This is a genomic window from Kitasatospora sp. NPDC001095, from assembly GCF_053598615.1.
In genome coordinates this window covers 7,769-98,519 of sequence record NZ_JBSFKQ010000028.1, presented here as the reverse complement: position 1 = coordinate 98,519, position 90,751 = coordinate 7,769, and the positions used below count along the sequence as shown (strand labels likewise).

General features: G+C 72.6%; 81 protein-coding genes, 4 tRNA genes and 1 pseudogene (1 of these 86 only partly in view). 14 read left to right on the top strand and 72 right to left on the bottom strand.

The window, feature by feature from the left end; genetic code table 11:
• Positions 1 to 324: 324 nt before the first annotated feature.
• The 9 genes from ACWDBB_RS22750 to ACWDBB_RS22710 all read right to left on the bottom strand — a co-directional run bounded on the left by ACWDBB_RS22750 (position 325) and on the right by ACWDBB_RS22710 (position 10,724).
• On the bottom strand, positions 325 to 1,848 hold the full coding sequence (locus ACWDBB_RS22750; protein WP_449791342.1) for a CoA-acylating methylmalonate-semialdehyde dehydrogenase: 1,524 nt from the start codon (positions 1,846 to 1,848) through the stop codon (positions 325 to 327).
• A gap of 219 nt (positions 1,849 to 2,067) precedes the next feature.
• Positions 2,068 to 2,841: a nucleotidyl transferase AbiEii/AbiGii toxin family protein gene (locus ACWDBB_RS22745; protein ID WP_449791341.1), complete on the bottom strand. Its 774-nt coding sequence runs from the start codon at positions 2,839 to 2,841 to the stop codon at positions 2,068 to 2,070.
• 115 nt (positions 2,842 to 2,956) lie between these two features.
• The gene (locus ACWDBB_RS22740) at positions 2,957 to 3,388 is read right to left on the bottom strand and encodes a hypothetical protein (protein WP_449791340.1); all 432 of its coding nucleotides are present in this window, start codon (positions 3,386 to 3,388) and stop codon (positions 2,957 to 2,959) included.
• A gap of 133 nt (positions 3,389 to 3,521) precedes the next feature.
• The gene (locus ACWDBB_RS22735) at positions 3,522 to 4,916 is read right to left on the bottom strand and encodes an NAD(P)/FAD-dependent oxidoreductase (RefSeq protein ID WP_449791339.1); all 1,395 of its coding nucleotides are present in this window, start codon (positions 4,914 to 4,916) and stop codon (positions 3,522 to 3,524) included.
• Between the two features lie 63 nt (positions 4,917 to 4,979).
• Positions 4,980 to 5,783 carry an ABC transporter permease gene (locus ACWDBB_RS22730; RefSeq protein WP_449791338.1) on the bottom strand — a complete coding sequence of 268 codons (804 nt, stop codon included), beginning with the start codon at positions 5,781 to 5,783 and terminating at the stop codon, positions 4,980 to 4,982.
• On the bottom strand, positions 5,783 to 6,727 hold the full coding sequence (locus tag ACWDBB_RS22725) for an ABC transporter permease (RefSeq protein WP_449791337.1): 945 nt from the start codon (positions 6,725 to 6,727) through the stop codon (positions 5,783 to 5,785). The genes ACWDBB_RS22730 and ACWDBB_RS22725 overlap by 1 nt, the downstream gene beginning before the upstream one ends.
• Positions 6,724 to 7,866 (bottom strand): ABC transporter ATP-binding protein, encoded by a 1,143-nt coding sequence (locus tag ACWDBB_RS22720; protein ID WP_449791336.1) that lies wholly within the window; start codon positions 7,864 to 7,866, stop codon positions 6,724 to 6,726. Before ACWDBB_RS22720 ends, ACWDBB_RS22725 begins: the two co-directional genes overlap by 4 nt.
• Before the next feature lie 41 nt (positions 7,867 to 7,907).
• Positions 7,908 to 9,158 (bottom strand): polyamine ABC transporter substrate-binding protein, encoded by a 1,251-nt coding sequence (locus ACWDBB_RS22715; protein ID WP_449791335.1) that lies wholly within the window; start codon positions 9,156 to 9,158, stop codon positions 7,908 to 7,910.
• A gap of 54 nt (positions 9,159 to 9,212) precedes the next feature.
• Positions 9,213 to 10,724 carry a gamma-aminobutyraldehyde dehydrogenase gene (locus ACWDBB_RS22710; protein ID WP_449791334.1) on the bottom strand — a complete coding sequence of 504 codons (1,512 nt, stop codon included), beginning with the start codon at positions 10,722 to 10,724 and terminating at the stop codon, positions 9,213 to 9,215.
• Between the two features lie 254 nt (positions 10,725 to 10,978).
• Here ACWDBB_RS22710 and ACWDBB_RS22705 point away from each other — a divergent pair, with 254 nt between their 5' ends.
• Positions 10,979 to 12,631, top strand: a complete 1,653-nt coding sequence (locus ACWDBB_RS22705; protein WP_449791333.1) for a PucR family transcriptional regulator — start codon at positions 10,979 to 10,981, stop codon at positions 12,629 to 12,631.
• Positions 12,632 to 12,637: 6 nt separating this feature from the next.
• On the opposite strand, the gene ACWDBB_RS22700 is transcribed toward ACWDBB_RS22705, so the two are convergent.
• The 3 genes from ACWDBB_RS22700 to ACWDBB_RS22690 all read right to left on the bottom strand — a co-directional run bounded on the left by ACWDBB_RS22700 (position 12,638) and on the right by ACWDBB_RS22690 (position 16,876).
• Positions 12,638 to 13,840 carry a polyamine ABC transporter substrate-binding protein gene (locus ACWDBB_RS22700; RefSeq protein ID WP_449791332.1) on the bottom strand — a complete coding sequence of 401 codons (1,203 nt, stop codon included), beginning with the start codon at positions 13,838 to 13,840 and terminating at the stop codon, positions 12,638 to 12,640.
• 86 nt (positions 13,841 to 13,926) lie between these two features.
• Entirely contained in the window at positions 13,927 to 15,285 is a 1,359-nt protein-coding gene (locus ACWDBB_RS22695; protein ID WP_449791331.1) for an aminotransferase class III-fold pyridoxal phosphate-dependent enzyme, read from the bottom strand.
• Positions 15,286 to 15,430: 145 nt separating this feature from the next.
• Complete coding sequence (locus ACWDBB_RS22690) at positions 15,431 to 16,876, bottom strand: gamma-aminobutyraldehyde dehydrogenase (protein ID WP_449791330.1); 1,446 nt, start codon at positions 16,874 to 16,876, stop codon at positions 15,431 to 15,433.
• A 298-nt stretch (positions 16,877 to 17,174) separates the two neighbouring features.
• Between ACWDBB_RS22690 and ACWDBB_RS22685 the strand changes: the two genes are divergently transcribed.
• The 4 genes from ACWDBB_RS22685 to ACWDBB_RS22670 all read left to right on the top strand — a co-directional run bounded on the left by ACWDBB_RS22685 (position 17,175) and on the right by ACWDBB_RS22670 (position 21,227).
• Positions 17,175 to 17,648 (top strand): Lrp/AsnC family transcriptional regulator, encoded by a 474-nt coding sequence (locus ACWDBB_RS22685; RefSeq protein WP_030243538.1) that lies wholly within the window; start codon positions 17,175 to 17,177, stop codon positions 17,646 to 17,648.
• Positions 17,645 to 19,039 carry an aspartate aminotransferase family protein gene (locus tag ACWDBB_RS22680; RefSeq protein WP_449791329.1) on the top strand — a complete coding sequence of 465 codons (1,395 nt, stop codon included), beginning with the start codon at positions 17,645 to 17,647 and terminating at the stop codon, positions 19,037 to 19,039. The genes ACWDBB_RS22685 and ACWDBB_RS22680 overlap by 4 nt, the downstream gene beginning before the upstream one ends.
• A gap of 225 nt (positions 19,040 to 19,264) precedes the next feature.
• Positions 19,265 to 20,020, top strand: coding sequence for an ABC transporter ATP-binding protein (locus ACWDBB_RS22675; protein WP_449791328.1), 756 nt, complete (start codon positions 19,265 to 19,267; stop codon positions 20,018 to 20,020).
• Between the two features lie 55 nt (positions 20,021 to 20,075).
• A complete protein-coding gene (locus ACWDBB_RS22670) occupies positions 20,076 to 21,227 on the top strand; it encodes a hypothetical protein (RefSeq protein WP_449791327.1) in 1,152 nt (383 codons plus the stop codon).
• Between the two features lie 33 nt (positions 21,228 to 21,260).
• Here the strand turns inward: ACWDBB_RS22670 and rlmN are convergent, their stop codons facing one another.
• From rlmN to rpsB, 6 genes are all read right to left on the bottom strand, one after another.
• Positions 21,261 to 22,361, bottom strand: a complete 1,101-nt coding sequence (gene rlmN, locus ACWDBB_RS22665) for a 23S rRNA (adenine(2503)-C(2))-methyltransferase RlmN (protein WP_392883789.1) — start codon at positions 22,359 to 22,361, stop codon at positions 21,261 to 21,263.
• Between the two features lie 90 nt (positions 22,362 to 22,451).
• Complete coding sequence (locus ACWDBB_RS22660) at positions 22,452 to 23,663, bottom strand: phosphatidate cytidylyltransferase (protein WP_449791346.1); 1,212 nt, start codon at positions 23,661 to 23,663, stop codon at positions 22,452 to 22,454.
• Between the two features lie 281 nt (positions 23,664 to 23,944).
• On the bottom strand, positions 23,945 to 24,502 hold the full coding sequence (gene frr / locus ACWDBB_RS22655; protein WP_360348875.1) for a ribosome recycling factor: 558 nt from the start codon (positions 24,500 to 24,502) through the stop codon (positions 23,945 to 23,947).
• 98 nt (positions 24,503 to 24,600) lie between these two features.
• Positions 24,601 to 25,365, bottom strand: coding sequence for a UMP kinase (pyrH, locus tag ACWDBB_RS22650; RefSeq protein WP_329929692.1), 765 nt, complete (start codon positions 25,363 to 25,365; stop codon positions 24,601 to 24,603).
• A gap of 261 nt (positions 25,366 to 25,626) precedes the next feature.
• Positions 25,627 to 26,466, bottom strand: a complete 840-nt coding sequence (gene tsf / locus ACWDBB_RS22645; RefSeq protein WP_449791326.1) for a translation elongation factor Ts — start codon at positions 26,464 to 26,466, stop codon at positions 25,627 to 25,629.
• A gap of 129 nt (positions 26,467 to 26,595) precedes the next feature.
• A complete protein-coding gene (rpsB, locus tag ACWDBB_RS22640; protein WP_449791325.1) occupies positions 26,596 to 27,453 on the bottom strand; it encodes a 30S ribosomal protein S2 in 858 nt (285 codons plus the stop codon).
• Positions 27,454 to 28,140: 687 nt separating this feature from the next.
• On the opposite strand from rpsB, the gene ACWDBB_RS22635 reads away from it, so the two are divergent.
• Positions 28,141 to 28,785 (top strand): murein hydrolase activator EnvC family protein, encoded by a 645-nt coding sequence (locus ACWDBB_RS22635; RefSeq protein WP_449791324.1) that lies wholly within the window; start codon positions 28,141 to 28,143, stop codon positions 28,783 to 28,785.
• 137 nt (positions 28,786 to 28,922) lie between these two features.
• Here the strand turns inward: ACWDBB_RS22635 and ACWDBB_RS22630 are convergent, their stop codons facing one another.
• The 18 genes and pseudogenes from ACWDBB_RS22630 to proS form a co-directional block, all read right to left on the bottom strand.
• Entirely contained in the window at positions 28,923 to 29,507 is a 585-nt protein-coding gene (locus ACWDBB_RS22630) for a TetR/AcrR family transcriptional regulator (RefSeq protein WP_449791345.1), read from the bottom strand.
• Positions 29,508 to 29,646: 139 nt separating this feature from the next.
• Positions 29,647 to 30,431 (bottom strand): annotated as a pseudogene (whiG, locus tag ACWDBB_RS22625) (RNA polymerase sigma factor WhiG).
• A gap of 606 nt (positions 30,432 to 31,037) precedes the next feature.
• A complete protein-coding gene (dprA, locus tag ACWDBB_RS22620) occupies positions 31,038 to 32,216 on the bottom strand; it encodes a DNA-processing protein DprA (protein ID WP_449791323.1) in 1,179 nt (392 codons plus the stop codon).
• Positions 32,213 to 33,928 (bottom strand): YifB family Mg chelatase-like AAA ATPase, encoded by a 1,716-nt coding sequence (locus tag ACWDBB_RS22615; RefSeq protein ID WP_449791322.1) that lies wholly within the window; start codon positions 33,926 to 33,928, stop codon positions 32,213 to 32,215. Before ACWDBB_RS22615 ends, dprA begins: the two co-directional genes overlap by 4 nt.
• 1 nt (position 33,929) lies before the next feature.
• Positions 33,930 to 34,451, bottom strand: coding sequence for a YraN family protein (locus tag ACWDBB_RS22610; protein WP_449791321.1), 522 nt, complete (start codon positions 34,449 to 34,451; stop codon positions 33,930 to 33,932).
• 168 nt (positions 34,452 to 34,619) lie between these two features.
• Positions 34,620 to 34,946 (bottom strand): DUF2469 domain-containing protein, encoded by a 327-nt coding sequence (locus ACWDBB_RS22605; RefSeq protein WP_030056781.1) that lies wholly within the window; start codon positions 34,944 to 34,946, stop codon positions 34,620 to 34,622.
• A gap of 55 nt (positions 34,947 to 35,001) precedes the next feature.
• The gene (locus ACWDBB_RS22600) at positions 35,002 to 35,475 is read right to left on the bottom strand and encodes an NUDIX hydrolase (RefSeq protein ID WP_449791320.1); all 474 of its coding nucleotides are present in this window, start codon (positions 35,473 to 35,475) and stop codon (positions 35,002 to 35,004) included.
• A 112-nt stretch (positions 35,476 to 35,587) separates the two neighbouring features.
• Positions 35,588 to 36,340: a signal peptidase I gene (lepB, locus tag ACWDBB_RS22595; protein ID WP_449791319.1), complete on the bottom strand. Its 753-nt coding sequence runs from the start codon at positions 36,338 to 36,340 to the stop codon at positions 35,588 to 35,590.
• A 160-nt stretch (positions 36,341 to 36,500) separates the two neighbouring features.
• A complete protein-coding gene (gene lepB / locus ACWDBB_RS22590) occupies positions 36,501 to 37,499 on the bottom strand; it encodes a signal peptidase I (protein ID WP_449791318.1) in 999 nt (332 codons plus the stop codon).
• 243 nt (positions 37,500 to 37,742) lie between these two features.
• On the bottom strand, positions 37,743 to 38,600 hold the full coding sequence (lepB, locus tag ACWDBB_RS22585; protein WP_449791317.1) for a signal peptidase I: 858 nt from the start codon (positions 38,598 to 38,600) through the stop codon (positions 37,743 to 37,745).
• A 115-nt stretch (positions 38,601 to 38,715) separates the two neighbouring features.
• Positions 38,716 to 39,699, bottom strand: coding sequence for a signal peptidase I (gene lepB / locus ACWDBB_RS22580; RefSeq protein WP_449791316.1), 984 nt, complete (start codon positions 39,697 to 39,699; stop codon positions 38,716 to 38,718).
• Between the two features lie 78 nt (positions 39,700 to 39,777).
• On the bottom strand, positions 39,778 to 40,128 hold the full coding sequence (gene rplS / locus ACWDBB_RS22575) for a 50S ribosomal protein L19 (RefSeq protein WP_030306736.1): 351 nt from the start codon (positions 40,126 to 40,128) through the stop codon (positions 39,778 to 39,780).
• 154 nt (positions 40,129 to 40,282) lie between these two features.
• Positions 40,283 to 41,101: a tRNA (guanosine(37)-N1)-methyltransferase TrmD gene (gene trmD / locus ACWDBB_RS22570; RefSeq protein ID WP_449791344.1), complete on the bottom strand. Its 819-nt coding sequence runs from the start codon at positions 41,099 to 41,101 to the stop codon at positions 40,283 to 40,285.
• Positions 41,102 to 41,217: 116 nt separating this feature from the next.
• Positions 41,218 to 41,817: a ribosome maturation factor RimM gene (gene rimM / locus ACWDBB_RS22565; RefSeq protein ID WP_449791315.1), complete on the bottom strand. Its 600-nt coding sequence runs from the start codon at positions 41,815 to 41,817 to the stop codon at positions 41,218 to 41,220.
• Between the two features lie 182 nt (positions 41,818 to 41,999).
• A complete protein-coding gene (locus ACWDBB_RS22560; protein WP_030056773.1) occupies positions 42,000 to 42,239 on the bottom strand; it encodes an RNA-binding protein in 240 nt (79 codons plus the stop codon).
• Between the two features lie 2 nt (positions 42,240 to 42,241).
• Complete coding sequence (rpsP, locus tag ACWDBB_RS22555) at positions 42,242 to 42,676, bottom strand: 30S ribosomal protein S16 (RefSeq protein WP_449791314.1); 435 nt, start codon at positions 42,674 to 42,676, stop codon at positions 42,242 to 42,244.
• A gap of 354 nt (positions 42,677 to 43,030) precedes the next feature.
• Positions 43,031 to 43,609: a hypothetical protein gene (locus ACWDBB_RS22550; protein WP_359822362.1), complete on the bottom strand. Its 579-nt coding sequence runs from the start codon at positions 43,607 to 43,609 to the stop codon at positions 43,031 to 43,033.
• Positions 43,610 to 44,031: 422 nt separating this feature from the next.
• Positions 44,032 to 45,444 (bottom strand): proline--tRNA ligase, encoded by a 1,413-nt coding sequence (gene proS, locus ACWDBB_RS22545; protein WP_449791313.1) that lies wholly within the window; start codon positions 45,442 to 45,444, stop codon positions 44,032 to 44,034.
• 189 nt (positions 45,445 to 45,633) lie between these two features.
• Between proS and ACWDBB_RS22540 the strand changes: the two genes are divergently transcribed.
• Entirely contained in the window at positions 45,634 to 46,458 is an 825-nt protein-coding gene (locus tag ACWDBB_RS22540; RefSeq protein ID WP_449791312.1) for a class I SAM-dependent methyltransferase, read from the top strand.
• Between the two features lie 154 nt (positions 46,459 to 46,612).
• Here ACWDBB_RS22540 and ftsH read toward each other — a convergent pair whose 3' ends face one another.
• From ftsH to nsdA, 7 genes are all read right to left on the bottom strand, one after another.
• The gene (gene ftsH, locus ACWDBB_RS22535; RefSeq protein WP_449791311.1) at positions 46,613 to 48,646 is read right to left on the bottom strand and encodes an ATP-dependent zinc metalloprotease FtsH; all 2,034 of its coding nucleotides are present in this window, start codon (positions 48,644 to 48,646) and stop codon (positions 46,613 to 46,615) included.
• 92 nt (positions 48,647 to 48,738) lie between these two features.
• A complete protein-coding gene (locus ACWDBB_RS22530; protein ID WP_449791310.1) occupies positions 48,739 to 49,263 on the bottom strand; it encodes a GNAT family N-acetyltransferase in 525 nt (174 codons plus the stop codon).
• A gap of 79 nt (positions 49,264 to 49,342) precedes the next feature.
• Positions 49,343 to 50,908, bottom strand: coding sequence for a signal recognition particle protein (gene ffh, locus ACWDBB_RS22525; RefSeq protein ID WP_449791343.1), 1,566 nt, complete (start codon positions 50,906 to 50,908; stop codon positions 49,343 to 49,345).
• A gap of 189 nt (positions 50,909 to 51,097) precedes the next feature.
• Positions 51,098 to 53,569: a [protein-PII] uridylyltransferase gene (locus ACWDBB_RS22520; protein ID WP_449791309.1), complete on the bottom strand. Its 2,472-nt coding sequence runs from the start codon at positions 53,567 to 53,569 to the stop codon at positions 51,098 to 51,100.
• Positions 53,570 to 53,726: 157 nt separating this feature from the next.
• Positions 53,727 to 54,065 (bottom strand): P-II family nitrogen regulator, encoded by a 339-nt coding sequence (locus tag ACWDBB_RS22515; RefSeq protein WP_449791308.1) that lies wholly within the window; start codon positions 54,063 to 54,065, stop codon positions 53,727 to 53,729.
• Positions 54,062 to 55,450 carry an ammonium transporter gene (locus tag ACWDBB_RS22510; protein ID WP_449791307.1) on the bottom strand — a complete coding sequence of 463 codons (1,389 nt, stop codon included), beginning with the start codon at positions 55,448 to 55,450 and terminating at the stop codon, positions 54,062 to 54,064. The genes ACWDBB_RS22515 and ACWDBB_RS22510 overlap by 4 nt, the downstream gene beginning before the upstream one ends.
• Before the next feature lie 296 nt (positions 55,451 to 55,746).
• A complete protein-coding gene (gene nsdA, locus ACWDBB_RS22505; protein ID WP_449791306.1) occupies positions 55,747 to 57,201 on the bottom strand; it encodes a transcriptional repressor NsdA in 1,455 nt (484 codons plus the stop codon).
• 637 nt (positions 57,202 to 57,838) lie between these two features.
• On the opposite strand from nsdA, the gene ACWDBB_RS22500 reads away from it, so the two are divergent.
• Positions 57,839 to 58,531: a bifunctional DNA primase/polymerase gene (locus ACWDBB_RS22500; RefSeq protein WP_449791305.1), complete on the top strand. Its 693-nt coding sequence runs from the start codon at positions 57,839 to 57,841 to the stop codon at positions 58,529 to 58,531.
• A gap of 89 nt (positions 58,532 to 58,620) precedes the next feature.
• Here ACWDBB_RS22500 and ftsY read toward each other — a convergent pair whose 3' ends face one another.
• From ftsY to ACWDBB_RS22475, 5 genes are all read right to left on the bottom strand, one after another.
• Positions 58,621 to 59,856, bottom strand: a complete 1,236-nt coding sequence (gene ftsY / locus ACWDBB_RS22495; protein WP_449791304.1) for a signal recognition particle-docking protein FtsY — start codon at positions 59,854 to 59,856, stop codon at positions 58,621 to 58,623.
• Positions 59,857 to 59,923: 67 nt separating this feature from the next.
• A complete protein-coding gene (smc, locus tag ACWDBB_RS22490; protein WP_449791303.1) occupies positions 59,924 to 63,514 on the bottom strand; it encodes a chromosome segregation protein SMC in 3,591 nt (1,196 codons plus the stop codon).
• Positions 63,515 to 63,669: 155 nt separating this feature from the next.
• The gene (locus ACWDBB_RS22485) at positions 63,670 to 63,873 is read right to left on the bottom strand and encodes a hypothetical protein (RefSeq protein WP_270143783.1); all 204 of its coding nucleotides are present in this window, start codon (positions 63,871 to 63,873) and stop codon (positions 63,670 to 63,672) included.
• A gap of 456 nt (positions 63,874 to 64,329) precedes the next feature.
• Complete coding sequence (locus tag ACWDBB_RS22480) at positions 64,330 to 64,629, bottom strand: acylphosphatase (RefSeq protein ID WP_449791302.1); 300 nt, start codon at positions 64,627 to 64,629, stop codon at positions 64,330 to 64,332.
• A 107-nt stretch (positions 64,630 to 64,736) separates the two neighbouring features.
• Positions 64,737 to 66,062 (bottom strand): hypothetical protein, encoded by a 1,326-nt coding sequence (locus tag ACWDBB_RS22475; RefSeq protein WP_449791301.1) that lies wholly within the window; start codon positions 66,060 to 66,062, stop codon positions 64,737 to 64,739.
• 319 nt (positions 66,063 to 66,381) lie between these two features.
• Between ACWDBB_RS22475 and ACWDBB_RS22470 the strand changes: the two genes are divergently transcribed.
• Positions 66,382 to 67,302 carry a hypothetical protein gene (locus ACWDBB_RS22470; protein WP_449791300.1) on the top strand — a complete coding sequence of 307 codons (921 nt, stop codon included), beginning with the start codon at positions 66,382 to 66,384 and terminating at the stop codon, positions 67,300 to 67,302.
• 63 nt (positions 67,303 to 67,365) lie between these two features.
• Here ACWDBB_RS22470 and mutM read toward each other — a convergent pair whose 3' ends face one another.
• From mutM to ACWDBB_RS22420, 10 genes are all read right to left on the bottom strand, one after another.
• On the bottom strand, positions 67,366 to 68,244 hold the full coding sequence (gene mutM, locus ACWDBB_RS22465; RefSeq protein WP_449791299.1) for a bifunctional DNA-formamidopyrimidine glycosylase/DNA-(apurinic or apyrimidinic site) lyase: 879 nt from the start codon (positions 68,242 to 68,244) through the stop codon (positions 67,366 to 67,368).
• A 54-nt stretch (positions 68,245 to 68,298) separates the two neighbouring features.
• Complete coding sequence (gene rnc / locus ACWDBB_RS22460; protein WP_449791298.1) at positions 68,299 to 69,087, bottom strand: ribonuclease III; 789 nt, start codon at positions 69,085 to 69,087, stop codon at positions 68,299 to 68,301.
• Positions 69,088 to 69,107: 20 nt separating this feature from the next.
• Positions 69,108 to 69,281 (bottom strand): 50S ribosomal protein L32, encoded by a 174-nt coding sequence (gene rpmF / locus ACWDBB_RS22455; protein WP_030056747.1) that lies wholly within the window; start codon positions 69,279 to 69,281, stop codon positions 69,108 to 69,110.
• A gap of 2 nt (positions 69,282 to 69,283) precedes the next feature.
• Positions 69,284 to 69,928: a YceD family protein gene (locus ACWDBB_RS22450; RefSeq protein WP_392883830.1), complete on the bottom strand. Its 645-nt coding sequence runs from the start codon at positions 69,926 to 69,928 to the stop codon at positions 69,284 to 69,286.
• Positions 69,929 to 70,101: 173 nt separating this feature from the next.
• The gene (locus ACWDBB_RS22445) at positions 70,102 to 71,322 is read right to left on the bottom strand and encodes an ATP synthase F0 subunit B (protein WP_449791297.1); all 1,221 of its coding nucleotides are present in this window, start codon (positions 71,320 to 71,322) and stop codon (positions 70,102 to 70,104) included.
• Positions 71,323 to 71,511: 189 nt separating this feature from the next.
• Entirely contained in the window at positions 71,512 to 72,003 is a 492-nt protein-coding gene (gene coaD, locus ACWDBB_RS22440) for a pantetheine-phosphate adenylyltransferase (RefSeq protein WP_449791296.1), read from the bottom strand.
• A gap of 49 nt (positions 72,004 to 72,052) precedes the next feature.
• Positions 72,053 to 72,634, bottom strand: a complete 582-nt coding sequence (gene rsmD / locus ACWDBB_RS22435; protein WP_392883834.1) for a 16S rRNA (guanine(966)-N(2))-methyltransferase RsmD — start codon at positions 72,632 to 72,634, stop codon at positions 72,053 to 72,055.
• A 131-nt stretch (positions 72,635 to 72,765) separates the two neighbouring features.
• Positions 72,766 to 73,299, bottom strand: coding sequence for a hypothetical protein (locus tag ACWDBB_RS22430; protein ID WP_449791295.1), 534 nt, complete (start codon positions 73,297 to 73,299; stop codon positions 72,766 to 72,768).
• A gap of 103 nt (positions 73,300 to 73,402) precedes the next feature.
• A complete protein-coding gene (recG, locus tag ACWDBB_RS22425; protein WP_449791294.1) occupies positions 73,403 to 75,622 on the bottom strand; it encodes an ATP-dependent DNA helicase RecG in 2,220 nt (739 codons plus the stop codon).
• Positions 75,623 to 75,693: 71 nt separating this feature from the next.
• Entirely contained in the window at positions 75,694 to 77,325 is a 1,632-nt protein-coding gene (locus ACWDBB_RS22420; RefSeq protein WP_449791293.1) for a DAK2 domain-containing protein, read from the bottom strand.
• 282 nt (positions 77,326 to 77,607) lie between these two features.
• Here ACWDBB_RS22420 and rpmB point away from each other — a divergent pair, with 282 nt between their 5' ends.
• Entirely contained in the window at positions 77,608 to 77,793 is a 186-nt protein-coding gene (rpmB, locus tag ACWDBB_RS22415; RefSeq protein ID WP_014138233.1) for a 50S ribosomal protein L28, read from the top strand.
• Between the two features lie 154 nt (positions 77,794 to 77,947).
• Here rpmB and thiD read toward each other — a convergent pair whose 3' ends face one another.
• The 3 genes from thiD to ACWDBB_RS22400 form a co-directional block, all read right to left on the bottom strand.
• Positions 77,948 to 78,745, bottom strand: coding sequence for a bifunctional hydroxymethylpyrimidine kinase/phosphomethylpyrimidine kinase (gene thiD, locus ACWDBB_RS22410; protein WP_392883839.1), 798 nt, complete (start codon positions 78,743 to 78,745; stop codon positions 77,948 to 77,950).
• Between the two features lie 23 nt (positions 78,746 to 78,768).
• Positions 78,769 to 79,794, bottom strand: coding sequence for an ATP-dependent 6-phosphofructokinase (locus tag ACWDBB_RS22405; protein WP_449791292.1), 1,026 nt, complete (start codon positions 79,792 to 79,794; stop codon positions 78,769 to 78,771).
• A 156-nt stretch (positions 79,795 to 79,950) separates the two neighbouring features.
• A complete protein-coding gene (locus tag ACWDBB_RS22400) occupies positions 79,951 to 80,916 on the bottom strand; it encodes a thiamine-phosphate kinase (RefSeq protein WP_392883842.1) in 966 nt (321 codons plus the stop codon).
• A 209-nt stretch (positions 80,917 to 81,125) separates the two neighbouring features.
• Between ACWDBB_RS22400 and ACWDBB_RS22395 the strand changes: the two genes are divergently transcribed.
• Both ACWDBB_RS22395 and ACWDBB_RS22390 read left to right on the top strand, forming a co-directional pair.
• Entirely contained in the window at positions 81,126 to 81,359 is a 234-nt protein-coding gene (locus ACWDBB_RS22395) for an Lrp/AsnC family transcriptional regulator (RefSeq protein WP_449791291.1), read from the top strand.
• Positions 81,360 to 81,427: 68 nt separating this feature from the next.
• The gene (locus ACWDBB_RS22390) at positions 81,428 to 81,946 is read left to right on the top strand and encodes a DUF3515 family protein (RefSeq protein ID WP_449791290.1); all 519 of its coding nucleotides are present in this window, start codon (positions 81,428 to 81,430) and stop codon (positions 81,944 to 81,946) included.
• Between the two features lie 57 nt (positions 81,947 to 82,003).
• Here ACWDBB_RS22390 and ACWDBB_RS22385 read toward each other — a convergent pair whose 3' ends face one another.
• From ACWDBB_RS22385 to ACWDBB_RS22375, 3 genes are all read right to left on the bottom strand, one after another.
• Complete coding sequence (locus ACWDBB_RS22385; protein WP_449791289.1) at positions 82,004 to 83,149, bottom strand: D-alanine--D-alanine ligase family protein; 1,146 nt, start codon at positions 83,147 to 83,149, stop codon at positions 82,004 to 82,006.
• Between the two features lie 102 nt (positions 83,150 to 83,251).
• Positions 83,252 to 84,253 carry an NAD(P)H-dependent glycerol-3-phosphate dehydrogenase gene (locus ACWDBB_RS22380; protein ID WP_449791288.1) on the bottom strand — a complete coding sequence of 334 codons (1,002 nt, stop codon included), beginning with the start codon at positions 84,251 to 84,253 and terminating at the stop codon, positions 83,252 to 83,254.
• Positions 84,250 to 85,080, bottom strand: coding sequence for a lysophospholipid acyltransferase family protein (locus ACWDBB_RS22375; RefSeq protein WP_449791287.1), 831 nt, complete (start codon positions 85,078 to 85,080; stop codon positions 84,250 to 84,252). The genes ACWDBB_RS22380 and ACWDBB_RS22375 overlap by 4 nt, the downstream gene beginning before the upstream one ends.
• A 231-nt stretch (positions 85,081 to 85,311) precedes the next feature.
• Here ACWDBB_RS22375 and cofC point away from each other — a divergent pair, with 231 nt between their 5' ends.
• Together cofC and ACWDBB_RS22365 are read left to right on the top strand one after the other, a co-directional pair.
• On the top strand, positions 85,312 to 85,995 hold the full coding sequence (gene cofC / locus ACWDBB_RS22370; RefSeq protein ID WP_449791286.1) for a 2-phospho-L-lactate guanylyltransferase: 684 nt from the start codon (positions 85,312 to 85,314) through the stop codon (positions 85,993 to 85,995).
• A gap of 120 nt (positions 85,996 to 86,115) precedes the next feature.
• Positions 86,116 to 86,337, top strand: coding sequence for a hypothetical protein (locus tag ACWDBB_RS22365; protein WP_392883854.1), 222 nt, complete (start codon positions 86,116 to 86,118; stop codon positions 86,335 to 86,337).
• Between the two features lie 199 nt (positions 86,338 to 86,536).
• On the opposite strand, the gene ACWDBB_RS22360 is transcribed toward ACWDBB_RS22365, so the two are convergent.
• The 8 genes from ACWDBB_RS22360 to ACWDBB_RS22325 all read right to left on the bottom strand — a co-directional run.
• Positions 86,537 to 87,280 carry an HU family DNA-binding protein gene (locus ACWDBB_RS22360; protein ID WP_449791285.1) on the bottom strand — a complete coding sequence of 248 codons (744 nt, stop codon included), beginning with the start codon at positions 87,278 to 87,280 and terminating at the stop codon, positions 86,537 to 86,539.
• Between the two features lie 133 nt (positions 87,281 to 87,413).
• Entirely contained in the window at positions 87,414 to 87,761 is a 348-nt protein-coding gene (locus ACWDBB_RS22355; RefSeq protein WP_392883857.1) for an SCO5555 family protein, read from the bottom strand.
• A gap of 182 nt (positions 87,762 to 87,943) precedes the next feature.
• Entirely contained in the window at positions 87,944 to 88,540 is a 597-nt protein-coding gene (leuD, locus tag ACWDBB_RS22350) for a 3-isopropylmalate dehydratase small subunit (protein WP_449791284.1), read from the bottom strand.
• Positions 88,541 to 88,543: 3 nt separating this feature from the next.
• Positions 88,544 to 89,968 (bottom strand): 3-isopropylmalate dehydratase large subunit, encoded by a 1,425-nt coding sequence (leuC, locus tag ACWDBB_RS22345; RefSeq protein WP_449791283.1) that lies wholly within the window; start codon positions 89,966 to 89,968, stop codon positions 88,544 to 88,546.
• Between the two features lie 361 nt (positions 89,969 to 90,329).
• Positions 90,330 to 90,404, bottom strand: a tRNA-Gln gene (locus ACWDBB_RS22340).
• A 49-nt stretch (positions 90,405 to 90,453) separates the two neighbouring features.
• Positions 90,454 to 90,526 (bottom strand) — tRNA-Glu (locus ACWDBB_RS22335).
• Between the two features lie 47 nt (positions 90,527 to 90,573).
• A tRNA-Glu gene (locus ACWDBB_RS22330) sits at positions 90,574 to 90,646 on the bottom strand.
• Positions 90,647 to 90,693: 47 nt separating this feature from the next.
• Positions 90,694 to 90,751 (bottom strand) — tRNA-Glu (locus tag ACWDBB_RS22325); it runs 115 nt beyond the window's last position.

The following is a 90,751-nucleotide window of genomic DNA, read 5'->3' as shown; positions in this document are numbered from 1 at the left end:
GTCTTCCGGGGCTTGACGCCCTGTCCGACGTTTCAAACTCTAGCCGATCTCCGCTCCGAAAAGCGAATCCGGCCGCAACCCGATAAAACGAGCACACCGAATAAGCACCAAGCCGTCACGCGAAAAAGCGAAACGACCGGCACGAACCGGAAGTGGTGTTTCAGGGGATTGGCCGCCCCGGGACCGTCCGCGCAGTGCGTGTCCGGTGCTCCCTGCCAGGCAGCTCGAAGAACTGTACGCGCTTCCGCACCCGGATGCAAACGTCGTGCAAAGACGGCCGGCCGGACCCCGGGGAGAGGGGTCCGGCCGGTGGAGCCGTGCGGATCAGCTGTTGGTGGGGAAGCCCAGGTTGATGCCGCCGTGCGACGGGTCCAGCCAGCGCTGGGTCACGGCCTTGCCCCGGGTGAAGAACTGGACGCCGTCCTGGCCGTACGCGTGGGCGTCGCCGAACAGGGAGGCCTTCCAGCCGCCGAAGGAGTAGTAGGCGACCGGGACCGGGATCGGCACGTTGATGCCGACCATGCCGACCTCCACCTCGAACTGGAAGCGCCGGGCCGCGCCGCCGTCGTTGGTGAAGAGGGCGGTGCCGTTGCCGTACGGGTTGGCGTTGATCAGCGCCAGGCCCTCCTCGTACGAGGCGACGCGCACGACCGAGAGGACCGGGCCGAAGATCTCGTCGTTGTAGACGGACATGCCGGGCTTCACGTGGTCGAACAGCGTGGGGCCGAGCCAGAAGCCGTCGGCCGTCGGGGAGCCGTTCCTGTCCTCGGCGGTGACCGGGTGCTTGCGGCCGTCCACGGCGAGCTCGGCGCCGTCGGCTACCCCGGACTCCACGTAGGAGGTGACCTTGTCCCGGTGCTGGCCGGTGACCAGCGGGCCCATCTCGGAGTCGCCGTTGCAGCCCGGGCCGACCTTCAGGGTGGCGATCCGCTGCTTGATCTTGTCGACCAGCTCGTCGCCGATCGGGTCGACCGCGACCAGCACGGACACCGCCATGCAGCGCTCGCCCGCCGCGCCGAAGCCGGCGTTGACGGCGGCGTCGGCGGCGAGGTCGAGGTCCGCGTCCGGCAGGACCAGCATGTGGTTCTTGGCGCCGCCCAGGGCCTGCACGCGCTTGCCGTAGCGGGTGCCGGTCTCGTAGACGTAGCGGGCGATCGGGGTGGAGCCGACGAAGCTGACGGACTTGACGTCCGGGTGCTCCAGCAGGCGGTCGACGGCCACCTTGTCGCCGTGCACGACGTTGAAGACGCCGTCCGGCAGGCCGGCCTCCTTCCACAGCTCGGCGAGGAAGTTGGCGGCGGACGGGTCCTTCTCCGAGGGCTTCACCACGACGGTGTTGCCGGCCGCGATGGCGATCGGGAAGAACCACATCGGCACCATGGCCGGGAAGTTGAACGGCGAGATGATCGCGACCGGGCCGAGCGGCTGGCGGATCGAGTAGACGTCGACGCCGGTCGAGGCCTGCTCGGTGAACCCGCCCTTGACCAGCTGCGGGATGCCGCAGGCGTACTCCACGACCTCCAGGCCGCGGGCGATCTCGCCCAGCGCGTCGGAGTGCACCTTGCCGTGCTCCGCCACGATGATCGAGGCCAGCTCGTCGCGGCGGGCGTTCAGCAGCTCGCGGAAGGCGAAGAGCACCGTCGTCCGCTTCGCGATCGAGGCGGTGCGCCATTCGGTGAAGGCCGCGGCGGCGGCGGCCACCGCCTGGTCGACCTCGGCGATCTCGGCGAAGTCGACCTGTCCGGCGACCTGGCCGGTGGCCGGGTCGAAGATCTCACCGCGACGGGGGGCCGCACCGGCGGTGGCGACCGGCTTGCCGCCGATCCAGTGAATGATGTGCTTGCTCAAGGTCCGTCTGCCTCCGAAGTCCCGGGCGGCGTCCTGCCACCGGTCCGGTCTGGCGCCGCCGCGGGTGGGCCGGGCGACGGAAATCACGGGGCTACCGCGCTCGTCTCCCAGTCTGGTGGGCGCTCCGGCCCGGCTCAACGAACAGGCTGACGGGGATCGTGGATTCAGCCTTACAGGTCGTCCGGTCGCTCGGCCGAACGAGTGGACGGCGGCGGGACCTCAGGACTCCCCGTCTTCCGGCTCCTCCAGGTACGGGTCGTGCAGCCCGTCCGCCGCCTCCTGGGTCTCCAGCAGGTCCAGCCGCAGGTCCTGCGCCCAGGCCAGCGCCCATCGCTTGAGCTCGTCCACCTCCCTGGCCGGGACGCCCCGGGCGCGGAACCGCCCGTCCGCCGCCTCGGCGAGCGTCTCCAGCCGTTCGGCGAGCGCCGTGGGCTGGAAGTCCGGGTCCAACTCCCCCGCCAACGCGAGCAGTTCACCCTCCCGGTAGCAGCGGGTGAGGGCGTGCACGTCGATCAGGTCGCGCGGCATGCCCCGGTCCACGAGCAGCACGGTGGTCAGCGCGGCCGCGTCCTCCAGGGCGACGACCGGCAGCACCAGCGGCGGCTCGTCCGGTCCGGGCGCACCGAAGTCGAGGCGGACCGGGCGGTGGCCCAGTGGTTCCTTGCGCAGCTCCACCGAGTGCGACCGTCCGCCGAGCGCCAGCCGGACGGTGAGCTGCTCCAGCCGCGGCGTGCCCGGCCGGTCGACGGCCCCACCGCCCGCCGCCCGGTACGCCTCACCCAGCGCGGCGGCCGCCTCCGGCAGGTCGGCGCCGCCGGTCGCCAGGGTCAGCCCGTCCTGCGGGCAGGCCGCGACACCGTGGGCGCGCAGCGCGTGCCCACCGGCCAGGGCGAGGCCGTACCGGTCGCAGACGGGTGCGGCCGCCGCGGCCAGGCGCAGCTGGGCGGCGCCCGGGCGGAGGGGCGCGTCGACGGCGTGCGGGGCGGTGGTCACGCCTCCAGTCTGACGCGGCCGCCCACTCCGCGCGCCGCCACCGGCTCGCGCCCCGGGGTTCCCCCACGCGCCGCCACCGTCGAGCGCCCAGGGATGCCCCCGGACGCCCCGCGGCTCACCAGCCGCCGAGCCTCGCCGCCGCCTCGTGCAGGGCGAGCTCCAGCAGCACCGGGTCGTTGAGCCTCCCGGAGCCGTCGGGCGGGACCAGCCAGCGCACGCCCGGGCTGCTGCGCTCGGGGTGCGGGACGACGATCCAGGTGCCCTCCCCAGCGCCGCGCACGCCGGTGCCGATCCAGTGGGCCGCGGTGCCGACGGGCACCAGGAAGCTGAGGTGTTCACCCCCGAAGTCGGTGAGGACCGGGCCGCGGGTACGCGGGTCCAGGACCTCCAGGGCCGGGCGGCCGAGCCGCCCGGGGACGGAGAGGACGTCCCAGCGCCGGCCGGCCGGCAGCAGCACCAGGCCGAGCCCGGTGCGCTCCCACTGCTCCCGGAAGGATTCCGGGTCCGGTGCCAGCTGGGCAAGCCAGTGCAGTCCGGTGGTCTCCAAGTCGTGTCCCCGCTTCTCGCCGTTCGTACTGTTCGGAGACGGCGGGAGCAACGAGACCCGCCGTCACCAGGGAGAGGCGGACGGCGGGTCCCGATTACACGACTGGGGGCACCCGACTGCGGGTGCGGGCGCTTCAGCTGTCGAAGCCCAGACCCATCCGGTCGAGGGTGCGCAGCCAGAGGTTGCGGTGGCCGCCGTTGCGGTCCGCCCGCTCCAGCGACCGGGTGGTGATCTCGATCCCGGCCCAGCGCACCGGCTCGGGCGGGAACGGCAGCGGCTTGCTGCGCACCATGTCCAGCGAGGTGCGCTCGGTGCGCTCGCCGGCGAGCAGGTCGAGCATCACCTCGGCGCCGAAGCGGGTCGCGCCGACGCCGAGTCCGGTGTAGCCGACCGCGTACGCGACCTTGCCCCGGTAGCCGGTGTCGAAGAACGCCGAGAACCGGCTGCAGGTGTCGATCGCGCCGCCCCAGGCGTTGGTGAAGCGCAGGCCCTCCAGCTGCGGGAAGCAGCGGAAGAAGTGGTTGGCCAGGGTGCGGAAGGTCTCCGGTCGCTGGTCGTACTCGTGCCGGACGTGGCCGCCGAAGTGGTAGACCGCGTCGTAGCCGCCCCAGAGGATCCGGTTGTCGGCGGAGAGCCGGAAGTAGTGGAACTTGTTGGCACTGTCGCCGAGGCCCTGCCGCCCGCGCCAGCCGATCGAGGCGAGTTGCTCGTCGCTGAGCGGCTCGGTCATCAGCGCGTAGTCGTACACCGGGACGACGTACGGGCGGACCCGCTTGAGCAGCGACGGGAAGACGTTGGTGCCGAGCGCGACCTTGCGGGCGAAGACCCGGCCGTACGGGGTGCGGACGGCCATGCCGCTGCCGTGCTCCCGCAGGTCGGTGGCCCGGGTGTGCTCGAAGATCCGCACGCCCTGGCCGAGGCAGGCGTCCTTGAGGCCCCAGGCGAGCTTGGCGGGGTGGACCATCGCCACGCCCTCCTTGTCCCAGAGCCCGCCGAGGAAGGTCGGCGAGTTCACCTCGGCGCGCACCTGGTCGGCGTCCAGGACGGTGATGTCGAGGCCGTACCGGGCGACCGCCTCGGCGACCTCGTGGAGCTCCTCGACCTGGTGGGGCTGGGTGGCGACGTCGATCTCGCCGGTGCGCTCCCACTCGGCGTCGATGCCGTAGCGCTTGAGGGTGGCCTCGATGCCGTCGAGGTTGGCGGCACCGAGGCGTTCCAGCTGGGCCAGTTCGGACGGCCAGCGGTCCAGGCCGTTGCCGAAGCCGTGGGTGAGGCTGGCCGCGCAGAATCCGCCGTTGCGCCCGGACGCGGCCCACCCGACCTCGTTGCCCTCGACCAGCACGACGTCCAGCGAGGGGTCGCGCTCCTTGGCGATGAGGACGGTCCACAGGCCGGAGTAGCCGCCACCGACGACCAGCAGGTCGCAGGTGGTGTCGCCGACCAGGGCGGGCAGCGCCGCCGGCCGGCCGGGATCCTCCAGCCAGAAGGGGGTGGGCCTGGCGTCACTGAGTGCGCGGGCGGAGTCCATGCATTATCAGCCACTTTCTACGGATAGGTGATGGTTGTACGTGCCACCGCTGTCGACCGTACGTCAGGCGGTGGCCTTCCGACGGTTGCCCAGCCACTGGCCGACGACGGTCAGCACGACGGCAGCGAGGAACATCCCGGTGCCGATGACGTTCACCTGCACCGGGATGCCGCGCTGCGAGGCGCCCCAGACGAACATCGGGAAGGTGACCGTGGTCGGCCCCGAGTTGAACTGGGTGATGATGAAGTCGTCGAAGGAGAGCGCGAAGCTGAGCAGCGCGCCCGCCGCGATGCCGGGCGCCGCCAGCGGCAGGGTGACCCTCAGGAAGGTCTGGGTGGGGGTCGCGTAGAGGTCCTGGGCGGCCTGTTCGAGCCTCGGGTCCATGCTCATCACGCGCGCCTTGACCGCCGTCACCACGAAGCTGAGGCAGAACATGATGTGCGCGATGAGGATGGTGGTGAAGCCGAACGGGATGCGCATGTTGAGGAAGAGCGTCCCGAGCGAGGCGGCCATGACCACCTCGGGCATGGCCATCGGCAGGAAGATCATCGCGGTGGTGGCCGAGCGGCCGCGGAAGCGGTAGCGGGCCAGCGCGAAGGCCACCATGGTGCCGAGCACGGTGGCGCCGATGGTGGCGAGCACCGCGATCTGCAGGCTGAGCGAGAGCGACTGGCACATGTCGGCGACGCCGCAGGGGTTGGTCCAGGCGTCGGTGGAGAACTCGTTCCACTCGTAGTTGAACTTGCCCACCGGCTTGTTGAACGAGAAGGCCAGCACGACCAGGTTGGGCAGCACCAGGTAGGCGAGGGCCAGCAGGCCGGCCAGCACCACCAGGTGGGCGCGGATCCACTTGAACATCCGGGACATCAGACCAGATCCTCCGTCCCGGCCTTGCGCATGTAGACCGTCACCATGCCCAGGATCAGGGCCATCAGGATGAAGCTCAGCGCGGCCGCCGTGGGGTAGTCGAGCACGTTCAGGAACTGCTTCTGGATGCCGTTGCCGACCATCTGCTCGCTCGGCGAGCCCAGCAGCTGGGCGTTGATGTAGTCGCCGGAGGCCGGGATGAAGGTCAGCAGGGTGCCCGCGACCACGCCCGGCAACGAGATCGGGAAGGTGACCTTGCGGAAGGTGGTGAACGGCCGGGCGTAGAGGTCGCCGGCCGCCTCGTGCAGTCGCGGGTCGATCCGCTCCAGCGAGGTGTACAGCGGAAGGATCATGAACGGCAGGAAGTTGTAGGTGAGGCCGCAGACCACCGCGAGCGGCGTGGCCAGCACCCGGTCGCCGTCGGTGAGGCCGAGCAGGTTGGTGACGTCCAGGACGTGCAGCGCGTTCAGCGCGCCGACCACCGGGCCGCCGTCGGACAGGATGGTCTTCCAGGCCAGGGTGCGGATCAGGAAGCTGGTGAAGAACGGCGCGATGACCAGGATCAGGATGACGTTGCGCCAGCGCTTGCTCGCCTTGAAGGCGATCGTGTACGCGAGCGGGTAGCCGACGACCAGGCAGAGCACGGTGGCGACGGCCGCGTAGGAGAACGAGCGCAGGAAGTGCCACTTGTACTCGACCAGGGCGTCCCAGTAGGTCGAGAAGTGCCAGGTGACCTTGAAGCCCTCTTCGAGCGAGCCGGTCTGCAGCGAGGTCGAGCCCTGGTAGAGCATCGGGACGGCGAAGAAGATCAACAGCCAGGCGATGCCGGGCAGCAGCAGCCAGTACGGGGTGAGCTTGCGCCTGGGCTTCGCCCCCGGTTCCGTGCGGGGGCCGCCGTCGGGGGGTATCGCCTGGGGCGGCGCGGCCGGGGCGGTGGCGGTCATGCGGCCTCCTCCGCGGTGCCCGCGTCGATCGCCTGCGCGGCGTCCAGGGCGAAGGAGTGGGCCGGGTTCCAGTGCAGTCGGACGGCGGCGCCGGGGACGATCCGGGCGTCGCGCTCCATGTTCTGCTCGAAGACGGTGACCTCCTGGCCGCCGTCGGTGCGCACCACGTACTGGGTGGAGACGCCGATGAAGCTGGAGTCGAGCACGGTGCCGGTCAGCCGGTTGCGGCCGTCGGCGACCTGCTCCGAGGCGTGGGTGATGGTGATCTTCTCCGGGCGCACGCCCAGGTGGACGCGCTTGGCGTCGGTGGCGCAGCGCGCCTTCGGCACCGTGAGGCGGGCGCCGGCCGCGCTGAGCAGCAGGTCTCCGCCGTCTGCGCCGGTGACCTCGGCGGGCAGCAGGTTGGACTGGCCGAGGAAGTTGGCCACGAAGGTGGTGGCGGGGTTCTCGTACAGCTCGGCGGGGGCGCCCAGCTGCTCGACCCGGCCGCCGTTCATCACCGCGATGGTGTCGGCCATGGTCATGGCCTCCTCCTGGTCGTGGGTGACGTGCACGAAGGTGATGCCGACCTCGGTCTGGATCCGCTTGAGCTCCAGCTGCATCTGGCGGCGGAGCTTGAGGTCGAGCGCGCCGAGCGGCTCGTCCAGGAGCAGCACCTGGGGGTGGTTGATCAGCGCGCGGGCGACCGCGACGCGCTGCTGCTGGCCGCCGGAGAGCTGGTGCGGCTTGCGCCGGGCGTACTGGCCGAGTTCGACCAGCTCCAGCATCTCGTCGACCTGCTTCTTGACGTCCTTCCGGCCGCGCCGGCGCAGGCCGAAGGCGACGTTCTCGAAGATGTCCAGGTGCGGGAAGAGCGCGTAGCTCTGGAAGACGGTGTTCACCGGCCGCTTGTACGGGGGCAGGGCGGTGACGTCCTGGCCGCCGATCAGGACGGTGCCGGTGGTGGGCTCCTCCAGGCCGGCGATCATGCGCAGGGTGGTGGTCTTGCCGCAGCCGGAGGCGCCGAGCAGGGCGAAGAAGGAGCCCTGCGGGACGGTCAGGTCGAGCGGGTGGACGGCGGTGAAGGAGCCGTAGGTCTTGCCGATGCCGGTGAGCCGGACGTCGCCGCCGGCGGCCGCGTCGCGCTGCTGGTCTGTCATGGGGTGGTGTCTTCCTGGGTTTCTCTGCCGGGAGTCGGGGGTCAGGCGCCGATGAGCTTGGAGAACTTCTGCTCGAAGTCGCTCTCCTCGCTCTCGGAGAGCGTGCGGAACACGTGGGCCTTGACCGCCATCTCGGGGGTGGGTACGACCAGCGGGTTGGCCGCGGTCTCCGGGGCGATGCCGGCGAGCTCGTCCTTCATCCCGGTGACGGCGGAGACGAAGCCGATGCCCGCGACCAGCTGCGCCGCGATCTTCGGCTGATAGTAGAAGTCGATCAGCTTTTCCGCGTTCGTCTTGTGCCGGGCCTTGGCCGGGACCAGCATGTTGTCGGTCGAGGCGATGTAGCCCTTCTCCGGGATGACGAACTCGATGTCCGGGTTGTCGGCCCGCAGTTGGATCAGGTCGCCGCCCCAGGCGATGCAGGCCGCGATGTCGCCGGCCGACAGCTCCTGGCCGTAGTCGTTGCCGGTGAACCGGCGGATCTGCTTGCTGTCGACGGCCTTCTGCAGCCGGGCGACCGCGCCGTCGTAGTCGTCGGCGGTGAACTTCGCGCTGTCCTTGCCCTGGTCCAGCAGGACCATCCCGATGCTGTCGCGCATCTCGGAGAGGAAGGTGACCCGGCCCTTGAGGTCGGGGTCGTCCAGCAACTGGGAGACGCTGGTGACCGGCTTCCCCTTGGTCGCCTTCCGGTTGTACGCGACGACGGTCTGGATGCCGGCCCACGGGTAGGAGTAGAGCCGACCCGGGTCCCAGTCGGGGGCGCGGAAGCGCGCGTCGATGTTGGTGATCGCGGTGGTGACGTTCGCCGGGTCGAGCTTCTGCGCCCAGCCCAGCCGGATCAGCCGGGCGGCCATCCAGTCGGTGAGCACCATCAGGTCGCGGCCGGTGTCCTGGCCGGAGGCGAGCTGCGGCTTGACCTTCCCGAAGAACTCGACGTTGTCGTTGACGTCCTCGTTGTACTTGACCCTGATGCCGGTGGCCTCGGTGAAGGCGTCCAGGGTGCCGTGCTTCTCCTTGTCCTTCTCGTCCGTGTCGATGTACAGCGGCCAGTTGGAGAAGTCGACCTCCTTCTGCGTCTCGGAGAGGTCCTTGGCGGCGTTCGCGGTCGAGTCGCCGGTCGCCCGCGGGGCCGCCGGGATGCCGCAGGCGGCCAGGGTGCCCGCTCCGGCGGTCAGCGCGGCGGCGCGCAGCAGGGTGCGGCGGCCGAGCGCGGCCCGGCCGCTGGTCAGGCTGCGTTCCCAGGCCCTTCGGACCGGTTCGGGCAGACCGTCGGTGAGCTCGTTGAACGCCATGGAACGGGCCTCCTGGGGGAGATGGGGTGTGGGGGCACCCGCTTGGGCCGGGGGTTATCTGTCTCCGAAGACGGTGCGGTGCCAGTCCTTGCGGGCCACCGCGGTGGTGTCGAACATGACGTGCTTGACCTGGGTGTACTCGTCCAGCGAGTACTGGGACATGTCCTTGCCGTAGCCGGACGCCTTGTAGCCGCCGTGCGGCATCTCGCTGATGATCGGGATGTGGTCGTTGACCCAGACGCAGCCGGCCGCGATCTCCCGGGTGGCGCGCAGCGAGCGGTGCACGTTGCTCGTCCAGGCGGAGGCGGCCAGGCCGTACGGGGTGTCGTTGGCCAGCCGCAGACCCTCGTCGTCGCCGTCGAAGGGCAGCACGACCAGCACCGGGCCGAAGATCTCGCCCTGCACGACCTCGCTGTCCTGGGCCGCGCCGGTGATCAGGGTGGGCAGGTGGTACGCGCCGCGGGTGAGGTCGGTGCCGTCGTGGCCCTTCTCCGCGGGCCGGCCGCCGGTGACCACGGTGGCGTACGAGCGGGCGCGCTCCACGAAGCCGGCCACCCGGTCCCGGTGGGCGTACGAGACCAGCGGGCCGAGGTCGGTGTGCGGGTTCAGCGGGTCGCCGACCCGGATCGCGGCGTACAGCTCGGCGACCCCGGCCACGAAGGCGTCGTACAGCGGGCGCTGGACGTAGGCGCGGGTGGCGGCGGTGCAGTCCTGGCCGCCGTTGATCAGCGAGGCGGCGACCGCTCCGTGCACGGCGGCGTCCAGGTCGGCGTCGTCGAAGACCACGAACGGGGCCTTGCCGCCGAGTTCCAGGTGGGTGCGCTTGACGCTCGCGGTGGCGATCTCGGCGACCCGCCTGCCGACGCCGGTGGAGCCGGTGAAGGAGACCATCGCGACGTCCGGGTGCCCGACCAGGTGCTCGCCGGCGGTGCGCCCGGCGCCGGTGACCACGTTGACCACGCCGTCCGGGATGCCCGCGGCGGTGCAGGCCCGGGCGAACATCAACGAGGTCAGCGGGGTCAGCTCGGCCGGCTTGAGCACGATGGTGTTGCCCGCGGCGATCGCCGGGAGGATCTTCCAGGCGGCCATCTGCAGCGGGTAGTTCCACGGCGAGATCGAGCCGACCACGCCGACCGCCTCGCGCCGCACGTACGAGGTGTGGTCGCCGGAGTACTCACCGGCCGCCTTGCCCTCCAGGTTGCGGGCGGCGCCGGCGAAGAAGGCGGCGTTGTCGATCGTGCCGGGCACGTCGAACTCGGTGGCCAGCTTGACCGGCTTGCCGGTCTGCGCCGTCTCCACCCGGGCCAGGTCGTCGGCCGCCCCCGCCAGGACGGCGGCCAGCCTGGTGAGCGCCTCGGACCGCGCGCCGGGGGTGGCCGAGGACCAGCCGGGCAGGGCGGCCTTCGCGGCGGCGACGGCGGTGTCCACGTCCTCGGTGGTGGCCAGCGCGACCTGCTCGACCACGCTGCCGTCGGCGGGGTTGACGACCTGGAAGGGTTCCCCGCTCCCCCGGGTCTGGCGGCCCGCAATGTACTGCGCGCCCGGGCCGAAGTCGGTCAGGTCCATCTGGTTCCTCCAAGTGCCGTGGTTCGACCGCTGCGGGGTCACGCGTCCGCGCTGGGGGTCTGCGGTCCCGCTGACCTTGCCTGCTGGGAGGTTGACGTGACAAGGGTCACTTCGACAACCTCGGCGCGAAGGGCCTTACAGGGTGCAAGGGTGCAGCCAGGGCGACAGGTCGTCTGGGGGATGGATGATTTACCTGACACCCTGATCACCCGGAGCCCCCGCTCCGGTCCCCACACGGCCTCCGGAGGCCCGCGATGCTCCCCACCGTCGCCCGAATCCTCGACCTGGACGTGATGCGGCGCGGCCTGCCCCAGGTGGTGGCCGGCGCCGACCACCTGGAACGGCCGGTCCGCTGGGTCCACGTCAGCGAGCTGCCCGACGTCGCCGGGATGCTCCGCGGTGGCGAGCTGGTGCTGACCACCGGCATCGCCCTGCCGGAGGACCGCGAGGGCCTGGCCCGCTACGTCCGCGAGCTGGACGAGGTCGGGGTGGCCGGCCTGGTCGTCGAGTTCGGGCGGCGCTACTTCGACTCGCTCCCCCGCGCCCTGGTCAACGCCGCCGAGCAGCGCGGGCTGCCGCTGGTCACGCTCCGCCGCGAACTGCGCTTCGTCGCCGTCACCGAGGCCGTGCACGCCCTGGTGGTCAACGCCCAGCTGGAGCAGCTGAGGGTCTCCGAGTCGGTCCACCAGGTCTTCAACGAGCTGGTGGTGGAGGGAGCCGAGCCGCCCGAGGTGATCCGCCAGGTGGCCCGGATGGCCGGCGCCCCGGTCGTCCTGGAGAACCTGGCCCACCAGGTGCTCGCCCACGACGCCGCCGGACGCCCCGAGGCCGAGGTGCTGGAGGACTGGGAGCGCCGCTCGCGCGGGGTGCGCCCGGCCGGGCGCACCGGCCACGACCCGCGCAGTGGCTGGCTGGTCACCACCGTCGGCGCCCGCGGCCAGGACTGGGGCCGCCTGGTGCTGGTGCAGGAGCCCGGCCCGCTGCCCGGGGGCGAGCCCCACCCCCACACCATGCTGCTGGAGCGCGGCGCCTCCGCGCTGGCGCTCAACCGGCTGGTGGTGCGCGACCGGGAGAGCCTGGAGCGGCAGACCCACCGCACCCTGCTGTCCGGCATCCTCACCCACGCGCTGACCGTCTCCGAGGCGGCCCTGCGCGCCCAGGCCCTCGGCGTCCCGCTGGAGGGCCGCCGGTTGGTCGGCGTGGTGCTGCGACAGCGGCGCGGGCCGATCCCGGCCGCGCTGGAGGCCCAGGCCCGGCTGCGCGACTTCACCGAGCTGGCCGCCGGCGCGGTCCGGGCCTGCCGGCTGACCGCGCTGGTCGGCGCGCTCGACGACGAGGCCGTGGGCCTGCTGATCGCCCTCGGCACCCAGCAGGACGAGCACGCCGCGCTGGACTCCCTCTCGGCCACGCTGCGCCGGATGTCGGCCGAGGCCGGACGGGAGGGCGGCGACCCGGCCGGCCCGGTGGTCGCGGTCGGCTCCTCGGTCGGCTCGGTGCGTGACGCCCGGCGCACCCTGCTGGAGGCCACCCAGGTCGCCGACGCCGCCCTGCACGACGCGCCCGGCGGCCGCAGCTCCTCCTACTACCGCCTGCCGGACGTCCGGCTGCGCGGCCTGCTCCACCTGCTGCGCGACGACGCCCGGCTGCAGACGTACGTGGAACGGGAGTTGGGCCCGCTGCTGGCCCACGACGCGGAGCACAACGGCCAGTTGGTGCAGATGCTGCGGATCTACCTGGAGCAGGGCCGGAACAAGTCCGCCGCGGCGGACGCCGCGCACCTGTCCCGGCCGTCCTTCTACGACCGGCTGCACAAGGTCGAGCGGATCCTCGGCGTGGACCTCGACCAGGTGGAGTCCTGCCTCTCCCTGCACGTGGCCCTGCTCGCGCTGGACGCGGTGCGCCGGTAGGACGGATCACACCCCGGTGATGCGGCCCCAGACCTTGTGCAGCTCGGGCCGCTCGGCCGAGGTGACGTCGCGCATGGTGTGCAGCCGGGCGCGCATCTCCTCGGTCGGGAAGACCAGCGGGTTCTCGGCGAGTTCGGCCTTCTCCTTGTCGCCGCTGTCCGCCAGCACCTCGCGGGCGGCCGGCACCGGGCAGATGTACTGGACGAACGCGGCGAGTTCGGCCGCCACCTCGGGCTGGTAGTAGTAGTCGATCAGCAGCTCGGCGTTGCGCTTGTGGGCGGCCCGGTTGGGGATCATCAGGCTCTCCGCCCACAGCTCGCCGCCCTCCTCCGGCACCACGAACTCGATGTCCGGGTTCTCGGCGGTGAGCTGGACGGCGTCGCCCGAGTACGCCTGGCAGGCGAGCGCCGCGCCGGAGGCGAGGTCGCTGGTGTAGTCGTTGCCGGTGAAGCGCCGGACGTGGCCGCTGTCGACCGCCTTCTGCACCAGGTCCATCGCCCTGCGCGCGTCGTCGTCGCTGAACTTCGCGATGTCCGCGCCCTGGGAGAGCATCAGCAGCCCGAGCGCCTCGTCCAGCCCGGCGAACAGCGTGACCCGGCCCTTGAGGTCGGGCGCCCACAGGTCGGCGGTGGACCTGATCTCGCGGCCGAGCGCCTTGCGGTTGTAGGCGATGCCGGTGATCCCGGACTGCCACGGCACGCTGCGCCTGCGCCCGGGGTCGAAGGCCGGGTCGGCGAGCTGCGGGTCCAGGTTGGCCGTGACGTTGGGCAGGTTGCCCCGGTCCATGGCCTGCACCCAGCCCAGCGAGACGTACCGTCCGGCCATCCAGTCGCTGATCACCATCAGGTCCCGGCCGGGGGCGGCGCCCTGGGTGAGCACCGGGCTGATCTTGCCGAAGAACTCGTCGTTGTCGTTGATGTCCTCGGTGTAGGTGACCTCGATCCCGGACTTCTCACTGAACGCGTCCAGGGTCGGGCGGCCGCCCGCGTCGTCGGTGTCGATGTACTGCGTCCAGTTGGAGAAGGCGAGCCGCTTGTCGCTCTCCGAGCGGTCGGGGGCCGAGCGGCGGTCCTCGGCCACGTACGCGGACGGGATGCCGCAGCCGGTCAGCGTGCCGGCGCCGAGCAGCGCGGCGCCGCCGAGCACGGAACGCCGGCGGACGGCACGGGAGTCGACGGGACGGCGGGTCAGGGTGGTGCGGCTGGGCATGAGCGGCCTTCCGGAGCGTGGGACGGCCCCGGGCACGCGCGTGCTCGGGGCCGTCCTGGTAGGTACGTCTGGTACGTCTGGGTACGTCAGACAGTGTGCGCGTCGGTGAGCGACAGCACCTCGTCCAGGACCGCGAGGCCGGTCTTGGCCTCCTCCTCGGTGACGGTGCACGGCGGGACGACGTGGAAGCGGTTCATGTTGACGAACGGCCAGAGCCCGCGCTGCTTGCAGGCGGCGGCCAGCTCGGCCATCGGCGCGTTGTCGGCGCCGGCCGCGTTGTAGGGCACCAGCGGCTCACGGGTCTCCCGGTCCTTCACCAGGTCGAGCGCCCAGAACACGCCGAGGCCGCGGACCTCGCCGACCGACGGGTGCCGCTCGGCCAGCTCGCGCAGGCCGGGGCCGAGGACCGTCTCGCCGATGTGCCTGGCGTTCTCGACGATGCCCTCCTCCGCCATGGTGGTGATGGTCGCCACCGCGGAGGCGCAGGCCAGCGGGTGGCCGGAGTAGGTGAGCCCGCCGGGGAAGGCCCGCTCGGCGAAGGTGGCCGCGATCTCGGCGCTGATCGCCACGCCGCCCAGCGGCACGTAGCCCGAGTTGACACCCTTGGCGAAGGTGAGCAGGTCCGGGGTGACGCCCCAGTGGTCGGCGGCGAACCACTCGCCGGTGCGGCCGAAGCCGGCCATCACCTCGTCCAGGATGAACACGATCCCGTAGCGGTCGCAGATCTCCCGCACCCCGGCCAGGTAACCCGCCGGCGGGACCAGGATGCCCGCGGTGCCGACCACCGTCTCCAGGATGACCGCCGCGACGGTGCCGGGCCCCTCGAACGCGATCACCTGCTCCAGGTGCTCCAGCGCGCGCTCGCACTCCTGCACCTCGTTCTCGGCGTGGAAGTTGGAGCGGTAGGGGTACGGCCCCCAGAAGTGCACCACCCCGGAGACGCCGCTCTCGTTGGGCCAGCGCCGCGGGTCGCCGGTCAGGGCGATCGCGTTGGCGGTGGCGCCGTGGTACGAGCGGTAGGTGGACAGCACCTTCTGCCGGCCGGTGTGCAGCCGGGCCAGCCGGATGGCGTTCTCGTTGGCCTCGGCACCGCCGTTGGTGAAGAAGATCTTGTCCAGGTCGCCGGGGGTGCGCTCGGCGATCAGCCGGGCGGCCTCGCTGCGCGACTCGACCGCGAAGCCGGGGGCGATGGTGCAGAGCTTCGCCGCCTGCTCCTGGATCGCGGCGACCACCTTGGGGTGCTGGTGGCCGATGTTGGTGTTGACCAGCTGCGAGGAGAAGTCGAGGTAGCGGTTGCCGTCGTAGTCCCAGAAGTACGAGCCCTCGGCGCCGGCCACCGCGAGGGGGTCGATCAGCGCCTGGGCGGACCACGAGTGGAAGACGTGCGCGCGGTCGGCGGCCTTGACGGCCTGGCCGGCGGCTGAGTCAGCGGTGGGGATGCTCATGCCGGTAAGGCTAGGGCGGCCCGTCCCCGAAGGGCAGTTCCATCGTGTCAGCCGGTCGCGCCAACCGTCGACAGGATGCAAAGGCGGTGGGCCCGGGTCGAGATGACCCGGGCCCACCGTCACATCAGCTGACCTTTCGGAGCGATCAGATCGCGGTCATGACGTGCTTCACGCGGGTGTAGTCCTCGAAGCCGTACGCCGACAGGTCCTTGCCGTAGCCGGACTTCTTGAAGCCACCGTGCGGCATCTCGGCGACCAGCGGGATGTGGGTGTTGATCCAGACGCAGCCGAAGTCCAGGCGGCGCGACATCCGCATGGCGCGGGCGTGGTCCTTGGTCCACACCGAGGAGGCCAGCGCGTACTCGACGCCGTTGGCGTACGCGACGGCCTGGTCCTCGTCGGTGAACTTCTGCACGGTGATGACCGGGCCGAAGACCTCGTTCTGGATGATCTCGTCGTCCTGGTTCAGACCGGAGACGACGGTCGGGGCGTAGAAGTAGCCCTGGTCACCGACCCGGTGGCCACCGGCCTCGACCTTGGCGTGGGCGGGCAGCCGCTCGATGAAGCCGGAGACCTGCTTCAGCTGGTTGGCGTTGTTCAGCGGGCCGTACAGCACGTCCTCGTCGTCCACGCCGCCGGTCTTGGTCTCGGCCGCGGCCTTGGCCAGCGCCTCGACGAAGGCGTCGTGGATCGACTCGTGCACCAGCACGCGGGTGGCGGCGGTGCAGTCCTGGCCGGCGTTGAAGTAGCCCGCCACCGAGATGCCCTCGACGGCCTCGGCGATGTCGGCGTCCTCGAAGACCACGACCGGGGCCTTGCCGCCCAGCTCCAGGTGGACGCGCTTGACGTCCTTGGAGGCGGACTCGGCGACCGAGATGCCGGCGCGCACCGAACCGGTGATGGAGGCCATCGCCGGGGTCCTGTGCTCGACCATCAGCTTGCCGGTCTCGCGGTCACCGCAGATGACGTTGAAGACGCCGGCCGGCAGCTCCAGCTCCTTGAGCACGCCGCCGATGATCTCGGCGAGCAGCACGGTGGAGGCCGGGGTGGTGTCGGAGGGCTTCAGCACGACGGTGTTGCCCGCGGCGATGGCCGGGGCGAACTTCCAGACGGCCATCATCATCGGGTAGTTCCACGGCGCGACCTGGGCACAGACGCCGACCGGCTCGCGGCGGATGATCGAGGTCATCCCGTCCATGTACTCGCCCGCGGCCTTGCCCTCCAGCATGCGGGCGGCACCGGCGAAGAACCGGATCTGGTCCACCATCGGGCCGATCTCCTCGGAGAGGGTCAGCGCGCGGGGCTTGCCGGTGTTGCGCACCTCGGTGTCGACGATCTCGTCGGCCCGGGCCTCGACCGCGTCGGCGATCTTCAGCAGCAGCTTCTGCCGGGTGCTCGGGGTGGCGTCGCGCCAGATCGGGAAGGCGGCGTCGGCGGAGGCCATGGCCGCGTCGACGTCGGCGGCACCGGACAGCGGCGACGTCGCGTACACCTCGCCGGTGGTCGGGTCGACGATGTCGAGCGTGCGGCCGTCGGCCGCGTCGACGAACTCACCGTTGATGTAGTTGCGCAGCGTGCGAAGGTCGCTCACGGATCTCTCCTCGGTCTGGGCCTGCGGCGTTGCAGATTCCGGCGCAATGGTACGTCGGCGGATCCGGCGTACGAAGGGTCCCGAGTGGCCGTGCCAGGAGCGGCGCGGTCCACTGGGTGGCGGTACGTGCGCCGGCCCTCGGGTCGCGCGCGTACCGTGCCAGCGTAGCCGCACGACTGCCGGTATCGACAGACCGAGTGCGCTTCAGCGATGAAATCCGCACACGTTTTCCAAGATCACGACGAAATCAGCAGCTTCCACGCTTGCGAACACGCGGGCGATCAGGCACAGTGGCCGCGTGGCCAACCGCGACCGGAACGCCAGCGTTCCCCTCGACGCCGCCTCCAAGGCGATCATCGAGCAGCTCCAGGAGGACGGGCGCCGCCCGTACGCCGCCATCGGCAAGGCCGTCGGCCTGTCCGAGGCTGCTGTGCGGCAGCGCGTCCAGAAGCTGCTCGACCAGGGCGTGATGCAGATCGTCGCCGTCACGGACCCGCTCACCGTCGGCTTCACCCGCCAGGCGATGGTCGGCATCCGGGTCGAGGGTGACATCGAGCCCGTCGCCGACGCGTTGGCCGCCCTCGACGAGGTCGACTACGTCGTCTGCACCGCAGGCTCGTTCGACCTCCTGGCCGAACTGGTCTGCGAGGACGACGAGCACCTGCTCGAACTGATCAACAAGCGCATCCGCGCCCTTCCCGGCGTGCGGAGCACCGAGAGCTTCGTTTACCTGAAGCTCCGGAAACAGACCTACACCTGGGGCACCCGATGACAGCCGACCCGGCGCAGAAGGACCTTTCCAAGACCGCCTACGACCACCTGTGGATGCACTTCACCCGCATGTCGTCGTACGAGAACTCCCCCGTGCCGACGATCGTCAAGGGCGAGGGCACCTACGTCTGGGACGACAAGGGACGCAAGTACCTCGACGGCCTCGCCGGCCTGTTCGTCGTCCAGGCCGGCCACGGCCGTGAGGAGCTCGCCGAGGCCGCCGCCAAGCAGGCCAAGGAGCTCGCCTTCTTCCCGGTGTGGAGCTACGCCCACCCGAAGGCCGTCGAGCTGGCCGAGCGCCTGGCCAACTACGCCCCGGGCGACCTGAACAAGGTCTTCTTCTCCACCGGTGGCGGCGAGGCCGTCGAGACCGCCTGGAAGCTCGCCAAGCAGTACTTCAAGCTGACCGGCAAGCCGACCAAGTACAAGGTCATCTCGCGCGCCGTCGCCTACCACGGCACCCCGCAGGGCGCCCTGTCCATCACCGGCCTGCCGGGCCTGAAGGCCCCGTTCGAGCCGCTGGTGCCGGGCACCCACAAGGCCCCGAACACCAACATCTACCGCGCCCCGGCCTTCCTCGAGGGCCCCGACGGCACGGTCGACCCCGAGGCCTACGGCCGCTGGTGCGCCGACGAGATCGAGGTGGCCATCCTCAACGAGGGCGCCGAGACCGTCGCCGCCGTCTTCGTCGAGCCGGTGCAGAACGCCGGTGGCTGCTTCCCGCCGCCGCCCGGGTACTTCCAGCGCCTGCGCGAGATCTGCGACCGCCACGACGTGCTGCTGGTCTCGGACGAGGTCATCTGCGCCTTCGGCCGCCTGGGCACCATGTTCGGCGCCGACAAGTTTGGCTACCAGCCCGACATGATCACCTGCGCCAAGGGCATGACCTCGGGCTACTCCCCGATCGGCGCCACGATCATCTCGGACCGCCTCGCCGAGCCGTTCTACAAGGGCGACAACACCTTCCTGCATGGCTACACCTTCGGCGGCCACCCGGTCTCCTCCGCGGTGGCGCTGGCCAACCTCGACATCTTCGAGCGCGAGGGCCTGAACCAGCACGTGCTCGACAACGAGGCCGCGTTCCTGGGCACCCTGAACAAGCTGCGCGACCTGCCGATCGTCGGCGACGTCCGCGGCAACGGGTACTTCTACGGCATCGAGCTCGTGAAGGACAAGGTCACCAAGGAGTCGTTCAACGACGAAGAGGTCGAGCGCGTCCTCTACGGCTTCCTGTCGAAGGCCCTCTTCGACAACGGCCTGTACTGCCGCGCCGACGACCGTGGCGACCCGGTCATCCAGCTGGCCCCGCCGCTGATCTCCGACCAGTCGACCTTCGACGAGATCGAGCAGATCCTGCGGACCAGCCTCACCGACGCGTGGGCGAAGATCTGATCACCTGAGCCTTCTTCCCCACCCTCCGCCGAAGGGCGGCCCCGCTCCCCGCGAGGCCGCCCTTCGGCGTCTCCCCCGCCGGTGCAACATCACAGTCGTACGACCAAACATGCCTGAATGCGGGTGATATGCCCGTGATGGACCAGTGCGCCGCAACCGCGACACGCCCCGGTCGTTCTAATCTGACGACTGTCATATCCCTGCGGCCACCCAGGATGGATCCTCATGTCAGCGGCACCGCCTGACAACGACGTGCTGTGGGCCCGAGGGATCGTCAAGTCCCATGACGGCACCCCCGCCCTGCGCGGCATCTCGATCGGCGTCCGCGAGGGCGAGGTGCTCGCCGTCACCGGCCCGCGCGGCTCCGGCAAGAGCACCCTGCTCGGCTGCCTCTCCGCCCAACTCCCGGTCGACGAGGGCGAGGTCTGGTTCAACAGCGCCCCCGTGCACACCCTCCAGCGGGCCGGCCGCGAACGGCTGCGCCGCGACCGCTTCGGCTTCGTCGGCTCCGAGCCCCACCTGGTGCCCGAACTGACCGCCCGGGAGAACGTCGCCCTGCCGCTGCTGCTCGCCGGGGCCGGCAACAAGGCCGCCTACACCGCCGCCGACGAGTGGCTGGAGCGCCTCGACGTCGGCGACTGCGCCCGGCTGCGCCCCGAGCGGCTGATCCAGAGCCGCCGCCAACGGGTCGCCGTCGCCCGCGCCCTGGCCCCGCTGCCACCCGTCGTCTTCGCCGACGACCCGACCGCCCCGCTGCACCGCGAGGCCGCCGAGCAGGTCATGCGGATACTGACCAGCGCGGCCAGGTCCCACCAGCTCACCCTCGTCCTGGCCACCCACGACCCCGAGCTCGTCCGGTTCGCGGACCGCGCCGTCGCCCTGGTCGACGGACGGCTCACCGCCCCCGTCGCCCCCGTCCCCCGTGGCTCCGCCGCCCCCGGAGCCGCCGGAGCGCCCGCCGTCACGGCCACCCGCCGCTGACGACGCCGAGCCGCTGAAACCGAGCTGCCGAAGCCGAGCCGCTGAAAGAGTCGACGTGTTCTATCTCCGTCTGGCCCGGGGCTACCGGGTGCCCGACCTCGGCCGCTGGCTGCTCACCGCCCTGGCCGCCGCCGTGGTCGCCGCCTTCCTGCTGCGCTCCCTCGGCCGGGCGATGAGCGACCCGATCGACGGCGGCGACCCGCTGGCCCGGCTGCTGTGGTGCCTGCCCCCGCTCGCCGCCGTCGCCTGGTTCGCGGCCGTCGCCGCCCGCGCGGTGCCCGCCCGACGGCCCGAGCGGATCGCCGGCCTCACCGCCGCCGGGGCCGGCTCCCGCCGGATCCGGACGCTGATCGCCGGCGAGGTCGCGCTCGCCTGCACCCTCGGCAGCGTGCTCACCCTGCTGCTCTTCCTGGTGCTGCGCAACGACATCGCCGGCCCCGGGCTCGCCCTCGACCTCGGCATGGGCGTGCCGCTGCCGGCCGCCGCGCCGGTCGTCCTGCTCGCCCTGGTCCCGCTCACCGCCGGCACCGCCGCCGCCCTCGCGGTGCCCGTCACCGAGACCCTGCCCGGCGGCCGCACCCAGGCCCCGACCGGCTTCGGCGTCTGGCGGATCGCCCTGGCGACCGGGCTGGGCGTGATCGGCGCCGCGCTCGAACTCATCGCCCTGCGGCCCGGCGCCGCCGTCGACGGCCGCCCGATCCACCTGCCCGCCGGACTCGGCACCACCAGCACCGCCGCCCTCGGCGGCTGGGCGGCCAGCGCGCTCGGCCTCGCCCTGCTCACCGGTCCGCTGCTGGCCTGGACCGGGCGGCTGCTCGCGGTCGGACGGCCCACCCCGCTGCGGCTGCTGGCCGGGCGCGGCCTCACCGCCCAGGCCCGCCGGCTCGGTGCGCCGCTGGCCGTGCTCACCCTCGCCGTGGCGCTGGTGCTCACCACCATCCGCTACTGGATCGGCACGCCGGACAGCGCCGACGCGCTGCCCGCGGTCGAGGCCTGCCTGGTGCTCGGCTGCGCGGCCGCCGCGGTGGTCACCCGGCTCGCCGAGGTCCGCGCCGACCGCCGGGAGGTCACCGACGCGCTGCTGCGCCTCGGCACCTCGCCCCGGCTGCTGTTCGGCGCGGTCGCGCTGCGCACCCTCGCGGTGGGCAGCACCCTGCTGCTGACCGGCGGGGCGACCGCCGCGCTGGCGGCCGCCGGGCTCCGGTAGGGGCCCGCGCCGGTCGTTCCCGCGGAGCGGGGCTCAGCCCGCCGCGGCGAGCTGACCGCAGGCGCCATCGATCTCCTGGCCGCGGGTGTCGCGGACGGTCGTCGGCACGCCGTGCGACTGGAGCCGACGGACGAACTCGCGCTCGTCCTCGGGCCGGGAGGCCGTCCACTTGGAGCCGGGGGTCGGGTTCAGCGGGATCAGGTTGACGTGCACCCGACGGTTCTTGATCAGCCGGCCGAGCAGGTCGGCCCGCCACGCCTGGTCGTTGATGTCCTTGATCAGCGCGTACTCGATGGAGATCCGGCGGCCGGACTTCTCCGCGTAGTTCCACGCCGCGTCCAGCACCTCGGCGACCTTCCAGCGGGTGTTCACCGGCACCAGCTCGTCGCGCAGTTCGTCGTCCGGGGCGTGCAGCGACAGCGCCAGACGGCAGCTGAGGCCCTCGTCCGCGAACCGGTGCATCGCCGGGACGAGGCCGACGGTGGAGACCGTGATGCCGCGCTGGGACAGGCCGAAGCCGTCCGGCGCCGGGTCGGTCAGCCGGCGGATCGAGGCCAGCACCCGGTTGTAGTTGGCCAGCGGCTCGCCCATGCCCATGAAGACCACGTTGGACAGCCGCGCCTCGCCGCCGGGGATCTCCCCCGACTTGAGCGCGCGCATCCCGGCCGCGATCTGCTCGACGATCTCGGCGGTGGACAGGTTGCGGGTCAGCCCCGCCTGGCCGGTGGCGCAGAACGGGCAGTTCATGCCGCAGCCGGCCTGCGAGCTGATGCACATGGTGACCCGGTCCGGGTAGCGCATCAGCACGGACTCCACGAGCGTGCCGTCGAAGAGCTTCCAGAGCGTCTTGCGGGTGGCGTCGTCGTCGCAGGAGACGTGCCGGACCACCGACATCAGCTCGGGCAGCAGGCTCCCGGTCAGCTTCTCCCGGCTGGCGGCGGGGATGTCCGTCCAGCTCGCCGGGTCGTTCGACATCCGGCCGAAGTAGTGGTTGGAGAGCTGCTTGGCGCGGAACGGCTGCTCGCCCAGCTCGGCGACGGCCTCCTTGCGCTCGGCGGGGCTCAGGTCGGCGAGGTGTCGCGGGGGCTTGGCGCCGCGCGGCGCGACAAAGGTGAGTTCTCCGGGCTTAGGCATGGTTGTTCCAGTGTCGCAGACGCGCGAGGGCCCCGGACGCCAGGCGTCCGGGGCCCTGCTCGTACGTCTCGTACGGCTCGACGGCGCGGGTCAGCTGCCGACGAAGGCCGCCAGCAGCAGCCAGACCACCGGGGCGGTCGGCAGGAGCGAGTCCAGCCGGTCCATGATGCCGCCGTGGCCGGGCAGCAGCGTGCCCATGTCCTTGATCCCGAGGTCGCGCTTGATCATCGACTCGCCCAGGTCGCCCAGGGTCGCCGTGACCGCCGCGCAGCCGCCCAGGATCAGGCCCTGCCACCAGCTGCCGCCGTCGATGATCAGTTCCATCAGCAGCGCGCCCGCCAGCATCGACAGGGCGATGCCGCCGGCCAGGCCCTCGCGGGTCTTGCCCGGGCTGATCGTCGGGGCCAGCTTGGTCTTCCCGAACTTGTAGCCCACCGCGTAGGCGCCGGTGTCGCTGCAGATCGTCACGATCAGGAAGAGCACGATCCGCTGGGGGCCGTCGTCGGCCGCCAGCATCATCGCCACGAAGGTGGCCAGGAACGGCACGTAGAAGGCCGTGAACACACCTGCCGTTATGTCCCGCAGGTAGTCCTCCGGCGGCTCGGCCATCCGCCAGACCATCACCGCCAGCCCGGTCAGCGCGAGCGAGGCGGCGGCCCACTGGATGCCGGCCCAGTAGCCGGTGGCGACCATGGCGAGGCCACCCACGACCAGCGGGACCAGCGGCGCCTTGATCTGCTTGCGCTCGGCGAGCCGGCTGGTCAGCTCCCAGACGCCGACCGCGACCGCGGCCATCACGACGACCAGGAACAGCGCCTTCACCACGAACAGCGAGGCGACGATCACCGCACCGAGGCCGACGCCCACGCCTATGGCGGCCTGGAGGTTACGGCCGCCGCGCTGCTTGCGCGGCTGCGGCTGCGGGGCGGGCTGGGCGGCCACGGGTGTCTCCTGCCCTGGGTGGGACGACGGCACGTAGTGGGGCTGCCCGGCCGCCAGGTGGTTCGCCGGCGGCGCGGGATGCACCGGTGCCCCCGGGTGCGGCGGGGTGCCGTGACCGGGGGCGGGGATGGCGTCTCCGGATATCGCGCGCAGCACGACCGTCTCGGTCACGCCGGGCGGCGCCGGCTCGGACTGCTCGTCCCGGAACAGCGGGCCGCTCAGCCGGCCGGACTCCCCGGCCTGCCCCTCGCCGGGCTCGGCCGGTCCGCCGGGGGCGGGCCGACCGTGGGCCGCGGGCCTGCCGTGGGCGGCCGCCCGACCGGGGTCGGGCGGGCCGGGCTCGGCCGGTACGGGAGGCATGACCTGAGTCTCCTCCGCGTCGCCGCCCCAGTACACCGGAGGCTGCTGCGGCTGATCCGAACGGAGGCCCGGGGCCCCGTGGGCGGCACCCGGCGCACCCGGGGGCACGGCGTGGCCGCCCGGGTGGCCGGGGTGTCCCTGGACCGGCGGCGGCTGCACGCCGTACCCCGGCACCGGGTGGGCCGGGGTACGGGCGTCCTGCGGGTGCGGCGCCGGGCGGTAGGGCTGGAACTGCTGGTCGGACGGGCCCCAGTAGCCGGGGGCGTCAGGGGCGTCGTTCATCAGACCTCGAGCAGCTCGGCTTCCTTGTGCTTCAGCAGCTCGTCGATCTGGGCCACGTACTTGGCCGTCGTGTCGTCGAGCTCCTTCTCGGAACGGCGGCCGTCGTCCTCGCCGACCTCGCCGTCCTTCACCAGCTTGTCGATGGCGTCCTTGGCCTTGCGGCGCACCGAACGGATCGAGACCTTGGCGTCCTCGCCCTTGGTACGGGCGATCTTGATGAACTCCCGGCGGCGCTCCTCGGTCAGCTCGGGCAGCACCACGCGGATGATCGAGCCGTCGTTGGACGGGTTGACGCCCAGGTCGGAGTCGCGGATCGCCTGCTCGATGGCCTTCAGTGCGGTCTTGTCGAACGGCGAGACGACCGCCATCCGCGGCTCCGGCACCGAGAACGACGCCAGCTGGTTGATCGGGGTCTTGGCGCCGTAGTACTCCGCGACGATCTTGGCGAACATCGCCGGGTGCGCACGGCCGGTGCGGATGGCCGCGAAGTCGTCCTTGGCGTGCAGGACGGCCTTCTCCATCTTCTCCTCGGCCTCGAGGAGGGTCTCTTCGATCACTGTGGTCTCCCTGTCCGGTTCATCTGCTGTTGTTCCGACCGGTGTCGGCGCGCCGACCGGTCACGGTGTCGGCGCCGACCGGTACGGCTGGTTGCTGCTCAGGCCCGGACAGAATCCTGGCTGATGAGTGTGCCGATCTTCTCACTCTTCACCGCGCGCGCGATATTGCCCTCCGCCAGCAGTTCGAAGACCAGCATCGGAAGGTTGTTGTCCTTGCACAGCGTGATCGCGGTGAGGTCGGCGACCTTGAGGTCGCGCGCGATGACCTCGGAGTACTCCAGCGCGTCGAACTTGACCGCGTCCGGGTTGGTCCGCGGGTCGGAGTCGTAGACGCCGTCCACGCCGTTCTTGCCCATCAGCAGGACGTCGGCGTGGATCTCCAGGGCGCGCTGGACGGCCGTGGTGTCGGTCGAGAAGTACGGCATGCCCATACCGGCGCCGAAGATGACCACACGGCCCTTCTCCAGGTGCCGGACGGCCCGCAGCGGCAGGTACGGCTCGGCGACCTGGCCCATGGTGATGGCGGTCTGGACCCGGGTCTCGATGCCCTCCTTGACCAGGAAGTCCTGCAGCGCGAGGCAGTTCATCACGGTGCCGAGCATGCCCATGTAGTCGGAGCGCGCCCGGTCCATGCCGCGGACCTGGAGCTCGGCACCCCGGAAGAAGTTGCCGCCGCCGATGACCACCGCGACCTCGGTACCGGCGCGGACGACCGTGGCGATCTCGCGGGCGATCGCGTGCACGACGTCCGGGTCGACGCCGAGCCCGCCGCCACCGGCGAAGGCTTCACCGGACAGCTTGAGCAGCACCCGGCGGCGCGAGCCGTCCCTGGGGTCCTGCGCGGTCTCCTGCGTCTCCTGCATGGACTTCTCCTTTTTGCACCTACTGGTCACAGGCGCGGGTGTGCGGATGCCCGGCCTGCGCGTACACGCGAGGAGGCCACTGCCGCGGGAACCGGTTCGGTGTCCTGCACGGCAATGGCCTCCTCGTCGTTCATGGTGCCGACGCGAGCCCGCCCGTTGGCGGTAGGCGCGGGGTGAGCCCGTTCGGCGTTCCTCCCGCCCCGGTCAGCGGGCGGGGGCGGTTCCCAGCCTAAGGGGGCCGGGGACCAGGTGGAACGTGGCTCAGGCGCCGACGCGGAAGCGGGCGAAGCGCTTCAGGGCGACGCCGTTCTCCTCGAGGACCTTGGCGACGGACTTCTTGTTGTCCTTCGCGAAGGCCTGCTCCAGGACGGAGTTCTCCTTCACGAAGCCGGTGACGCGACCCTCGACGATCTTCGGCAGGGCGGCCTCGGGCTTGCCCTCCTCGCGGGCGGTGGCCTCGGCGACGCGACGCTCGTTCTCGAGCGCCTCGGCCGGGATCTCCTCGCGGGACAGGTACTTCGGGGCGAAGGCGGCGATGTGCTGCGCGACGTCCTTGGCGACCTCGGCGTTCTCCTTGTCCAGCTCGACCAGGACGCCGACGGCCGGCGGCAGGTCGGGGCTGGTCTTGTGCAGGTAGACCGCGACGAAGCCGTCACCGTCGAACTGGGCGAAGCGACGGAAGACGATCTTCTCGCCCAGGGTCGCGTTGGCCTCGTCCACGAACTGCTGGACGGTCTTGCCGGCCTCGATCTCGGAAGCCAGGGCGGCGTCCAGGTCGGCCGGGGCGGTCTTGGCGACGTGGGCGGCGATCGCGTCGGCGACCTCGACGAACTTGTCACCCTTGGCGACGAAGTCGGTCTCGCAGTTCAGCTCGACCAGAACGCCGGACTTCTTGTCCTCGGCGATCAGCGCGGCGACGGCGCCGTTGGAGGCGTCACGGCCCTCGCGCTTGGCAACGCCCTTCTGGCCCTTGATGCGCAGAAGCTCGACGGCCTTCTCGACGTTGCCCTCGGCCTCGTCCAGGGCCTTCTTGCAGTCCATCATGCCGGCGCCGGTGAGCTCACGGAGCTTCTTGACGTCCGCGGCGGTGAAGTTCGCCATGGTGTGAATCTCTTCTCGCGTCTCGCGTGTCTGCGTGGAGTGGCGCCGGGACCGGTGGTTCGGCCCCGGCGCGGGAGAGAGGGGCACCTGCCGGCTTCGTACCGGCGGGTGCCCCTCACCCTTGGTACGTCAGGCCTGCTCGGCCGGAGCCTCGGTGGCCGGAGCCTCGGCGGCGGGGGCCTCGGCGGCGGCGGGGGCCTCCTCGGCCTTCTTCTCGCCCTCGAGGAGGTCCTTCTCCCAGGCGGCCAGCGGCTGGTCGGCACCCGGCTCGGCCTTGGCGTCGCCCTTGGCGACACCGGCGCGGGACTTCAGGCCCTCGGCCACGGCGTCGGCGATCACGCGGGTCAGCAGGGTGACGGAGCGGATCGCGTCGTCGTTGCCCGGGATCTTGTAGTCGACCTCGTCCGGGTCACAGTTGGTGTCGAGGATGGCGACGACCGGGATGTTGAGCTTCCGGGCCTCGCCGACCGCGATGTGCTCCTTCTTGGTGTCCACGATCCAGACGGCGCTGGGAACGCGCTGCATGTCGCGGATACCGCCGAGGGTCTTCTCCAGCTTGTCGTGCTCGCGCTGGAGGACCAGGAGCTCCTTCTTGGTGAGGCCGGAGCCGGCCACGTCCGAGAAGTCCAGCTCGCCGAGCTCCTTCAGGCGCTGGAGGCGCTTGTAGACGGTCGAGAAGTTGGTCAGCATGCCGCCGAGCCAGCGCTGGTTCACGTAGGGCATGCCCACGCGGGTGGCCTGCTCGGCGATGGCCTCCTGGGCCTGCTTCTTCGTGCCGACGAAGAGGACGCTGCCGCCGTGGGCAACGGTCTCCTTGATGAACTCGAAGGCGCGGTCGATGTAGTTCAGCGACTGCAGGAGGTCGATGATGTAGATGCCGTTGCGCTCGGTGATGATGAAGCGCTTCATCTTCGGGTTCCAGCGGCGGGTCTGGTGACCGAAGTGGACGCCGCTCTCCAGCAGCTCCCGCATCGTGACGACGGCCATTGCCGTACTCCTTGGTGTTACGGCCCGGCGGCGGCACTGCCTCGCAGCGATCGCCCACAGCCGGGTCAGGCTCGGTTTGTCCGTGGCGGCCAGGTGACAGCCACGCCTGACGCCCCGAACGTGCCGAGCCGCTCCACCCTGGCGGCCCGGGGGCCGGTCGGGCTCGGCGGACCGAGCGGCACTCGCACCTGGCGGGGCTGCGGACGAACCGCGTCCGACCGCCGGTGGCGGGGCGTGCGAAGTCGACCCGGCGGACCGGGTCGCGTGTGAAGTGTACGGGAAGCGCCGAGGCGCGAGCGACTCCACGCGTGGCCGGGGGCCCGCCGAGGACCTGGGAGGAGCCCGGGGAACGGCCGAGAAGGGCGGGTACCGACGGGGCTGCGGTCGCGTTCCCGTGGGGCTGCGACGGGGTCAGGGTGGGCCGTGTGACGGACTCGGGAGCGGACGCTCGGGCGGACGTCGGGGCGCGGGCGCGGGAGCGGACGCGGAGGTGGGTGGGGGGCGGACGCGGGGGTGGTGCCGGCCGGTCGGCCGCCTGCCCCGGTCCGTCGCCGGTATGCCGTTTGTACACCGGATGGCGGAGTCCGTACACCCGTCGCAGTGATGGCGTGCGGGCCCGAGGGGGGTTTGTCCACAGGAATCCGGATGTGGGTGGCGCGGGAACAGCACGACGGCGAGCCTGCGGACATGACTGGTCGCGGGTGGTTCGGCGGGGTGGTGGTGGCGGTGGTGCTCGTGCTCGTGCTCGCGCTGCCGGGGGTGTCAGGGGCTGCGGGGGCTACCGGGGTCGCGGGGGCGGTGCGGGCCACAGGGGTTTCGAGGGGGCCCGAGGCCGTCGGTGTCCCGCGCTCGGGCGTCCCGCGCTCGGGCGCGGACGGGGGTGGGGGCGGGCGGAGTGGTGCGCGCGCCTGGCCGGTGGGCGGGCCTGGCGCGGTGCTGGGCCGGTTCGAGCCGCCGGCGAAGGTCTGGGCCGCCGGACACCGGGGAGTGGACCTCGCCGCGACACCGGGGGCGGAGGTCCGGGCGGCGGCTCCCGGAGTGGTCGCCTTCTCCGGGCTGGTGGCGGGACGGCCGGTGATGACCGTCTCCCATCCCGGCTCGGGCTCTCCCGCGCTCCGGACCACCTACCTGCCCGTCACCGGCACGGTCCCGGTCGGCACCACGGTGGCCGCCGGACAGACGATCGGACTGCTCGCTCCGGACGGAAGGCACTGCGCCGAGCACGACTGCCTGCACTGGGGGCTGCTGCGCGGAGACCGCTACCTCGACCCGCTGGCCCTGTTCGGCGCGGGCACGGCGCGGCTGCTGCCGCTGAAGGGCGGAGACGGGTAGGGCGTCTCGCCGCACGCCCGTCGGCGAAGGACGCGGGTGCGGGGCGACGGCGAGGGTGAGGGCAAGGACGATGGCGGAGCCCGGGGACTGCGGGCGGAGCCGGAAGTCGGGCCGCGGGCGGAGCCGACCGGGTCGGCTCAGGGCCGGGCGAGCCCGTGCAGCACCATCGCGACCGCGGCATCGGCGATCTCCTCGGGGCTCTCGACGGCACAGCCGGTGCGGCCCCCTGCCTCGGCCTGCTCGGCCCTGCGGGTCGCCGCCTCCACCACGCCCTGCACCAGGGCCGCGGCGAGCCGGGGCTGCTCGTGGCCGAGGTCCTCCAGGGTCCGGCCGACCAGACCGGCCAGCCTGCCGTGCGCCGACCTGATCCGCTCCCGCGCGGCCTCGTCGAGCTCCAGCGCCGAGATCGCCACCACCGCCCGGTGCCGGGGATCGGCGGCGAGCGCCAGCTGGCCCCGGACGTAGGCCTCGATCCACTCGACGGCGGTGTCGCAGCTCTCCATCCCGGCCTCGATCTCGGCCGCCCAGAGCGGGAGGTCCACCTCGCAGAGCGCCTCGACCACGGCGGCGCGGGACCGGAAGTACTCGTAGACCGAGGAGCGCGCCAGCCCGGTGCGCGCCGCGAGCGCGGGGAAGGTCAGGGCCTCCATGCCACCCTCGGCAAGCAGGACGCGGGCAGCATCGAGGAGGGCTGCCCGCTGGAGCTGGCGATGCTCGGCCACCGTGGCCGCTCGGATCTTCGGCACGCTCCCACTCTACGGAGCCCTACCTCCGACCGATACGGCGCCGCGCATCAGGAGGACGCGCGGGCCCGGCGACCGGCCACCCGTGACCGACGGCGGACGCCCGACTGCCGACGCCCTATCGGATGTCCGACAGCTTGGCGCGCAGCTGGAGGACGGACTTGGTGTGGATCTGGCTCACCCGACTCTCCGTCACCCCCAGCACCTGTCCGATCTCGGCGAGGGTGAGGCCCTCGTAGTAGTAGAGCGTCACCACCGTCTTCTCCCGTTCGGGGAGGGTGTTGACCGCCTGGGCCAGCAGCCGGCGCAGTTCGCGGTCCTCGGCCACCTCGACCGGGTTGTCGGCGCCGTGGTCCTCCAGGGTGTCCATCAGGCTCAGCCGGTCGCCGCCCTCCCCCACCGGGTGGAGCAGCTCGTCCAGCGCCACCACGTTGGCCAGCGACAGCTGGCTGAAGATGGCGTGGAGGTCCTCGATCGCGATGCCCATCTCGGCCGCGACCTCGGGATCGTGCGGCGTCCGGCGCAGCCGGGCCTCCAGCGTCGCGTACGTTCGCTCGACCGCCTTCGCCTTCTGCCGCACCGAACGCGGGATCCAGTCCAGGGCCCGCAGCTCGTCGATGATCGCCCCGCGGATGCGGCTGATCGCGTAGGTCTCGAACTTGATGGCGCGATCGATGTCGAACTTCTCGATCGCGTCGATCAGCCCGAAGACCCCGGAGGAGACGAAGTCCGCCTGTTCGACGTTGGAGGGCAGCCCGACCCCGACCCGGCCGGCCACGTACTTGACGAGCGGTGAGTAGTGCAGGATCAGCTGCTCGCGCAGCCGCTGGTCACCGGTCTCCTTGTAGGAGCGCCAGAGCTCTTCGAGCGCGGTGCGGCCCTGGGCCGCGGCCTCCCTGGCATCCGGCCCCTGACCGCCGCCCTCCACCCGCTCCCGGCGGAGCGGGGACACCGGAGAGGCGAACACCTGAACGGCAGCGGACCGAACCGGCGCGCTGTCGGGCGGCCTGGGCGCACCGGCCACGGCCGCGCCGGGGGGTGCGCCGGCGGGCGCCCCGACGGGCGCGCCGGCGGGACCGGTCGCGTCGGCGCCTTGGACCGGCTCTGCACCCCGGACCGCATCCGCAGGCTGGGGCGCCACCGTCGGCCGGCCGACCTGGCGCGACAGGCCTCCCATCGTCCCCGCCGACTTGGACGGGAAGTCGGGCACGGGGCGCCGCTCGGTCCGCGGCCCCCCCGAGGACCGAGCGCCACCGGTCACTCTGTGTCCGGGAATGTGTGTGGGCATGCGTTGGTCTGCGCCGTTCTGCCGAGTCATGTGCTGATAGGGAAGGCATGTGGAGCGTAGCGTGACCGACTCACTGCGAAGCGCTACCGCCACTCGGTCGTCCCCCGATCCGGTGGCCGTCGCACACCGGATCGAGACTGCGAACAGAGGAACCGGAGTGCCGGGCAGCCGGGCGGCCGACGTGCGTTCCCTCGGCGCGGGTGTGTTCTCCGTTCCGACGCTCACCTCCTCCGCACCACGCGCCAGTGCGCGCCGTGCCGCTCCACGTAGCCGAGCGAGCCCAACTCGTAGAGCCGTTGGAGGACTTCGTCCGGCGGGAGGCCGGACTGCCGGGCCAGCCGCTCGACCGGCGCCCCGTCCGCCGTCGCGGGTACGGCTTCCAGCACCCGGGCCACCGCCGGTTCCAGCAGGTCGCGCGGGAGCACCGGGCCGCTGCGCTGCGGCGCCAGGTCCTCCCCGATCGCCCCGATCAGCTCCGTGATCTCGGCCGCGTCGGTGACCAGGGTGGCGGCGCCGCTGCGGATCAGGGCGTGCACCCCGGCGGAGAGCTCCGAAGTCACCGGGCCCGCGACGCCCATGGTGTGGCGGTTGAGGTCCCGCGCCCGTCTGGCCGTGCTCAGGGCGCCGCTGCGCACCGCCGCTTCGACCACCACCGTCCCCCGGGTGAGCGCCGCGATGACCCTGTTGCGGAGGACGAAGCGGAAGCGGTTCGGATGCTCCCCGGGCGGCAGTTCGCTGACCAGCAGACCCTGGACGCCGATCCGCCGGATCAGTTCGGCATTGCCCTTGGGATAGGCGACGTCGACACCGCAGGCGAGCACGGCGGCGGTCATCCCGCCGACCGCGAGTGCCCCTCGATGCGCGGCGGCGTCGATCCCGTAGGCGGCTCCGGAGACCACCACCCAGCCTCGTTCGGCCAGTTGGGCCGACAGCTCCCCTGCGACGTGGGCGCCGTAGGCGGTGCAGGCGCGGGAGCCCACCAGCGCGACGGACCGGAGTGCGAGCAGCCGCAGCGAGCCGGTGCCCGTCACCCAGAGTCCGATCGGACGTCCGTCACCCAGGTCGTCGAGCTGGCTGGGCCACTCCGTGTCCCCCGGAATGATGAACCGTCCGCCGACGTCGCGTACCCGTTTCAGGTCCATCTGCGGATCCAGGCCGGGGAGCCGCGCCTGGTACCCGGCCAGCCGGGTCGCGTCCAGCGCGGGGTGGTCGGGCACCGCCCCGTCCCGGATCGCCTTCACCACGTCGACGGCGGGGAGTTGGCCGAGCCACCGGCCGACCACCGCGTCGCCCGGTTCGCTGAGCCGGCCCAGCAGCACCCGGGCGAGGCGCTCGGGCTCCGGCTCGACGTTGGCCGCGGCCGCGCCGGGAATTCGCGGTTGCCTGAGCAACTGGTTCATGCCTCACCCTCCTGGTTCCACGGATGTCCGTCGGGCGCCCCCGGCTTCGTGGGCCGGCCCTCTTCCGGGCTGCCGCGCCGCGCCGGTTTTCCGCCGAGCCGGCCGAAGACCCGCTCGGTCAGCGGCAGTCCGTGCTCCACCCCGGTGCGCAGGACGAGGGCGGTACGCACGTCCCGCTGGTCCGGCCGGTCGCGTCCGGCGAGGTCGGCGACCGTCCAGGCGACCCGGAGCACCCGGTCCAGGCCCCGGGCGGTCAGCAGCCCCCGCTCCAACTGCCGCGCGGCGTCGTTGAGCGCGCCGCCCGCGAGCTGCCAGCGGGTGCGCAGCTCGTGGCCCGGCACCTCCGCGTTCGTCCGCCACGGGGTGTTCGCCAGCCGGGCCGCCGCCCGCTCCCGCGCGGCCAGCACCCGGGCCGCGACGGTCTCGGTGGTCTCCGCCGTGGCGTCCCGCTCCATCAGCTCGACCCGCGTCACCGGGGCCACCTGGACCTGGAGGTCGACCCGGTCCAGCAGCGGCCCGGACAGCCGCCCCTGGTAGCGGCTGACCATGGCAGGGGTGCACTCGCAGCCCTCGCCCCGCCGTGAGTACCGACCGCACGGACAGGGGTTGGCCGCCAGGCAGAGCAGGAAGCGCGCCGGGAGCCGCAGCGATCCGGCCGAGCGGGCGATCAGCACCTCGCCCGACTCCAGCGGCTGGCGCAGCGCGTCGAGCACTCGGACCGGGAACTCCGGCGCCTCGTCCAGGAAGAGCACGCCCCGGTGGGCCAGCGAGACCGCGCCGGGTCTCGGCAGACCGCTCCCGCCGCCGACGATGGCCGGCATCGTCGTGGAGTGGTGCGGGGCGCAGTAGGGCGCGGTGTCGATCAGCGGGCGCCCGACCGGGAGCAGCCCCGCCACCGAGTGGACGGCGGTGACCTCCAACGCCTCCTTCTGGGTCAGCGGCGGGAGCAGCGCGGGCAACCGCTCCGCCAGCATCGTCTTGCCCGCGCCCGGGGGGCCCTTCAAGTAGAGGTGGTGTCCTCCGGCGGCGGCGATCTCCAGGGCCCGCCGGGCCTCGTACTGGCCGGCCACGTCGGCCATGTCGAGCCGGGCCGCCCGGTCGTCGGGCAGGCCCCGCACCGCCGCGCAGGGCAGCATCAGGCCGGCCATCAGCGGATCCGGCCTGCCTCCGATCGGATCGGGCGGCTCCTCCGGTGCCGCCACGCCGGTCAGGTTGGCGATGAGCTGGCGCAGACTGCGGACGCCGATCACCGTCACCCCGGGGACGAGCGAGGCCTCGGGCGCGGTCTGCTCGGCGACCACGACCCGCTCGTACCCGGCGTCGGCGGCGGCCAGCACCGAGGGCAGCACCCCTCTGACCGGCCGCACCCGGCCGTCCAGCCCCAGCTCGCCGATGATCAGCAGGTCGGCGATGACGGAGGGGTCGAGTCGTTCGGCGGCGGCCAGCACGGCGCAGGCCACCGCGAGGTCGAAGCCGCTGCCGCTCTTGGGCACCGAGGCGGGGCTGAGTCCGACGGTCAGTTTGCGCTGCGGCCAGGCCTCGCCGCTGTTCACGACCGCGGCTCGGACCCGGTCGCGGGCTTCGGTGAGCGCCTTGTCGGGCAGGCCGACCAGGGTGAACGCGGCCACCCCGGGCTCCAGATCGGCCTGGACCTCGACGATCACTCCGTCGACGCCGACCAGCGCGACGGAACAGGTGCGCGCGAAGGCCATCTCAGACCACCCCCCGCAGGTGGTCGACCAGGGCCGCACCCCGCGCCCGGTTGACCACTGCGACCAGGTCGATCCGCACCCCGCCCGGTGGGGCGGGCGGCCACTGCGGATCGGTGGGCCCCGGGTCGTAGCCGGGCCCGGCCAGCTCGGCGAAGTGACCGGGCCAGCGCTCGGCCATCCAGCGCTCGGCCAGGCGTTGCAGCCGGGCGGCCTTGGTCCGGTCGATGGCCTCGGTGGGCTGCTGGAAACCCCGCTCGGAGCGGGTCTTCACCTCGCAGACCGCCACGGTGTCGCCGTCGAGCGCGACGATGTCCAGCTCGCCCTCGACGCAGCGCCAGTTGAGGTCCAGGATGCGGAGTCCGGCCTCCGCGAGCCGGCGGGCGGCGACCCGCTCCCCGTAGCGGCCGAGCCCGTTCTTGGTGGTGCGGTCCGGGACCGCCCGCGCGGCCTTCCCGGCTTCGGCCGTGTCCGGTACGGCCTGCTCCTGCTGGTCCTGCTGGTCCTGCACGACGGTGTGCTGCATGGTGACCACCTCCGCCGAGGAGGCTGCACCAACACGCACGACGAGGCCCGGGAATTCCCGTTCCCTGTGGATAACTCGGGCCTGTGGACAACTTTTGTCACCCGCAGGGGTGAGAAGCCCCGTTCCCGCGAAATTCGGCTGGACAACACGGGACGGAGTCGTTCAACGTCAGTTCCCGAAGCCGGACTCGTCCGAGGGCAGCTCCAGATCGCTCTTCGCGAGTTCCTCGATGTTCACGTCCTTGAAGGTCAGCACCCGGACCTTGCGGACGAACCGGGCCGGCCGGTACATGTCCCAGACCCACGCATCCGCCATCGACACCTCGAAGAACACCTCGCCCTGGACCGAGTGCACCTGCAACTCGTAGTCGTTGGTGAGGTAGAACCGTCGCTCGGTCTCGATCACGTACTTGAACAGGCCGACGACGTCCCGGTACTCCCGGTAGAGCTTGAGCTCCATCTCGGTCTCGTACTTCTCGAGATCTTCGGCACTCATCCAGGCGTCCCCTCAACTTGTCGCGTCCACCCATTGTGGACCACCGCACCCACGGTCAGAGCCGTACCGGTTCCACCGGCGGGCCCTCGGCCAGCAGCCGCTCCAGGAAGTCCGCCAGACCGACCGGATAGACCGTCTCGGCGGTTCCCCTCAGTTCCTCGACCGTCCACCAGCGGGCCGCGAGCAGCTGGGCGTGCTCGTCCGCGCCCGTGCCCGAGTGGTCCAGCCCCGTCTCCGCGGTCCGGGCCAGGTGGAACCACTGTTCCTGCTCGTAACGCTGTCCCCGGAAGGAGAACGACACCGTGCCGTACGCCACCAAGGGCCCCAGGTCCACCCCCCGCAGGCCGGTCTCCTCGGCGAGCTCCCGCTCGGCGGCCTCGCGCACGCCCTCGCCCGCCTCCAAGCCGCCCCCGGGCGTGAACCACCACGTCTCCTCCGGGGCGGCCGGGTCGGCCCCCAGGAAGAGGAGGATGCGGTCCTGCCCGTCGAGCAGCAGGATCCGCGCCGCCCTGCGACGCCGTGCTGTCATGGCGGCGCTCCACGCTCCTTCCGTTCGCATCGGTGGCGCTACCGATCCTGCCACCCGACGCGGCCGTCCGGGGCGATGTTCGGCAGAGCGGCCCACCGGGCGACGCCCCCGCTCAGGAGCTGCGCCCCCGGAACCGGCGGGCCAGGCCGGCCACCCCGCCCACCGCCGAGGCCACGAGGATCAGCGCCGCGCCCGCGAGGGTCGCGTAGACGAGGGGTTCCAGCGGGCCGGGCCGCGCGGCCTTCGGGCCCGTGAAGCCGTCGAAGTCGGTGACCCTGCCGAGCAGACCCATCCGGCCGAACGGCAGCGCGGTGGCCTCGACCCTGGCTTCGACGGCGTCGGCCGGGACGGTCCCGCCGTCGACCTCCAGGTGGGTACGGGAGTCGAGGGAGCCCACCCGGTTGTCGCCGAGCAGGAACAGCCGGCCCTGGGGCACCGTCACGCTGAACGTGGCGCCCTGGTGGCCCTGGGTCGCGAGGTAGGGCTCGTCCACCGGCTGCCCGTTGACCGTCAGCCGGTAGTCGGCTCCGGTGGTGGCGACGGTGTCCCCGCCGACCGCGACCACCCGCTTGACCATGAGCTCGCCGCCCCAGGCCTGGTCCCTGAACACCACCACGTCGCCCCGCCCGATGTCGCCGCCGCCGACCTTGCGGGCGAGCACGGTGTCACCGGCGCGCAGCGTCGGGTGCATCGAGGCGGTGGGGATGCTGTACGGCCGGTAGTCGATCGCGATCAGGGCGAAACCGCCGACCATCAGCACCAGTCCGAGCGCCAGCGCGACGCCCTGCAGCACCGCGGCGGGCCGGCGGCGCACGTGGGCGGGCGCGGTCGGGTGGTCGGCCGTCTGCTCCACGACACTGCTCATCGACACCGTCCACCTCTGGCCGACCGGAGAACACCACTGGCACGCCGGAGGCACGGGCGGAAAAGCCGACGGGCCGTGGCACGTCCGAGCAGATTACTCGTCGGTACCACGGCCCGCGCAAGAGCCGGGGCCAACCCGGTGGGTCGGGATCCGGTGGAGCTCAGGACTCCTGGCGGCGCTCCGCCCGGCCCCGCACCCGACGCACCAACGGGAGCAGGGCGACGGCCCCCACCGCACCGGCCACGGGCGGCGCCATCGGCGCGGCCGCCGCCAGGCCCGTCTGGTCGAAGGTGTTCGGCACCGGCAGCGTCGACCAGTGGCTGATCGGCCAGGCCACCACGAAGGCACGCCCGATCACGTTGTCCACCGGGACGGTGCCGCCGCCCGGCTGGTCCATGTGGAAGCGGGAGTCCAGCGAGTTGGCGCGGTGGTCGCCCATCACCCAGATCCGGTCCTTGGGCACCTGGACCGGGCCGAAGGGGTGGTCACCGCACGGGGTGTTGCCCGGGTAGACGTACGGCTCGTTGAGCGGGACGCCGTTGACCGTCACCGGCCCGTCGGCCTCGCACTCGACGGTGTCACCGCCGACCGCGATGACCCGCTTGATCAGGTCCTTCTCGTTGGCGGAGGGCATCAGGCCGACGAAACTGAGCACGTCCTGGACGCCGCGGACGAAGGAGTTGCTGCTCTGCTGGGTCGGCTCGTCGTTCAGCCAGCCGCCCGGGTCGTGGAACACCACGACCTCGCCGCGCTCGGGTTCGGCCCCGAACCACGGGGTCAGCTTGTCCACCAGGACACGGTCGCCGACCTGCAGCGTGTTCTGCATCGATTCCGACGGAATGGAGAACGCCTGGACGAAGAAGGTCTTGATCACCAGCGCGAGGATCAGCGCGATGCCGATCAGGATCGGCAGTTCCTTCCAGAACGAGCGCTGCTTGTGCGGCTTGGCCGGAGCCTCCGACTCCGACCCGTCCGCGGGCTCGGCACCCGCGTGCGGGGAGTCCGGGGCGTCCTCCGGCCCGGAGCCGCCCTGACCGTCGGCGGTCTGCGCCGCCGCGGCCTCGGCCGAGGCCGCGGACTCGGCGGACCGGTCCGCCCGACGGCCCGAGCCCTCGGGCTCTCCGGCGCCTGATCGGGCGCCGATCACCAAATCCCCCACAACGTCTCCTCCCTGCTGTGCGGACGCCCGTGCGCCCGCGCTCAGAGTGCCGCACAGCGGGCACCACGCTCACCACGACCATGAACGCCTCAGGGCTTGCCCACGGCGGACGCCCCTGACACCAGCACAGCCTCGGCCGACGGCCCGGACCACTCCCGGCCGCACCTGCACTTCTCTATCACTCCACGGCATCCGGCTCGCGGTCCCACACTCGAGGCCCGTCCGGTCGGCGGCCGACGCGGCTCACTCCGGAGGGCGCCCGGACCGACGAACGACGAGCGGAAGGATGCCCAACACCCCCATAACGAGCGGGGGTTCCACAGGAACCGGCCCAACGCCCACCGATTCCGCGGCAGTTCCGACGGCCTGCGGCATCCGGGCAAGAGAGGAGAGTGAATTCGGCGCATCGAGTTGATGGAAACGGTCCAGCGGCCAGGCGACCACGAACGCGCGACCGACCACGCCGCTCAGCGGGATCGTCCCCTGTCCCGGATTGCCCATGTGGAAACGGGAGTCGGCGGAGACGTCCCGGTGGTCGCCCATGACCCACAACCGCCCCTCCGGCACCTGGATCCTGAAGGTCTGCCGGGACGGCGGGTTGCCAGGCGCGAGGTAGGGCTCCTCCACCGGACGGCCGTTGACGGTGAGGCGCCCCTGGGCGTCGCAGCACTCGACGGTGTCGCCGCCGACGCCGATCACCCGCTTGATCAGATCCTGCTCGTCGTCGGAGGGCAGCAGCCCGACGAAGGTCAGAACCCGCTTGCCCGCGCCCAGCACCGGGCCGTCCTCGGACGGCTTGCGGTCGTGCTCCAGCCAGCCGCCCGGGTCCTTGAACACCACGATGTCGCCGCGTTGCGGCTCACTGCCGAACCAGGGGGTCAGCTTGTCCACCAGTACCCGGTCCCCGATCAGGATGGTCTGTTCCATCGAGCCGGAGGGGATCACGAACACCTGGACCAGGAAGGTCTTCATCACCAGCGCCACCAGCAGGGCGACCAGGACGATCAGCGGCGCCTCGCGCACCAGCGAGCGCCTGCGCCGGCGGGCCGCCTTGCGGGCACTGCGCCGGCGCTCGGCCCGACCACGCGCCGGCGCCGCCACGATCGGCCCACGGTCCGCCGCTGCGTCCTTCCCCGGTCCCCCGGCCGTCGCCCCGCCGGCCGTCGACCCCCCGTCCCCCGGTCCCCCGGCTGTGGGGCGATCGGCGAGCCGCCCCCTACCCCTGGTCCCCATGACCGCCCGTTCCCGCAGTCACGGCGAAGGCCGCGGGCCGGTCCAGGCCGGTCCAGCGCGAGAACGGGTAGACCACCCAGTCCGCACGCCCGATCACCTTCTTCTCGGGCACGAAGCCGCCACCGGGCTCGCCGAGGTGGTCGCGCGAGTCCCGGGAGGCGCTGCGGTGGTCACCCATCACCCAGAGCTTGCCGGCCGGCACGATGACGTCGAAGGCCACGCTCGACGGGGCGTCGCCCGGGGAGAGGTAGGAGGTCTCGTCGATCGGCACGCCGTTGACGGTGATCGGCGCGCCCGGGCCGGTGCTGGTCACCCGGTCCCCGCCGACCCCGATCACGCGCTTGACGTAGACGGTATCCCCGGCCGGGGCCAGTCCGAGGTCCTGGGCGAGGGAGTGCAGGCCGTCCCAGAAGCCGGACGGCTCGGCCGACCCATGCAGGAAGGAGCCCGTCCCGTCGAAGACCACGACGTCGCCCCGCTGGGGGTGGCCGCCGAAGGCGTAGGCGAGCTGGTTCGCGACCAGCCGGTCGCCCGGGCGCAGGGTCTCCTCCATCGACCCGGAGGGCACCGAGAACGGGCGCGCGACGAAGGCGTTCACCAGCAGCAGGGCCGCCAGGCAGATCCCGACCAACAGCAGCAGGTCCCGCGAGCGCGAGTGCCGCGGCTCCTGCGCCTGCTCCGAGTCGTCGTCACCGGAGCCACCACCGCCATCACCCCCGTCGCCACCATCACTGCCATCGGCGTCATCGGCACTGCCGGCACCATCGGCGCCCTCGCCGCCGGGGTCACTGTCGCCGGAGCCCTCGGCCCGCTCCTGGCCCTCGGCCTGTTCCGACACCCCGGCCTGTTCCGACACCTCGACGTGCTCCGGCCCGCCCCCGGAAACGACCGCGGACCGCGACAGCGAGTCCGCACCGGTGGGTGCGGGACTGCCGTCGCGGTCCGCGGATGGTTCGTGCGTGCTCATCGGGGGGTGAGCTTACCTTGCGGCCGTTCGGCCCCCTCGGAGCGTTCCGATCCCCCGGCGAGGCCGGGGGCCGGTGGATCAGCGGTCGCGCTTCTCCTTGATCTTCGCGGCCTTGCCGCGGAGGTCACGCAGGTAGTACAGCTTGGCGCGGCGAACCGCACCGCGGGTCACGACCTCGATCTTCTCGACGACCGGGGTGTGCACCGGGAAGGTGCGCTCCACGCCGACGTTGAAGCTGACCTTGCGAACGGTGAAGGTCTCACCGATACCGGCGCCGTGGCGGCGGATGACGACGCCCTGGAAGACCTGGACACGGGAGCGGTTGCCCTCGATGACCCGGACGTGAACCTTCAGGGTGTCACCGGCGCGGAAGGCCGGAATGTCGCTACGCAGCGAGGCCGCGTCGACAGCAGCGAGCTTGTTGCTCATGTTGCTCTCCATCGCAGGCGCCACGGGCCGCCCACGGAAAATCGTCACAATGGGGTCTGCTGCGGGCCGCATCGGCTGACGACGATCCCCCCGTGGCGGGGGCGCCGGTCCACGTGCCCCCTACGGAAGGGAACCAGCGACAGACAGCAGCGGCCTATTCTTCCACATCACCGGCCACGGACCGAAATCGGCCGAGCCGCTCGTCCCAGACCAGGCCGAGGGTGCTCAGCGCCTCCCGCTCCTTCTTGTCGAAGGCGCCGTACTGCCAGCGCTCGACCAGGTCGGGGCGGTTCGCCAGGGTCCGGGCGAAGGCCTGCTCGCGGCGCCAGCGGGCGATCTTGCCGTGGTTGCCGCTGAGCAGCACGTCCGGGACCGTCCGACCGCGCCACTCGGCGGGCTTGGTGTAGACCGGGCCCTCCAGCAGATCGGCCATCGCGCCCGGCGCGAAGGAGTCGTCGCGGTGGGACTCGGCGTTGCCGAGAACGCCGGGCAGCAGCCGGGCGATCGCCTCGACCATCACCAGCACGGCGACCTCGCCGCCGGCCAGCACGTAGTCGCCGATCGAGGCCTCGACCACCGGCATCCGGGTGGCCGCCTCCTCGATCACCCGGCGGTCGATGCCCTCGTACCGGGCGGGGGTGAAGGCCAGCCAGGGGCGGCCTGCCAGCTCCTGGGCGAGCTCCTGGGTGAACGGGCGCCCGCTCGGGGTCGGCACGACCAGCGTGGGCACCTGCCCCTCGGGGCCGGCGGCGACCACCGCGTCCAGCGCCTCGCCCCACGGCTCGGGCTTCATCACCATGCCGGGGCCGCCGCCGTACGGACTGTCGTCGACCGTGCGGTGCACGTCGTGGGTCCACCCGCGCAGGTCGTGGACGTGCACGTCCAGCTGGCCGCGGGCGCGGGCCTTGCCGACCAGCGAGATGTCCAGCGGCTCCAGGTACTCGGGGAAGATCGTGACGACGTCGATCCTCATACCGCTCTGCACCGCACCGGAGACGGCAGCGTCGGACACGGCAGCACCGGACACGGCAGCGTCGGACACGGCACTGTCGACCGCCTCGGCCCCCGACCCGGCACGCTCCTCGACGGTCACTCCGACTCCTCCGCGTCCTCGGAACCCTCGGTGCGCTCGGAGCCCTCGGTGCGCTCGGCCGAGGAGGTCCCCGCGACCTCGGCCTGCTCCGGGTCGATCAGCCCGGCCGGCGGAGTGATCACGGCACGCTGGTTCTCCAGGTCGATGGTCGGCACGATCTGGCTGACGAAGGGCACCAGCACCTCCGTCCCGTCGGCCTTCTTCACCGTGAGCAGGTCCTGGTAGGGCAGGTGGACGATCTCGGTCAGTTCACCGACCAGGGTGCCGTCGAGCAGCACCACGTCCAGGCCGATCAGCTGGTGGTCGTAGTACTCCTCCGGGTCCTCGGGGCTCTCCTCCGGGTCGACCTCGGAGATGAGCAGGGTGCCGCGGAGGGCCTCGGCCGCGTTGCGGTCCTTGACGCCGACGAAGCGCAGCAGCAGCCGGCCGCTGTGCACCCGCCCGGACTCGACGGTCAGCGGTCCGACCGACGCGGGGTCGGTGAGCACGACGGCACCGGGGCCGAGCCGGAGTTCCGGCTCGTCGGTGCGGACCTCGACACTGACGTCCCCCCTGATGCCGTGGGCACGGCCGATCCTGCCGACGACGAGCTGCACGGTGATCGTTCTCCTGGAGTTCCTGAGCCGAAACGAAAGCGACGGACTGCGAAGCGGTGCCGCGAAGCGATGGTGCGAAGCGGCGATGCGACGGAAAAGCGGATGGAAATGCGAAAGGCCGACCGGGACGACATGCGTCCCGGTCGGCCTGACAAGCCCTGACGGCTGAACGAACAGCAGCGTCAGCGAATGTTGTCCACGTCGACCAGGTCGACCCGGACGTTGCGACCGCCGAGGGCGCCGACCACGGTGCGCAGCGCGCGCGCCGTACGGCCGCCCCGGCCGATCACCTTGCCGAGGTCATCGGGGTGCACCCGCACCTCGATGGTGTTACCCCGACGCAGGTTGCGCGAGCGCACCTGCACCTCGTCGGGGTGTTCGACGATGCCCTTCACCAGGTGGTCGAGGGCGTCCTCGATCACGATCAGGCCTCGGCGGCGGCGTCGGCCTCGGCCTCGGCCTCGGCCTTGTCCGACTTCTTGGCCTTCGGGGTGATGGCGACGCCGGTGGTGGCGTCCTCGAAGCCGGCGACGGCCTTGGCGAACAGGTGCGAGAAGTCCTCGACCTTCGGCTCGGCGACCTTCAGCGGCGCCGGAGCCGGCAGGCCCTTGAACTTCTGCCAGTCGCCGGTCAGCTTCAGGATGGCGAGCACCGGCTCGGTCGGCTGGGCGCCGACGGACAGCCAGTACTGGGCGCGGTCGCTGTCGACCTCGATCTTCGAGGGGTTGTAGGTCGGCTGGTAGATGCCGATCTCCTCGATCGCGCGGCCGTCACGCTTGGTGCGGGCGTCGGCGACGACGATGCGGTAGTGCGGGGAGCGAATCTTGCCGAGACGCTTCAGCTTGATCTTGACTGCCACGGGAGTGGATTCTCCTGGTGTTGACGTGGGTGAGCGGGCTCGCCAGCGCGTGGGGTTGCGCGGCGGACCGTTCAAGGGACACGCCAGCCGTAGGAGAGAGGGGTCCTGCCCGGCTGCCGAGTACTCAGCTGTCCATTCTGCCACATCGGCGAGAACCGCCTGTACGCGGGCCGGGCGCCCGGTCAGGGCTCGACCGGGAGCCCCCGCTCCCGGTCCGGCCCGAAGACATCACCACTGTCCTGCTGCACCGCTCACTTCCGCAGTGCTCACTTCACCGCAGTGCGGCTCGCCGCCGCACTCCGGCATTCCGGCCGGACCGCTGCCCGCACAGCAGTCCGCCGGGGCGTCGACCGCTCAGGCGATCTTGAACGGCTGCTGGCACGCACCGCAGACGATGGACGCCTGCGCGAGCACCGACGGAACGACCCGGACGTTGCGCCCGCAGCCGCAGACCGCCTTGACCCGCACGCCGCCCCCGGAGGAGCCGTGCCGGGCCGCGGGGCCGCGGAAGGCGCGCGTCGCGCCGTCGCCGGCCACCGCCTCCTGGTGCGCCCCGAGGGCACGGTCCAGGCGCTCGATGGTGTCGGCGTACCGCTCCTGGGTCTCCTTGAGCATGGTCACCTGGGAGAAGCCGCTGCTCGCGTGCGGCTCGACCGGGTGCGCCAGGCCCAGCTCGGAAGCGAGCATCAGGAAGCGCCGGTTGTGGTAGCGGCCGGCCCGCGAGGTGTCCCGGATGTCCCGGGCCGCGGCCAGACCGTGGGCAGCCTCGTGGAGGAGGCGCTCGAAACCGAGCCGCGTCCCACAGGCCGAGGAGGACTCCCCGATCAGCGCCTCGGGCGAGGCGAGGTCGGGAAGGTCCTGGTGGTAGGCCTGGATGTCGCTCCAGGCGGCGGCCAGTTCGGCCGCGAGAACGAGGGGCTGTGTCGTGCTCACGCTAGACCAACGATGGAGTGCGAGCCGATGTTCCGCATGTTCCCGTTCCCGGGGAATTCACAGGGAACTCCCAGGAATGCGAGGCCGCGCGCGAATTGCGCGTTCCGGATCTGACGCAAGACCAACCCCCTGCCGGTTTCGGCCCGTCGCAACGCCGACGGGCCTGGTGAATTCCGTCCGGGGGGCGGGCTGTCGCCACCCAGGACGTACGGCCCGTGGGCCTGCCGGATTGACAGGGCCACGGGCCGTACACCGTACCGCTATTCCGTTAATACCGGGAGTTGACCGGCCAGTAGGGATGTCCACCGCGCGGACACGCCGGAACAGTTACCGGATTCTTACCCATCCGCATTCCGGGCAAATGTCGCCGCTGCCGGTCAATACCCGCGGAGGGCGGACGTCCGGCGGACACCGAACGGATGTCAGTACGCCCGGGCGACGAGCGCGACGTTGCCTTCCTGGTCGTCCGTCTGCGGCACCGAGCCGTCGGCGGCGACGATGCAGCGGACCGTGACGCCCTGCTCGGCCAGCTTGGCCTCGCCCTCCGCGCCGAGGTCGGCCCAGGAGATCCGGCCCCAGCCGGTCGCGGCGGCCTCGATGGCCTCGTCGATGGTCTTGACGTCGACCGTGCGGGACTCGCGGCGCTCACGGGACTGGCGCAGCAGCAGCGCCTGGTCCTCCTCCAGCACGCCCGGGAGCAGCGTGGCCAGGGCGTCGATGGAGACCGGCTCCTTGCCGCCCGGGATGCGGCGGGCCAGCATCGCGGTGCCGTTCTCCAGGTCGCGCGGGCCGACCTCGATGCGCAGCGGGACGCCCTTGAGCTCCCAGTCGACGGCGCGGCGGCCGAACGGGGTGTCGGTGCGGTCGTCGACCACGACCCGGATGCCGGCGGCCTCCAGCTGGGCGCCGATCTCGCGGACCTTGGCGATGACCGCGTCGTCGCCCTTGATCGCGAGCACGACGGCCTGGACGGCGGCCAGGCGCGGGGGCACCCGCAGGCCGTTGTCGTCGCCGTGGGACATGATCAGGCCGCCGACCATGCGGGTCGAGACGCCCCAGGAGGTCTGCCAGACGTGCTCGCGCTCGGCGCCCTGCAGCTGGTAGGTGGTGTTGAACGCCTTGGCGAAGTTCTGGCCCAGCTCGTGGCTGGTGCCCATCTGGAGGGCCTTGCCGTCGCCCATCATGCCCTCGAGGGTGAGGGTGTTGATGGCGCCGGCGAAGCGCTCCTTGGCGGTCTTGCGGCCGAGCACGACGTCGATGCCGAGCACGTTGGTCATGAAGTCGCCGTAGACCTGGGTGTGGATCATCGACGCGTAGTCACGGGCGTCCTCGTAGGTGGCGTGGGCGGTGTGGCCCTCCTGCCAGAGGAACTCGGTGGTGCGCAGGAAGACGCGCGGACGCAGCTCCCAGCGGACCACGTTGGCCCACTGGTTGATCAGCAGCGGCAGGTCGCGGTGGCTCTGCACCCACTTCGAGAAGTACTCGTTGATGATCGTCTCGGAGGTCGGCCGGACGACGACCGGCTCCTCCAGCTGCTTGCCGCCGCCATGGGTGACCACCGCGAGCTCGGGGGCGAAGCCCTCGACGTGCTCGGCCTCCTTGGTCAGGTAGGACTGCGGGATGAACATCGGGAAGTAGGCGTTCTGCGCGCCGGCCTTCTTGATCCGCGCGTCCATCTCCTGCTGCATCCGCTCCCACAGGCCGTAGCCGTACGGTCGGATGACCATGGTGCCGCGCACCGGACCGTTGTCGGCCAGCTCGGCCTTGTTGATGAGGTCCTGGTACCAGCGCGGGAAGTCTTCCGCCTGAGGGGTGAGAACGGGTGCCTTAGCCATGGGGCGAATGGTACGGGGCCCGGGGCCCCGGTTTCGAATCGGTATCACCGGATGGGGGCGCACCACCGTGACACGCGCGCACCACCCTGCACCCCTCTGGACGCCGGGCCCGACCCGCTGTTCGCTGGTGTGGGGCGGGACTTTGGGGGAGCCGTAGCAGCACACCGAAGGACCGGATGGGAGGCCGCCATGGCTTCAGCGCGGACGACCGGCACGACCGCACGACCGACGGGCGCACGCCCGCACCACCCGCGGACCGGGGCGGCGCGCCCCACGCGGGCGCGCGACTGGGCGGAGATCCAGGAGCGCATGCTGGTGCCGCTCTACGAGGCGGTCTACGACCGGTTGGAGGTCGGCCCGGCGAGCAGCGTGCTGGGCCTGGGCTGCCGGTCCGGGCTGGCCCTGCTGCTCGCGGCCGGCCGGGGCGCCCAGGTCGCCGGACAGGAGCCGCGCGACGAGCTGCGCGAGCTGGCCCGCGCCCGTCGGCTGCGGGTGTGCGCGGGGGCCCGGACACCATCCGCCGTCCCCCACCCGGCCCATTCGCTGGTGACGGTTTTCGAGCAGCTGCCCGGCGCCGCCGAGCCCGGCCCGGTGGTGGCCGAGGCCGCCCGGCTCGCCCTCCCGGGCGGGCACGTGGTGCTGGCCGCCTGGGGGCCGCCGGAGCGCTGCGAGAGCGCCCCGGTGCTGGACGTGGCCCGGCGGATGGCGGGCCGGACCAGCGCGCGCGACCCGTTCGAGCTGAGCGCGCCCGGCGCCCTGGAGGACCTGCTCGCCCCGGCCGGGCTGCGTCCGGCCGGCAGCGGCCGGGTGAGCTGCCCGTTCGCCTACGCCGACCTCGACAGCGCGGTGCGCGGACTGCTCTCCACCGGCCTGTTCGAGCCGGCCGAGGAGTTCTCCGGCGCCTCGCTGGTGGCCAAGGAGCTGGAGGAGGTGCTCCAGCCGTACCTGCGCGCGGACGGCTCCGTGCGGATGGAGAACGTGTTCCGCTACCTGGTCGCCGAGCGGCCGCGCTAGCCAGAGCGGGGATCGCCGGGCAGAGCGGGGACTGCGACGGGCGAGAGGCGGGGCAGGAGACGGGGCAGGAGGCGGGGCAGGAGGCGGGGAAAGGACGGGGAAACACGAAATCGGGAGCGCCCGCCACCATGGCGCACGCCCCCGATTCCCGGCTTCACGCCCGGCCGATCGACTTCCCATCGGACCCATTGGACCCATCGGAGCCGTCGGCCCCCTCGGAGCCACCGGCCCCCTCGGACCCACCGGAGCCACCGGGCCCCTCGGCCCCTCCGGAGCCCTCCGCCGACGCCCCCCGCGGCACCCCCGCCGCCCGGTACGCCTCCGCCTCGTCCAGCGTCTCCGCCTCCAGCAGCGCCGCCGCCAGCGCGTCCAGCCGGTGCCGCTGCTCGGTCAGGATCCGCAGCGCGTCGTCGTAGCACTCGGAGACGATCCGCCGGGCCTCCTCGTCCACCGCGTCCAGGGTGGTCGGCGCGGCGGAGAGCCCGTACGCGCCCTGCGGGTCGGAGGGCACCGCGGTGAGCCGGCCGACCCGCTCGCTCATCCCCCAGCGCCCGGCCATCCCGCGGGCGATGTTGGTGACCTGCTCCAGGTCGCTCTCCGCGCCGGTGGTGATCACCCCGTAGACCACCTGCTCGGCCGCCATGCCGCCGAGCGCGCCGATGATCCGGCCGCGCAGGTAGGGCTCGGTGTACGAGTAGCGGTCGTCCTCCGGGGTGGAGAGGGTGACGCCGAGCGCCCTGCCGCGCGGCACGATGGTGATCTTGCGGACCGGGTCCGCACCGGGCTGGAGCATGCCCAGCAGCGCGTGCCCGCTCTCGTGGTACGCCGTCCGCTCGCGCTCCTCCTGCGGCATCACCAGCGGCCGCACCGCACCGAGCTGGACCTTCTCCAGGGCGTCCGAGAGGTCCCGCTCGTTGACCGCGTCCTGCTTGCGCTTGACGGCCAGCAGCGCGGCCTCGTTGACCAGGTTGGCGAGCTCGGCGCCGGTCATCCCCGGCGTGACCTTGGCCAGCTGGTTGAGGTCGGTGCCGCCGGCCAGCGGGACGCTGCGGCTGTGGATGCGCAGGATCGCCGCCCGGCCCTCCCGGTCGGGCGGGCTGACGGTGATCCGCCGGTCGAAGCGACCGGGGCGCAGCAGCGCCGGGTCGAGCACGTCCGCCCGGTTGGTCGCGGCGATCACGATGACGCCCTCGGAGCCGGTGAAGCCGTCCATCTCGGTGAGGATCTGGTTGAGCGTCTGCTCGCGCTCGTCGTGCCCGCCCATGCCGCCGCCGGCACCGCGCTGGCGGCCGATGGTGTCGATCTCGTCGATGAAGATGATCGCCGGGGCGACCTTGCGGGCCTCGGCGAACAGCTCGCGGACCCGGCTGGCGCCGACGCCGACGATCATCTCGATGAACTCGGAGGCGGAGGCGGAGAAGAACGGCACGTTCGCCTCGCCGGCCACCGCCCGGGCCAGCAGGGTCTTGCCGGTTCCGGGCGGGCCGCTCAGCAGCACGCCGCGCGGCATCTTGGCGCCGAGCCTGCGGTACCGCTCGGGGTTCTTCAAGTAGTCGACGACCTCCGTGAGTTCGGCCTCGACCTCGTCGATGCCGGCCACGTCGGCGAAGGTGGTGCGCTTGCCCTGCTCGGCGGTGACCGGCTTGGGCGGGGCCTTGCGGCCGAGCGGTCCGCCGCCGAGTCCGCCGGCCATCCGGCGGGCGAGCATCACCCAGATGAAGATCAGCAGCAGCATCGGGGCGAGCGAGAGCAGCAGGTTGGTGAGGAAGCTGCGCTGCTGGATCGGCGAGGTGGCGGTGACCTCGACGCCCTGCTGCTGCAGGGTGGCCCAGAGGTTGTCGCCCGCGAAGGAGGGCCGTTGGGTGTCGAACTCGGTGTAGTCGCCCTTGCCGCCGTCGGGCTTGGGCTGGGCGGTCTTGAGGGTGCCCTCGATCGCGTCGCCCTTGGCGTAGATCTTGGTGATGTTGCCCTTGTTCAGCTGGTTGTTGAACTCGGTGTACGAGATCGTGGTGGAACCGGCGGGGCCGAAGAAGGACAACAGCAGGTCGGAGATCAGGAACACCACGAGGGCGGTGAGGGCGAGCCCCACCCAGCCGCCGGGCATCCGGCGCTTGGGCGGCGGGGGCGGGGCACCCTCCGAGCGCCAGGGCTGGTCGGGAGTCTGACGTGGTGGCACGGGTTCGGTCACCCATCGGACAATACGGACAGGTGCTCGGGCGAGCCAATCGCAACGCCGCGCCCGAGCCGCCGTACGGCCGCGCCGGCCGCTCCCACCAGCGGTTATGCCGTCGCGCCCGGCCACTCCTCGGCGGTCAGCGCGAACCGCTCGTGGTCGCGCCAGTCCCCCTGGAGGAACAGCATCCGCGGGGAGAAGCCCTCGTGCCGGAAGCCCAGCCGCTTGGCCATCGCGATCGAGCGCTCGTTGTCCGGCTGGACGTTGATCTCCAGCCGGTGCAGGCCCAGTCCGTCGGACGACCGCGGGGCGAAGCAGCGGTCCAGGACCAGCCGCATGCCCTCGGTCATCCGCCCGGTGCCGTTGAACGGCAGGTACGAGTCGTAGCCCAGCGTGGCGTTGCAGAACCGGCTCATCACGATGTTGGCGACGTTCACCTTGCCGACCAGTCCGCCGGTCTCCCGGTCGAGGATCAGGAAGGTCCGCAGCCCGGAGCCCTGGCGCTTCAGCAGGTCGGGCAGTCCGTCCGGCTCGACCGGGTTCCACCGGCCGATGTGTTCCGCGGACCGCCGGACCGCGTCGGCGTAAACGGCCGTGTCCTCGGCCCTCGGGGCCCTGATCATCACTCGCATGCCCCCATCATCGGACACGCGATCGGCCCGCCGCCCGGAAAAACCGGACGACGGGCCGACGACCAGACCCGATCAAGGACTACAGCATGTCCTTGAACTCCTTGGGCAGCTCGAAGTCGGCCGGGCCCTTGCCCGCGCCGAGGCCGAACGCACCGCCGTCCGCCGGACCCTGGCCGGCGCCCGGGCCGAGCGCGCGGCGCTCGGCGGCCGCGGCCTCCTCCTGCGCGCGCTTCAGCGGGTTGCCGCTCTTGCGCTTGCCCTTGGCCTGCGGGGCCTTCTTGCCGGACTTCTTCGCGCCGCCGCCCATGCCGGGGATGCCCGGCATGCCCGGCATCCCCTTGCCGGAGGCCATCGCGGACATCATCTTGCGGGCCTCGAAGAACCGCTCGACCAGGTTCTTCACCTCGCCGACCTGGACGCCGGAGCCCTTGGCGATGCGGGCCCGGCGGGAGCCGTTGATCAGCTCCGGCTCGGCGCGCTCGGCCGGGGTCATCGACTTGATGATCGCGCCGACCCGGTTGACGTCCTTGTCGTCGATGTTGTTGATCTGGTCCCGGATCTGGCCCATGCCCGGCAGCATGCCGAGCAGCTTGGAGATGGAGCCCATCTTCTGGACCTGCTCCAGCTGGGACAGGAAGTCGTCCAGGGTGAACTGCTTCGGGCCGCCGCGCAGCTTGGCGGCGATCTTCTCCGCCTCGGCCTGCGAGAAGGTCTGCTCGGCCTTCTCGATCAGCGAGAGGACGTCACCCATGCCGAGGATGCGCGAGGCCATCCGGTCCGGGTGGAAGGCGTCGAAGTCGTCGACCTTCTCGCCGTTGGAGGCGAACATGATCTGCCGGCCGGTGACGTGCGCGACCGACAGGGCGGCACCGCCGCGGGCGTCGCCGTCGAGCTTGGAGAGCACCACGCCGGTGAAGTCGACGCCGTCGAGGAAGGCCTGCGCGGTGGTGACGGCGTCCTGGCCGATCATCGCGTCGACGACGAACAGGACCTCGTCCGGGTTCACCGCGGCGCGGATGTCGGCGGCCTGCTGCATCAGCTCGGCGTCGATGCCCAGGCGGCCGGCGGTGTCGACGATGACGACGTCGTACTGCTTCTGCTTGGCGTACTCGATCGAGTCCGTGGCCACCTGCACCGGGTCGCCGACGCCGTTGCCCGGCTGCGGGCCGTAGAAGGCCACGCCGGCGCGCTCGGCGACCACCTGGAGCTGGTTGACCGCATTGGGGCGCTGGAGGTCGCAGGCGACCAGCAGCGGGGTGTGCTTCTGCTTCTTCAGCCAGTGGCCGAGCTTGCCCGCGAGGGTGGTCTTACCGGCACCCTGGAGACCGGCGAGCATGATCACCGTCGGGCCGCTCTTGGCGAACCGCACCCGGCGGGTCTCGCCGCCGAGGATCGCGATGAGCTCCTCGTTGACGATCTTGATGATCTGCTGCGCGGGGTTCAGCGCGCCGGAGACCTCGGCACCGAGCGCCCGCTCCTTGACCTGCTTGATGAAGGCCCGGACGACCGGCAGCGCGACGTCCGCCTCCAGCAGCGCGATGCGGATCTCGCGGGCGGTGGCGTCGATGTCCGCCTCGCTCAGGCGGCCCTTGCCCCGGAGGTTCTTGAACGTCGCTGCGAGGCGATCGGAAAGGGTGTCGAACACGTCGTCGCGGGTCCTCTGCGGCATCGGTATCGGTACGGTCGTCGCCCCCCAGGGTATCCGGCCGCCCCGGGTACGGTCTCCACCCCCGGTCGGAACGCCCGCGCGCACCCCGCCCGCACCCCGGCCGACCCGCCGTCCGGCCTCCCTCCCGGCCTTCCCCCGCGGGGCCCGCCACGCCACGCCGAGCGCTCAGCCCAGCGCGGCCCGGACCGCCGCCGCCACCTCGCCGGCCCGCCGGGCGGTCAGCGGCCGGCCGGCCCCGTCGGTCAGGTAGAACGAGTCGACGGCCTCCGCGCCCAGCGTGGAGACGTGCGCGGTGCGCACCCGCACGCCCGCTCCGTCCAGTGCCCGGCCGATCCGGTGCAGCAGCCCGGGGGCGTCGTGCGCGCGGACCTCCAGCACGGTCGCGGTCGCCGAGGCCACCAAGGGCGCCACCGCGACCAGCGGCGGCGGGGTGGGGATGCCCCGGCGGCGCGGGGCCGCGGCGTCCCGCTCGGCGAGCCGGCGGGCGACGTCCAGCGAGCCGTCCAGTGCCCGGCGCAGGTCGGCCCGCAGCCGGGCCGCCTCGGGCAGCTCGCCGTACTGGGCCGCCACCCGCCAGGACAGCAGCAGCACCGGCCCGGCGCCCACCGGGTCCAGCTCGCGCAGCCCGGCCGAGCGGACGGCCAGCCGGTGCAGCGCGAGCACCCCGGCGGCGGTGCCGAGCAGCCCGGGACGGTCCGGGACCGCCAGGTCCAGCTCGACGCCCATCGGCTCGGCGCCCGGCGCCGTCCCCTCGGACCGGGCCCGCAGCGACAGGGCGGGCTGCCCCGTCCTGGCGGCCTCCACCACGAGCCGCTCCTGCTCGGCGGTCGGCGCCGGCACCACCGGCGGGGCGCCCGCCCCGGCCAGCCGGTCCGCCACCCGGGCCACCAGGCCGTCCACCAGTGAGGCCCGCCAGGCGCTCCACGCGGCGGGGCCGGTGGCCAGCGCGTCCGCCTCGGTGAGCGCGCGCAGCAGCTCCAGCTCGGCCCGGGTGGTGACCACCTTGGTGATCGCCTCGACGGTCGCCGGGTCGTCCGGGTCGCGCCGGGTCGCGGTGTCCACCAGGGTCAGGTGGTGGCGGACCAGCACCGCCAGCGTCTCGGTGTCCTCGGGGCCGAAGCCCATCCGGGGGCCGAGGTCGCGGACGATCACCTCGCCGGCCTCGCTGTGGTCCCCCGGCCAGCCCTTGCCGATGTCGTGCAGCAGCGCGGCGACCAGCAGCAGGTCCGGCCTGGCCACCCGGCGGGTCATCGCGGCGGCCCGCACCGCCGTCTCCACCAGGTGCCGGTCCACCGTCCAGCGGTGCACGGCGTTGCGCTGCGGACGGCAGCGCACCCGCTCCCAGTCCGGCAGCAGCCGCCGGACCAGCCCCTCCGCCTCCAGCGCCTCCCACACCGGGACGGCCGCCTCCCCCGCGCCCAGCAGGGTGACCAGCTGCTCGCGCGCCTCGTCCGGCCAGGGCACCGGCAGCGGGCGGCACTCGGCGGCCAGCCGGCGCACCGTGGCGTACGAGACGGTCAGCCCGTTCTGCGCGGCGGCCGCCGCGGCGCGCAGCGGCAGCACCGGGTCGGCGGCCGGCCGGGCGCCCCGGGCGAGCACCGCCTCGCCGTCCTGCTCGACCACGCCCTCGGCGAGCGGCCGCCGCTCGACCGCGCCCCGGGCCCGCCCTCCGGCGCCGTGGACCTGCCCTCCGGCGCCGCGGCCGGGGCCGACGAACGGGATGCCCGGACGGCGCACCCGCCGACCGCGGTCGGCGCGGGCCGCCAGCACCCGGTCCACCGCCCGCCAGGTGACGTCGCCCGCGTACGCGATGGTGCGGGCCGCCTCGTAGACCCGGCGCAGCAGGGTGTCGGCGTCCAGCACCCCGAGCCGCTCGGCGACCTGGTCCTGGTCCTGGAGGCCCAGCCGGTCGGTGGCCCGGCCGGTGGCCAGGTGCAGGGCGTCGCGCACGTCGGCCAGCCGCCGCGCGGCGGCGTCCAGGCCGTCCCGGGGCGCGTCGGCGAGCCAGGTGGCGGCGATCGCGTCCAGCACCACGACGTCGCGCAGGCCGCCGCGGGCCTCCTTGAGGTCGGGTTCCAGCAGGAAGGCCAGCTCACCCTGCCGTTCGGCCCGCGCGCGGGCCAGCTCGCGCAGCTCGGGCAGGCGTGCGGGGGCGCTCGCGCGCCAGTCGGTGAGCACCGCGGAGCGCAGCGCATCGGTGAGCGCCCGGTCCCCGGCGAGGTGGCGGGCGTCCAGCAGGCCGAGCTGGGCCTTGAGGTCGGCGGCGGCGACCGAACGGGCCTCGGCCACCGTGCGCACCGCGTGGTCGAGCCGGGCGCCCGCGTCCCAGACCGGGTACCAGATCCGCTCGGGCAGCTCCCGGGCGATCGGGCCGGAGTGCAGCAGCAGGACGTCCAGGTCGCTGCGCGGGGAGAGCTCGCCGCGCCCGTACCCGCCGACCGCGACCAGCGCGACGCCGGGCGGGGCGCCGGCGGCGGCGAGCAGCCCGGCCAGCCAGTCGTCGGTGAGCCGGGCGAGCGCCCGCCGGCGGGGGCGGCCGCCCGGACCGGGGCCGGCGAGCAGCGCGGCCCGGGCGGCGGCGTGCCCCGCGGGGTCACAGGGGTCGACGGGGTCGGAGGGGCTGGTCTCGGTGGTCATGCGCGGAGTCCCGTCCGTCGTGCTGGTGGACCGTCGCACCGGTGAGCCCCGTACCGCCGTTCCGGCCCGAGGACGAGCCGTTCGGCCGGCCGGGGGACGCCGGTGCGCCGTCGGGGGGACCCTCCCCTGGCGAAGGGCCCGCCGGTGCGCGGTCGGGCTACAGGGCGTCCGGCCCGCGCTCGCCGGTGCGGACCCGTACGGCGGTGTCGACCGGGACGCTCCACACCTTGCCGTCGCCGATCTTCCCGGTCCTGGCGGCGTTCACCAGGACCTCGATCAGGTCCTCGGCGTCCTCGTCCTCGGTCAGGACCTCGATCCTGACCTTCGGTACCAGGTCCACGGTGTACTCGGCCCCCCGGTACACCTCGGTGTGGCCGCGCTGGCGGCCGTAGCCGCTGGCCTCGGTGACGGTCAGGCCCTGCACCCCGAAGGCCTGCAGGGCGGCCTTCACCTCGTCCAGTCGGTACGGCTTGATCACGGCGGTGATGAGCTTCATCGGGCGTCGACCTCGGTCTTCTTCTCGGCGGGCTTCGCCGCGGGCTCCGGGTCCGGCTCCGCGGCGGCGGACCGTTCGGCGACGGGCTTCGCGGCAGCGACGGCCAGGCCCGGCAGGGCCCGGGCCAGGCCCGCCCCCACGGCGCTGAAATCGTAGGCGGACTCGGCGTGTTCGGCCCGGTCGATGCCGGCCACCTCGACGTCCGCGGCGACCCGGAAGCCGATCAGCCGGTCCACCGCCTTGGCCAGCAGCCAGGACAGCACGAAGGAGTACGCCGCGACCACCGCCACGCCCATCGCCTGCTTGCCGAGTTGCCCGATCCCGCCCCCGTAGAACAGGCCCTTGACGCCCTGGCCGACTCCGCCGGTGGCGAACAGCCCGACCAGCAGCGAGCCGACCGCGCCGCCGACCGCGTGCACGCCCACCACGTCGAGCGAGTCGTCGAAGCCCCAGCGGTACTTCAGCGAGACGGCGGCGCAGCAGACCGCGCCCGCGACCAGCCCGATCGCCACCGCCCCGAGCGGGCTGACCGAGCCGCAGGCCGGGGTGATCGCGACCAGCCCGGCCACCGCTCCGGAGGCGGCACCCAACGTGGTGAACGCGCCGTGCCTGAACCTCTCGCAGACCAGCCAGCCGATCAGCGCCGCGCCGGTGGCGACCTGGGTGTTGACCATCGCCATCGCGGCGACGCCGTTGGCGGCCAGCGCCGAGCCCGCGTTGAAGCCGAACCAGCCGAACCAGAGCAGTCCGGAGCCGAGCATCACCAGCGGCAGGCTGTGCGGGCGCATCGGGTCCTTCCGGAAGCCGATCCGCTTGCCCAGCACCAGGCAGAGGGCGAGCCCGGCGACGCCCGCGTTGATGTGCACGGCGGTCCCGCCGGCGAAGTCGATCACGCCGTTGCGGTCTCCCAGCCAGCCGCCGTGGCCGCCGTCGAAGAAGAACACCCAGTGCGCGACCGGGAAGTAGACGACGGTCACCCAGAGCGCGATGAACAGCCCCCAGGCGGCGAATCTCGCCCGGTCCGCCACGGCGCCGCTGATCAGCGCCGGGGTGATGACCGCGAACATCAGCTGGAAGAGCGCGAAGGCGGTGACCGGGATGGAGCCGGCCAGCTGGTCGAGGCCGAGGCCGCGCATCCCGAGGTGGTCCAGGTTTCCGATCAGACCGGCGAAGGAGTCGGGCCCGAAGCTGAGCGAGTAACCGTAGAGGACCCACAGCACGCTGACGATGCCGAGCGAGAGGAAGCTCATCGCCAGCATGTTCAGCGTGCTCTTGGCCCTGACCATCCCCCCGTAGAAGAAGGCCAGCCCCGGGGTCATCAGCATGACCAGGGCGGCACTGATGAGTACGAAGGCGGTGTCGCCCGCACTGAAGCCGTCCGGCATCGGCGTCTCCTCTGCGTCCAGGCCGATCCGTACCCGGGGATCCGTCCCGTGGTGCCACCCGGGGCGTCGGCGTTGGGACGAGCGTGTCGAAGGCGGGTTTCGGCCGGTGTGGCCGGTTGTTTCACCGCCGTGACACGTGCGACGCGCGGGTTACGGCTGCGTGAACCGCGGCCCCACCCGGCCCGAACCGCCGCGCTGCCGGCCGCACCGCCGGACTCCGGACATGCCACCGACCGTGACGGCGGCGGCCGCCACGGTCGGTGGAGCTTCCCTCGGAAGGCCCTCGGCGGGACCGGTCAGACCACCGAGACGAACTCCGGGATGTCCTGGACCACCCGCTCCTTGAGCCGGCTCACCGCGTCCACGCCCTTGAACCGGGCCGCCGCGGCCTCCGTGGTCTTGCGCACCCGGGAGTTCAGCCGCTCCGAGCGCACCTTGGTGGCGATGTCCACCGCCTGCTCGGCCATCACCGCCGCCTGCTCGGCCTCCTTCTGCAGCAGGTGGACGCTGGCCATGCCGATCAGGTTGAAGGCGTACGAGCGCACGTGGTCGGCGTCCTGGCGGAACAGGTCGACCGCGGTCTCCATCACCGGCGCGGACATCGAGGCGTAGAGCTCGGCGTTGTCCGAGTGGTACGCGAGGTCGCGGAAGGAGTGCGCGTTCTCGGCGTTCAGCTCGGCCGGCGAGAAGAACTTCAGCCAGTCCGGCTCCTGGTCCCCCTCCCGGATGTCGGTGAAGGTGTCCTCGGCCAGCCGGACCGCCCGGGCGCAGCGGTTGACCTCGCCGATGGTGGCGTAGGCGCGCGCCTCCATCGCGTACAGCAGGGACTGCTGGCGCGCGGTGGCGGTGTCGCGGCTGCCGTACTGGGCCAGGTGGATGAGCTCCAGGGCGTCCTCGCCCCGGTTGAGGTGGATCATCTGGCGGCTCATGTCGGTGAGGATCAGCGCGCCGAACGGGCGGTCGCCCGCCTCCTTGGCCGCGTGCAGGGCGAGCACGTAGTACTTCTGCGCGCTCGGGTGCATCCCGACGTCGTACGACATCCACCCGGCCAGGTGGGCGAGTTCGGCGGTGAGCCGGAACAGCCGCTTGGTGGTGTCCTCGCTGTACGTCTCCTGGAGCAGGTCGGTGACCTCGTGCAGCTGGCCGACGACGGCCTTGCGGCGCAGCCCGCCGCCGTTCTGCGCGTCCCACTGCCGGAACATGACCGTGGTCTGCTCGAGCAGTTCGAGCTCGGGTTCGGAGAGCCGGCCGGTGAACGCCTCGCCGCCGTTGGCCGCGGTGAGGATCGGGGTCGGGACGCCGGTCGGGCCGGGGGTGAGCCAGCGCTGCATCGGCTCGATCAGCGCGGCGCCCGCGGTCAGCGCCAGCGAGGTGCCGAGGAAGCCCCGGCGGTTGAGCATGAGGTCGCTGCGGGAGTAGTCGCTGATCAGCTGGACGGTCTGCGGACCGCTCCACGGCAGGTCGACGCCGCCGCCCACGGTCGAGACCGGGATCGCGGCGCGCAGGCCGAGGTCCTCGATCGAGACCACCGAGCCGAACCGCTCGGAGAAGAGCTCCGACATGATCTTGGGGATCGGCTCGCGGGGCTGCTCTCCGTCGAGCCAGCGGCGCACCCGCGAGGTGTCGGTGGACACGTGGTGGGCGCCGATCTGCCGGGCCCGGCGGTTGACCTGGCGGGCCAACTCGCCCTTGGACCAGCCACTGCGGGCGAACCACGTGGTCAACTTCTCATTCGGCTGCTTCTCTGCCATGGGTAACGTCCCCATCCCGCCCGGCCCCTAGCGGGGCCCCCGATCGTGACCGCCCGACGGTTGCGGGCTCTTGCCAGACGTGCCGTGCCTGAGGTGCTGCCGTGCCACGGCACCGCCGTACCGCGACGCCCTCGCACTGGTGTGCCAGCGTTGCGGACGATCCGTCAGATCCCCGACTCCCGCGCCTCGGCGGCCCGGAACGGACTCCTCGACGACATCCGCACGCTGAACGTAATGCCCCACGACGAGCCCGCGGGAGCGGCCCTGGCGAAACGCCACCTTTCGCCACCCCCAGGAGTGAACCGAAGCCCGAGGGCACACGCTTCACTTAGGGAGTCCCAACGGCCCGGCATATGCGGGTCGCCAAGTCCACCGAAGCGCCCCGGAGGACCCGGCGGACACCGCAATCCACCGCAGCCACAGGCGAGTTCACCGTTCACTCGGGACGGCGACAGCCCCACGCACACGACGATCCGGCATCGGCGCCGCCCCCACAAGGCGGCGCCCGAGGCGCACCGGCGGAACAGGCGCACACCACGCGCTGCGCGCCGCCACCGCACTACGCACCACACGGCTGACAATCGACACACAGTCACCGTCCCGTAACCATCGGCAACGAGAACCTGTTGGGGGAGGCATGGACAACCTGTTCGGCGAACTTCGACTGGGGCACCTGCGGCTGGCACCGCTGGGCGCGCGCCGCCGCACCAAGGTCACCGCGTCCCAGGCCGCCGCGGAGTACACCGGCCGCTGGGGCTGGGCGGTCGTCACCGGCGACCCGGCCACCGGCACCCCGGTCGCCGGCGCCACCGCCCCGACCCGCTGTCCCTGCGGCTCCCCCCGCTGCGCCGCCCCCGGCCTGCACCCCGCGCCGGGCGGCGGCGGCCGGGCCCGCGCCCCCCGCGCCGAGGGCTCGGTGCTCTTCCCCACCGGCCGCGCCTTCGACGTCCTGGACGTCCCCGAGCAGGCCGGCCTCCAGGCCCTGGTCCGGCTGGAGCGGATGGGCACCCAGGTGGGCCCGGTGCTCGCCGCCCCCACCGGCCGGCTCCAGTTCCTGGTCGCCGCCGGCACCGCCCGGCGCCTGCCCGACCTGCTGTACCGGATGGGCTGGGACGACGCCGCGCTCGACCTGGCCTGCCACGGCGAGGGCAGCTACGTCGCCGCCCCGCCCACCGTCCTCGACGGCCTCGGGCCGGTCCGCTGGCTGCGCCGCCCCACCCGCGACAACGCGGGCTGCCCGCCGGAGGCCCGGCTACTGCTCGGCACCCTCGCCTACGCCTGCCACCGCAGCCGCGAGCGCACCGCCGAGCCGGCCTGGATGGCCTCCTGACCCGCCGCCCGGCATGCGGAAGGGCCCGCCCGAGGGGCGGGCCCTTCGTGCGCCCTGAGGTACGTACCGTCGCGCGTACGGGGAGGGCGTCAGTCCCCGATCAGCGCGTCCACGAACGCGCCCGGCTCGAACGGAGCCAGGTCGTCCGCGCCCTCGCCCAGACCGATCAGCTTGACCGGCACGCCCAGCTCGCGCTGGACCGCGACCACGATGCCGCCCTTGGCGGTGCCGTCCAGCTTGGTCAGCACGATGCCGGTGATGTCGACCACCTCGGCGAACACCCGGGCCTGGACCAGGCCGTTCTGGCCGGTGGTGGCGTCCAGCACCAGCAGCACCTCGTCCACCGGGCCGTGCTTCTCGACGACCCGCTTGACCTTGCCCAGCTCGTCCATCAGGCCGGTCTTGGTGTGCAGGCGGCCGGCGGTGTCGACCAGCACGGTGTCGACGCCCTCGGCGATGCCCTCCTTGACCGCGTCGAACGCGATCGAGGCCGGGTCCCCGCCCTCCGGGCCGCGCACGGTGCGCGCACCCACCCGCTCGCCCCAGGTCTGGAGCTGGTCGGCGGCGGCGGCACGGAAGGTGTCGGCGGCGCCGAGCACCACTCTGCGGCCGTCGGCGACCAGGACGCGGGCCAGCTTGCCGGTGGTGGTGGTCTTGCCGACGCCGTTGACGCCGACCACCAGGACCACCGCCGGGCCCTCCTCGTGCTTGGTGGAGCGGACGGTGCGGTCGGCGTCCTTGCCGATCAGCTCGACCAGTTCCTCGCGCAGCAGCGCGCGCAGCTCGTCGGGGGTACGGGTGCCGAGCACCTTCACCCGGGTGCGCAGCCGCTCGACCAGCTCCTGGGTCGGGGTGACACCGACGTCGGCGGTGAGCAGCGTGTCCTCGATCTCCTCCCAGGTGTCCTCGTCCAGGTGCTCCCGGGAGAGCAGCGAGAGCAGGCCCTTGCCGAGCGAGTTCTGCGAACGGGAGAGCCGCGAGCGCAGCCGGACCAGTCGGCCGGCGGTGGGCTCGGGGACCTCGACGGCGGGCGCCGCCTCGGCCTCGGCGGGCACGACCTCGACGGCCTCGGGGGCCTCGGGGGCCTCGGGGGCCTCCGGCTCCGCCGGGAGTTCCACCTCCTCGACGGTGCGGCGGGGCGCCTCGGTCGGCGGCGCGGACTCCTCGCCGACCTGGGGTTCCTGCGGGGTGGGCTTCGGCGCCGTGATGACCGGCGCCTGCGACTTCGGGGGCAGCTGCTGGCGTCGTCTGCCGGAAACGACGAGGCCCGCGATCGCACCGATGGCGATCACGGCGATGACTACGGCAAGAATCACGTATTCCATAACCGCTCCAGTATCCGCGACCGGGGCCCGGATAGACCGCAGCCGACCCGCACCGATGCGGTGCGCACTACACCGATGCGGTGCGTACCGCCCGCGGCCGCCGCTCCCGGTGCTCTTCGCGCAGCCGCTGGCTGATCACCCGGGAGATGCCGTCGCCCTTCATCGTCACGCCGTAGAGGGCGTCGGCCGACTCCATGGTGAGCTTCTGGTGGGTGATGACGATCAGCTGGGAGCTCTCCCGCAGCTCCTCCATGATCCCGATCAGCCGGCGCAGGTTGGTCTCGTCCAGCGCCGCCTCCACCTCGTCCATCACGTAGAACGGGCTGGGCCGGGCCTTGAAGATCGCCACCAGCAGCGCCACCGCGGTCAACGAGCGCTCGCCGCCGGAGAGCAGCGACAGCCGCTTGACCTTCTTGCCCGGCGGGCGGGCCTCCACCTCGACCCCGGTGCCGAGCATGTCGTCCGGGTCGGTCAGCACCAGCCGGCCCTCGCCGCCCGGGAAGAGCCGGGCGAAGACGCCCTCGAACTGGGCGGCGGTGTCGTGGTACGCCGAGGTGAACAGTTGCTCGACCCGCTGGTCCACGTCCCGGACGATGTCCATCAGGTCGCGCCGGCTGCGCTTGAGGTCGTCCAGCTGTTCGCCGAGGAAGCGGTGGCGCTCCTCCAGCGCGGTGAACTCCTCCAGCGCCAGCGGGTTGACCCTGCCGAGCTGCTGGTACGCCTTCTCGGCCGCCCGCAGCCGCTTCTCCTGCTCGGCGCGGACGTACGGGTACGGCTCCCCCGGCTCCGTCCCGTCCTGCGGGGGCGACGGCGGGACGGGCTGGTCCGGCCCGTACGAGGCGAGCAGTTCGCCGCCGTCGATGCCGAACTCCTCCAGCGCGCGCGCCTCCAGCTGCTCGATCCGCAGCCGCTTCTCGGCCCGCAGCACCTCGTCCCGGTGCCCGGCGTCGACGAGCTTGTCCAGCTCCTCCTTGAGCCCGCGGCCGTGCTCCCGGTGCTCGCGCAGCTCCTGCTCGCGCTCGGAGCGCGCCTGTTCGACGGCCGCGCGCCCGGCGTCCGCGCGGGCCAGCGACACCTCCAGGCAGGCCAGCAGCTGCCGGGCGCCCGCCGCGACGGCGTTCGCCACCGAGGCGTCGTGCTCGGCGCGCCGGCGGCGCTCGGCGGCCCGGGCGCGCGCCTCGCGCTCGGCGCGGGCGGCCCGGTCCAGCTGGTCGGCCCGGCCCGCCAGGGCGCGGACCCGCTCCTCGTGGGTGCGCACGGCGAGCCGGGCCTCCAGCTCGGCCTGCCGGGCGTCGCTCGCGGCCTCGGCCAGCCGCTGCTGTTCGGCGGCGTCCGGCTCGTCCTCCCCCGCCCTGGCCGACTCCTCGGCGGCGGCCAGGCGCCGCGCCAGTTCCTCGGCACCGTCCAGCAGCTCGGTCAGCCCCTGCTCGGCCCGTGCGGCCGCGGCCGACAGCCGCTCGGCCTCCCCGGCGGCGGCGCGGGCCTGCCCGCCGAGCCGGCCGAGCGCCCCGGCGACCTGCGCCCGGTCCTTCTCGGCCTGCCGCCGCCGCTCGGCCAGTTGCTCCGCCTCGGCTGCCGACTCCCGTCGCTGCTCGGTGAGTTCGGCGAGGCGCTCGGCCGACTCGGCACAGCGGGCGGTGAGTTCACCGATCGCCCGGGCCGCCTCGTCCACCGCCGCCTGGATCTCCAGCAGGCTGGGCGCACCGCCGGACCCGCCCTGGGCGAAGCCGGCGTCGAGCAGGTCCCCGTCGGCGGTGACGGCGCGGATCCCGGGCCGCGAGGCGACCAGCAGCAGCGCCTGGTCCAGGTCCACGACCACCGCCACCCCGGCCAGCGGCCGCCGGACCGCACCGAGCAACTCGGCCGGACCCTCCACCAGTTCGGCCGCCCAGCGGGAACCGGCGGGCAACTCCCCCGCCGCCTCCGCGACTTCGGCGGCGCCGGCGATCAGCAGCGCGGCCCGGCCGGCGTCCTCGGTCCTCAGCAGCCGCAGCGCCCCGGCGGCGGCGGACGGCGAGTCGACGGCCACCGCGTCGGCCGCCGCACCGAGCGCCGCGGCGAGCGGCACCTCGTACCCCGGCTCGATCCTCAGCAGCGCGGCCGCCGGGCCGAGCAGCCCACCCAGCCGCTCCCCCGCCTCCAGCAGCGCCCCGGTGCCGTCCTTGCGGCGCAGCCCGAGGGAGAGCGCCTCGTGCCGCGCGGTCAGCCCGGCCCGCTCGCGCTCGGCGGCGCCGGCCGTCTCCCGGGCCGCGGCCAGTTCCGCCTCCACGGCGGCCAGCCGCTCGCGCGCCCGCCGGTACCGGGCCTCGGCCTGTTCGTCCTCCCCGGCCAGGCCGTCCACCTGCTGCTGGAGTTCGTCCAGTTCGCCCTGGGCCGCCTCGGCGCGCAGCAGCGCCTCGTCCCTGGCCTCGGTGAGCCGGCCGATCTCGGCCTGCGCCGCGGCGGCCTTGGACCGGGCGGCGGCGGCCTGCCCCTGCAGCCGGGCCAGGCCTTCCCGGCGGTCGGCGATGGCCCGGGCGGCGTCCCGCAGCCGGCGCTCCTCGGCGGCCAGGTCCCGTTCCAGTCCGCCCTTGCGCTCGACGGCCTCGGCCAGCGCGTACCGGGCCTCCTCCAGCGCCTCGGTCAGCGCGGCCTCCTGTTCGCGGACCTGCTCGGCCTCCCGCTCCAGCTCCTCAGGATCGCGCCCGCGCCGTTCCTCGCCCCGGCCCCCGGCGACGGCGTGCCGGGCCCGGGCCTCGGCCAGCCCGACGGTGCCGCGGGTGCGTTCGGCCAGCGCGGAGAGCCGGTACCAGGTCTGCCGGGCGGTCTCCAGGCCGGGGCCGAGCTGCTGGACCTGCGCCTCCAGGACGCGCTCGCGCTGCACCGCGCGGGCCAGTTCCTGCTCGACGGTGGTCCGGCGCAGCCGCAGCGCCAGTTCGTCCGCGACCTCGGCCTCGACGGCCCGGCGCAGCGCGCCGAGGTCGTCGGCGAGCAGCCGCAGCCGGGCGTCGCGCAGGTCGGCCTGGATCCCGGCGGCCCGGCGGGCGATCCGGGCCTGTCGGCCGAGCGGTCCGAGCTGGCGGCGCAGTTCGGCCACCAGGTCCTGGATCCGGTTGAGGTTGGCCTGCATCGCGTCCAGCTTCCGCAGCGCCTTCTCCTTGCGCTTGCGGTGCTTGAGGACGCCGGCCGCCTCCTCAATGAAGGCGCGTCGGCCCATCGGGTCGGCGTGCAGGACGGAGTCCAGCTGCCCCTGGCCGACGATGACGTGCATCTCGCGGCCGATGCCGGAGTCGGAGAGCAGTTCCTGGATGTCCAGCAGGCGGCAGGTCTCGCCGTTGAGCGCGTACTCGCTGCCGCCGTTGCGGAACATGGTCCGGGTGATGGTCACCTCGGAGTAGTCGATCGGCAGGGCACCGTCGCCGTTGTCGATGGTGAGGCTGACCTCGGCGCGGCCGAGCGGGGCGCGCCCGCTGGTCCCGGCGAAGATGACGTCCTCCATCTTGCCGCCGCGCAGCGACTTGGCCCCCTGCTCGCCCATCACCCAGGACAGCGCGTCGACCACGTTCGACTTCCCCGAGCCGTTCGGCCCGACGACGCAGGTGATGCCCGGCTCGAAGCGCAGGGTGGTGCTGGAGGCGAAGGACTTGAACCCGCGCAGCGTCAGACTCTTCAGGTGCACGCGGCCGGTCTCCTCAATCGCTCACGACAGGAACCGACTGTATCCGGAGCCGGACACGACGAAGGGACGCCACATCCGGGCGTCCCTTGCAAGCTGCGTCCCTTTCGGGGCGGCTCAGTGCACAGCGGCGTCGATCTGCGAGGACCGGGCGGGACTCAGGTGAGAGCCGGCTCCCGCTGATCCAGATCGATGCTGTTGAGCAGCGAGTGCTCGCCAGCGACAGCGGTCAGAGCGTCGTTCTCAGCCTGCATCCGAAGGAGCTCGGCTTCAAGATCCTGGACGCGCTGCTGAAGCCGTCGCATCTCGGAGAGCATTCGCGGGTCGGGGCCGCCGACGTACCCGAGAAGCGCCTTTGCCATGATGAATGGTCCTCCACGCTGAGTGACCGAACCGGAACGGTACAGGTCTAGGGGGAAGGGGGACGCACGCGCGGCGCGTCACCGGAAGTGCTGGCTGGGCACTACGGCACAACACCGTGAGCTGGGCTCACGAGGGTATGCGCCTGCCGGGAGAACGCGGTCGTGTGCGCGGGCTTCCAGCGTCTCACCAAAGACGGAAAGGGTCAACACGATCACCGCACGCTACCGCGCCCCTGTCACCTGCCCGGCGGAGTCGTCACGCCTGGGGGCCTCGGGCCCGGTCCACTCCGTGCTCGTGGATCATCGTTCGATGCGGAGTCAACCACGAGTCTGCCCGGATGGCAACCTCGTGACACCGCCAGTTCCGGATCTTTTCGCGGAAGCCCGCTTGCGGACCGAGCGGCGAGCCGCCTCCCGGGTCGCCGCGGGGCTGGCCCGGGGCGGGCCCGGGACGGCTCAGCGGATCTCGAAGCCCTCGTAGCCCGGGCCGACGGCCGTCCAGATCTCGGTGACCCCGCTGACGTTCCCCGGGGTCCCCGGGCCGCGCAGCATGGCCAACAACTGCTCGCAGTCGGCCGCGAGCCCCTCGGCCACCACCTGCACCCGGCCGTCGCCGAGGTTGCCGGCGTAGCCGGTCAGGCCGATCTCCAGCGCCCGCGCCCTGGTCCACCAGCGGAACCCGACCTGCTGGACCTTGCCCCGCACCCAGGCGGTCACCCGGACCGGTTCCTCACTGTGGGCGTCACGACCGTGCATGCCCCGACCCTAGCCTCCCGCGCGCCTCCCGCGCGTCCCCGCGCGAACGGGAGCGGCCCCGCCGGAGCACCGGCGGGGCCGCTGACCTGGTCGGTCGGCTCGTCGGACTACCAGTCCCCGCCGCCGAAGTCGCCACCGCCACCGAAGTCGCCGCCTCCGAAGTCGGCCGCGTTGAAGTCGGCGCCGGTGAAGTCGCCGCCCTCGTACTGGTCCTGGTAGCCGCCGTCCATCATCGGCGCCGCCGCGTAGGCCGGGGAGCTCATCATCGAGCCGAGCATGGTGCCGACCAGCAGGCCGGGCAGCAGGCCGCCGCCGCCGAAGCCGCTGTAGTACCCGCCGGCGTACGGGGCGTACGCGGGGCCGGCGTTCCAGTACGGCTGCGGGCCCTGGTCGGTGTCGACGGTGCGGATCGCCGGGTCGAGGCCGGCCGCCACCCGGTCCGCGTCGGCCTGGCAGACCGGCACGGCGCGGGCGGAGCCGCCGGCCGGGGCCCAGTCCACGTCCTTGACGGACGGGCCGTGCCGGGGGTCCATGAAGCACGGGGGACGGCGCTCGGGCAGCGGCCGCTTCTCCCGCCGGGCGGCCAGGGTGGCCAGCGAGAAGCGGCCGTCCTCGATCGCCTCGGTGACCTGCTTGACGTCCTCGGGCTTCTTCGCCTCGTCCATCAGCCGCTTGGACTTCTCGTACGAGTCCAGGGCGTGGGTGTAGTCGGTGCGCTGGGCGTCGTCGGCGTCGGCCGCGGACGGGCTGAAGTCGAGCCGGTCCAGCTCCTCGCCGAAGGCGGTGATGTCCTCGTCCACGACCCGGCGCAACTGCTCCAGCTCGGCCCGGGCCTGCTCCTCCTTGCGCTTCTTGGCGCGGCGGAACAGCAGGAAGACGCCGGTGCCGGCGAGCGCGACCAGCACGAGCGGGATGACCACCCAGGCGATCGAGGTGCTGTGGTTGACCCCGGTGCCCTTGGTCTGCGGGGCGGCCTGGTCGACGAAGGAGTTCAGGGTGGCGTCGATGTCGCCGCCGTTGGAGCGCTGCGCCGCGCCGGCGATGCGCTGCGCCTGGCCGGCGCTCATCGCGCCGCGGTCGCCGCCGGCGTCGAGCTTGCCGTCGTGCCAGACCGCGTAGACGCCGTCGACGCCCACCAGGGTGCGGAGGTCCTGGAGGGTGGACTTCGCGTACGCGGAGTCGGGGATGACCGCGATGAAGATCGGCTTGTCGGCCTTGTCGATCTTCTTGCTCAGGGCGTCGGCCTGGGACTCGCTGAATCGGCTGGTCATGGCCGGGGCGACGTAGACCTGGCCCTTCTTCAGGGTGGCCGCGGCATCGCTCAGCCCGCCGGCCGCCGAGGCCGCGGGCGCCACCAGGAGCAGCAGCCCGAGCAGCGCCGCCACCAGGGCAAGCGGCCCGGCGCCCCGGGAACGTCGTGCAAGGGTTCTCATGCCCCGACGCTACCGCGACCGGCGGCTGAGCACGCCATACCCTTCGCATACTGGTACTGACAAGAGCCCCCGCCGTCCGCCGGGCCCGCTCCCCTCCTCGGGGATGATGTTTCCCCCGGCCACCCCTGAGGCGGGTTCCGTCCGGGAACCCCGCGGGGCTCCCGGACGTACGTTCCGGCGGGTCCGACCGGGATCCGGGGCACTCCGGGGGGCGTGCCGACCGTACCGTGCGAACGGGCATAGTGGTCCCGGACCACCGGTCCCATTGCCTTTTCTTTACTCAGCTCGTTCCTGACCCGACTCCCGATCGGAGCACTTGGTGATCATCGGCCTCGTCACCGCCGTGGCGGCATCCGCCTGCTACGGCACCGGCTCGGTCCTCCAGGCCGTCGGATCCCGCCGCTCCGCGCGGGAGGAGGCCGCCAAGGGCGCCACCACCTCGACCACCGAACACGGCGGCCCGAGCCTGTCCTCGACCGCGAAGGCCGCCGTTACCTGGGAGTTCATCCTCGGCACGGTGCTCGACCTGATCGGTTTCGGGCTCGGTGCACTGGCCGCCCGACTGCTGCCGCTGTTCCTGTCCCAGACCATCATCAGCGCCAACCTGGTGATCACCGCGGTGCTCAGCATCAAGCTGCTGGGGATCCGGCTCAAGCAGCTGGAGTGGGCGTCGATCGCCGTGCTCTGCTCGGCGCTGGTGCTGCTGGCCGTCTCGGCGGGGCCGGAGGGCGGCCACCACGCGGCGATGTCCTTCCACTGGTGGCTGCTGATCGTCACCACCGTGCTGCTGGTCGGCGGCAGCCTGCTGGTGCGGCGGATGGGCGCCAACGGCGCGATCGTCGCCGGTCTGCTCTCCGGTCTCGGCTTCGGCGCCCTGGGTGTCGGGGTGCGCATCCTCAACGGCATCGAGCCGTTCGCGTTCGGCGAGTTGCTCTCCGACCCGGCCCTGTACGCGGTCCTGGTCGGCGGCCTCGGCGGCATGTACATCCACACCGTGGCGCTGCAGATCGGCTCGGTGAACGGCGCGACCGCCGCGCTGGTGGTCGGGGAGACGGTGCTGCCCGGCGCGGTCGGCGTGCTCTGGCTCGGCGACTCCTCCAAGGCCGGCCTGGGCTGGCTCGGCGTGATCGGCTTCGTGCTCGCGGTGGTCGCCGCGGTCGGGGTCGCCTACTTCGGCCAGGACACCCACGGCACGCCCGGGGAGCCCGCCGTCCCGGAGCCCGAACTCACCCGGAAGTAGCGCGGGGCGTGCCCCGCGGACCCCGTCCGACCGGGCGGAGGTCCGCGGAACGCGCCCGACGGCTCAGCCTGCGCTGCGGGCGCGCGGCACCCGCTGGCAGCGGGGGCAGAAGTAGCTGGAGCGGTTCATCCAGGCCGCCCGCCGGATCGGGGTGCCGCAGCGCCGGCAGGGCTCCTGCTCGCGGCCGTAGGCGTCGAGGTCCCGCGAGAAGTAGCCGCTCTCGCCGTTCACGTTGACGTAGAGGCTGTCGAAGCTGGTGCCGCCGACGGCGAGCGCCGCGGTCATCACGTCCCGGGCGTTGGCCAGCAGCAGCAGGGCCTGCGGGCGGGTGAGGGTCGCGGTCGGGCGGTCGTAGTGCAGCTTGGAGCGCCACAGCGCCTCGTCGGCGTAGATGTTGCCGACGCCGCTGATCAGGGTCTGGTCGAGCAGGGCGCGCTTGACGGTGGTCCGCTTGGCGCGCAGCGCAGCCGCGAAGACGGCGTCGTCGAAGCGCGGGTCGAGCGGGTCGCGTGCGATGTGCGCGATGGACACCGGGGTGCCCTCCGGGTCCCCGTCCTCGGCCTCCTCGACCGCCAGGCCGCCGAAGGTCCGCTGGTCGACGAAGCGCAGTTCGCGCCCGCCGTCGTCGAAGCGCAGCCGCACCCGCAGGTGCGTCTCGTCGGGTACGGACGGGTCCTGGACGAGCAGTTGGCCGCTCATCCCGAGGTGGCCGATCAGCGAGAAGCCCGCGCCCGTCCCGGCCAGCGGCACCCACAGGTACTTGCCGCGGCGCTGCGCGGTGCCGAGGGTGGTGCCGGTGAGCCGGGCGGTGAAGTCGGCCGCGCCGGCCGGCTGGCGGCGCACCGCGCGCGGGTGCAGCACCTGGACGTCGGCGACGGTCCGCCCGGCCACCCAGTTGGCCAGACCACGGCGGACGACCTCGACCTCGGGAAGTTCGGGCACGGGAACACGCCTCCTGCTCGGTACGGATCAGCAGGAGTGAAGGCTACTTCGAGGTCATGCCCCGGCGGGCAGCCGGTCGGCGTACTTCTCCTTGATCGCGCGCCAGGCGCTCTCGGCGGCCTTCTGCTCGGCCTCCTTCTTCGAGCGGCCGACGCCGCTGCCGAAGTCCTCGCCGGCCACCCGGGCCGCCGCGGTGAAGGTCTTCTCGTGGTCCGGACCGGACTCCATGACCACGTACTCCGGCACGCCGATGCCCACCGAGGCGGTGAGCTCCTGCAGGCTGGTCTTCCAGTCCAGGCCGGCTCCCAGCTGAGAGGACTCCTCGATCAGCGGGTCGAACAGCCGGTGGACGAACTCGGTGGCCGCGTCCAGTCCCCGGTCCAGGTAGACGGCGCCGATCACGGCCTCGACGGTGTCGGCGAGGATCGACGACTTGTCGCGGCCGCCGGTGCCCTCCTCGCCCTTGCCGAGGCGGATGAACGCGCCGAGGTCCAGACCGCGGCCGACGTCCGCCAGCGCGCGGGAGTTGACCACCGCGGCGCGCAGCTTGGCGAGCGTGCCCTCCGGGACGTCCGGGTGGACGCGGTAGAGGGTGTCGGTCACCACGAGGCCCAGCACCGAGTCGCCGAGGAACTCCAGACGCTCGTTGGTGGGCAGCCCGCCGTTCTCGTACGCGTACGAGCGGTGGGTCAGGGCACGTACCAGAAGGGCGCGCTCGAGTGTGTACCCGAGGCGCCCTTCCAGGACGTCGTATTCGGTCGAAGCCGGCCCGCCGGCCTTGCCGCCGCCCGAAGAACCCTTCGGGGTGGTGGTCGCCTTGCGGGTGGAGTTACCGTCCGACATCGATCCGTACACCCCGCCGATCAGACCGAGAGGACCTGGCGACGGTTGTACGTGCCGCAGCTCGGGCACGCGATGTGGCCCAGCTTCGGCTCGTGGCAGCGGTCGCACGCCACGAGGGCCGGAACGACGGCCTTCCAGTTGGACCGGCGGTGGCGCGTGTTGCTGCGCGACATCTTCCGCTTCGGAACAGCCACGGCTACTTCTCCTGGTTCTCGGCGAGACCCTCACGGGTGTCGCTGTTCTTAGATCCGTCACCCTCGTCGCCGGGGGCGGCGGAGAGTCCCTGCAGAGCCGCCCACCGGGGGTCGACGGCATCGTGGTGGTGCGCCGGGTCGTCGCTCAGGCGCGCTCCGCACTCGGAGCACAGGCCCAGGCAGTCTTCCTGGCACACCGGCTGCAGCGGCAGTGCGAGCACCACCGCGTCACGCAGCACCGGCTGGAGGTCGAAGAAGTCGCCCTCCAGACGGTAAGTCTCTTCTTCCGAGTCCTCGTCGAGGTCCTCGGTCCCGGTCGTCCGGGCGCGGTGGCGCTCGTCGGACTCCGGGTAGTAGTACAGCTCCTGGAAGTCCACGTCGATGTCGAACTCGACGGGCTCCAGGCACCGGACGCACTCGCCCTCGACGTGGGCCTCGGCGGTGCCGGTGACCAGCACGCCCTCGACCACGGACTCCAGGCGGAGCTCCAGGTCGATCGGGCTCTTCTCCGGCACGCCGATGACGTCGATGATCCCGAAGCCCTCGGGGGCCTCCAGGGTCCGGCTCACCTTGCGCATCGAGCCCGGACGCCGACCGAGCTCGTGCGTGTCGAACACGAGGGGGTCGCGGTGGTCGAGGCGGTTCACGGTGTCCTGACTTCCTGGGGAATCTTCGGTGGCGTCTCCGCCCGGACCGGCGTTGCGAGGGCAAGCCGACAGCCGGACATGGAGGGGCCGGAGTGGTCAGACTACCGGAGTCTCCCGCCAGGCCCAACTTCGGTCCCGTCAGGAGACTCCCGCACCGCCGTGCCGGGGCCGGTTCAGCGGCCGCCGAGCTCCCGCAGCCTGGTCATGTCGATCATGCTGGTGTCGAAGAAGCTGGTCTCGTCCAGGCCCTGCCCCTGGCCCTGGCTCTGCCCCTGCTGCTGGCCCTGCTGCTGGTGCGGCACGGCCGGCGGCGCGGTGGGCTGCTGGGGGTAGGTGTAGCCGTCGTACGGCTGCGCGGCGTAGCCCGGCTGCTGCTGGGGATAGCCTCCCCCGGCCTCCGGCCCGGCGTGCCCCCATGCGCCCTGCTGGTCCTGGTAGCCCTGCTGCTGGTAGCCGCCCTGCTGCTGGCCCCACTGGGTGTTGTACGGGTCGCCCTGGCCGGCCGGGTCGTAGCCGCCGCCGTACACCTCGACGTACTGCCCGCCCGGCTGCTGGGCGGCCGCGTACTGGTCGGCGCCGGGGGCCTGCCAGTCGGCCGCGGCCGGGGTCTGCTCCGGCCAGGTCTGCTGCTGCGGGACGTCCTCGCGGTACCAGGCGATGTCGTCGCCCTCGGGGTCGTGGGCGAAGCCCGCGGCCACCGCCTCGGCCCGCTCCTTGGCCTGCTGGGCCTGGTCGGCGGCGGCGAGGTAGGCGCCCAGCTCGTCGATCGGACGCTTGCCGAGCAGCTTGTCCCGGCCCTTGCCGACGGCCTCCAGGGTGGCCCCGAGCACGTTCTCCAGGGTGGCGAGCTTCACATCGACGTACTCGTCGACCTCGGGGCTCGGGCTGATCCGCTGCGGACGGAACTCCTCGCCGTCGCTCTCGGCGTCCTGCTCGGTCTCGAAGACGCTGGAGTCGCCGCGCAGCTTGGTGCGGCCGCGGCCGACCGCGCCCAGCGTCTTGGTCAGCACGACCTCGAAGTTGGCGAGCTTGCTGTCCACGTAGTCGTCGGCCTCGGCCCGCTTGGCGTCGACCTCGGCGCGCGCCTCGGCGAGGATCCGGTCGGCCTCGGCCTGGGCCCGGCGGACCACCTCGGTGTCCGAGATCAGCGAGCCGCGCTCGGCGTGCGCGCCCTGGATGATCCGCTCGGCCTCGGCCTGGGCGCCCGCCACCACCTGCTCGTGGTCGGCCATCACCGACTGGGCCTGGGCCAGTTCGGCGGGCAGCGCCGACTTGAGGTCGTTGAGCAGGCCGATCAGCTCGGCCCGGTTCACCACGCAGGAGGCCGACATCGGCATCGAGCGGGCGTTCTCGACCGCCGCCACGATCTCGTCGACCTTGTTCTGCACGTCCACGGGGGCTTCGTCTTTCCGTGTGCCGCCGACGGTCCGGCGGAGGCAGGCCCGACGCGGTGGACCTCACCGCAGGGCAGGAATACAGACTGTACGGCCACTGCCGGGCACGGTCACAACGCCTCAGCCGAACCGGTCTGCCGCCCGCGGGACGATCCGTGACGAACCGGCAGGAAAGGGACGGGCGACGGACTACTGCTGGGCCTTGCGCTCCGCGATCCGCTCCACCAGCCGGCCGTGCACCGTCGCGGGCAGCAGGTGGGAGACGTCGCCGCCGTACGAGGCGACCTCCTTGACCAGCGTCGAGGAGAGGAAGCTGTACGTCGGCGAGGTCGGCACGAACAGCGTCTCCACCCCGGTCAGACCGTGGTTCATCTGGGCCATCTGGAGCTCGTAGTCGAAGTCGCTGACGGCGCGCAGGCCCTTGATGATCGCGGGGATGCCGCGCTCCCGGCAGTAGTCCACCAGCAGGCCGTGGTGCGACTCGACCACCACGTTCCCGAAGCCGGCGGTGACCTCCTCGATCAGGCCGATCCGCTCCTCGACGGTGAACATGCCCTGCTTGTTCCGGTTGATCAGGACCGCGACGTGCACCATGTCGTACAGCTTCGAGGCCCGCTCGATGATGTCGAGGTGGCCGTTGGTGATCGGGTCGAACGAACCGGGACAGACGGCTCGGCGCATGGCGTGTGTGCTCCCTCGTGGGGTGACGGCTGCTGCGGGCGGCGGCCCGCTACTCCTGCTCGCCGGCCGCGGCGGCGCGACCGTACCAGAGCGTTCCCTCGCCGTAGCGGCGGGAGCGGAGCTCCTCGAAGCCCTCGGGCCAGTCGAAGCCGCCGCCGCGGGTGCTGCGCTCCACGGTGACGAGTGCGTCCTCCGTGAGCCAGCCCCCGGCCAGGAGTGTGATCAGCATCTCGCGGACCTCCTCGTCCGTCACCACGTACGGCGGGTCGAGGAAGACCAGGTCGTACGGGCTCTGCGGAGGCGGGCCGGCGATCACCTTCTCGGCCCTGGCCGCCCGCACCTCGGCGCCGGGCAGGCCGATCGTCCGGACGTTCTCCCGGATCACCCGGGCCGCCTGGGCGTCCGCCTCGACCAGCAGGACGTGCTCGGCGCCGCGCGACAGCGCCTCCAGCCCGACCGCGCCCGATCCGCCGAACAGGTCCAGCATCCGGGTTCCGCGCACGGTTCCGTGCAGCGCCTCCAGGGTGGAGAACATCGCCTCGCGGGCCTTGTCGGAGGTCGGTCGGGTGCCCCGGCCGGGCGGTACGGCCAGCCGGCGGCCGCCGGCCGCCCCGGCGATCACGCGGGTCATGGTGGTGGGAGGTCCTTTCGTCGCTGCCCGACCACGCTATCCCGCCCCGCCCCGCGGGGGCGCGCCGGTGCCGGACCGGTGCGGCACCGGCGGGACGCTCCCGCCGGTGCCGCGCCGTCACCCACGGGTGGTCAGCTCGCCTCGGAGTCCGCCGCCCGGGCCGGGGTGCTCGCGCCGAGCAGGGCCGGCGAGGCGTAGCGGGACCAGGACAGGCAGCCGTCGGGCGGGCAGAACTCGGGGCGGCGCGGGTCGTGCCCGAGCTCGCGCAGCTTGGTCCGGACGGAGTCGGGCGTGCGGCCGAAGCGGGCGGCGATCCGGGCGACGGTCTCGCCGTCGTGGAAGCGCCGGACCAGCTCCTCCTCGTGCTGCGGCACCCAGGGGGCGCCGTGGCCGGGGTACAGCTCGCGCAGCACGTCGCGGTCGGGGATGGGCTCGGAGACGTCGGCGACGATCGCCAGCGCCCGCAGCGCGCGGTTGAGCGCGATCCGCAGCGAGGCGACGTCCTCGACCGGCAGGCGGAGCCGGCCCGAGGCGAGCGGTGCGGCGGCCGCCCCCTCGCGCCAGCCGGTCAGGGTGAGGGTGACTTCGCGGTCGTCGTCGCTGGCGAGTTCGATCCGGAAGACCTTGTCGCCCAGCGGGAGCTCGTTGAGATGACGGAATGCCATGGCATGACCCCCAAGTGTCGTGCCAGGTACGCACCTTGGAGGTGCGCCCTGAACACCTTCATTCTCTCCCGGGGGTCTGACAATCCGGCTCCGCCGGAACGGCTCAGCCCTTCTCCATGTAGGCCGCGCGGTCCTCGTCGAGCAGGCTCTCCAGCGCGGTGCGCAGCTCCGGGTGGGCGGCGAGGTCCGGGTCCTCGGCGACCAGCCGGGTGGCCTCGGTGCGGGCGGTGAGGATGACCTCCTCGTCCTCCAGCACCGAGAGCACCTTGAGCGAGGACTTCACCCCGGACTGCGCCTGGCCCAGCACGTCGCCCTCGCGGCGCTGTTCGAGGTCGATCCGGGACAGCTCGAAGCCGTCCAGGGTGCCCGCCACCGCGTCCAGCCGGGCCCTCGCGGCGCTGCCCCCGGGCATCTCGCTGACCAGCAGGCACAGGCCCGCCGCGCTGCCGCGGCCGACCCGTCCGCGCAGCTGGTGGAGCTGGGAGACGCCGAAGCGGTCGGCGTCCATGATGACCATCGCGGTGGAGTTGGGGACGTTGACGCCGACCTCGATCACCGTGGTGGCGACCAGCACGTCCACCTCGCCGGCCGCGAACCGGCGCATCACCTCGTCCTTGGCCTCCGGTGCGAGCCGGCCGTGCAGGATCTCCACCCGCAGCCCGGCGAGCGGCCCCCTGACCAGCTTGTCGGCCGTCTCCACCACCGAGAGCGGGGGCCGCCGTTCGTCGCTCGCGGCGCCCGCGTCGGCGACCTCCTCGAAGTCCTCCTCGGCGGCCCTGCGGCGCTTCTTCCCGGCGTCGGCGGCGGGCTCCTCGTCCCCGATCCGGGGGCAGACCACATACGCCTGGTGGCCCTTGGCGACCTCCTCGCGGACCCGCTCCCAGGCCCGGGTGAGGAAGTTGGGCTTCTCCAGGGCCGGGACGACGTGGGTGGAGATCGGCGAGCGGCCGGCCGGCAGCTGGTCCAGGACGGAGGTCTCCAGGTCCCCGAAGACGGTCATCGCGACGGTGCGCGGGATCGGGGTGGCGGTCATCACCAGCAGGTGCGGCGGCTGTTCGCCCTTGGCGCGCAGCGCGTCCCGCTGCTCGACACCGAAGCGGTGCTGTTCGTCCACCACGACCAGGCCGAGGTCCTGGAACTGCACCTTGTCCTCGATCAGCGCGTGGGTGCCGATGGCGATCCCGGCGTCCCCGCAGGCCATGTCGAGCAGCGCCTGGCGGCGGGCGGGCACGCCCATCGAGCCGGTCAGCAGCACCACCCGGGTGCCGAGGTCGGAACCTCCCAGCATGCCGCCCTCGGCGAGGTCCCCCATCATCTCGACGATCGAGCGGTGGTGCTGCTGGGCGAGCACCTCGGTGGGCGCCAGCAGCACCGCCTGGCCGCCCGCGTCCACCACGGCGAGCATGGCGCGCAGGGCGACGAGGGTCTTCCCCGAGCCGACCTCGCCCTGGAGCAGCCGGTGCATCGGGTGCTCGGTGGCCAGGTCGGCGGCGATCTCGGCGGAGACCTTCTGCTGGCCCTCGGTGAGGGTGAACGGCAGCCGGGCGTCGAACGCGTCCAGCAGACCGCCCTCGCGGGCCCGGCGCGGCTTGGCGGGCAGGGCGGAGTCGGCGGCCCGGCGCTGGGCGAGGGCGACCTGCAGCACGAAGGCCTCGTCCCAGCGCAGCCGGCTCTGGGCGCGCTCGCGGTCGGCGTGGCTACGCGGGCGGTGGATCAGCTCCAGCGCCTCGGGCAGCGGGATCAGGTCGTGCCGCTCGCGCAGTTCGGCGGGCAGCGGTTCGCCGACGTCGCCGAGGTGCTTGGTGAGCGCGGTCTCGATGCAGATCGACAGCTTCCAGCTGGGCATCTGCGCGCTGGCGCCGTACACCGGGATGAGCCGGCCGGCGAACTGCCGTGCCGCGTCCGACCCGGCGTCCTCGTCGAGCAGCTGGTAGTCCGGGGAGACGAGCTGGCGGGTCCGGTTGAAGACCCCGACCTTGCCCGCGAACAGGCCCTGGGCGCCGGCCTTGAGCTCCTTCTGCCGCCAGCCCTGGTTGAAGAAGACCAGCGAGAGCCGGCTGCGGCCGTCGGTGACGACGACCTCCAGCCGGTCGCCCTTGCGCCCGCGGAACGGGATCAGGGTGACCTTCTCGATCCTGGCCAGCACGGTGACGTGCTCGTCGACCTCCAGCTCGTCCAGGCTGGTGAGCTGGCCGCGTTCGACGTAGCGGCGCGGATAGTGGTGCAGCAGGTCCCCGACCGTGCGCAGCTTGAGGCTGTCGGCGAGCACCTTCGCGGTGCGGTCGCCGACGAGCTTGGTCAGTGGTTCATCGAGAGCGCCCATCAGGCCCCTGTCTACACCACCGGACGGACAGAACGGCGCTGGTCGCCCGCCCGTCCGCCTCCGGGGCGGCGCTACTCGACCCCGATGAGGAGCGGCGCCGGTTCCTGGCCGCCGTGGAAGACCACCGCGTCCACCTCGGGCCGCCGGTGCCGGACGTGGGCGACGAGCCGTTCGGCGAGTGCCTCGTCGGCGCCCTCGCCGAGGATCAGGGTGACGAGTTCGCCGCCCGCGCCGAGCATCCGGTCCAGCACGCTCTCGCCGACCTCGGCCAGGCCGACGCCTATCACCGCGACGTCGCCGTCGATCAGCCCGAGCACGTCCCCGGCCTGGCAGACCCCGGCCATCGTCCAGGACTCCCCCTCGGCGACGGCCAGCTCGGCGTACCGGGTGGCCCCGGCGGCGGAGGTCATGGCGACCACGTCCTCGTCGAAGCGGCGGCCGCCCTCGTGCACCGCCAGCGCCGCCAGTCCCTGCACCGGCGAGCGGGTGGGCAGGACGGCGATCCGCACCCCCTCCTCGCGCAGCTGGTCGGCGGCGGCCCCGGCGGCGGCGCGCAACTCGGGGTCGTTGAGCAGCAGGACGACCTCGCGAGCGGCCGAGCGGCGCACCGCGGCGGCGAGTTCGGCGCTGGCCGGCGGGCGGTCCGGGTCGGCGTGCAGGACGACGGCGCCGGCCTGCTCGCAGAGCTCGGCCAGGCCCTCGCCGGAGACCACCGAGAGCACCGCCCTGGCCCGTTCCTCGCGCTCGCCGGGCTCGGCGGCGCTGCCGGAGCGGGCGGCGGCCTCGGCGAAGTGGGTGATCCGGATCTGGTGCGGGCGCCCGGCCTCGACCCCGGCCTCCACGGCGGCGCCCGCGTCGTCCACGTGGACGTGGACGTTCCACAGGCCGTCGCCGCCGCCGATCACCAGTGAGTCGCCGAGTTCGCCGAGCCGCGCGCGCAGCGCGGGCAGCGCCTCGTCGGGGGCGTCCAGCAGGTAGATGACCTCGAAGGCGGGGTGGCCGGGGCCGGGCGGCCTGAGGTGGGTCTCGCAGCTCTCGACGGCCCGGATGTCACCGCGCAGAGCGACCGGCCCCATCGGCTGCTGCCCGGCGACGGCGTCGGCGAGCGCGCCGAGGACGGCCACCAGGCCTCGCCCGCCGGCGTCCACCACTCCGTTCTCGGCCAGCACGGCGAGCTGTTCGGGGGTGTGCCGCAGCGCGTCCCGGGCGGCCCGGTAGGCGGTGTCGGCGACCTGGGCAAGCCCGTCCCCGGCCCGTACGGCCTCCCGGGCGGCGACCCGGGCGACGGTCAGCAGGGTGCCCTCGACGGGCTCCGCGACGGCCTGGTACGCGGAGTCGGCGGCCCGCTGCAGGGCGGCCCGCAGCTGTTCGGCGCCGCCGCCCTCGGCCAGCGTCTCGGCGGTGCCGCGCAGCCACTGGGCGAGGATCACCCCGGAGTTGCCGCGGGCACCGACCAGTGCGCCGCGGGCCATCGCCCGGACCGCGTCGGCCAGCCCGGGGGCCGGGTCGGCGGCGGGGTCGGCGAAGCGGCTCTCCACCTCGGCGGCGGCGGACTCGACGGTCAGGTAGAGGTTGGTGCCGGTGTCGCCGTCCGGGACGGGATAGACGTTGAGCGCGTCGATCTCCTCGCGGGCCTGGCCGAGCGCGCGGACGGCGAGCTGGCACCAGGTGCGCACGGCCGGGGCGTCGAGCGTGTGCAGCACCAGGTCTCCTCCGGATGGGACGCCGACATGGCCGGGCAATGAACGGCGAGGGGTGATACCGGCAGGTTATCGGGGCCGGGGTGGGGTCGTCCGGACCGGCGACCGGAGCGATCACTCGGCCGGTCATGGTAGTTTCGTGGGACGGAAGCAAGCGTTGTATGCTCTTCCGGTTGCCTGGAACCGTCCAGGCTCACCCCCTTGTCCGGTCTGGTTCACGTGAGTGTTCTGGTGGTTGAGCGGGGTTTTCGAAAGTATCTGATCTGAAGTCTTGGAGTGACTCCTGTGGCTGCCAACTGCGACGTCTGCGGCAAGGGGCCGGGCTTCGGCAACAGCATCTCCCACTCTCACCGCCGTACCCCCCGTCGTTGGAACCCCAACATCCAGACGGTGCGCGCTGTGATTGGGCGGACGCCGAAGCGGCTCAACGTCTGCACCTCGTGCATCAAGGCCGGTAAGGTCTCGCGCTGACGCGCAGACCGGCAAGCCGGTCCTCCAGTGAGCCGGTTCATCCTCGGATGAGCCGGCTTCGCTGTTTCCGTGGCCGGCTACGCCGATTTCCGGACTCACCAGTGGTGGGCGGACTCCATCCAGGAGCCCGCCCACCTCTGTTTTCCCGGGTTCCTCAGCGCCAGCGCCAGGCGTGGTCGACCGGGCCGATGCCGGCGCCCAGGGCGAAGCCCCCGGCGATCGCGCCGGTGATGTACTCCTTGGCCGAGGCCACCGCCCGCGGCAGCGGCTCGCCCTTGGCCAGGCCGGAGGCGATCGCGCTGGCCAGGGTGCAGCCGGTGCCGTGGGTGTGGCGGTTGTCGTAGCGCGGCGCCCGGAACCAGTGCACCTCGTCCGGTCCGCCGTACAGCAGGTCGGCGGCCTCGCCCTCCAGGTGGCCGCCCTTGACCAGCGCCCAGCGCGGCCCGAGGTCGACCAACGCCTTGGCGGCGTCCAGCATCTGGGACTCGTCCTCGACGGTCAGCCCCGTGAGCTGGGTCACCTCGTGCAGGTTGGGGGTGGCCAGGGTGGCGACCGGCAGCAGCTTCTCGCGGACGGTCGCGACGGCCTCGGCGACCAGCAGCGCGTCCCCGTGCTTGGAGACCCCGACCGGGTCGACCACCACCGGGGCGTCCACCCCGGCCAGCAGTTCGGCGACGGTCTCGACGAGTTCGACCGAGGCGAGCATGCCGGTCTTCACGGCCTGCACCCCGATGTCGTCCACCACACTGCGGAACTGTGCCCGGACGGCCTCGGCGGGCAGCTCCCAGTAGCCCTGGACGCCGAGCGAGTTCTGCGCGGTGACGGCGGTGATCACGCTCATGCCGTGGACGCCGAGGGCGAGCATCGCCTTGAGGTCGGCCTGGATGCCGGCGCCGCCGCCGGAGTCGGAGCCGGCGACGGTGAGCACGCGGGGGGGTGCGGTGGAGGACATGGCCCCAACCTACCCGCGCGGTCTCAGAGCACCGCCTCGGACTCCGCCCAGCGGTCCCGCGGCACCGTCTTCAGCCGGGTCACCGCGTCGCCGATCGGCAGCAGCTCGATGCCGGTCCGGCGCAGCGCGGTGAAGTGCCCGAACGCCCCCCGGTGGACGGCCTCCACGGCGTGCCAGCCGAACCGGGTGGCGAGCACCCGGTCGTAGGCGGTCGGGGTGCCGCCGCGCTGGACGTGGCCGAGGATGACCGGGCGGGCCTCCTTGCCGAGCAGGTTCTCCAGCTCGTGGGCGAGCCGGGTGCCGATCCCGCCGAAGGTCCGGTGGCCGTACTGGTCGACCTCGCCGTGGTCGAAGCGCATGGTGCCGGGCACCGGGCAGGCGCCCTCGGCGACGGCGATGATGGCGAACTTCTTCCCGCGCGCGAAGCGGTCCTCGATTATCCGGGCCACCGCCTCGATGTCGAAGGGCTTCTCCGGGATCAGGATGCCGTGGGCGCCGCCGGCCATGCCCGCGGTGAGGGTGATCCAGCCGGTGTGCCGGCCCATCAACTCGACCACCATGACGCGCTGGTGGGACTCCGCGGTGGTCTTCAGCCGGTCGATCGCCTCGGTCGCGACGTGGACGGCGGTGTCGAAGCCGAAGGTCATGTCGGTGGTGTCGATGTCGTTGTCGATGGTCTTCGGCACCCCGACCACGGGCAGTCCGGCGTCGCCGAACAGCTTGGCGGCGGTCAGCGTCCCCTCGCCGCCGATCGCGATCAGCGCGTCGATGCCGATCCCCCGGGCCAGTGTCTTGGCGTTCTCCACCGCCCAGGCGATCCGGTCCCGCCGCACCCGGGCCGAGCCCAGGATGGTGCCGCCGAGGGTGAGCAGGCCGGTGACGTCGTCGTGGGTGACGGTCCTGGTGCGGCCCTCGATCAGTCCGAGGAAGCCGTCCAGGATGCCGACGATCTCGTCCCCGTGGACGTCGGTGCCCCGGTGCACCACCGAGCGGATCACCGCGTTGAGGCCGGGGCAGTCGCCGCCGCTGGTCAGTACACCGATGCGCATCTGTGGTGTGCTCCCACTCGCAGTGGTTCGGACCATCCGCGCCGGACGGGCGGCTGGGATGGCGCAAGCCTACGCACAACGCACCCGCGAATCCCGTCCCCGCACACCGGAGCGTCACGCGCCGTCCGCCGTACGGGGATCCAGGAGGAGCGCCCGTTACTCGGCGAAGTGGTCCCAGCCGCCGACTCGGTCCCAGGGTGCGCCGTCGACCGTCACCCGGCCGCTGCGGCTGCCCGTCGGGCGGCCGGTCACCTCGCCCACCACCCGCCAGCGGGCCGGGAGTTGGACCCCGCGCGGGAAGGTGGCCACGATCGCGTGGTCCTCGCCGCCGGAGAGCACCCAGACCAGCGGGTCCACTCCGACCGCCTGGCCGATGTCGGCCATCTGCGCCGGGACGTCGAAGTCGGCGGCCTTGAGGTCGATGTCCACCTGGCTGGCCCGGGCCACGTGGCCGAGGTCGGCGACCAGCCCGTCGCTGACGTCGATCATCGAGGTCGCGCCCAACTCGGCCGCCGCCGGGCCCGCGTGGTACGGCGGTTCGGGTCGGCGGTGCGCCTCGACGAAGGCGCGCGGGGAGCGGAAGCCGCGCTGGAGCACGGTCAGCCCGGCGGCGGACCAGCCGAGCCAGCCGGTCACCGCGATCACGTCGCCGACCTGTGCGCCGGAGCGCGTCACCGCCGCACGCCCCTGGAGGTCGCCGAGCGCCGTGATGGCCAGCGTGACGGTGTCGCCGCGCACCACGTCGCCGCCGACCACCGTCGCCCCGGCCACCTGGCACTCGTCGCGCAGCCCGTCCATCAACTCGGTCGCCCAGGTGGTCGGCAGGTCCGCGGGGGCGACCAGGCCGAGCAGGATGGCGGTCGGCACCGCCCCCATCGCGGCCACGTCGGCGAGGTTCTGGGCGGCGGCCTTGCGGCCCACGTCGTAGGCGGTGGACCAGTCCCGGCGGAAGTGCCGGTTCTCGATCAGGACGTCCGTGGTCGCCACCACCCGGCCGTCCGGTGCCCGCACCACCGCGGCGTCGTCACCCGGGCCGAGGTCGACCGCATCGGTGAGCGGTACCCGGGCGGTCAGCTCCCTGATGAGGCCGAACTCGCCGAGCTCGCCCACGGTCCCCTGCATCTGCCGTCCTCTCGCGTTTCCATCCGAATCGGCCCCCGTCGCGCTCCCCCGCGCGCAGCGTACGCCCTTCCGGGACCCCGGGGTCTCCCCTCCCCGGCCCGCTGCGGGGTAGCGTGGTGATCAGACTGCCGGTGAGCCCATCCACCCACACGCCTGACCGGGTGCTCACGGCGGCGATCCCCCCTTGAACCGGCCGCCGGGAGGTCCCCGTGGTACAGGCATACATCCTGATCCAGACCGAAGTTGGGAAGGCCACCTCCGTGGCCCAGACCGTTTCCGAGATCCCGGGCGTGCTCACCGCCGAGGACGTCACCGGCCCGTACGACGTGATCGTCAAGGCCGAGGCCGGGACGGTGGACGAGCTGGGCCGCATGGTGGTGGCCCGGGTCCAGAAGGTCGAGGGCATCACCCGCACCCTCACCTGCCCCGTGGTGCACCTCTAGGGCCCGTGGGCCGGGGCGGGCCGGCGCACCGGGAGCCCGGGCGCGTAAGGCCCGGTTACCATCGGCGGGTGGCCAGAGAACTGCGCGTCCCCAAGGCGCTGACCGCCCTGCCGGCCCCGGTCCGCTGGCTGGCCCTGCCCGTCGCCCTGACCTGCACGGTCGTGGTGCTGGTGGGCAGCTGGGGCCCGGCCGACCGGGCCATCGAGGTCCCGGACCCGACCGGTAGGGCGGCCGGCTACTGCAGGGCCCTGGCCGCCGCGCTGCCGAAGGAGCTGCTCGGGCACGCCCGCAGGGACCCGTCGCCCGCCTCGCCGTACGTGGCCGTCTGGGACAGCTCGCCCCGGACGGTCCTGCGTTGCGGCGTCGACCGGCCCGAGGAGCTGGACGGGCCGCACGCCATGGACCTGTCCCCGACCGTCGACGACCTCACCTGGTGGTCGCAGAAGCTGGACGACGGGAGCTACCGCCTGGTCGCGACCATGCGCGCGGCCTACGTCGAGGTGATCTCCCCGCCCGGCGTCTACAGCAGCCCGCTGGACCCGGCCGCCGCGCTCACCCCGCTGGTCAAGGCCAACATCCCCGGCTGAGCACGACGAACGCGGGGCGGGCCGGGAAGCCCCCGGCCCGCCCCGCGCCGAAGCCCGCTAGCGCAGCCCGGTCGAGCGGCGCAGCGCCGCGCCGAGCAGCCGGTCGATCAGCTCCGGGTACGAGACCCCGCTGGCCGCCCACATCTTCGGGTAGGCCGAGATCGGGGTGAAGCCGGGCATGGTGTTGATCTCGTTGATCATCCAGGTGCCGTCCTCCAGCAGGAAGAAGTCCACCCGGGCCAAGCCCTCGCAGCCGAGCGCCTCGAAGGCCTCGATCGCCTGGCGCTGGATCTCGGCGAGCTCCTCGGCGGCCAGGTCCGCCGGGATCTTCACGTCCGAGGAGTCGATGTACTTGGCATCGAAGTCGTAGAAGTCGAAGCCCTCGCCGACCAGGATCTCGCCGGCCACGCTGGCCCGCGGGCCGTCCTCGAACTCCAGCACGCCGCACTCGATCTCGCGGCCGGTCACGCCCGCCTCGATGATCAGCTTGGGGTCGTGCCGACGGGCCTCCTCGATCGCGGCGTCGAGGTCGGCCAGGTCCTTCACCTTGGTGATGCCGATGCTGGAGCCGGCCCGGCAGGGCTTCACGAACACCGGCAGGCCCAGCTCGGCGGCCCGCTCGCGCACCGCGGCGCGGCCCTCCTCGGACTCCCAGTCGCGCGGCCGCACGATGGTGTAGCGGCCGACCTCCAGGCCGTGCGAGGCCAGGATCCGCTTGGCGAACTCCTTGTCCATGCCGGCCGCGCTGGCCAGCACGCCGTTGCCGACGTACGGGACGCCGGAGAGCTCCAGCAGGCCCTGGAGCGTGCCGTCCTCGCCCCACGGGCCGTGCAGCAGCGGGAACACCACGTCGACCTCGCCGAGGGCCTTGGGGGCGCTGCCCGGCTCGGTCAGGACCACCTCGCGGTTGCCCGGGGCGACCGGCAGCGCGACCTGGCCGTCGACGCCCTCGGCGACGTGCGCCACGTCCGGCAGCCGCCCGTCGGTGATGGCCATCCGGGCCGGCTCGTCGCTGGTCAGCGCCCAGCGGCCCTCGTGCGTGATGCCGATCGGCAGCACGTCGTACTTGTCGCGGTCGATCGCCCTGAGCACACTGCCCGCGGTGGAGACCGAGATGGCGTGCTCGGAGCTGCGCCCGCCGAAGACCAGCGCGACGCGCGGCTTCCGGTCGGGCCGGTTCGGGGAGGTCTGTTCGATGCTCATATCGGGTTTGAGACTACCGTGCGAGGCCCGGGCGGAAGGCGAGCGGCGCCCGGGAGCCGGCGGCGCCGGGGAACCGGACGCCGCCGCAGCCGCCTCGCGGGCTCAGCGCCGCTCCGGCTTCGCCGAACGCGACATCAGCGCCTGCAGGACCTCCTTGATCGGCCGCTCGTTGTGCACCACGTCCACCACGGCCTCGACGATCGGCATGTCGACCCCGTTGCGCCGGGCCAGGTCCAGCACCGACTCGCAGGACTTGACGCCCTCGGCGGTCTGCCGGGTGGCCGCGATGGTCTCCGCGAGCGACATGCCCCGGCCCAGGTTCATGCCGAAGGTGTTGTTGCGCGACAGCGGTGAGGAGCAGGTGGCCACCAGGTCGCCCATCCCGGCCAGTCCCGCGAAGGTGTGCGGGTCCGCGCCCAGCACCTCGCCGAGCCGGGTGGTCTCGGCCAGCCCGCGGGTGATCAGGGTCGCCTTGGTGTTGTCACCGAGCCCCATGCCGGCCGCCATGCCGACCGCCAGGCCGATCACGTTCTTGACCGCGCCGCCGAGTTCGCAGCCCACCACGTCCGTGTTGGTGTACGGCCGGAAGTACGGCGTGTGGCAGGCCGCCTGGAGCCGCTTGGCGACCGTCTCGTCGGAGCAGGCGACCACACTGGCCGCGGGCTGCCGGTTGGCGATCTCCTTGGCCAGGTTGGGCCCGCTGACCACCGCGACGCGCTCCGCGCCGACGCCGGTGACCTCGTCGATCACCTCGCTCATCCGCTTGGCGGTGCCGAGTTCGATGCCCTTCATCAGGCTCACCAGCACGGTCTGCGGCTCGATCAGCGGCGTCCAGGCGGCCAGGTTGTCGCGCAGCGTCTGCGAGGGCACCACGAGCACCGCGAAGTCGGCGCCGGCCAGCGCCTCGGCGGCGTCGGTGGTGGCCCGCACGGTGTCGGGCAGTCGGACGCCCGGCAGGTAGTCCGGGTTCTCGTGGGTGGAGTTGACGGCGTCCACCAGCTCCTGGCGGCGGGCCCACAGCACGACCTCGCAGCCCGCGTCGGCGAGCACCAGCGCGAACGCGGTGCCCCAGGAGCCGGTCCCCATCACGGCGCAGCGGGTCACTTGCCGCCCTCCTCGGTGCCCTCGGTCCGCTCGCCCTTGGCGCGCCGGCGCTCCGCCAGCGCGGCCGCAGCACGCTCCCGGGCGGCCTTGCGCATGTCGTAGCGCTCGGCCGGCGGTTCCTCGCCCCGGACCTCGGCCAGCACGGCGGTGATCGCCGTCATGATGTCCTCGGTCGCGTCGGCGAGCACCTGGGCGGTGAGTTCCTGCCCCCGGTACTTGCTGAGGTCCACCGGCGGCCCGGCCGCGACGGTGACCCTGTGCCGCGGGAAGAGGTTGAACTTGCCCTTCCCGTAACCGGGCCGGCCGTACGGCGGGATGATCTCGTGGGCGCCCCAGTGCGCGACCGGGATGACCGGCGCACCGGTCATCAGCGCGACCCGGGCGACCCCGCTCTTGCCGGTCATCGGCCACAGGTCGGGGTCCCGGGTGAGCGTGCCCTCCGGATAGAACTGCACGCACTGGCCGCCGTTGATCGCGTCGATCGCGGCCCGGAACGCCTGCGCGGCGTCGGTGGACTCCCGGAACACCGGAATCTGGCCGGTCTTGCGCAGCATGAATCCGATGAAGGGGATCGAGAACAGCGAGGACTTGCCGAGAATGCGCGGCGGACGTCCGCTGTTGTACTGCCAGTGCGCGTAGATCACCGGGTCGATGATCGAATTGTGGTTCACCGCGGCGATGAAACCGCCGTTCTTCGGAATGTGCTCCCAGCCCCGCCAGTCGGGCTTCACCAGGGCGGTCGTCACCGGTTTCACCAGCACGGCCGCGAAGCGGTACCAGATGCCGTAGTCGGCGTTGCCGAACTTGGCGTACGAGCGGCGGGCCACCCCAGCTCCTTCTCATCCGACGCGGCACGGATCACCGCGGTCATGGCTTCCCGGTGCCGCGCACCGTTTCTTCCGCCGGTGCCCGGGCCACGGGCGCGGAACAGTGTCGCCCGCCCGCTCACCGGCTGTCGAGCAACCGCGCCAACCCGCCCGGCGGGCGTGATCAAACGCACGTCCGCACAGCTCGAACGGCCTGGCGAGGGCTCCGGGACCGGCGACACAATGACGCCGATGACCCAGGACACCGTACGCCCCAGTGGGCCCGTCGCGCCCCCCGCACCCAAGGCCGGCTGGTCGCTGGTGCTTCCGCTCAAGTCGCTCGACCTGGCCAAGAGCAGACTGGCCCCGTACGCCGGAGCACACCGGGCCGACCTGGCACTGTCCTTCGCGCTGGACACCGTCGGCGCCGCCCTGGCCACTCCGGGCGTCGGCCGGGTCCTGGTGGTCACCCGCGACGCCCGGGCCGGCGCCCGGCTCGCCGCGCTCGGCGCCCTGGTGGTCGCCGACGAGCCCGGCGGCGGCCTCAACGGGGCGCTGGCGCACGGCGCCGCGCGGGCCCGGACGCTGGCTCCGCAGGCTCCGCTGGCCGCGCTCTCGGCCGACCTCCCGGCACTGCGCCCGGCCCAACTCGCCCGGGTGCTGGGCGCGGTGCCGCCCGACGGCCGGGCCTTCCTGCCGGACTCCCCCGGCCTCGGCACCACGCTGCTCGCCTGCGCCCCCGGCCGACCGCTCTCCCCCGCCTTCGGGGACGGCTCCCGGGCCCGGCACGCGGCCGGCGGGGCGCTCGAACTGCGCCTCGCGGACGTGGAGTCGGTGCGCCGGGACGTGGACACCGGGACGGACCTCGGCGAGGCCGCGGCGCTCGGCCTCGGCCCGCACACCAGCGCGCTGTTCGCCCGCCTGAGCCGGCGCTGAGCCCGCACTGAGCCTGTCCTGAGCCCGCACTGAGCCCGTTCCGAGCCCGCCCCGGCCCCGTCCGGGACGCCGCCCGACCTGCTCCAGGGCCCAGGACGGCCCGCTCGCTATGCTGCTCGCATGCAGGCCACCGCGTTCACCTTCGACCCCGCCACCCGGGCCGGCTCCGTGCTGCTCGACGACGGGACCCCGGTGCCGTTCGACGCGGCCGCCTTCGACGCCGGCGGCCTGCGGCTGCTGCGCCCCGGCCAGCGGGTGCGGATCCGCACCGAGGGCACCGGCGAGGCCCGCCGGGTGGTCTTCGTGACGCTCCAGACCTTCCCCGACCCCGCCGAGGCCTGACCGGCCCGATCGGCCACCGCCCGGGCCGCCGGCCCACTTCCCGCCACGCCGTCCTGGTCGCCCCCGCGCCGCCGTGCGCCGTCGATTCCTGACTGAGCGCCCGGAAACCGAAAGAGCCGCGGCGCCCGGTCTCCGTGAATTCACGGAAGGGGTGCCGCGGCTCCTGGCCGAAGGCCGTCCGAGGACGGTCGCGCGGGACTTACTTGGCAGAGGTCTTGCGCGCGGTGGTCTTGCGGGTGGCGGTCTTCTTCGCCGGCGCCGTCTTCTTGGCCGTGGCGGTCGCCTTCTTGGCGGTGGCCGTGGTCTTCTTGGCGGCAGCCGTGGTGGTCGCCTTCTTCGCCGCGGCCGTCTTCTTGGTCGCGGCGGCCTTGGTCGCGGTCGCCGTGGTCTTCTTGGCGGCGGTGGTCTTCGCGGCCGTGGTCTTCGCGGGCGCCTTCTTGGCGGTGGCCGTCTTCTTGGCGGCGGCCGTGGTGGCCGTCTTCTTGGCGGCGGCCGTGGTCGCCGTCTTCTTGGCGGCGGCCTTCTTGGTGGCCGGAGCGGCGGCGGCAGCGGCGGCGCGCTTGGTGGCGGCACGCTTGGCGGCCGGGGTGGCGGCGACGCCGCTCTTGCCCGGGGTGAGGGAGCCCTTGGGGGCCTTCTTCACCGAGGGGCCTTCCTTCGGCAGCTTCTTGCTGCCGCTGACCAGGTCCTTGAAGCCCTGGCCCGGACGGAAGCGCGGGACCGAGGTCTTCTTGACCTTGACCCGCTCGCCGGTCTGCGGGTTGCGGGCGAAGCGCGCGGAGCGCTCCACCTTCTCGAAGGTGCCGAACCCGGTGACCGAAACCCGGTCACCGGCCACAACGGCACGGACCATGGTGTCGAGCACTGCGTCGACGGCCTCTGCGGCAGCCTTGCGACCGCCCAGCTGCTCGGCCACCGCTTCGACAAGCTGAGCCTTGTTCACGTCTTCCCCTTCGGAAACGAGCGCCGGATGATTCCATCCGTTCTTTTCGCACGTTAGGTATGTATCTGCGGACTTTCAATTACCAAACGCGCGAATCACCCTAGTGTCGCAATGGATTTGCGCGTCGGCGACCTCAGTCGAGCGGCGGGGGCCGCTCGTCGAGGTCATGTACAAAGCGACTCAACCGCCTTGCCGCCTCCGGAAGATCGCGCTTGGCGGTCTCGGTGACGATGAGGAGTTGCCGGGTGAGAGCGGTCTTTGCATCGGCAGACACGTTCAGCGCATGCACGCGGGCGTGAGCTTGCTTCAACCGCTCGGCCACGAGCGCGTAGAGCGCTGCGACTTCCTGGTCGTCCGGCCCCTCAGCTGGTGCGGAGGTGACGTCCGGCCGGTCGTCAATTCGGCGTTCGGATGGCCGGCCCATGGAGTCCTCAGCCGCGGGTTCGCCGCCCGCGTACGGAGGTTCATGGTGCCGGTGCATGTACTGATTGTGCCATCTACCCGCAGTTGTACTTGCGCGGGCCCCTCTTCCGCAAAGCCAAATGGGCAATCCGGGGCGGGCCCCGGCGCTAACTCGTGCTCCGGAACGACGGATGGCCCGGCCCCCCCGAGGGGGGCGCGGGCCATCCGGTGGATCGTCAGAATGCTTGTTCTGAGGGGAACTCAGGCGGCAGGCAGAGTACGGGGCTTGAAGCTCGGACGGGTCGCCTCGAAGGCCGCGATGTCGGCCTCGTTCCGCAGCGTGATGCTGATGTCGTCCAGGCCGTTGAGCAGCCGCCACCGCACGTTGTCGTCCAGTTCGAAGGCCGCCGTGACGCCTTCGGCACGCACTTCGCGCGCCTCCAGATCGACGGTGATCTCGGCCGAGGGGTCACTCTCCGTGAGCGCCCAGAGCCGCTCCACGGTCTCCTGCGGCAGGACGACCGTCAGCAGGCCGTTCTTCAGGGAGTTGCCCCGGAAGATGTCGGCGAAGCGCGACGAGATGACCGCGTGGAAGCCGTAGTTCTGGAGCGCCCAGACGGCGTGCTCCCGGGAGGAGCCGGTGCCGAACTCGGGACCGGCCACCAGGACCGTGGCACCCTGCCGCTCGGGCCGGTTGAGGACGAACGACTCGTCCTTGCGCCAGGCCTCGAACAGGCCGCCCTCGAAGCCGGATCGGGTGACCTTCTTGAGCCAGTGGGCCGGGATGATCTGGTCGGTGTCCACGTTGCTGCGACGCAGCGGGACGGCCCGGCCGGTGTGGGTGGTGAACTTCTCCATGGCTCAGGCCTCCACGGCTGCGACGTCGGCGGTCAGGTCGGCGGGGGCCGCGAGGCGGCCCAGGACGGCGGTCGCGGCGGCGACCTGCGGGGAGACCAGGTGGGTGCGGCCGCCCTTGCCCTGCCGGCCCTCGAAGTTGCGGTTCGAGGTGGAGGCGCAGCGCTCCCCCGGGGCGAGCTGGTCGGGGTTCATGCCCAGGCACATCGAGCAGCCCGCGTGGCGCCATTCGGCACCGGCCGCGGTGAACACCTTGTCCAGCCCCTCCTCGACGGCCTGCAGGGCGACCCGGACGGACCCGGGGACGACCAGCATCCGCACGCCCTCGGCGATCCGGCGTCCCTCCAGGACGGCGGCGGCGGCCCGCAGGTCCTCGATCCGGCCGTTGGTGCAGGAGCCGACGAAGACGGCGTCGACGGTCACCTCGCGCAGCGGGGTGCCGGCCTCCAGCCCCATGTACCGCAGGGCGTTCTCGGCGGCCACGCGCTCCTGCGGGTCCGCGAAGGAGGCCGGGTCGGGCACGTTCGAGCCCAGCGGGGCGCCCTGACCGGGGTTGGTGCCCCAGGTGACGAACGGGGTCAGCTCGCTCGCGTCGATGAAGATCTCGTGGTCGAAGACCGCGTCCTCGTCGGTGCCCAGGGTCTTCCAGTACGCGACGGCGGCGTCCCAGTCCTCGCCCTGCGGGGCGTGCGGGCGGCCCTGGAGGTACGCGAAGGTGGTCTCGTCCGGGGCGATCATGCCCGCCCGGGCGCCGGCCTCGATCGACATGTTGCAGATGGTCATCCGGGCCTCCATGGACAGGCCCCGGATCGCCGAACCGCGGTACTCCAGGACGTAGCCCTGGCCGCCGCCGGTGCCGATCTTCGCGATGACGGCCAGGATCAGGTCCTTGGCGGTGACGCCCTCGGGCAGTTCGCCCTCGACGGTGACCGCCATGGTCCGGAACGGCGCCAGCGGCAGGGTCTGGGTGGCCAGCACGTGCTCGACCTGGCTGGTGCCGATGCCGAACGCCAGTGCGCCGAAGGCGCCGTGGGTGGAGGTGTGGGAGTCGCCGCAGACCACGGTCATGCCGGGCTGGGTCAGGCCGAGCTGCGGGCCGACGACGTGCACGACGCCCTGCTCGACGTCGCCGAGCGAGTGGATCCGGACGCCGAACTCGGCGGCGTTCCTGCGCAGGGTCTCCAACTGCACCTTGGAGACCGGGTCGGCGATCGGCTTGTCGATGTCCAGGGTGGGGGTGTTGTGGTCCTCGGTGGCGATCGTCAGATCGGTGCGGCGGACCGTGCGGCCGGCCAGCCGCAGCCCGTCGAAGGCCTGCGGGCTGGTGACCTCGTGGAGCAGGTGCAGGTCGATGAAGAGGAGGTCGGGCTCACCCTCCGCACGCCGCACGACGTGGTCGTCCCAGACCTTCTCTGCGAGTGTCCGTCCCATCGGATTCCCTCCAGCCGGCCGCGCTGCCGGCCTTCTCGTGTCGTCGAGTGTCGTCGAGTGTCGTCGAGGTCAAAGCGTGTGCGCCGCCCGCGAGACTTCCGGGCCGCTCCCGTCCAGAGTGGCGCTTTTCGCCGGAGATTGAACTGGCGTCTCGCAGAGTGAGACCGCGGTCTTAGCGCATGGACAGCGCGAAGGCCCGCGAGGAGGCACGCGGGGAAGCCCGAGGCGGCCTTCCCCGCACCGGTCGGCCGGACCCCGCAGAACGCCGAAAGGGCCCCACCCGCGACCGGGTGGGGCCCTTTCGGGAAGCCTCCACTGCACAACGAAAAAGACCCCGGGGAACCGGGGTCTTTCCAATTTCTGGCTGGGGTACCAGGACTCGAACCTAGACTAAATGAACCAGAATCACTCGTGCTGCCAATTACACCATACCCCAACACAAAGCAAGGGCCGATGGGCGAGCCCATCGGCTTCCTGCTCTGAAGTACCCCCGACCGGATTCGAACCGGCGCTACTGCCGTGAGAGGGCAGCGTGCTAGGCCGCTACACAACGGGGGCTTTCCTGGCGGTCCCTCGCGGGACCGGTCGATCCCTTGCGGGATCAGTACCCCCGACCGGATTCGAACCGGCGCTACTGCCGTGAGAGGGCAGCGTGCTAGGCCGCTACACAACGGGGGCTTTCCAGGTGGTCCCTCGCGGGACCGGTCGATCCCTTGCGGGATCAGTACCCCCGACCGGATTCGAACCGGCGCTACTGCCGTGAGAGGGCAGCGTGCTAGGCCG

What these genes read in the sequence shown, in the direction of transcription:
- rsmD (WP_392883834.1), bottom strand. Translation starts at nt 72,634, where the DNA reads ATGACCCGCGTGATCGCCGGGGCGGCCGGCGGCCGCCGGCTGGCCGTA.
- rlmN (WP_392883789.1), bottom strand. Translation starts at nt 22,361, where the DNA reads ATGCCTAAGCCCGGAGAACTCACCTTTGTCGCGCCGCGCGGCGCCAAG.
- ACWDBB_RS22715 (WP_449791335.1), bottom strand. Translation starts at nt 9,158, where the DNA reads ATGGCGTTCAACGAGCTCACCGACGGTCTGCCCGAACCGGTCCGAAGG.
- ACWDBB_RS22430 (WP_449791295.1), bottom strand. Translation starts at nt 73,299, where the DNA reads ATGGCATTCCGTCATCTCAACGAGCTCCCGCTGGGCGACAAGGTCTTC.
- ACWDBB_RS22635 (WP_449791324.1), top strand. Translation starts at nt 28,141, where the DNA reads ATGACTGGTCGCGGGTGGTTCGGCGGGGTGGTGGTGGCGGTGGTGCTC.
- ACWDBB_RS22405 (WP_449791292.1), bottom strand. Translation starts at nt 79,794, where the DNA reads ATGCGCATCGGTGTACTGACCAGCGGCGGCGACTGCCCCGGCCTCAAC.
- coaD (WP_449791296.1), bottom strand. Translation starts at nt 72,003, where the DNA reads ATGCGCCGAGCCGTCTGTCCCGGTTCGTTCGACCCGATCACCAACGGC.
- leuD (WP_449791284.1), bottom strand. Translation starts at nt 88,540, where the DNA reads ATGGAGAAGTTCACCACCCACACCGGCCGGGCCGTCCCGCTGCGTCGC.
- ACWDBB_RS22365 (WP_392883854.1), top strand. Translation starts at nt 86,116, where the DNA reads ATGCAGGCCACCGCGTTCACCTTCGACCCCGCCACCCGGGCCGGCTCC.
- ACWDBB_RS22355 (WP_392883857.1), bottom strand. Translation starts at nt 87,761, where the DNA reads ATGCACCGGCACCATGAACCTCCGTACGCGGGCGGCGAACCCGCGGCT.
- ACWDBB_RS22735 (WP_449791339.1), bottom strand. Translation starts at nt 4,916, where the DNA reads ATGGACTCCGCCCGCGCACTCAGTGACGCCAGGCCCACCCCCTTCTGG.
- ACWDBB_RS22720 (WP_449791336.1), bottom strand. Translation starts at nt 7,866, where the DNA reads ATGACAGACCAGCAGCGCGACGCGGCCGCCGGCGGCGACGTCCGGCTC.
- ACWDBB_RS22710 (WP_449791334.1), bottom strand. Translation starts at nt 10,724, where the DNA reads ATGGACCTGACCGACTTCGGCCCGGGCGCGCAGTACATTGCGGGCCGC.
- recG (WP_449791294.1), bottom strand. Translation starts at nt 75,622, where the DNA reads ATGGGCGCTCTCGATGAACCACTGACCAAGCTCGTCGGCGACCGCACC.
- rpsB (WP_449791325.1), bottom strand. Translation starts at nt 27,453, where the DNA reads ATGGCCGTCGTCACGATGCGGGAGCTGCTGGAGAGCGGCGTCCACTTC.
- cofC (WP_449791286.1), top strand. Translation starts at nt 85,312, where the DNA reads ATGACCCAGGACACCGTACGCCCCAGTGGGCCCGTCGCGCCCCCCGCA.
- ACWDBB_RS22680 (WP_449791329.1), top strand. Translation starts at nt 17,645, where the DNA reads ATGACAGCCGACCCGGCGCAGAAGGACCTTTCCAAGACCGCCTACGAC.
- ACWDBB_RS22385 (WP_449791289.1), bottom strand. Translation starts at nt 83,149, where the DNA reads ATGAGCATCGAACAGACCTCCCCGAACCGGCCCGACCGGAAGCCGCGC.
- rplS (WP_030306736.1), bottom strand. Translation starts at nt 40,128, where the DNA reads ATGAGCAACAAGCTCGCTGCTGTCGACGCGGCCTCGCTGCGTAGCGAC.
- ACWDBB_RS22610 (WP_449791321.1), bottom strand. Translation starts at nt 34,451, where the DNA reads ATGCAGCACACCGTCGTGCAGGACCAGCAGGACCAGCAGGAGCAGGCC.
- ACWDBB_RS22705 (WP_449791333.1), top strand. Translation starts at nt 10,979, where the DNA reads ATGCTCCCCACCGTCGCCCGAATCCTCGACCTGGACGTGATGCGGCGC.
- rnc (WP_449791298.1), bottom strand. Translation starts at nt 69,087, where the DNA reads ATGTCGGACGGTAACTCCACCCGCAAGGCGACCACCACCCCGAAGGGT.
- ACWDBB_RS22480 (WP_449791302.1), bottom strand. Translation starts at nt 64,629, where the DNA reads ATGCACGGTCGTGACGCCCACAGTGAGGAACCGGTCCGGGTGACCGCC.
- ACWDBB_RS22615 (WP_449791322.1), bottom strand. Translation starts at nt 33,928, where the DNA reads ATGGCCTTCGCGCGCACCTGTTCCGTCGCGCTGGTCGGCGTCGACGGA.
- lepB (WP_449791319.1), bottom strand. Translation starts at nt 36,340, where the DNA reads ATGAGCAGTGTCGTGGAGCAGACGGCCGACCACCCGACCGCGCCCGCC.
- ACWDBB_RS22700 (WP_449791332.1), bottom strand. Translation starts at nt 13,840, where the DNA reads ATGCCCAGCCGCACCACCCTGACCCGCCGTCCCGTCGACTCCCGTGCC.
- ACWDBB_RS22485 (WP_270143783.1), bottom strand. Translation starts at nt 63,873, where the DNA reads ATGGCAAAGGCGCTTCTCGGGTACGTCGGCGGCCCCGACCCGCGAATG.
- dprA (WP_449791323.1), bottom strand. Translation starts at nt 32,216, where the DNA reads ATGAACCAGTTGCTCAGGCAACCGCGAATTCCCGGCGCGGCCGCGGCC.
- ACWDBB_RS22400 (WP_392883842.1), bottom strand. Translation starts at nt 80,916, where the DNA reads ATGCAGGGGACCGTGGGCGAGCTCGGCGAGTTCGGCCTCATCAGGGAG.
- trmD (WP_449791344.1), bottom strand. Translation starts at nt 41,101, where the DNA reads ATGAGGATCGACGTCGTCACGATCTTCCCCGAGTACCTGGAGCCGCTG.
- ACWDBB_RS22510 (WP_449791307.1), bottom strand. Translation starts at nt 55,450, where the DNA reads ATGCCGGACGGCTTCAGTGCGGGCGACACCGCCTTCGTACTCATCAGT.
- ACWDBB_RS22520 (WP_449791309.1), bottom strand. Translation starts at nt 53,569, where the DNA reads ATGACCACCGAGACCAGCCCCTCCGACCCCGTCGACCCCTGTGACCCC.
- ftsY (WP_449791304.1), bottom strand. Translation starts at nt 59,856, where the DNA reads ATGGAATACGTGATTCTTGCCGTAGTCATCGCCGTGATCGCCATCGGT.
- thiD (WP_392883839.1), bottom strand. Translation starts at nt 78,745, where the DNA reads ATGTCCTCCACCGCACCCCCCCGCGTGCTCACCGTCGCCGGCTCCGAC.
- nsdA (WP_449791306.1), bottom strand. Translation starts at nt 57,201, where the DNA reads ATGGCAGAGAAGCAGCCGAATGAGAAGTTGACCACGTGGTTCGCCCGC.
- ACWDBB_RS22695 (WP_449791331.1), bottom strand. Translation starts at nt 15,285, where the DNA reads ATGAGCATCCCCACCGCTGACTCAGCCGCCGGCCAGGCCGTCAAGGCC.
- ACWDBB_RS22675 (WP_449791328.1), top strand. Translation starts at nt 19,265, where the DNA reads ATGTCAGCGGCACCGCCTGACAACGACGTGCTGTGGGCCCGAGGGATC.
- ACWDBB_RS22600 (WP_449791320.1), bottom strand. Translation starts at nt 35,475, where the DNA reads ATGACAGCACGGCGTCGCAGGGCGGCGCGGATCCTGCTGCTCGACGGG.
- ACWDBB_RS22475 (WP_449791301.1), bottom strand. Translation starts at nt 66,062, where the DNA reads ATGAGAACCCTTGCACGACGTTCCCGGGGCGCCGGGCCGCTTGCCCTG.
- pyrH (WP_329929692.1), bottom strand. Translation starts at nt 25,365, where the DNA reads ATGCAGGAGACGCAGGAGACCGCGCAGGACCCCAGGGACGGCTCGCGC.
- ACWDBB_RS22530 (WP_449791310.1), bottom strand. Translation starts at nt 49,263, where the DNA reads ATGCGAGTGATGATCAGGGCCCCGAGGGCCGAGGACACGGCCGTTTAC.
- proS (WP_449791313.1), bottom strand. Translation starts at nt 45,444, where the DNA reads ATGGCTAAGGCACCCGTTCTCACCCCTCAGGCGGAAGACTTCCCGCGC.
- lepB (WP_449791316.1), bottom strand. Translation starts at nt 39,699, where the DNA reads ATGAGCACGCACGAACCATCCGCGGACCGCGACGGCAGTCCCGCACCC.
- tsf (WP_449791326.1), bottom strand. Translation starts at nt 26,466, where the DNA reads ATGGCGAACTTCACCGCCGCGGACGTCAAGAAGCTCCGTGAGCTCACC.
- ACWDBB_RS22730 (WP_449791338.1), bottom strand. Translation starts at nt 5,783, where the DNA reads ATGTCCCGGATGTTCAAGTGGATCCGCGCCCACCTGGTGGTGCTGGCC.
- ACWDBB_RS22515 (WP_449791308.1), bottom strand. Translation starts at nt 54,065, where the DNA reads ATGAAGCTCATCACCGCCGTGATCAAGCCGTACCGACTGGACGAGGTG.
- ACWDBB_RS22500 (WP_449791305.1), top strand. Translation starts at nt 57,839, where the DNA reads ATGGACAACCTGTTCGGCGAACTTCGACTGGGGCACCTGCGGCTGGCA.
- ACWDBB_RS22660 (WP_449791346.1), bottom strand. Translation starts at nt 23,663, where the DNA reads ATGCCTCCCGTACCGGCCGAGCCCGGCCCGCCCGACCCCGGTCGGGCG.
- leuC (WP_449791283.1), bottom strand. Translation starts at nt 89,968, where the DNA reads ATGGGACGGACACTCGCAGAGAAGGTCTGGGACGACCACGTCGTGCGG.
- ACWDBB_RS22725 (WP_449791337.1), bottom strand. Translation starts at nt 6,727, where the DNA reads ATGACCGCCACCGCCCCGGCCGCGCCGCCCCAGGCGATACCCCCCGAC.
- ACWDBB_RS22605 (WP_030056781.1), bottom strand. Translation starts at nt 34,946, where the DNA reads ATGAGTGCCGAAGATCTCGAGAAGTACGAGACCGAGATGGAGCTCAAG.
- ACWDBB_RS22540 (WP_449791312.1), top strand. Translation starts at nt 45,634, where the DNA reads ATGGCTTCAGCGCGGACGACCGGCACGACCGCACGACCGACGGGCGCA.